This is a genomic window from Streptococcus parapneumoniae (assembly GCF_037076355.1).
GTDB classification, from domain to species: Bacteria; Bacillota; Bacilli; order Lactobacillales; family Streptococcaceae; genus Streptococcus; species Streptococcus parapneumoniae.
Genome location: NZ_AP026968.1, coordinates 779,215 through 894,557 on the forward strand (window position 1 = coordinate 779,215; position 115,343 = coordinate 894,557).

106 protein-coding genes and 3 pseudogenes (1 of these 109 running past the window's edge) are annotated in these 115,343 nt (G+C 40.7%); 93 read left to right on the top strand and 16 right to left on the bottom strand.

The window, feature by feature from the left end:
* From SP4011_RS04060 to tuf, 7 genes and pseudogenes are all read left to right on the top strand, one after another.
* Positions 1 to 92, top strand: partial view of a mucin-binding protein gene (locus SP4011_RS04060; protein ID WP_338620007.1) — the final stretch only. Its footprint begins 3,613 nt before the window's first position; 92 of the gene's 3,705 nt are visible here — the last part of the coding sequence; the start codon falls outside the window, past its left edge; its stop codon occupies positions 90 to 92.
* A gap of 101 nt (positions 93 to 193) precedes the next feature.
* Positions 194 to 679, top strand: coding sequence for a hypothetical protein (locus tag SP4011_RS04065; protein WP_338620008.1), 486 nt, complete (start codon positions 194 to 196; stop codon positions 677 to 679).
* Between the two features lie 36 nt (positions 680 to 715).
* Complete coding sequence (locus SP4011_RS04070; protein WP_338620009.1) at positions 716 to 3,625, top strand: G5 domain-containing protein; 2,910 nt, start codon at positions 716 to 718, stop codon at positions 3,623 to 3,625.
* Between the two features lie 401 nt (positions 3,626 to 4,026).
* Positions 4,027 to 4,938 carry an Rpn family recombination-promoting nuclease/putative transposase gene (locus SP4011_RS04075; RefSeq protein WP_173219335.1) on the top strand — a complete coding sequence of 304 codons (912 nt, stop codon included), beginning with the start codon at positions 4,027 to 4,029 and terminating at the stop codon, positions 4,936 to 4,938.
* A 160-nt stretch (positions 4,939 to 5,098) separates the two neighbouring features.
* Positions 5,099 to 5,339, top strand: a pseudogene (locus SP4011_RS04080) (ATP-binding cassette domain-containing protein); the annotation flags it as partial.
* A gap of 218 nt (positions 5,340 to 5,557) precedes the next feature.
* Positions 5,558 to 6,427 carry an aquaglyceroporin Gla gene (gla, locus tag SP4011_RS04085; RefSeq protein WP_112444212.1) on the top strand — a complete coding sequence of 290 codons (870 nt, stop codon included), beginning with the start codon at positions 5,558 to 5,560 and terminating at the stop codon, positions 6,425 to 6,427.
* A 1,079-nt stretch (positions 6,428 to 7,506) separates the two neighbouring features.
* Positions 7,507 to 8,703: an elongation factor Tu gene (gene tuf / locus SP4011_RS04090; protein ID WP_001040724.1), complete on the top strand. Its 1,197-nt coding sequence runs from the start codon at positions 7,507 to 7,509 to the stop codon at positions 8,701 to 8,703.
* Positions 8,704 to 9,230: 527 nt separating this feature from the next.
* Here tuf and SP4011_RS04095 read toward each other — a convergent pair.
* Positions 9,231 to 10,313 carry a DEAD/DEAH box helicase gene (locus SP4011_RS04095; RefSeq protein ID WP_338620014.1) on the bottom strand — a complete coding sequence of 361 codons (1,083 nt, stop codon included), beginning with the start codon at positions 10,311 to 10,313 and terminating at the stop codon, positions 9,231 to 9,233.
* Positions 10,310 to 11,287 (bottom strand): Gfo/Idh/MocA family oxidoreductase, encoded by a 978-nt coding sequence (locus SP4011_RS04100; RefSeq protein WP_338620015.1) that lies wholly within the window; start codon positions 11,285 to 11,287, stop codon positions 10,310 to 10,312. Before SP4011_RS04100 ends, SP4011_RS04095 begins: the two co-directional genes overlap by 4 nt.
* Positions 11,288 to 11,577: 290 nt before the next feature.
* On the opposite strand from SP4011_RS04100, the pseudogene SP4011_RS11440 reads away from it, so the two are divergent.
* From SP4011_RS11440 to SP4011_RS04150, 10 genes and pseudogenes are all read left to right on the top strand, one after another.
* Positions 11,578 to 11,685: pseudogene (locus SP4011_RS11440) on the top strand (DUF1542 domain-containing protein); the annotation flags it as partial.
* A gap of 162 nt (positions 11,686 to 11,847) precedes the next feature.
* Positions 11,848 to 12,582: a hypothetical protein gene (locus SP4011_RS04110; RefSeq protein ID WP_338620018.1), complete on the top strand. Its 735-nt coding sequence runs from the start codon at positions 11,848 to 11,850 to the stop codon at positions 12,580 to 12,582.
* Positions 12,583 to 12,948: 366 nt separating this feature from the next.
* The gene (locus SP4011_RS04115; RefSeq protein ID WP_338620020.1) at positions 12,949 to 13,842 is read left to right on the top strand and encodes a hypothetical protein; all 894 of its coding nucleotides are present in this window, start codon (positions 12,949 to 12,951) and stop codon (positions 13,840 to 13,842) included.
* A gap of 98 nt (positions 13,843 to 13,940) precedes the next feature.
* The gene (locus tag SP4011_RS04120) at positions 13,941 to 14,540 is read left to right on the top strand and encodes a DUF6088 family protein (protein ID WP_173235054.1); all 600 of its coding nucleotides are present in this window, start codon (positions 13,941 to 13,943) and stop codon (positions 14,538 to 14,540) included.
* A gap of 234 nt (positions 14,541 to 14,774) precedes the next feature.
* Complete coding sequence (gene pgdA / locus SP4011_RS04125) at positions 14,775 to 16,166, top strand: peptidoglycan-N-acetylglucosamine deacetylase PgdA (protein WP_173235052.1); 1,392 nt, start codon at positions 14,775 to 14,777, stop codon at positions 16,164 to 16,166.
* 113 nt (positions 16,167 to 16,279) lie between these two features.
* Positions 16,280 to 17,122: an aldo/keto reductase gene (locus tag SP4011_RS04130; RefSeq protein WP_173269613.1), complete on the top strand. Its 843-nt coding sequence runs from the start codon at positions 16,280 to 16,282 to the stop codon at positions 17,120 to 17,122.
* Positions 17,123 to 17,394: 272 nt separating this feature from the next.
* Complete coding sequence (locus tag SP4011_RS04135) at positions 17,395 to 18,156, top strand: elongation factor Tu (protein WP_338620023.1); 762 nt, start codon at positions 17,395 to 17,397, stop codon at positions 18,154 to 18,156.
* A gap of 192 nt (positions 18,157 to 18,348) precedes the next feature.
* On the top strand, positions 18,349 to 19,266 hold the full coding sequence (gene glyQ, locus SP4011_RS04140; protein WP_000038733.1) for a glycine--tRNA ligase subunit alpha: 918 nt from the start codon (positions 18,349 to 18,351) through the stop codon (positions 19,264 to 19,266).
* Between the two features lie 211 nt (positions 19,267 to 19,477).
* Positions 19,478 to 21,514 carry a glycine--tRNA ligase subunit beta gene (gene glyS, locus SP4011_RS04145; RefSeq protein WP_338620025.1) on the top strand — a complete coding sequence of 679 codons (2,037 nt, stop codon included), beginning with the start codon at positions 19,478 to 19,480 and terminating at the stop codon, positions 21,512 to 21,514.
* Positions 21,515 to 21,556: 42 nt separating this feature from the next.
* Positions 21,557 to 21,814 (top strand): DUF896 family protein, encoded by a 258-nt coding sequence (locus SP4011_RS04150; RefSeq protein WP_050261374.1) that lies wholly within the window; start codon positions 21,557 to 21,559, stop codon positions 21,812 to 21,814.
* A gap of 116 nt (positions 21,815 to 21,930) precedes the next feature.
* On the opposite strand, the gene SP4011_RS04155 is transcribed toward SP4011_RS04150, so the two are convergent.
* Genes SP4011_RS04155 through SP4011_RS04165 form a run of 3 tightly spaced genes read right to left on the bottom strand, consistent with a single transcriptional unit; the run spans position 21,931 to position 24,776 of the window.
* Positions 21,931 to 23,169 carry an NAD(P)H-dependent oxidoreductase gene (locus tag SP4011_RS04155; RefSeq protein ID WP_338620028.1) on the bottom strand — a complete coding sequence of 413 codons (1,239 nt, stop codon included), beginning with the start codon at positions 23,167 to 23,169 and terminating at the stop codon, positions 21,931 to 21,933.
* Between the two features lie 18 nt (positions 23,170 to 23,187).
* Positions 23,188 to 23,793 (bottom strand): NADPH-dependent FMN reductase, encoded by a 606-nt coding sequence (locus SP4011_RS04160; RefSeq protein WP_049511449.1) that lies wholly within the window; start codon positions 23,791 to 23,793, stop codon positions 23,188 to 23,190.
* 59 nt (positions 23,794 to 23,852) lie between these two features.
* Positions 23,853 to 24,776 (bottom strand): FAD:protein FMN transferase, encoded by a 924-nt coding sequence (locus SP4011_RS04165; RefSeq protein WP_338620029.1) that lies wholly within the window; start codon positions 24,774 to 24,776, stop codon positions 23,853 to 23,855.
* 295 nt (positions 24,777 to 25,071) lie between these two features.
* Here SP4011_RS04165 and nox point away from each other — a divergent pair, with 295 nt between their 5' ends.
* The 3 genes from nox to pdxT all read left to right on the top strand — a co-directional run bounded on the left by nox (position 25,072) and on the right by pdxT (position 28,061).
* Complete coding sequence (nox, locus tag SP4011_RS04170; protein ID WP_173253490.1) at positions 25,072 to 26,451, top strand: H2O-forming NADH oxidase; 1,380 nt, start codon at positions 25,072 to 25,074, stop codon at positions 26,449 to 26,451.
* Positions 26,452 to 26,603: 152 nt separating this feature from the next.
* The gene (gene pdxS, locus SP4011_RS04175; protein ID WP_173253489.1) at positions 26,604 to 27,479 is read left to right on the top strand and encodes a pyridoxal 5'-phosphate synthase lyase subunit PdxS; all 876 of its coding nucleotides are present in this window, start codon (positions 26,604 to 26,606) and stop codon (positions 27,477 to 27,479) included.
* A complete protein-coding gene (gene pdxT / locus SP4011_RS04180) occupies positions 27,480 to 28,061 on the top strand; it encodes a pyridoxal 5'-phosphate synthase glutaminase subunit PdxT (protein WP_173253488.1) in 582 nt (193 codons plus the stop codon). It abuts the gene before it with no gap.
* A gap of 20 nt (positions 28,062 to 28,081) precedes the next feature.
* On the opposite strand, the gene trhA is transcribed toward pdxT, so the two are convergent.
* Positions 28,082 to 28,729: a PAQR family membrane homeostasis protein TrhA gene (gene trhA / locus SP4011_RS04185; protein ID WP_001097996.1), complete on the bottom strand. Its 648-nt coding sequence runs from the start codon at positions 28,727 to 28,729 to the stop codon at positions 28,082 to 28,084.
* A complete protein-coding gene (locus SP4011_RS04190; protein ID WP_138707495.1) occupies positions 28,726 to 29,172 on the bottom strand; it encodes a DUF1836 domain-containing protein in 447 nt (148 codons plus the stop codon). The genes trhA and SP4011_RS04190 overlap by 4 nt, the downstream gene beginning before the upstream one ends.
* A gap of 134 nt (positions 29,173 to 29,306) precedes the next feature.
* Here SP4011_RS04190 and SP4011_RS04195 point away from each other — a divergent pair, with 134 nt between their 5' ends.
* The 7 genes from SP4011_RS04195 (at position 29,307) to trxB (ending at position 33,659) form a co-directional block, all read left to right on the top strand.
* On the top strand, positions 29,307 to 29,801 hold the full coding sequence (locus SP4011_RS04195; RefSeq protein WP_173253487.1) for a GNAT family N-acetyltransferase: 495 nt from the start codon (positions 29,307 to 29,309) through the stop codon (positions 29,799 to 29,801).
* Positions 29,801 to 30,310 (top strand): methylated-DNA--[protein]-cysteine S-methyltransferase, encoded by a 510-nt coding sequence (locus tag SP4011_RS04200; protein ID WP_173253486.1) that lies wholly within the window; start codon positions 29,801 to 29,803, stop codon positions 30,308 to 30,310. Before SP4011_RS04195 ends, SP4011_RS04200 begins: the two co-directional genes overlap by 1 nt.
* Before the next feature lie 12 nt (positions 30,311 to 30,322).
* On the top strand, positions 30,323 to 30,679 hold the full coding sequence (locus SP4011_RS04205) for an arsenate reductase family protein (RefSeq protein WP_000889092.1): 357 nt from the start codon (positions 30,323 to 30,325) through the stop codon (positions 30,677 to 30,679).
* 157 nt (positions 30,680 to 30,836) lie between these two features.
* Complete coding sequence (locus tag SP4011_RS04210; RefSeq protein ID WP_001103446.1) at positions 30,837 to 31,637, top strand: amino acid ABC transporter permease; 801 nt, start codon at positions 30,837 to 30,839, stop codon at positions 31,635 to 31,637.
* Positions 31,637 to 32,380 (top strand): amino acid ABC transporter ATP-binding protein, encoded by a 744-nt coding sequence (locus SP4011_RS04215; RefSeq protein ID WP_000590965.1) that lies wholly within the window; start codon positions 31,637 to 31,639, stop codon positions 32,378 to 32,380. Before SP4011_RS04210 ends, SP4011_RS04215 begins: the two co-directional genes overlap by 1 nt.
* Before the next feature lie 77 nt (positions 32,381 to 32,457).
* Positions 32,458 to 32,682, top strand: a complete 225-nt coding sequence (locus SP4011_RS04220) for a DUF4059 family protein (protein ID WP_218773778.1) — start codon at positions 32,458 to 32,460, stop codon at positions 32,680 to 32,682.
* Positions 32,683 to 32,747: 65 nt separating this feature from the next.
* The gene (gene trxB, locus SP4011_RS04225) at positions 32,748 to 33,659 is read left to right on the top strand and encodes a thioredoxin-disulfide reductase (protein ID WP_338620033.1); all 912 of its coding nucleotides are present in this window, start codon (positions 32,748 to 32,750) and stop codon (positions 33,657 to 33,659) included.
* A 38-nt stretch (positions 33,660 to 33,697) separates the two neighbouring features.
* On the opposite strand, the gene rlmB is transcribed toward trxB, so the two are convergent.
* Together rlmB and def are read right to left on the bottom strand one after the other, a co-directional pair.
* Positions 33,698 to 34,426, bottom strand: coding sequence for a 23S rRNA (guanosine(2251)-2'-O)-methyltransferase RlmB (gene rlmB / locus SP4011_RS04230; RefSeq protein WP_338620034.1), 729 nt, complete (start codon positions 34,424 to 34,426; stop codon positions 33,698 to 33,700).
* 44 nt (positions 34,427 to 34,470) lie between these two features.
* Positions 34,471 to 35,082: a peptide deformylase gene (gene def, locus SP4011_RS04235; RefSeq protein ID WP_004260025.1), complete on the bottom strand. Its 612-nt coding sequence runs from the start codon at positions 35,080 to 35,082 to the stop codon at positions 34,471 to 34,473.
* A gap of 370 nt (positions 35,083 to 35,452) precedes the next feature.
* On the opposite strand from def, the gene SP4011_RS04240 reads away from it, so the two are divergent.
* From SP4011_RS04240 to SP4011_RS04265, 6 genes are all read left to right on the top strand, one after another.
* Positions 35,453 to 36,772, top strand: a complete 1,320-nt coding sequence (locus SP4011_RS04240) for a CapA family protein (RefSeq protein ID WP_173270633.1) — start codon at positions 35,453 to 35,455, stop codon at positions 36,770 to 36,772.
* A gap of 21 nt (positions 36,773 to 36,793) precedes the next feature.
* Complete coding sequence (locus SP4011_RS04245; RefSeq protein WP_338620036.1) at positions 36,794 to 37,621, top strand: HAD family hydrolase; 828 nt, start codon at positions 36,794 to 36,796, stop codon at positions 37,619 to 37,621.
* A 1-nt stretch (position 37,622) separates the two neighbouring features.
* Entirely contained in the window at positions 37,623 to 38,258 is a 636-nt protein-coding gene (locus tag SP4011_RS04250) for an SGNH/GDSL hydrolase family protein (RefSeq protein WP_054362574.1), read from the top strand.
* An 83-nt stretch (positions 38,259 to 38,341) separates the two neighbouring features.
* Positions 38,342 to 39,067, top strand: coding sequence for a CppA N-terminal domain-containing protein (locus SP4011_RS04255; protein ID WP_054362573.1), 726 nt, complete (start codon positions 38,342 to 38,344; stop codon positions 39,065 to 39,067).
* Positions 39,064 to 39,999 carry a serine hydrolase domain-containing protein gene (locus tag SP4011_RS04260; RefSeq protein ID WP_338620039.1) on the top strand — a complete coding sequence of 312 codons (936 nt, stop codon included), beginning with the start codon at positions 39,064 to 39,066 and terminating at the stop codon, positions 39,997 to 39,999. The genes SP4011_RS04255 and SP4011_RS04260 overlap by 4 nt, the downstream gene beginning before the upstream one ends.
* 8 nt (positions 40,000 to 40,007) lie before the next feature.
* Positions 40,008 to 40,904 (top strand): DMT family transporter, encoded by an 897-nt coding sequence (locus SP4011_RS04265; protein ID WP_338620041.1) that lies wholly within the window; start codon positions 40,008 to 40,010, stop codon positions 40,902 to 40,904.
* A 147-nt stretch (positions 40,905 to 41,051) separates the two neighbouring features.
* On the opposite strand, the gene SP4011_RS04270 is transcribed toward SP4011_RS04265, so the two are convergent.
* Positions 41,052 to 41,750, bottom strand: coding sequence for a GntR family transcriptional regulator (locus SP4011_RS04270; protein ID WP_000936193.1), 699 nt, complete (start codon positions 41,748 to 41,750; stop codon positions 41,052 to 41,054).
* 141 nt (positions 41,751 to 41,891) lie between these two features.
* On the opposite strand from SP4011_RS04270, the gene guaA reads away from it, so the two are divergent.
* The 8 genes and pseudogenes from guaA to SP4011_RS04310 all read left to right on the top strand — a co-directional run.
* The gene (guaA, locus tag SP4011_RS04275) at positions 41,892 to 43,454 is read left to right on the top strand and encodes a glutamine-hydrolyzing GMP synthase (protein WP_176139535.1); all 1,563 of its coding nucleotides are present in this window, start codon (positions 41,892 to 41,894) and stop codon (positions 43,452 to 43,454) included.
* Positions 43,455 to 43,658: 204 nt separating this feature from the next.
* Positions 43,659 to 44,945 (top strand): peptidase U32 family protein, encoded by a 1,287-nt coding sequence (locus tag SP4011_RS04280; protein WP_055387721.1) that lies wholly within the window; start codon positions 43,659 to 43,661, stop codon positions 44,943 to 44,945.
* A gap of 349 nt (positions 44,946 to 45,294) precedes the next feature.
* The gene (locus tag SP4011_RS04285; RefSeq protein ID WP_031223021.1) at positions 45,295 to 45,504 is read left to right on the top strand and encodes a helix-turn-helix transcriptional regulator; all 210 of its coding nucleotides are present in this window, start codon (positions 45,295 to 45,297) and stop codon (positions 45,502 to 45,504) included.
* Positions 45,494 to 45,982: a DUF6773 family protein gene (locus tag SP4011_RS04290; RefSeq protein WP_000247408.1), complete on the top strand. Its 489-nt coding sequence runs from the start codon at positions 45,494 to 45,496 to the stop codon at positions 45,980 to 45,982. The genes SP4011_RS04285 and SP4011_RS04290 overlap by 11 nt, the downstream gene beginning before the upstream one ends.
* 115 nt (positions 45,983 to 46,097) lie before the next feature.
* Complete coding sequence (locus SP4011_RS04295) at positions 46,098 to 47,558, top strand: nicotinate phosphoribosyltransferase (protein ID WP_338620045.1); 1,461 nt, start codon at positions 46,098 to 46,100, stop codon at positions 47,556 to 47,558.
* Positions 47,555 to 48,379: an ammonia-dependent NAD(+) synthetase gene (gene nadE, locus SP4011_RS04300; protein ID WP_338620047.1), complete on the top strand. Its 825-nt coding sequence runs from the start codon at positions 47,555 to 47,557 to the stop codon at positions 48,377 to 48,379. The genes SP4011_RS04295 and nadE overlap by 4 nt, the downstream gene beginning before the upstream one ends.
* 309 nt (positions 48,380 to 48,688) lie before the next feature.
* Positions 48,689 to 49,240 (top strand): GNAT family N-acetyltransferase, encoded by a 552-nt coding sequence (locus tag SP4011_RS04305; protein WP_055387720.1) that lies wholly within the window; start codon positions 48,689 to 48,691, stop codon positions 49,238 to 49,240.
* 395 nt (positions 49,241 to 49,635) lie between these two features.
* Positions 49,636 to 50,232, top strand: a pseudogene (locus SP4011_RS04310) (G5 domain-containing protein); the annotation flags it as partial.
* 508 nt (positions 50,233 to 50,740) lie between these two features.
* On the opposite strand, the gene queA reads toward SP4011_RS04310, so the two are convergent.
* The gene (queA, locus tag SP4011_RS04315) at positions 50,741 to 51,769 is read right to left on the bottom strand and encodes a tRNA preQ1(34) S-adenosylmethionine ribosyltransferase-isomerase QueA (RefSeq protein ID WP_173274821.1); all 1,029 of its coding nucleotides are present in this window, start codon (positions 51,767 to 51,769) and stop codon (positions 50,741 to 50,743) included.
* Positions 51,770 to 51,919: 150 nt separating this feature from the next.
* Between queA and SP4011_RS04320 the strand changes: the two genes are divergently transcribed.
* Both SP4011_RS04320 and rpsU read left to right on the top strand, forming a co-directional pair.
* Entirely contained in the window at positions 51,920 to 52,627 is a 708-nt protein-coding gene (locus SP4011_RS04320) for a 6-phosphogluconolactonase (RefSeq protein ID WP_173274820.1), read from the top strand.
* Between the two features lie 139 nt (positions 52,628 to 52,766).
* Positions 52,767 to 52,943: a 30S ribosomal protein S21 gene (gene rpsU / locus SP4011_RS04325; protein ID WP_000048054.1), complete on the top strand. Its 177-nt coding sequence runs from the start codon at positions 52,767 to 52,769 to the stop codon at positions 52,941 to 52,943.
* A gap of 39 nt (positions 52,944 to 52,982) precedes the next feature.
* On the opposite strand, the gene SP4011_RS04330 is transcribed toward rpsU, so the two are convergent.
* Positions 52,983 to 53,174 (bottom strand): hypothetical protein, encoded by a 192-nt coding sequence (locus tag SP4011_RS04330; protein WP_240156338.1) that lies wholly within the window; start codon positions 53,172 to 53,174, stop codon positions 52,983 to 52,985.
* A gap of 96 nt (positions 53,175 to 53,270) precedes the next feature.
* On the opposite strand from SP4011_RS04330, the gene hprK reads away from it, so the two are divergent.
* The 4 genes from hprK to SP4011_RS04350 are packed head-to-tail and all read left to right on the top strand — an operon-like array spanning position 53,271 to position 55,776.
* Complete coding sequence (gene hprK / locus SP4011_RS04335; protein ID WP_173276081.1) at positions 53,271 to 54,206, top strand: HPr(Ser) kinase/phosphatase; 936 nt, start codon at positions 53,271 to 53,273, stop codon at positions 54,204 to 54,206.
* The gene (gene lgt, locus SP4011_RS04340) at positions 54,199 to 54,987 is read left to right on the top strand and encodes a prolipoprotein diacylglyceryl transferase (protein ID WP_173276078.1); all 789 of its coding nucleotides are present in this window, start codon (positions 54,199 to 54,201) and stop codon (positions 54,985 to 54,987) included. The genes hprK and lgt overlap by 8 nt, the downstream gene beginning before the upstream one ends.
* A complete protein-coding gene (locus tag SP4011_RS04345; protein ID WP_173276076.1) occupies positions 54,988 to 55,371 on the top strand; it encodes a DUF948 domain-containing protein in 384 nt (127 codons plus the stop codon).
* A gap of 15 nt (positions 55,372 to 55,386) precedes the next feature.
* The gene (locus tag SP4011_RS04350) at positions 55,387 to 55,776 is read left to right on the top strand and encodes a YtxH domain-containing protein (protein WP_173276074.1); all 390 of its coding nucleotides are present in this window, start codon (positions 55,387 to 55,389) and stop codon (positions 55,774 to 55,776) included.
* 245 nt (positions 55,777 to 56,021) lie between these two features.
* On the opposite strand, the gene SP4011_RS04355 is transcribed toward SP4011_RS04350, so the two are convergent.
* Positions 56,022 to 56,201 (bottom strand): hypothetical protein, encoded by a 180-nt coding sequence (locus SP4011_RS04355; RefSeq protein ID WP_338620049.1) that lies wholly within the window; start codon positions 56,199 to 56,201, stop codon positions 56,022 to 56,024.
* Positions 56,202 to 56,290: 89 nt separating this feature from the next.
* On the opposite strand from SP4011_RS04355, the gene SP4011_RS04360 reads away from it, so the two are divergent.
* From SP4011_RS04360 to SP4011_RS04440, 17 genes are all read left to right on the top strand, one after another.
* Positions 56,291 to 58,156, top strand: coding sequence for a YSIRK-type signal peptide-containing protein (locus SP4011_RS04360; RefSeq protein ID WP_338620050.1), 1,866 nt, complete (start codon positions 56,291 to 56,293; stop codon positions 58,154 to 58,156).
* 43 nt (positions 58,157 to 58,199) lie between these two features.
* Complete coding sequence (locus tag SP4011_RS04365) at positions 58,200 to 66,401, top strand: LPXTG cell wall anchor domain-containing protein (protein ID WP_338620052.1); 8,202 nt, start codon at positions 58,200 to 58,202, stop codon at positions 66,399 to 66,401.
* A gap of 180 nt (positions 66,402 to 66,581) precedes the next feature.
* Positions 66,582 to 67,712: a radical SAM family heme chaperone HemW gene (gene hemW, locus SP4011_RS04370; protein ID WP_338620054.1), complete on the top strand. Its 1,131-nt coding sequence runs from the start codon at positions 66,582 to 66,584 to the stop codon at positions 67,710 to 67,712.
* A 4-nt stretch (positions 67,713 to 67,716) separates the two neighbouring features.
* Positions 67,717 to 68,454, top strand: coding sequence for an acyl-ACP thioesterase domain-containing protein (locus tag SP4011_RS04375; RefSeq protein ID WP_173307458.1), 738 nt, complete (start codon positions 67,717 to 67,719; stop codon positions 68,452 to 68,454).
* Positions 68,455 to 68,464: 10 nt separating this feature from the next.
* Positions 68,465 to 69,238, top strand: a complete 774-nt coding sequence (locus tag SP4011_RS04380) for a TIGR01457 family HAD-type hydrolase (protein WP_338620056.1) — start codon at positions 68,465 to 68,467, stop codon at positions 69,236 to 69,238.
* Positions 69,228 to 69,845 (top strand): TIGR01906 family membrane protein, encoded by a 618-nt coding sequence (locus SP4011_RS04385; protein WP_338620058.1) that lies wholly within the window; start codon positions 69,228 to 69,230, stop codon positions 69,843 to 69,845. Before SP4011_RS04380 ends, SP4011_RS04385 begins: the two co-directional genes overlap by 11 nt.
* A 314-nt stretch (positions 69,846 to 70,159) precedes the next feature.
* On the top strand, positions 70,160 to 70,561 hold the full coding sequence (locus tag SP4011_RS04390; RefSeq protein WP_000631259.1) for a Spx/MgsR family RNA polymerase-binding regulatory protein: 402 nt from the start codon (positions 70,160 to 70,162) through the stop codon (positions 70,559 to 70,561).
* Entirely contained in the window at positions 70,561 to 70,839 is a 279-nt protein-coding gene (locus SP4011_RS04395; protein WP_023936063.1) for a UPF0223 family protein, read from the top strand. Before SP4011_RS04390 ends, SP4011_RS04395 begins: the two co-directional genes overlap by 1 nt.
* Positions 70,829 to 71,602, top strand: a complete 774-nt coding sequence (locus SP4011_RS04400) for an inositol monophosphatase family protein (RefSeq protein WP_338620062.1) — start codon at positions 70,829 to 70,831, stop codon at positions 71,600 to 71,602. The genes SP4011_RS04395 and SP4011_RS04400 overlap by 11 nt, the downstream gene beginning before the upstream one ends.
* Positions 71,603 to 72,907, top strand: a complete 1,305-nt coding sequence (locus SP4011_RS04405; RefSeq protein WP_338620064.1) for an RsmF rRNA methyltransferase first C-terminal domain-containing protein — start codon at positions 71,603 to 71,605, stop codon at positions 72,905 to 72,907.
* A gap of 220 nt (positions 72,908 to 73,127) precedes the next feature.
* Positions 73,128 to 74,006 (top strand): phosphate ABC transporter substrate-binding protein PstS family protein, encoded by an 879-nt coding sequence (locus SP4011_RS04410; RefSeq protein WP_338620065.1) that lies wholly within the window; start codon positions 73,128 to 73,130, stop codon positions 74,004 to 74,006.
* Positions 74,006 to 74,923: a phosphate ABC transporter permease subunit PstC gene (pstC, locus tag SP4011_RS04415; RefSeq protein ID WP_101782155.1), complete on the top strand. Its 918-nt coding sequence runs from the start codon at positions 74,006 to 74,008 to the stop codon at positions 74,921 to 74,923. The genes SP4011_RS04410 and pstC overlap by 1 nt, the downstream gene beginning before the upstream one ends.
* On the top strand, positions 74,913 to 75,797 hold the full coding sequence (pstA, locus tag SP4011_RS04420) for a phosphate ABC transporter permease PstA (protein WP_000543046.1): 885 nt from the start codon (positions 74,913 to 74,915) through the stop codon (positions 75,795 to 75,797). The genes pstC and pstA overlap by 11 nt, the downstream gene beginning before the upstream one ends.
* Positions 75,798 to 75,807: 10 nt before the next feature.
* Complete coding sequence (gene pstB / locus SP4011_RS04425; protein WP_020900241.1) at positions 75,808 to 76,611, top strand: phosphate ABC transporter ATP-binding protein PstB; 804 nt, start codon at positions 75,808 to 75,810, stop codon at positions 76,609 to 76,611.
* Between the two features lie 12 nt (positions 76,612 to 76,623).
* Positions 76,624 to 77,382, top strand: coding sequence for a phosphate ABC transporter ATP-binding protein PstB (pstB, locus tag SP4011_RS04430; protein WP_000133484.1), 759 nt, complete (start codon positions 76,624 to 76,626; stop codon positions 77,380 to 77,382).
* Between the two features lie 11 nt (positions 77,383 to 77,393).
* A complete protein-coding gene (gene phoU / locus SP4011_RS04435) occupies positions 77,394 to 78,047 on the top strand; it encodes a phosphate signaling complex protein PhoU (protein ID WP_000946458.1) in 654 nt (217 codons plus the stop codon).
* Positions 78,048 to 78,204: 157 nt separating this feature from the next.
* Positions 78,205 to 79,020, top strand: coding sequence for an ABC transporter substrate-binding protein (locus SP4011_RS04440; protein ID WP_338620066.1), 816 nt, complete (start codon positions 78,205 to 78,207; stop codon positions 79,018 to 79,020).
* A 173-nt stretch (positions 79,021 to 79,193) separates the two neighbouring features.
* Here SP4011_RS04440 and SP4011_RS04445 read toward each other — a convergent pair whose 3' ends face one another.
* Positions 79,194 to 80,465, bottom strand: coding sequence for a PLP-dependent aminotransferase family protein (locus tag SP4011_RS04445; protein WP_338620067.1), 1,272 nt, complete (start codon positions 80,463 to 80,465; stop codon positions 79,194 to 79,196).
* A 342-nt stretch (positions 80,466 to 80,807) separates the two neighbouring features.
* On the opposite strand from SP4011_RS04445, the gene budA reads away from it, so the two are divergent.
* The 11 genes from budA to SP4011_RS04500 all read left to right on the top strand — a co-directional run bounded on the left by budA (position 80,808) and on the right by SP4011_RS04500 (position 92,389).
* Positions 80,808 to 81,539 (top strand): acetolactate decarboxylase, encoded by a 732-nt coding sequence (gene budA, locus SP4011_RS04450; protein ID WP_338620068.1) that lies wholly within the window; start codon positions 80,808 to 80,810, stop codon positions 81,537 to 81,539.
* A gap of 9 nt (positions 81,540 to 81,548) precedes the next feature.
* Positions 81,549 to 82,301 carry a YhfC family intramembrane metalloprotease gene (locus SP4011_RS04455; RefSeq protein ID WP_338620070.1) on the top strand — a complete coding sequence of 251 codons (753 nt, stop codon included), beginning with the start codon at positions 81,549 to 81,551 and terminating at the stop codon, positions 82,299 to 82,301.
* Between the two features lie 113 nt (positions 82,302 to 82,414).
* Complete coding sequence (murB, locus tag SP4011_RS04460) at positions 82,415 to 83,320, top strand: UDP-N-acetylmuramate dehydrogenase (RefSeq protein ID WP_000116176.1); 906 nt, start codon at positions 82,415 to 82,417, stop codon at positions 83,318 to 83,320.
* Positions 83,321 to 83,479: 159 nt separating this feature from the next.
* Positions 83,480 to 84,637 (top strand): ABC transporter ATP-binding protein, encoded by a 1,158-nt coding sequence (locus SP4011_RS04465; protein WP_000742895.1) that lies wholly within the window; start codon positions 83,480 to 83,482, stop codon positions 84,635 to 84,637.
* Positions 84,618 to 85,424 (top strand): ABC transporter permease, encoded by an 807-nt coding sequence (locus tag SP4011_RS04470; protein ID WP_000753801.1) that lies wholly within the window; start codon positions 84,618 to 84,620, stop codon positions 85,422 to 85,424. Before SP4011_RS04465 ends, SP4011_RS04470 begins: the two co-directional genes overlap by 20 nt.
* Positions 85,421 to 86,194, top strand: coding sequence for an ABC transporter permease subunit (locus tag SP4011_RS04475; RefSeq protein ID WP_173253875.1), 774 nt, complete (start codon positions 85,421 to 85,423; stop codon positions 86,192 to 86,194). Before SP4011_RS04470 ends, SP4011_RS04475 begins: the two co-directional genes overlap by 4 nt.
* Positions 86,191 to 87,261, top strand: a complete 1,071-nt coding sequence (locus tag SP4011_RS04480) for an ABC transporter substrate-binding protein (protein ID WP_338620074.1) — start codon at positions 86,191 to 86,193, stop codon at positions 87,259 to 87,261. Before SP4011_RS04475 ends, SP4011_RS04480 begins: the two co-directional genes overlap by 4 nt.
* A 110-nt stretch (positions 87,262 to 87,371) precedes the next feature.
* Positions 87,372 to 87,614, top strand: coding sequence for a hypothetical protein (locus SP4011_RS04485; protein ID WP_338620403.1), 243 nt, complete (start codon positions 87,372 to 87,374; stop codon positions 87,612 to 87,614).
* A 307-nt stretch (positions 87,615 to 87,921) separates the two neighbouring features.
* Entirely contained in the window at positions 87,922 to 88,407 is a 486-nt protein-coding gene (locus SP4011_RS04490; RefSeq protein ID WP_000847068.1) for an LURP-one-related/scramblase family protein, read from the top strand.
* A 21-nt stretch (positions 88,408 to 88,428) separates the two neighbouring features.
* Positions 88,429 to 91,047 (top strand): alanine--tRNA ligase, encoded by a 2,619-nt coding sequence (alaS, locus tag SP4011_RS04495; protein ID WP_338620075.1) that lies wholly within the window; start codon positions 88,429 to 88,431, stop codon positions 91,045 to 91,047.
* Between the two features lie 70 nt (positions 91,048 to 91,117).
* Complete coding sequence (locus SP4011_RS04500) at positions 91,118 to 92,389, top strand: HNH endonuclease (RefSeq protein WP_112444105.1); 1,272 nt, start codon at positions 91,118 to 91,120, stop codon at positions 92,387 to 92,389.
* 160 nt (positions 92,390 to 92,549) lie between these two features.
* Here the strand turns inward: SP4011_RS04500 and SP4011_RS04505 are convergent, their stop codons facing one another.
* The gene (locus SP4011_RS04505; protein WP_338620076.1) at positions 92,550 to 94,004 is read right to left on the bottom strand and encodes an alpha-amylase; all 1,455 of its coding nucleotides are present in this window, start codon (positions 94,002 to 94,004) and stop codon (positions 92,550 to 92,552) included.
* A gap of 179 nt (positions 94,005 to 94,183) precedes the next feature.
* Here SP4011_RS04505 and SP4011_RS04510 point away from each other — a divergent pair, with 179 nt between their 5' ends.
* Positions 94,184 to 94,933 (top strand): ABC transporter ATP-binding protein, encoded by a 750-nt coding sequence (locus tag SP4011_RS04510; protein WP_338620077.1) that lies wholly within the window; start codon positions 94,184 to 94,186, stop codon positions 94,931 to 94,933.
* A complete protein-coding gene (locus SP4011_RS04515; protein WP_338620078.1) occupies positions 94,914 to 96,551 on the top strand; it encodes a hypothetical protein in 1,638 nt (545 codons plus the stop codon). The genes SP4011_RS04510 and SP4011_RS04515 overlap by 20 nt, the downstream gene beginning before the upstream one ends.
* 552 nt (positions 96,552 to 97,103) lie before the next feature.
* Here SP4011_RS04515 and SP4011_RS04520 read toward each other — a convergent pair.
* Complete coding sequence (locus tag SP4011_RS04520) at positions 97,104 to 99,221, bottom strand: LTA synthase family protein (protein WP_338620405.1); 2,118 nt, start codon at positions 99,219 to 99,221, stop codon at positions 97,104 to 97,106.
* 149 nt (positions 99,222 to 99,370) lie between these two features.
* On the opposite strand from SP4011_RS04520, the gene SP4011_RS04525 reads away from it, so the two are divergent.
* The 16 genes from SP4011_RS04525 (at position 99,371) to SP4011_RS04600 (ending at position 115,300) form a co-directional block, all read left to right on the top strand.
* Complete coding sequence (locus SP4011_RS04525; RefSeq protein WP_338620080.1) at positions 99,371 to 100,534, top strand: class I SAM-dependent rRNA methyltransferase; 1,164 nt, start codon at positions 99,371 to 99,373, stop codon at positions 100,532 to 100,534.
* Positions 100,531 to 101,208, top strand: coding sequence for a type I 3-dehydroquinate dehydratase (gene aroD, locus SP4011_RS04530; RefSeq protein ID WP_338620081.1), 678 nt, complete (start codon positions 100,531 to 100,533; stop codon positions 101,206 to 101,208). Before SP4011_RS04525 ends, aroD begins: the two co-directional genes overlap by 4 nt.
* Positions 101,198 to 102,052, top strand: a complete 855-nt coding sequence (locus tag SP4011_RS04535; protein ID WP_338620082.1) for a shikimate dehydrogenase — start codon at positions 101,198 to 101,200, stop codon at positions 102,050 to 102,052. Before aroD ends, SP4011_RS04535 begins: the two co-directional genes overlap by 11 nt.
* Before the next feature lie 18 nt (positions 102,053 to 102,070).
* Complete coding sequence (gene aroB / locus SP4011_RS04540; RefSeq protein WP_338620084.1) at positions 102,071 to 103,138, top strand: 3-dehydroquinate synthase; 1,068 nt, start codon at positions 102,071 to 102,073, stop codon at positions 103,136 to 103,138.
* Between the two features lie 9 nt (positions 103,139 to 103,147).
* Positions 103,148 to 104,314, top strand: a complete 1,167-nt coding sequence (gene aroC, locus SP4011_RS04545; RefSeq protein ID WP_338620085.1) for a chorismate synthase — start codon at positions 103,148 to 103,150, stop codon at positions 104,312 to 104,314.
* A 9-nt stretch (positions 104,315 to 104,323) separates the two neighbouring features.
* On the top strand, positions 104,324 to 105,427 hold the full coding sequence (locus SP4011_RS04550; protein ID WP_338620086.1) for a prephenate dehydrogenase: 1,104 nt from the start codon (positions 104,324 to 104,326) through the stop codon (positions 105,425 to 105,427).
* Positions 105,428 to 105,437: 10 nt separating this feature from the next.
* Positions 105,438 to 105,776 carry a YlbF/YmcA family competence regulator gene (locus SP4011_RS04555; RefSeq protein ID WP_070478366.1) on the top strand — a complete coding sequence of 113 codons (339 nt, stop codon included), beginning with the start codon at positions 105,438 to 105,440 and terminating at the stop codon, positions 105,774 to 105,776.
* A gap of 91 nt (positions 105,777 to 105,867) precedes the next feature.
* Entirely contained in the window at positions 105,868 to 107,151 is a 1,284-nt protein-coding gene (gene aroA / locus SP4011_RS04560) for a 3-phosphoshikimate 1-carboxyvinyltransferase (protein ID WP_338620087.1), read from the top strand.
* Entirely contained in the window at positions 107,144 to 107,620 is a 477-nt protein-coding gene (locus tag SP4011_RS04565) for a shikimate kinase (RefSeq protein WP_173275815.1), read from the top strand. The genes aroA and SP4011_RS04565 overlap by 8 nt, the downstream gene beginning before the upstream one ends.
* Positions 107,617 to 108,465 carry a prephenate dehydratase gene (gene pheA / locus SP4011_RS04570; protein ID WP_338620089.1) on the top strand — a complete coding sequence of 283 codons (849 nt, stop codon included), beginning with the start codon at positions 107,617 to 107,619 and terminating at the stop codon, positions 108,463 to 108,465. The genes SP4011_RS04565 and pheA overlap by 4 nt, the downstream gene beginning before the upstream one ends.
* On the top strand, positions 108,462 to 109,736 hold the full coding sequence (gene psr / locus SP4011_RS04575) for a polyisoprenyl-teichoic acid--peptidoglycan teichoic acid transferase Psr (protein WP_301351086.1): 1,275 nt from the start codon (positions 108,462 to 108,464) through the stop codon (positions 109,734 to 109,736). The genes pheA and psr overlap by 4 nt, the downstream gene beginning before the upstream one ends.
* Positions 109,737 to 109,861: 125 nt before the next feature.
* Positions 109,862 to 110,707 (top strand): phosphorylcholine transferase LicD, encoded by an 846-nt coding sequence (locus SP4011_RS04580; protein WP_338620091.1) that lies wholly within the window; start codon positions 109,862 to 109,864, stop codon positions 110,705 to 110,707.
* Positions 110,697 to 111,800, top strand: a complete 1,104-nt coding sequence (locus SP4011_RS04585) for a glycosyltransferase (protein ID WP_338620092.1) — start codon at positions 110,697 to 110,699, stop codon at positions 111,798 to 111,800. The genes SP4011_RS04580 and SP4011_RS04585 overlap by 11 nt, the downstream gene beginning before the upstream one ends.
* Position 111,801: 1 nt before the next feature.
* A complete protein-coding gene (locus SP4011_RS04590; RefSeq protein WP_173270238.1) occupies positions 111,802 to 112,788 on the top strand; it encodes a glycosyltransferase in 987 nt (328 codons plus the stop codon).
* A 15-nt stretch (positions 112,789 to 112,803) separates the two neighbouring features.
* The gene (locus SP4011_RS04595) at positions 112,804 to 114,273 is read left to right on the top strand and encodes an O-antigen polysaccharide polymerase Wzy family protein (protein WP_050389933.1); all 1,470 of its coding nucleotides are present in this window, start codon (positions 112,804 to 112,806) and stop codon (positions 114,271 to 114,273) included.
* Entirely contained in the window at positions 114,266 to 115,300 is a 1,035-nt protein-coding gene (locus tag SP4011_RS04600) for a prephenate dehydratase (protein ID WP_112444069.1), read from the top strand. Before SP4011_RS04595 ends, SP4011_RS04600 begins: the two co-directional genes overlap by 8 nt.
* Positions 115,301 to 115,343 lie beyond the last annotated feature (43 nt).

Here is a 115,343-nt window from a genome sequence, read left to right on the forward strand (position 1 = left end):
CTAATGCTGGCTTAGCTGGGGCAGGATTGTTGACCTTGTTAGCAGGTCTAGGACTAGGATTCTTCAAGAAAAAAGAAGATGAATCCGAATAATATAAAAACGTTGCTTCTTGCCAAAAGTTGGATGAGTTATCTGGCTTTTGGCTCGGAGTCAACAATCTATAAACTAAAATAAATATTAAATTGAGGAAAATATGTCAAGACAATCAACTAAGAATAAGAAATATGCTTTACGTAAAATCGGAAAAGTTTTCGGTTCCTGTGTAGTGGCTACTGTCATTACCCTAGGTGGTGTTGCAATAATGGCACCAAATGTTACAGTTTATGCTTCAGATACTAGTTCAGACGAGGAACCAAATATTGGTGAATTGTCTAGTGCCACTGAGGGTTACCAAGTTTTTGTTCCTAAAGGTAAAAAATATGTAAGAAATGATGATGTGGATTATGATCCTAATGCTCAACCTAAATTGATCACAGAGGGTCATAATGGTAATAGTTTCATTTTAAAAGCAAAGCCAAATAAGAATTTGACAGAGGAAGAGATAACAGATCATTTTGAGGAAGAGGGTAATGAACTAGAAAATTTATTCAAAAAATTATATGATGACGATGGCGATGGTGAAGTTGATCCTAAGTATAAAAGAGCTGATGCTGATGCTATAAATGCAAATGCAGGTTAACCACTTGAGAATGATCCTAATTTTGTTGAACCTAAAGTGAGTGAAATTGACCCTAAGTATCCTCATCGTCTTGACTCAGGTATATATACTCCAGATAAAGATGACAGTAACCACGATGGTAAACCAGATGGGGCTAGTGGTGAAATTGATAGTGATGATAGTGTCGTAGAATCGAATAAACCCTTAACAGTAAATCCAGATGCAGAAGAAAATGTGGTAACAGAAGATGGTAATGTTGTACTATCTAAGTATTATCGTATCCATGTGAATGAAGGAGAAGATGCTGATAAAGTAGACGACGTTTACGAAATCGGAACAAAACCAAAGAAAGAAGTGGAAACAACTCCTAAAACAACTCGTTATGTAGGAGATCCTGATACTCCTTATAATACGAAAGTAACAGTTGTTGATGGTCATGATGGTTCAGTTACCAAAAAGACAACCTATGATTTGAATGAGAATACAGGTGAGGTCACTCCAAAAGAAACAGTTACTACTGTAGAGAAAGAAGACAAAGTTGTTAAAGTTGGTAATAAAGAAGTCACAACTGAAAAAATTGATATTACGACCCACTATACCGCTGATCCAAGATTAGAAAAAGATAGACAAGAAACAGATAACAATGGAACGGAAGGAACTCGTGAAATAACGAAAGTCTATGAAGTTTCACCAACAACTGGTGATTTGTCTAATCCAACAAGAACAGAGAATGTTACTGTGGCTATGGTTCCAAAAGAAGTTCGAGTCGGGAATGTTGAGAAAGAAGTGGTTGAGACTGAAATCACAACTCGTTATATTCCTGATGAAACTAAAACTCGTGATGAGCAAGAAGTGGTAACTCCAGGTTCAAAAGGGGTTCATACAAAAACTACGACTTATAGTGTTGATCCAAAAACTGGTGAGACACATACTCCTGTTGTGACAGAAGACGATACTCCAATGAAGCAAAAAGTAGTGAAAGTTGGTATCAAGCCTGTAGAAAAAACAGAGATTATTGACATTACGACTAAGTATATCCAAGACCCAGACCTAGACTATGGACAAACGGTTATTGTCAATCCAGGTTCAGAAGGAAAAATTGTAACAAGGACAACTTATACTCTAAATGAACAAGATGGAACAACTACTGAAAATCAACCAACTGTTCAAAAAACAGAAATGGTTCAAAAAGTTGTTCGTGTTGGAGTGAAACCAAAAGTTGAAGAAACTCCAATTCCATTTGAAACTACTTATGAACGTGATGACTCTATTCCAAATGGAGAAGAAAGAGAAACTGTAAAAGGTGTTGATGGAAAAACAGTCAAAAAGACAACGTATACGATGAATCCTGACACAGGTGTCGTAACACAAAATGAACCAACAACAGAAATAACTGACCCAGTGACACGTGTTGTTAAACGTGGAACTCAACCAAAAGTAGATGTAACTCCTGTCCTATCTCCTAAGAGATATGAGAAGGATCCAGATAAAGAAAAAGGACAACCAAACCAAGAAGTCCCAGGGAAACCAGGTACATCTACAACGACTACAACCTATGAAGTAGATCCAAAAACAGGTAAGGTTACAGAAAAAGTAGGCGACCCAGTTGTGGTAGAACCAACAGAAACTGTCGTCAAAGTCCCAGCGAAGGATAAAGTAGTAATAGAAAAAATTCCAGTTGTAACAGAGTATGAAGATGATCCAACTCTTGAACCAGGAAAAGAAAAAGAAGTAACACCAGGTCAACCAGGTGAAAAAACAACAACGACTACTTATACTGTAGATGGAAAAACAGGTGATATTACTGAAAAGACTACAACTCAAATTACCAAAGAAATGGTAAAAAGAATGGTTAAGAGAGGACCAAAAGAAGGAACTCCAAGTCAACCAGAACAACCAACCGCTCCTGAGGAAGCACCAGCTCAACCAGGACAGCCATCTGAGCCTGAAGACCAACCAAATCTTAAGGTAGCTCCGCCGACTATCGCTATTGTGGAAGAACCAAATAAAGCAAGCATCGAAGTAAAAGCTCCTAAAAAAGATGCAGATACAGTCAAAATTATCTATCCTAAGAGTAATGGCTCTGGTAATGAAGTTCTAACTCTTACCAAGCAACCTACTGGTGAATGGACTTTAGACAAACAACCTGAAAATGTTACATTAGACAAGAAAACAGGTACTGTAACCATTCCACGAGAATCAGTTGTCAATAAACAAAAAGTCCAAGCTCAAGCCAAGCATAAAACGAGTGGTTATACTCCGTTTGTATACGCTGCTTTATCAATCGAAGCAGCAAATCCAGAGCATCCAGTAACGCTGTGGGTAGATACAGCAGGTAAGGAGCTTAGGGAACCAGTAGATGGCAAACAACCTGCTGGCGAGATTGCAGGCTACAAGTGGCTATCAAGTCGCTTAGAAGAAGGTATTTTAACGCATACATTTGAGAAAGTAGCGAATGGAACTTCAAGTTCACCAGAAAGCTCAACTAGTCATCCAAGGACTCCATCAAGTTCGCCATCAACTTCAACGCCAGAAAAACCAAACAAAGCTGAAACTCCAGCGGTTCGTACAGTATGGCGCGATGAAAACGGAAAAGACTTGAAGGTTCCATCAGTTGATAAGCAAGAAGCAGGTGAAGTTCCAGGCTATGAATTTGTTGAGAGTCACCGTGAGGGAGATAACTTGATAGTTCATGTGTTTAGAACCAAGCAAGCTCAAACTCCTGCTCCAAAAGACCAAACTCCAAGCCCAGCACCATCTAAAGTTTCAGAACAAAAAGGTGAAGCAGTGGCTACAGCTACATCAGAAAAGACAGTAGATAGTGCAACATCTACCAAAACATCTGATAAAGCAGAATTGCCAAACACAGGTACAGAGGCTAATGCTACCTTGGCTAGCGCTGGTATCATGACCTTGTTAGCTGGTCTAGGACTAGGATTCTTCAAGAAAAAAGAAGATGAAAAATAAAGCTCTTTATCAACTGTAGCAGGTTGAGAAAAGCTAAGATTAAGAAGAGGCTGAGAAAAAAGCCTCTCAAATCAGAAAAACGCATAGTATCAGGTATTGAAAAACTTGAGACTATGCGTTTTATTGTGGGAAGATTTACTTCATTTTCTCCAGAAGTTGAGTTTTGACCCAGTCTCTTTAAATTATATGTTATCTTAAATTCAGAATAGAACATTATAACTTATAAAATATTGCTAGAAATTGATTCGACTTTACTCTCCTATTTGTTCAGAGTTTATTTCATTTTGCTATAAAGTTTGAGATTTCTTTTATTTTTTCTACTCTTTTCCGAATAAATAGATAGAAGCATCAAATCTAGTAAATTAGATTAAAAAATGTGCTATAATGAAAGGAGAACAAATATGACTGTACGTCATCCGGGCATCAGCCCAACTAACGATTTGGTTGCTAAAAAAATCTTTAGCAATCCAGAAATCACTTGTCAATTTATTCGCGATATGCTGGACTTGCCAGCCAAAAATGTAACTATTTTAGAGGGGAGCAATATTCATGTCTTGCCTTCCCTGCCGTACTCGGCTCAGGATTTCTATACCAGTATAGACGTCTTGGCGGAGTTAGATAATGGAACGCAAGTTATCATCGAAATTCAAGTTCATCATCAGAATTTTTTCATTAATCGTTTGTGGGCTTATCTATGCAGTCAAGTCAATCAAAACCTAGAAAAAATTCGCCAGCGAGAAGGTGATACCCACCAGAGCTACAAACACATCGCACCTGTTTACGCAATAGCTATTGTGGATAGTAATTATTTCCAAGATGATCTAGCTTTCCACAGTTTCAGTATGCGCGAAGACACGACAGGTGAGGTTTTAACCATCACCAATAATGGACAGGAACATCATCTAGTCAAGATGGCGTTCTTGGAATTAAGAAAATACAGAGAAACCAGCAAAGACAAGGTTCGCAAGCCGTGGTTGGAGTTTTTCGGGAATAAACCCTTTACTCAGCACCCCGAGCGAGCCATCAGCCAAGCAGACCAACTGCTGGACTACAAGAGCTGGTCCGAGGAGGACAGGAAAATGTTTAGTCAACTACGTATGCGCGAAGAACAAGCCTTGTTAGCGCAGGACTATGCTTTGGAAACCGCTAGGGCTGAGGGGGTTGAACAAGGTTTAGAACAAGGTTTAGAACAAGGTTTAGAACGTGGAAAACTTTTTGCCTTCTTAGACATGGTTCGTCAACATGTTTTAACTTCTGAATTTGCCAGCCAGCAGTTAGGAATGACTGTCGCTGAGTTTGAGTCACTCTTGTAAACGAGCGAAAATGTTTAGCTAGCTATCTTGCAAAAAAATAAGTAGAGTTTATAATCCAAATACTTTTTAATACCAAGAATAAGCAGAGCCGGTTTTTCTAGGATATTTGGGTTAAGACGATTGTCTTGAATGCCTTAGGGAAACATGCTATACTACTTGTATGATTATTTTACAAGCTAATAAAATTGAACGTTCTTTTGCAGGAGAGGTTCTTTTTGATAATATCAACCTACAGGTTGATGAACGAGATCGGATTGCCCTTGTTGGGAAAAATGGTGCAGGTAAGTCTACTCTTTTGAAGATTTTAGTTGGAGAAGAGGAGACAACTAGCGGAGAAATCAATAAGAAAAAAGATATTTCTCTGTCTTACCTAGCCCAAGATAGCCGTTTTGAGGTTGCAGATAAGACTGACGAAGTCAGCTCAAAACACCGTTTTGAGGTTGTAGATAAGACTGACGAAGTCAGTTACATATATCTGCGGCAAGGCGACGTTGACGTGGTTTGAAGAGATTTTCGAAGAGTATTATTTTTAAAAAATCTCTCCAGAAACTAGTTGCTAAATAGGGTAAAAATTGATAAAATAAGGAATGTCTAAAAAATTTTAAGGAGAATCTAGCAAATGGATTTCACATGGGCACTAAAGTATGCCACTGAATTTTTGGGAACTGCCATTTTGATCATTCTTGGGAATGGTGCAGTTGCCAACGTTGAACTTAAAGGTACGAAAGGTCACCAAAGTGGCTGGATCGTCATCGCTGTTGGTTATGGTATGGGGGTTATGATCCCAGCCTTGATGTTTGGTAACGTATCTGGGAACCACATCAACCCTGCTTTCACTCTAGGACTTGCAGTTAGCGGTCTTTTCCCTTGGGCACAAGTGGTACCTTACATTATCGCGCAAGTCTTGGGGGCTATCTTTGGTCAAGCCTTGGTTGTGGCAACACACCGCCCATTCTACTTGAAAACTGAAAACTCAAATAACATCTTGGGAACTTTCTCAACTATTTCAAGTATTGACCATGGTACAAAAGAAAGTCGCTATGCAGCAACTGTTAATGGTTTTGTAAACGAGTTTGTTGGTTCATTTGTTTTGTTCTTTGCAGCTCTTGGTTTGACTAAAAACTTCTTTGGTGCTGAAGTGCTTCAATACATGAAACAAATGGCAACACAAGCAGGACAAACAGTTGATTTTTCTGACTTGGCTATTAAAGCACAGGTGGCTCCACACACTGCTTCAGGACTTTCTGTGGCTCACTTGGCACTTGGATTCCTCGTTATGGCTTTGGTAACATCACTTGGTGGACCTACAGGACCTGCCTTGAACCCAGCTCGTGACTTGGGACCACGTCTCCTTCATGCTTTCCTTCCAAAATCAGTTCTTGGTGAGCATAAAGGCGATTCAAAATGGTGGTATTCTTGGGTACCAGTAGTAGCACCTATCGCAGCAGCAATTGCGGCAGTAGCTGTATTCAAATTCCTTTATCTCTAAGAAATAGCTCCTTTAACATTTGAGTGAGCACCATCTATAAGTAAGAGAGGATCAGATTGGTTCTCTCTTTTTGATTTTTTAGGGAAATGAAAGAAAATCGAAACACACTCCTCTCCAGCAGTGGTTTAGAAGTCTCAGTGGGCTATTCAGCTTTAATGGGCTATAGTAGCTTGCAGTTGAAATAATAGATCCTTGTTTCTAAAACATTGTGAGAAATTGGTTTGAATTCCCCAATCAAATTGTGCAGTTTTCATTCTACTATATATTATGTTATCGGAGATGGGTTCCCTATCTTGTAAATCTGCTTTATAGTGGGTTGAAGTTGGAATAGTTCGCCCTTCTTTATCAAACATTGTGAGGAATTGATTTGCCTTCCTCAACAAAATGTTCAGTTTTTATTTCATTTTACTATAAAATAAGCGATTAGGGGGCTATTTTCGACCGACGTCCTTATCGTTTTATCTGCAATCTTATACTCAATGAAAATCAAAGAGTAAACTAGGAAGCTAGCCGCAGGTTGCTCAAAGCACTGCTTTGAGGTTGTAGATAGAACTGACGAAGTCAGCTCAAAATAGTGTTTTGAGGTTGTAGAAGAAGAGGTTGGGCAAAAAACTCGACTTTAGGAGAAAATGAAGTAAATCTTCCCACAATAAAACGTATAGTAGCAAGATTTCTCAAGACCTGATACTATATGTTTTTCTGATTGCAAAGACTTTTTGACCAGTCTCAGCTATACCTACGGTAAGGCGATGCTGACGTGGTTTGAAGAGATTTTCGAAGAGTATTAAACCGATGTTGTGAGTAACTTTTACCTAGCTTCCTAGTTTACTTTTGTAGTATAAACCAGAGACTGTTTGTATTTTCAGCAAGTGAGTGGATGAATAATGCTGAAAACTCCTTGAAGGATAAATCTATTTAGTACTTTCTATTAGTTAGTTAAATTTTTACCAAGAATAATTCACAAAAACGTTGTAAAACACTTGCAATTTAGCTGAAATTTGATAAAATAGTAAGGAAAGTTAGACTGTATTGCCTACTGTCTATCTATAAAATATATTTTATTGGAGGCTTTTACTCAAATGGCAAAAGAAAAATACGATCGTAGTAAACCACACGTTAACATTGGTACTATCGGACACGTTGACCACGGTAAAACTACCCTAACTGCAGCTATCACAACTGTTTTGGCACGTCGCTTGCCTTCATCAGTTAACCAACCTAAAGACTATGCGTCTATCGATGCTGCTCCAGAAGAACGCGAACGCGGTATCACAATCAACACTGCGCACGTTGAGTACGAAACTGAAAAACGTCACTACGCTCACATCGACGCTCCAGGACACGCGGACTACGTTAAAAACATGATCACTGGTGCCGCTCAAATGGACGGAGCTATCCTTGTAGTAGCTTCAACTGACGGACCAATGCCACAAACTCGTGAGCACATCCTTCTTTCACGTCAGGTTGGTGTTAAACACCTTATCGTCTTCATGAACAAAGTTGACTTGGTTGACGACGAAGAATTGCTTGAATTGGTTGAAATGGAAATCCGTGACCTCTTGTCAGAATATGACTTCCCAGGTGATGATCTTCCAGTTATCCAAGGTTCAGCTCTTAAAGCTCTTGAAGGTGATTCTAAATACGAAGACATCGTTATGGAATTGATGAACACAGTTGATGAGTACATCCCAGAACCAGAACGTGACACTGACAAACCATTGCTTCTTCCAGTCGAAGATGTATTCTCAATCACTGGACGTGGTACAGTTGCTTCAGGACGTATCGACCGTGGTATCGTTAAAGTCAACGACGAAATCGAAATCGTTGGTATCAAAGAAGAAACTCAAAAAGCAGTTGTTACTGGTGTTGAAATGTTCCGTAAACAACTTGACGAAGGTCTTGCCGGAGATAACGTAGGTGTCCTTCTTCGTGGTGTTCAACGTGATGAAATCGAACGTGGACAAGTTATCGCTAAACCAGGTTCAATCAACCCACACACTAAATTCAAAGGTGAAGTTTACATCCTTACTAAAGAAGAAGGTGGACGTCACACTCCATTCTTCAACAACTACCGTCCACAATTCTACTTCCGTACTACTGACGTTACAGGTTCAATCGAACTTCCAGCAGGTACTGAAATGGTAATGCCTGGTGATAACGTGACAATCGACGTTGAGTTGATCCACCCAATCGCCGTAGAACAAGGTACTACATTCTCTATCCGTGAGGGTGGACGTACTGTTGGTTCAGGTATGGTTACAGAAATCGAAGCTTAATTCGATTTAGTTCCCAGAAGAACAATTATTTAAGTCAGACACTAAAAGAATCTTGCTTTGCAAGGTTCTTTTTTTCAGATATTGAACTAATACTCAATGAAAATCAAAGAGCAAACTAGGAAGTTTTAGCTGCAGGCTGCTCAAAACATGGTATTGAGGTTGTAGATAAGACTGACGAAGTCATCTCAAAACATGGTATTGAGGTTGCAGATAGAACTGACGAAGTCATCTCAAAACATGTTTTTGAGGTTGTAGATAGAACTGACGAAGTCATCTCAAAACATGTTTTTGAGGTTGTAGATAGAACTGACGAAGTCAGCTCAAAACATCGTTTTGAGGTTGCAGATAGAACTGACGAAGTCAGCTCAAAACACCGTTTTGAGGTTGTAGATAGAACTGACGAAGTCAGTAACCATACATACGACAAGGCGAAGCTGACGCGGTTTGAAGAGATTTTCGAAGAGTATAAAATTGAATTGCTTATAAAAAAGCTCCATACACTTGATGTGTATAGAGCAATGGGGGCTTTATTTAATATAGAGTTCTTGATTTTTCAAGACAATTTCACGTACGCTCGCAAATTTCTTGAGTTTTTTAAGTTCTTCTGGATGAGTGACGAGAGTGATAACATAACCTTCCTTACCCATGCGACCTGTACGGCCAGCGCGGTGAGTGTAGGTTTCAATATCTCTAGGAACATCAAAGTTTACGACGCATTCTAGGCTATCGATATCAATTCCACGAGCTAAAAGGTCTGTTGCAAGGAGTAGGGTCAGTTGCTTGTCTTTAAACTTTTCTAAGATGACTTTTCTAAATTTAACATTGACATCACTAGCGAGGGAAACAGCTAGGATCTCCCGATACTGTAATTTTTCTTCTGAACTTCCAAGGTCTGATAGGCTGTTAAAGAAGACAAGACCGCGGAAATCCTCCACATGAGCTAGTTTTCGTAGCATATCCACTCGGTGACGTTGGTCTACCTGCATGTAGAAATGTTGGATGTTGTCTAGTTTTTGGTCAGAGAGATCAATGGTACGTGTGTTTGGCGCAATCTTTTCTTGGTCAAACTTGGTTGTGGCACTCATGTAGACCAGTTGGTGATCACGAGGTGCGTAGTGAGTGATTTTCTCAACAAAGTGAATCTGAGAATCATCTAGTAATTGGTCAAATTCATCCAGGATGATGGTTTCCACATTCATCATCTTGATTTTTTTCAATTTAATTAGTTCAAAGATACGGCCAGGGGTTCCAATCAGAATTTCTGGTCCTTTTTTAAGGCGTTCAATTTGTCGTTTCTGACTTGAACCTGATAGGAAGAGTTGAGCAGTCAATCCGATAGCCTCTGCCCACGTTTTACATACATCAAAAATCTGTCCAGCAAGCTCCGTATTTGGTGCTAGGATCAAGAGTTGTTGGGCTTTTTTCTTTTGTAGTCTGAGAAGACTTGGTAGGAGGTAAGCTAGGGTCTTGCCTGTTCCTGTTGGGCTTACTCCTAGAAGATTTTCTCTAGCAAGAAGGGGCTCAAATAGTTGAGTTTGAATGGGGGTGAATTCTTGAAAACCGAGTTGGTCACTCAGTTCTTGCCATTCAGTTGGTAGTTTGTTTTTCATTTTTCTGCCTCAAATCTAATGCCAGCAGTCTGGCGCATGGTATATAGTAGCTCATGAACTGAACTTGCATCTTCCAGCCAAGTTTGGTAGAGATTCAGATCTGGTTTCTGAATCATGTGTGCAAATGCAGCGACTTCCTCAGTCATCGTATGAGGAGCCTGTTGGATAGGGAGTTGGATTTGATTGCCTTGATGGTCGGTAAAAATAGCCGAGCGAACATGCTCAATCGTGTTGAGAGTCAAGGTTCCATCTGTTGTGTAAATTTCGCAAGGAAGATTGGAAGTGATGTTTTTCCCAGCCTTGATATGAACTTGAAAGTCTGGGTAGAAGAGGATTCCGTCACCATTTAGGTCAATGCTATTGTCAAGCTGTTGAGTCTGATAGGTTGCATCCTGAGCCTTTCCAAAGAGACGAACGGCAGCGTAGAGGGGATAAATCCCTAAATCCATAAGAGCTCCACCAGCAAAACGGTCTGAGAAGACATTTGGTGTCTCCCCAGTCAACAAGTTAGGCATTTTGGAAGAATACTTGGCATAGTTGAAATCTGCTCCCAAAATTTGTTTGTCTGCTAAAAAGTTTTTGATGATAGTGAAAGCTTTTTCATGGTAATTGCGAGCTGCTTCAAAGATAAAACAATTATTTTTCTCAGCTGTGTGTCTCAAATCAAGCCATTCTTGTGGCTGAGTGACAGCTGGCTTTTCAAGAATGACATGCTTACCTGCAGTCAATGCAGCTTTTGCCTGAGCAAAATGCAAGGAGTTTGGGCTAGCAATATAGACCACATCAAAGGAGCTCTTGAAGAAGTCCTCTACTTGATCAAAGAGTTGGATATTCTGATAGCGAGAAGCAAAGGTTGCCGCAGTTTCTAGTTTTCTAGAATAGACTGCGACCAGCTTGTATTCTCCACTGATATGGGCTGCTTCTATGAAGTGGTGGCTGATAGCCCCTGTTCCGATGACACCTAATTTAAGCATAGTTACTCCTTTTCCGATTTCAAATCCTTCTTTCATTATAACATAGATAGACGGGACTATCCAACAGAGGGTAAAAAATTTCAAATAAGCGATTCGCTTTCTTCTGAAGAAAAGCTTTCTTTTACGAATAAATAGATAGAAGCATCAAATCTAGTAAATTAGATTAAAAAATGTGCTATAATAGAAAGAGGAAAAGGATGATTCTAAGACATCCGGGCATCAGCCCAACTAATGACTTGGTTGCTAAGAAGAATTTTAGCTGATCAAGCAGCACAGAGAAGAAAAACGCTATCGACGGCAACAACCAGTTAACGGATGAAGAGAAGAAAGCGGCGAAAGCAGCAGTTGATACAGAAGTTACAAAAGCGAAGAAAGCTGTAACGGATGAGACAACGAATGATACAGTATCTACAGCGAAAACGGATGGAATCCGTGCCATCAACGATGTAGACACAACGCCGCATTCAAAAACAAACTCAACACCAACTCCACGTCCTGACGACAGTGCTAACACCAACAACGGCGGTACTACCACCCCTGCTGACAGCAATAGCGATAGTGTGACACCAGATAACAGTGCCAATACTCCAGCTCCTGGTGTGACGACCGACGATAGTAGCAACACCACCCCTGCTACTCCATCATCTACTGTTGGGCAGGCTCAAGCAAGTACTCCAGCTCAAGAAACACCAGTTTTTACAAACACTCCAAACAATTCAGGCGATACAGCAACTCCTAGCGAGACTCGTCCTGTTGACAAGTCTGAACTTGCGCGATTGGTTGAAGAACTAGAAACTCGTTTGAAAGACTTGGATGGTATTGATCAATCTGTCATCGACGCTGCTAAGATCATTCTCGGAGAGGGTCAAGCAGCCCTTAGAAATACTGACTTGACAGAAGCAGGATTGAGAGAGATGACTGCTAAGGTCAAAGAAGCACTCGAATCCTTGAGAGGCAAGCAAGCGACTAAGGATGAAGAGGAAATGCAAGAAACAAGCAAAGAGCAAGATCATCTTCCATATGGTACGATGATTGGTAGCCTGCTCGCCCTTCTTGGTCTCCTTCTATTCCTCATCGCGCGTCGTAAGAAAGAGTCAGAACTCAAGAAGTTGACCAAGGAATTGACTAAGGTTCTGCAAGAAAGCGACCTTACAAGTGTAGATGCGAAAGTTCTCGACCAAGCACGAGAAGCTCTCGCTCAAGCGGTTGCCTTCCTAGCCAATGAGAAAGAGTCTGACCACACAGAAGATGAGTTGATTGAGAAACTCAAATCTATTCTTGCTCAGTTAAGATAAGCGACATGTGAAATATCGCAGGCGACCATAGAAGTTACTATATTGCTGGATAATAACTATAGGAAAAGTTAGTCGCAAACCTGTAGTGGGAAGTTGCCAGCTTCTAGCGGGGAAGTGGTTCTGGGAACAGGACACCATCTTTTGGATGGGAATGCTTCCTCCTTTAGTACAAGTAGAAGTCTTCGATGGCAGAGTAAGATAAAGAAGAAACACGAGACAAGTAAGATAGTTCATGAAATGGAACTGAAAATTGCTGGTGTGGACTCTTGAAGGAAGTAATGGATAGAAAGAAGTTGAGAAGCGTCTTTCTATCCATCTTTCTTTAGGAGTGTATGTAAGCGCTTTAAAAATAGAAAGGGTAATGGAATGGGGAAACATGAAACTAGAAAAAACAAACCTATTTTATTAGTAGGGAATGGAATCAATAGATTATTTGCAAACGAGTCAGAAGATGATGATTCCTTTAATGTAGAAAAGTTTAGAGGCGAAAAAGAAGCGGAGATAAGCGAGTCTTTGCGTTTTCCAATGAGGATTTCAGTATTCTATAAGGGGAAAGAAGAAACTGTCGCACAGGAACTAACTGATTTTTTGAAGGATAAGATGACGATTTCAAAAAGGAAGAAAGAGTTTCTTGAGGATTTATTAAACTTAGAAGTAGAGAATATTTTGACGACGAATTACAGCTTTGAGTTTGAAAAAACAATTTGTACTAATCCATCTATTGGAAAAATCTTAAATCTATATGGATATGGGAAGGAGGGTGAAATCAGTAAAAAGGAAAAGGAGCTAGGAATTTACCAGTATATAAAATTAGGTGATCGAAAAAAACTATGGCATATACATGGAATAGCAACCAGAAAAAAGTCTATTATACTAGGACAATACTATTATGGCTATTTGCTTTCGCAGGTGATAGGATATACGTCTGAATTATTAAGGAGATGGAATTCTAAAAATGATTTTTATCATCATTCATGGATTGATTGTTTTGTAAGCAATGATGTTCATATCCTTGGTTTTGCTTTAGATTTAGCTGAAATCGATTTGTGGTGGCTACTCGCATACAAGAAGAAACATTTTGAATTTACAAAGGTATATTTTTACTCTAAAGTTGGAGACTTAGATGTTACTGTGAGAATACTCTTGTGTACATATGGCGGTATTATAAAAGAAATAAATACGGCTGACTATCATGATTTTTATAATCAAGCTATTACTGAAATAAGAAATAGGATAAAAATGGATAGAGATGTTACATAAGAAATTGTAAGAGGTCTGTTCCCTCTTGATAAAATGACTCTCATTTGACTTTTTGCACCAAAAATAGCATCATATTCGGTGCAAAGGAGGCGTGATAGATGAACTATAAGCAGGAAATAGTAAACAGGATAGAAAATTTTGAATCGAATCAAGTTTTTATAGCAAATGATTTCTTTGATATTGCAGGATATGAAACTGTTCGTAGTACATTAAATCGTCTTGTAAAAGACAAAAAGGTTACTCGCATTTTGAAAGGTATTTATTATAAACCAAAATATATAGAACTGATTGGAGAGTATGCAATGGCGTCTGTGGATGAAGTTGCTGATGCTATTGCTAGAAAATATAATTGGACCATTGCTCCATCGGGAAACACAGCCCTTAATTTACTTGGTTTATCTACGCAGGTACCAGCAAAATGGACCTATATATCAGATGGAAGGTATGCCAGTTTTAATGTTGGTAAGGCAAGGATAGAATTTAAGCATAGAAATAATGGAGATATTTCAAATATGTCAACCTTAACTGCAATGGTGATACAATCTGTCAAGGCAATGGGGAAAGAGAACATTACTTCTCAGCAGATTGACTACTTACGGAAAAAATTATCTGAAGAAGAAAAGTCAACATTACTAGCTGAAGGTAAAACTACAAGTGTCTGGGTATATAGTATTATCAAGAAAATATCAGAGGTGTAGGGATGTTTGAGGATAAATAGATTGAGAAAAATAAATCAATTTCTCAGAATGTTTTTAGAAGTCACGGTGTCTATTCTAGCTTCAATCCACTAGAAATTCCATAGATAGAAAACTACATAATCTCTACAGATAGGGCTGATCGAGTTGATGTGAGATGATTTGGCTTTCTAGGGGAATTGTGGATTGCCAAACTGTATCATTGAAATTATTGCTCAAATTTGTTATGATATAAATATGAATAAAAGTAGACTGGGACGTGGCAGACACGGGAAAAAGAGACATGTATTATTGGCTTTGATTGGTATTTTAGCAATTTCTATTTGCTTATTAGGCGGATTTATTGCTTTTAAAATGTACCAGCAAAAAAGTTTTGAGCAAAAAATTGAATCGCTCAAAAAAGAGAAAGACGATCAATTGAGTGAGGGAAATCAGAAGGAGCATTTTCGTAAGGGTCAAGCCGAAGTGATTGCCTATTATCCTCTCCAAGGGGAACAAGTGATTTCGTCTGCTAAGGAGCTGATAAATAAAGACATTAAGGACAAGCTAGAAAGTAAGGACACTCTTGTTTTCTACTATACAGAGCAAGAAGAGTCAGGTTTAAAGGGAGTCGTCAATCGTAATGTAACCAAACAAATCTATGATTTAGTTGATTTTAAGGTTGAAGAGACTGAAAAGACCAGTCTAGGAAAGGTTCACTTAACAGAAGATGGGCAACCTTTTACACTTGACCAACTGTTTTCAGATGCTAGTAAAGCTAAGGAACAGCTGATAAAAGAAATCACCTCCTTTATAGAGGATAAAAAAATAGAGCAAAACCAGAGTGACCAGATTGTAAAAAGCTTCTCTGACCAAGACTTATCTGCATGGAATTTTGATTACAAGGATAGTCAGATTATCCTTTATCCAAGTCCTGCGGTTGAAAATTTAGAAGAGATAGCCTTGCCAGTATCTGCTTTCTTTGATGTTATCCAATCTTCGTACTTACTCGAAAAAGACGCAGCCTTGTACCAGTCTTACTTTGATAAGAAACATCAAAAAGTTGTCGCTCTAACCTTTGATGATGGTCCAAATCCAGCAACGACTCCGCAGGCATTAGAGACTCTAGCTAAATATGGTGTTAAAGCCACTTTCTTTGTGCTTGGGAAAAATGTTTCTGGGAATGAGGACTTGGTGAAGAGGATAAAATCTGAAGGTCATGTTGTTGGAAACCATAGTTGGAGCCATCCGATTCTCTCGCAACTCTCTCTTGATGAAGCTAAAAAACAGATTACTGATACTGAGGATGTGCTAACTAAAGTGCTGGGTTCTAGTTCAAAACTCATGCGCCCGCCTTATGGAGCCATTACAGACGACATTCGCAATAGCCTCGATTTGAGCTTTATCATGTGGGATGTGGATAGTCTGGACTGGAAGAGTAAAAATGAAGCAGCTATTTTGACAGAAATTCAGCATCAAGTAGCTAACGGCTCTATCGTTTTGATGCATGATATTCACAGTCCGACAGTCAATGCCTTGCCAAGGGTCATTGAGTATTTGAAAAATCAAGGTTATACCTTTGTGACCATACCAGAGATGCTCAATACTCGCCTAAAACCTCATGAACTGTATTATAGTCGTGATGAATAAGCAAGAAAAAATAGGTCTGTCAGATATGTGATAGACTTATTTTTTACAAAAGATAGTACTAATTAGCAAAAAAATTATGCTATAAATGATAAAGAAAATAGAAGGAGAAGCATATGAATACCTATCAATTAAATAATGGAGTAGAAATTCCAGTTCTGGGATTTGGAACTTTTAAGGCTAAGGATGGAGAAGAAGCCTATCGTGCAGTGTTAGAAGCCTTGAAGGCTGGTTATCGTCATATTGATACGGCGGCGATTTATCAGAATGAAGAAAGTGTTGGTCAAGCAATCAAAGATAGCGGAGTTCCACGAGAGGAATTGTTCGTAACTACCAAGCTGTGGAATAGCCAACAAACCTATGAGCAAGCTTGTCAGGCTTTTGAAGAGTCTTTAGAGAAGCTAGGACTGGACTATTTAGATTTGTATTTGATTCATTGGCCGAACCCAAAACCGCTTAGAGAAAATGACCAATGGAAAATCCGAAATGCTGAGGTCTGGAGAGCGATGGAAGACCTCCATCAAGAAGGGAAAATCCGTGCTATCGGCGTTAGCAATTTTCTTCCCCATCATTTGGATGCCTTGCTTGAAACAGCAAAAATTCTTCCGGCGGTCAATCAGGTTCGCTTGGCACCAGGTGTGTATCAAGAGGAAGTCGTAGCTTACTGTCGAGAAAAAGGAATTTTGTTGGAAGCTTGGGGACCTTTTGGTCAGGGAGAACTGTTTGATAGCAAGCAAGTCCAAGAAATCGCAGCAAATCATGGAAAGTCTGTTGCTCAGATAGCCTTGGCCTGGAGCTTGGCAGAAGGATTTTTACCACTTCCGAAATCTGTTACAGCATCTCGTATTCAGGCTAATCTTGATTATTTCGGAATTGAATTGAGTCAAGAGGAACGAGAAACTTTAAAAACGATAGCGGTTCAGTCGGGTGCTCCACGAGTTGATGATATGGATTTCTAGAAAATCATAAAAAGAATTGTACATTATTCTAATTTTTGATATAATAGTCAGCAGGAAAGAAAGTCTTATGGCGTTCTTCAAGCGAGCTTGGGATAGTGGGAGCCAAGTAGGGCAAAATAAAGAACTGGCGCTTTCTGTAGTATTTTCAAAAACAATGAAGTAATAAATTAGGGTGGAACCGCGTTTCTGACGCCCCTAGGTTAAGTCAACCTAGGATTGTCGGACGCGGTTCTTTTGCTTATTCAGTCTATTGTGTGAAAGAAAGGAGAGACGTGGAAAACCTTTATCTTGTAAAGGACGATAGTCAACTAGCTGCATTTCGTGATTTTGTAGTAAGAAATACTGAAAAGTTGAAAGATTATCAATCTTTTTTAAAGAATGAACTTGCAGTCTGTGATTTACCGCAAGCTGTTATTTGGTCAAGTTTTAATGCTGCTACACAGATTATTAGGGAAAGCGCTGTTCCAGCCTATACAAATAATAGACGAATGGTTATGACGCCTGATTTAGCTGTTTGGAAAGAGTTGTATTTGTATCAGTTGCTGAACTACGAGTGTTCTCAGCAAACTCAAGCAATAGAAAGTCACTATCATTCTTTATCTGAAAATTTCCTCTTACAGATTGTAGGACATGAGTTAGCTCATTGGTCGGAGCATTTTTTAGATGATTTTGATGGTTATGACTCTTATATCTGGTTCGAAGAGGGGATGGTTGAATATATAAGTCGCAAGTATTTCTTGACAGAAGAGGAATTTCAAGCGGAAAAAATTTGTAATCAATCTCTCGTAGAACTTTTTCAGAAGAAGTATGGTTGGCATTCATTGAATGATTTTGGTTCTTCGACTTATGATAAGAACTATGCAAGTATTTTTTACGAATACTGGCGTAGTTTTCTGACAATAGATCAGTTGGTAGAAAATCTAGGTAGTGTACAAGCGGTCTTCGATTCTTATCATTTATGGGCAAATACAGATAAAACTCTTCCCTTGTTAAATTGGTTTGTTCAGCAGAAATTAATTGAAAAAGAAATATAAAAACTAAAGGAGAAAACAATGTCTAAAAAATTGACTTTCCACTGCGTCAGTGGCAGAAACCTCCTTACAGTCGGACTGCCCCACGCTCAGCACTAGAGTGTCTGAGCTAGACGCAGTACTAACTCGTCTTGCCTCGTATGATCGACGAGGCAGACTCGTGTCGCAAGTAATTTATATAAAAAGGAGTAAATAATGTCTAAAAAATTGACTTTCCAGGAAATCATCCTTACTTTGCAACAATTTTGGAATGACCAAGGTTGTATGCTTATGCAGGCTTATGATAATGAAAAAGGTGCGGGAACAATGAGTCCTTACACTTTCCTTCGTGCTATCGGACCTGAGCCATGGAATGCAGCTTATGTAGAACCATCACGTCGTCCTGCTGACGGTCGTTATGGGGAAAACCCTAACCGTCTTTACCAACACCACCAATTCCAAGTGGTCATGAAGCCTTCTCCATCAAATATCCAAGAGCTTTACCTTGAGTCTTTGGAAAAATTGGGAATCAATCCTTTGGAACACGATATTCGTTTCGTTGAGGATAACTGGGAAAATCCATCTACTGGTTCAGCTGGTCTTGGTTGGGAAGTTTGGCTTGATGGGATGGAAATTACTCAGTTCACTTATTTCCAACAAGTCGGTGGATTGGCAACTGGCCCTGTGACTGCGGAAGTTACCTATGGTTTGGAGCGTTTGGCTTCTTACATTCAAGAAGTAGACTCTGTCTATGATATCGAGTGGGCGGATGGTGTAAAATACGGAGAGATCTTCATCCAGCCTGAGTACGAGCATTCAAAATATTCATTTGAAATTTCAGATCAAGAAATGTTGCTTGAAAACTTTGATAAGTTTGAAAAAGAGGCCGGTCGCGCCTTGGAAGAAGGATTGGTGCACCCTGCCTATGACTATGTTCTCAAATGTTCACACACCTTTAACCTGCTTGATGCGCGTGGTGCCGTATCCGTAACCGAGCGTGCAGGCTATATCGCTCGTATCCGTAACTTGGCCCGTGTCGTAGCCAAAACCTTTGTCGCAGAGCGCAAACGCCTAGGCTACCCACTTTTAGATGAAGCAACACGAGCTAAACTCCTAGCAGAAGACGCAGAATAAAGAGAGTGACAAATTACGAAAATGGGCGAACAGAGTGAGCCCTGAGCCAGTTGCCGCAGTGATGAAGGTATCCTTAGTGAAACTAAGGATACTAGGCAAAATTGGAGACTTTTGGCTCCAATTTTAGCAATGAAACAACGAAGTTGGTTGCTTGCGTGCCAATCACATAAGGCAAACTGGAAAATAAAAAGATACTTTTCGGAGAAAAAATATGACAAAAAACTTATTAGTAGAACTCGGTCTTGAAGAATTACCAGCCTATGTTGTTACGCCAAGTGAAAAACAACTAGGCGAAAAAATGGCAGCCTTCCTCAAGGAAAATCGTCTGTCTTTTGAAGCCATTCAAACCTTCTCAACACCACGTCGTTTGGCTGTTCGTGTGACTGGTCTTGCAGACAAACAGGCTGATTTGACAGAAGATTTCAAAGGTCCAGCAAAGAAAATTGCCTTGGATAGTGATGGAAACTTCACAAAAGCAGCTCAAGGATTTGTCCGCGGGAAAGGCTTGACGGTTGAAGATATTGAATTCCGTGAAATCAAGGGTGAAGAATATGTCTATGTCACCAAGGAAGAAGTTGGTCAAGCAGTGGAAGACATTGTTCCAGGTGTAGTAGACGTCTTGAAGTCACTGACATTCCCTGTCAGCATGCACTGGGCTAACAACACCTTTGAATACATTCGTCCTGTTCACACTTTAACAGTTCTTTTAGATGAAGAAGAGTTTGATTTGGATTTCCTTGATATTAAGGGAGGTCGTGTGAGTCGTGGTCATCGTTTCTTGGGACAAGAAACTAAGATTCAGTCAGCATTGAGCTATGAAGAAGACCTTCGTAAGCAGTTTGTAATCGCGGATCCTCGTGAACGTGAGCAAATGATTGTTGACCAAATCAAGGCAATCGAAACTGAGCATGGTGTACGTATCGAGATTGATGCTGACTTGCTGAATGAAGTCTTGAACTTGGTTGAATACCCAACTGCCTTCATGGGAAGTTTTGATGCCAAATACCTTGAAGTTCCGGAAGAAGTCTTGGTGACTTCGATGAAAGAACACCAACGGTACTTTGTTGTCCGTGATCAAGATGGCAAGCTCTTGCCAAACTTCATTTCTGTTCGTAATGGAAACGCAGAGTATTTGGAAAATGTCATCAAAGGAAATGAAAAAGTTTTGGTAGCCCGCTTGGAAGACGGAGAATTCTTCTGGCGAGAAGATCAAAAATTGGTTATTTCTGACCTTGTTGAAAAATTAAACAATGTGACCTTCCATGAGAAAATCGGTTCCCTTCGTGAACACATGATTCGTACGGGTCAAATCGCTGTACTTTTGGCAGAAAAAGCAGGCTTGTCAGCGGATGAAACGATTGACCTAGTCCGTGCAGCAGCCATTTACAAGTTTGACTTGTTGACAGGTATGGTTGGCGAATTTGACGAGCTCCAAGGAATTATGGGTGAGAAATATGCCCTTCTTGCTGGGGAAACTCCAGCGGTGGCAGCTGCTATTCGTGAACACTATATGCCCACATCAGCCGAAGGAGAACTTCCGGAGAGCAAGGTCGGTGCAATTCTAGCAATTGCAGACAAATTGGATACGATTTTGAGTTTCTTCTCAGTAGGTTTGATTCCATCAGGTTCTAATGACCCTTATGCCCTTCGTCGCGCGACCCAAGGTGTGGTTCGTATCTTAGACGCCTTTGGTTGGCACATTGCTATGGATGAGCTGATTGATAGTCTTTATGCTTTGAAATTCGACAGCTTGGCTTATGAAAATAAGGCAGAAGTGATGGACTTTATCAAGGCTCGTGTTGATAAGATGATGGGGTCTACTCCAAAAGACATCAAGGAAGCCGTTCTTGCAGGTTCAAACTTTGTTGTGGCGGATATGTTGGAAGCGGCAAGTGCTCTCGTAGAAGCAAGCAAGGAAGAAGACTTCAAACCATCTGTTGAATCGCTTTCTCGTGCCTTTAACTTGGCTGAGAAGGCAGAAGGAGTTACTACAGTTGATTCAGCTCTCTTTGAGAATGAAGAAGAGAAAGCCTTGGCAGAAGCAGTAGAATCACTCGTTTTGTCAGGGACTGCAAGTCAACAATTGAAACAACTCTTTGCGCTTAGCCCAGTCATTGATGCATTCTTTGAAAATACTATGGTTATGGCCGAAGATCAGGCTGTCCGTCAAAATCGTTTGGCTATCTTGTCTCATTTAACTCAAAAAGCAGCTAAACTTGCACGTTTTAACCAAATCAATACCAAATAAAATCTGTTAAACGGATTAAATCTTATCATAAAGGAGAGAAACATGGATCCTAAAAAAATTGATCGTATTAACGAGCTTGCCAAAAAGAAAAAAACAGAAGGCTTGACCCCAGAAGAAAAAGTAGAACAAGCCAAACTACGTGAGGAGTACATCGAAGGGTACCGTCGCACTGTTCGTCACCACATTGAGGGAATCAAAATTGTGGACGAAGAAGGGAACGATGTTACACCAGAAAAACTACGCCAAGCCCAACGTGAAAAAGGGTTACATGGCCGTAGTCTTGATGACCCAAATTCATAATCAGTATTCTTTCTTTTAACAAGGATAGATGAAATAATAACCAAAAGACTAGCAGACACAAACTGCTAGTCTTTTGTCACTAAAAAAGGAACCATAAAGGTTCCTAAAAACTATCATTAGTAACTTGCACCGGCTGTAGCGTCTGCGCCACCACCGTGGCCTCCAGCATCACCTGCATCAGAAGCTCCAGATGTGGCATCTGCACTGCCATGTCCTCCAGCAGGAGCTGCAGCATTTCCACCAACTAGACGTTGACCAGTCGTATTGAGGTACCAGTCAAGCCATGGTTGGAAATTAAAGATAATCTCATTGATTCCAGCATATGAACCATCTGGATAGTACATTGCTTGGTAATTATGGGTATTAATAACGCCTTCTGGTGTTCCTGGCACAATTGTACGGACATATTCTTGATCTCCATTACGCAATACGCCGACAACCCATTCAACATTCTTCATTCTAGAATCTGGCAATGAACCGTGTACAGTTCCTAAACGGTTTCCTGATTGAGCACGTACACGTTTACCAAACATTGTATTTGGATCTTGGTGGGCGTTATTAAAGTACAAGAATTGGTTATTATCATCCGCATATGTCAACTCAAATGGCATTGCTTTCAAGAACATGTCAATTTGGTTAACTGTCAAGATACCATGGTCTAATTTAACGTAAGTATCTCCAGAAACAGCTCCAACAAGCTCAGCTGCTTTTTCTACCCATTCAGGATCATCAGGGTCAACTCCTTGAATGGTAGTTGCGATTGGATTTGTACAATATAAATCTTCTGGTGCGATTGGTTTTGGTTTTTTCAATTTTGAAACGACTCCCACATATTTTACAAAGTTGTCTAAACATGTTTCAAGGAAATTAATAGTTCCTTCATTTGTGATATTGCCCTCTGCGTCAAATGCTTCTTTGGCTTTACCAAGAAGGAATTCGTTACCTGGAAGCGTATAGGCATTGACACCTGGAGCGTCAAGAATCTTACGAAGGTGAACTTGGGCACGAGAAGTACCTTGGTCGTAGTAAGAAGCACCCACAATCATGACTGGTTTGTTTTCAAATGGATGAACTTCATATGAAAGCCATTCAAGAACAGATTTAAGAGAAGCTGAGATTGTGTGGTTGTGCTCAGGAGTAGCAATAATGACACCATCAGCACGCGTAATTCTGTTATACAAGAGACGCAATTGGAAGCTTTCATCCCATTTTTCGTCTTGGTTAAACATTGGAACTTCGTCAATTTCAAGAACTTCTAATTCAAATTTGAGTTTGAAGTGACGACGGATGAATTCCAAGAGTTTACGGTTATATGATTGATCGTAGTTTGATCCTACAAGTCCAACAAATTTCATTCTTTTTGGTCTCCTATCTTACAAATTTTCCCAGTCAAAGTCTTCAGCATCTTTGCGAAGTAAGGCTTGTGCGTTGCGCAATTTTTCTGTGATTTTTACAAAGATACGGAAGTCGTCAAAAGTGGCATCCAATTTTTTAATAACATCAAGATCCACTAGGTCTCCACTTGGGTTAAAAGCTTGAAGAGAATGTGAAAGCAAGAATTCATCTGGAAGGACACTTGCTTTGATTTCTGGAGCATTCAAGATTTGGCGAAGTTGCATTTGAGCACGTGATGAACCGAGTGTACCGTAAGAAGCACCTGTAATCATGATTGGTTTGTTCAAGAGTGGGTAAATACCATAAGACAACCAAGCAAGAGCGCTCATCAAAACAGCTGGGATAGAGTGGTCGTACTCAGGAGTACCGATAATAACGCCATCTGCCTCTTCGATTTTAGCAGCAATTTCCAGAATTTCAGCAGGTACTTGCTTGTCAGCTGGTTTATTGAAGACAGGAATGTCTTTGATTTCAACAAGTTCAATTTCAGCTTTTTCAGCAAAGTGTTTTTGCATGTATTGAAGCAATTGACGGTTTGTAGAACGTTTTGAATTTGTTCCAACAATAGCAATAAGTTTTAACATGAGATTTCCTTTCTCTTTTTACATAATACGATTTTAAAACTCCATTGAAACAGTTGTCTCTATAGAGTAGGAATTCCTGAAGAACAACTTAGGTGACCTTCTTTATCAATGAGGATGGCTTCGATGCCCTCCAAACTTTCGACTTGCCAGAGGATAGAAGCAGGTCTTTCTCCAAATAGACGAGTTGTCCAGATTTCACCATCGATTGATTTATTAGAGATGATTGTCAGACTCGCTAGTTCCGTTTCAACAGGATATCCTGTTTGACTGTCAAAAATATGATGGTAATCTTTTCCATCGACGGTCAGGTGACGTTCATAAATGCCTGAAGTCACGACAGATTGATTGACAACAGGGATGGTCATTAAGTGATTTCCCCTCGGATTGGCTGGGTCTTGAATCCCTATTTGCCAAGGCTGATTTCCTCTTGCCTGATTTTTTCCAATGGTCAGGATATTCCCTCCCAGATTGATCAAGGCAGAAGTCACCCCCTCTTTTCTCAGAAATTGTGCAACCTTATCCGCACTATAACCCTTGGCTAAACAACCAAGATCGATCTTCATTCCTTTCTGTTTTAAAAACACAGTGGAAGTAGAAGAATCTAACTCGATAAAATGAGGATTGATTAGAGGCAGAACCGATTCAATTTCTTGAGGTTGGGCGACTTTGGCATCTGAAAAACCGATGCGCCAGGTTTGAATTAGGGGACCAATGCTGATATTGAGATAGCTAGAGGGTGCTAGGCTATGCTCTAACCCAAGTGAAATCAGCTCAAACAGGTCTGGATGAACCGTGACGGGGGCTATTCCAGCTTGATGATTGATTTCCATCAACTCAGATTCCTGACTATTGGCATTGAAGCGGTATTCTAGCTCTCTGAGTAAATCAAAGGATTTTTGGAGCAAGCTATCGGCTCGCTCATCTACTAATGAAATAGTGATAGTAGTCCCCATTAGCTGTTCGGAATGTGAACTTAGAGGCAAGCTACCAACTCCTTTCTCTTATAGAAAATAAGTTGTAATATCAAGTAATTATCTAAATTGAAGCCCTTACATTTTATTTTCATGTTATTAGAATACCATAAAGTTAGACTTTTCACAAATAAAATTTGGAAAAAGTCAAGAAATATGCTCATAAAATTCATGAGGCTTGAAAACAGGATAAATGGGGAATTATTTTTGATAAAAAATGCTGAAATAATAGGAAACTACTTGTAAACGCTAACAGTAAATGGTATACTAGTAGAGTAAATTTAAAATTGAAGGCAGGAAATTTTTTATGAGTAAAATCGTTGTAGTTGGTGCTAACCACGCTGGTACAGCATGTATCAATACCATGTTGGATAATTTTGGAAATGAGAACGAAATCGTTGTATTTGACCAAAACTCTAACATCTCTTTCCTAGGATGTGGAATGGCCCTTTGGATTGGGGAACAAATTGACGGTGCTGAAGGCTTGTTCTATTCTGATAAAGAAAAATTGGAAGCAAAAGGTGCTAAAGTTTACATGAACTCACCTGTTCTTTCAATTGACTACGACAATAAAGTTGTGACTGCAGAAGTTGAAGGAAAAGAGCACAAAGAATCATACGAGAAATTGATTTTCGCTACAGGTTCTACACCAATCTTGCCACCAATCGAAGGGGCTGAAATTGTTAAGGGAAACCGTGAATTTAAAGCGACTCTTGAAAATGTTCAATTTGTTAAGTTGTACCAAAACGCAGAAGAAGTCATCGAAAAACTTGCTGACAAGAGCAAACACCTAGATCGCATCGCTGTTGTTGGTGGTGGTTATATCGGTGTTGAACTTGCTGAAGCCTTCGAGCGTCTAGGAAAAGAAGTTGTCCTTGTTGATATTGTAGACACTGTTTTGAACGGTTACTATGACAAAGACTTCACTCAAATGATGGCGAAGAACTTGGAAGACCACAACATCCGCTTGGCGCTTGGTCAAACAGTAAAAGCTATCCAAGGTGATGGAAAAGTAGAGCGCTTAGTAACAGACAAAGAAACATTTGATGTGGATATGGTTGTTCTTGCAGTTGGTTTCCGTCCAAACACAGCACTTGCTGATGGTAAGATTGAACTCTTCCGCAACGGTGCCTTCCTTGTAGACAAGAAACAAGAAACATCTATCCCAGGCGTTTACGCTGTTGGTGATTGTGCGACTGTCTATGACAACGCTCGTAAAGACACTAGCTACATTGCCCTTGCTTCAAATGCTGTTCGTACTGGTATCGTTGGTGCCTACAACGCTTGTGGACATGAATTGGAAGGAATCGGTGTTCAAGGATCAAACGGTATCTCAATCTATGGTCTTCACATGGTTTCAACTGGTTTGACTCTTGAAAAAGCGAAAGCTGCAGGTTACAATGCGACTGAAACAGGCTTTAACGATCTACAAAAACCAGAATTCATGAAACATGACAACCATGAAGTAGCAATTAAGATTGTCTTTGACAAAGATAGCCGTGAAATTCTTGGTGCCCAAATGGTCTCACACGATTCTGCAATCAGCATGGGAATCCACATGTTCTCACTTGCTATCCAAGAGCATGTGACAATTGATAAATTGGCATTGACAGATCTATTCTTCTTGCCACACTTCAACAAACCATACAACTACATCACAATGGCTGCCCTTACAGCTGAAAAATAATATTTGATGAACTATCTGGCCTTAAGCTAAGGTCAGATAGTTTTTTAGCTAGTCTGTACCCATACAATTATGATTTTTTTATCTTGTGATTCATTCTGTTCTGACTTAAAATGAAAAGGTAGCTACCAATACAAATGATGAGGATAAAACAAATGACTGAAAATAGATATGAATTAAATAAAAACTTGGCACAGATGCTCAAGGGCGGTGTTATCATGGATGTGCAAAATCCTGAACAGGCCCGTATTGCAGAGGCCGCTGGTGCGGCTGCTGTTATGGCCTTGGAGCGGATTCCAGCTGATATTCGTGCAGCTGGTGGTGTTTCTCGTATGAGTGATCCAAAGATGATTAAGGAAATCCAAGAAGCAGTTAGTATTCCAGTGATGGCCAAGGTCAGAATCGGGCATTTTGTTGAAGCTCAGATTTTAGAGGCTATTGAAATTGACTATATCGATGAGAGTGAAGTTTTATCTCCAGCTGACGACCGTTTCCATGTGGATAAGAAAGAATTCCAAGTTCCTTTTGTCTGTGGTGCTAAGGATTTGGGCGAAGCCTTGCGTCGTATTGCTGAAGGAGCTTCTATGATTCGTACCAAAGGAGAACCGGGTACAGGGGATATCGTCCAAGCTGTTCGTCATATGCGTATGATGAATCAGGAAATTCGCCGCATTCAAAACCTACGTGAGGACGAACTTTATGTTGCTGCTAAGGACTTGCAAGTCCCTGTAGAATTGGTTTTATATGTCCATGAACATGGAAAATTGCCAGTTGTAAACTTCGCAGCTGGAGGCGTTGCAACGCCAGCAGATGCCGCGCTGATGATGCAATTAGGGGCAGAGGGTGTCTTTGTCGGTTCAGGTATTTTTAAGTCAGGAGATCCTGTTAAACGAGCGAGTGCTATTGTCAAAGCGGTGACTAACTTCCGTAATCCTCAAATTTTAGCTCAAATCTCTGAAGATTTAGGAGAAGCCATGGTTGGTATCAATGAAAATGAGATCCAAATCCTCATGGCTGAGCGAGGAAAATAGATGAAAATCGGAATATTGGCCTTGCAAGGGGCCTTTGCAGAACATGCAAAAGTGCTAGATCAATTAGGTGTCGAGAGTGTTGAAATCAGAAATCTAGATGATTTTCAGAAACATCAGAGTGATTTGTCGGGTTTGATTTTGCCTGGAGGAGAATCTACAACCATGGGCAAGCTCTTACGTGAGCAGGACATGCTGATTCCCATTCGAGAAGCCATTCTATCTGGTTTACCAGCCTTTGGGACCTGTGCGGGTTTAATTTTGCTGGCTAAGGAAATTACTTCTCAGGAAGAGAGTCATCTAGGAACTATGGATATGGTGGTCGAGCGAAATGCCTATGGGCGCCAATTAGGAAGTTTCTATACGGAAGCAGAATGTAAGGGAGTCGGTCAGATTCCAATGACCTTTATCCGTGGTCCAATTATCAGCAGTGTTGGAGAGGGTGTAGAAATTCTAGCAACAGTTGACAATCAAATCGTTGCTGCTCAAGAAAAAAATATGTTAGTGACCTCTTTTCATCCAGAATTGACTGATGATGTGCGCTTGCACAAGTACTTTATAAATATGTGTAAAGAAAAAAGTTGAGACTGAGTTTCTCAACTTTTTTACATGTAATAAACAATGGCGATGTATTGGAGGGCAGATGCAGCTAGGATAAAGAGATGCCAAATCATGTGGAAATAAGGTTTTTTCTTGGCGTAAAATCCAGCCCCAACTGTATAACAGAGTCCGCCAGTTACCATGAGACTCCAGAAAATTGGCGTTGTTTGACTGATAATGGCAGGAATGATAGCCAGAACCAACCAGCCCATAATCAAGTAAAGAGCAAGGCTAAATTTCTCATTGACTTTTTTAGCAAAGATTTTATAGAGAATACCAAAGATGGTCGTTCCCCACTGGATGGCAATAATTAGATAGCCAAACCAGTTATTCATTAAGGTCAAGACGACGGGCGTGTATGAGCCAGCAATGGCAACGTAAATCATAGAATGGTCAATGATTCTCAAGACATATTTGTGGGTTGAACCATAGGCCATAGAGTGATAAATGGTGGATGATAGAAACATGAGAAAGAGACTAATAACGAAAATGGAAACGCCGATAGAGGATAAAAATCCGTGTGCCTCATAACTATAGGTGGATGAAATAGGGAGTAAGATGAGCATGATGACTGCACCCACAGCATGGGTCACGCTATTAGCAATCTCCTCTCCAAAACTGAGTTGTTTGCTGAGTTTAAGACTAGTGTTCATTGGATTACCTCCTCTTGAGTATGATGGATTAAGGCTAGAGTTTGATGATAGAGTTTAACAGTTTGGCAGCTGGTTTGGATGATAGGGTTAGCTGGGTCAACTCCTTGGTTCATGTAGTCCACAAAAGCATCGTAGAGTTGCTCTGAACTTGCTTGACTTTGTAGAGTATTAAGTGTCTGGGCTATTTCTTGAATAGAAAATACAGACTTGAGGGTTGTGATAGCAATCAGACGGGCAATCTGTTGGCGTTGGTATTTTTTCTTGTCAGGCTTTGTCAGGTAACCATGTTTCACATAATTGTTGACCATAGATGCTGTTAGGCCCTTGTCTTTATCAGGAGAGATAGGGGCGCAGACCTGATTGACATAGAGTAAAACCTGGTCCAGATAGAGGTCAATATTTGGGATTTCTGCCCATTTGGGGTAGGAAAAGGTAGTTTTCATTTTCAACTCCTTTTTATCTAGTTTTAATAACTAGATTATAAAATAACAAAAACAAAAAGTCAAGTTTTAACTGCTTGTAGAAAGACCTAAATTATGCTATGATGGGAGAAACTAGTCAGAAATGAGGAGAAAAGATGGAGATTCGTTTAGCTTTTCCAAATGAAGTAGATGCCATCATGCAAGTGATGGAGGATGCTAAAAAATGTTTAGCGGATGCTGGTAGTGACCAGTGGCAAAATGGTTATCCAAATGCTGATATTATTATTGAGGATATTATCTCAGGTCAAGCCTATGTAGCCTTGGAAGAGGGAGAACTACTAGCCTATGCTGCTGTGACCAAGAGTCCAGAGGAAGCCTATGAAGCCATTTATGAAGGAAACTGGCAAGCTGAGGAGCCAGAGTACCTAGTCTTTCATCGTATTGCTGTGGCTGCAGCTATGCAGGGACAAGGAGTTGCTCAAACCTTTTTAGAGGGCTTGATCGAAGGTTTTGACTATCTTGATTTTCGTTCAGATACGCATGCTGAAAACAAGGTTATGCAACATATTTTTGAAAAGCTTGGATTTAAACAGGTTGGTAAGGTTCCAGTTGATGGCGAACGCTTGGCCTATCAAAAATTGAAGAAATAATGCAAAAGAAGTACGTAAAAATGCGCTACTTTTCGCCAATAGGAACCTTGTCTTTGGTTGCCGACGAGCAATATCTGTATGGCATTTGGGTGCAGGAGCAGAAGCATTTTGAGAGGGGACTAGGAGATGAGACGATAGAAGCAGTTGTTAGTCATCCCATTTTAGACCCAGTTATTGCTGGCTTAGATGTTTACTTTAAAGGCAAGTCTCATGATTTATCCAACTTGCCCTTGGCTCCAATCGGAACGGATTTTGAAAAGCGAGTTTGGTCCTATTTACAGGAAATTCCTTATGGTCAGACAGTGACCTATGGACAAATAGCCCAAGAGCTACAAGTGGCTTCTGCTCAAGCAATTGGTGGAGCAGTGGGGCGCAATCCTTGGTCTATCCTAGTACCTTGTCATCGTGTGCTGGGAGCAGGCAAGCGTCTGACAGGTTATGCTGCAGGAGTGGAAAAGAAAGCTTGGCTCTTGGAGCATGAAGGCGCAGATTTTAAAGATATAAAATAGAAAGTAAAACACATGTTAGAATTTATCGAATACCCAAAATGTTCAACTTGTAAAAAAGCAAAACAAGAATTAAACCAACTCGGTGTGGATTATAAAGCCGTTCATATCGTCGAAGAAACACCCAGCCAAGAAGTCATTTTAAACTGGCTAGAAACCTCAGGGTTCGAGCTAAAGCAATTTTTCAACACCAGTGGGATCAAATACCGTGAATTGGGGTTGAAAGATAAGGTGGGAAGTCTGTCAAATCAAGAAGCGGCTGAGTTACTAGCAAGTGACGGTATGTTGTTAAAACGGCCTATTTTAGTAGAAAATGGAACTGTTAAGCAAATTGGTTATCGAAAACCTTATGAAGAATTGGGATTGAAATAGTTTTTATCTATCTCTTTGATAGATAAAATATATAGCCTCCCTGTTTCAAAGTATGATAAACTAGTAGGTAGACAAAGTCTGTATCTGACCGTAGCAAATAATTTCATTGACGGCAGAAGTATGGTAGAATGAATCATTATCAGGAGAGGATGTTTTTATGAATGTTACAACGATTTTAGCATCAGATTGGTATCAAAACTTGATGCAATTGATTCCGGATGGCAAGCTTTTTAGTCTGCGTTCGGTCTTTGATGGAATCCCGAGAATTGTCCAACAACTTCCAACAACGATTATGTTGACAATTGGTGGTGCCTTTTTTGGCTTGGTTTTGGCGCTTCTTTTTGCCATTGTGAAGATCAATCGTGTTAAGATTTTATATCCCTTGCAGGCCTTCTTTGTTAGTTTCTTAAAAGGGACACCGATTTTAGTGCAGCTCATGTTGACCTACTACGGAATTCCTTTGGCTTTGAAAGCTCTCAATCAGCAATGGGGAACTGGTCTCAATATCAATGCGATTCCAGCCGCTGCTTTTGCGATTGTCGCCTTTGCCTTTAATGAGGCAGCTTATGCTAGTGAAACCATTCGTGCAGCCATTCTCTCAGTTAATCCTGGTGAAATTGAGGCGGCACGCAGTCTGGGGATGACCCGAGCACAAGTTTATCGTCGCGTGATTATTCCAAATGCAGCCGTTGTGGCGACTCCAACTTTAATCAATTCCCTAATCGGCTTGACCAAGGGAACTTCTCTAGCCTTTAGTGCGGGTGTTGTGGAAGTCTTTGCCCAAGCTCAGATTTTGGGTGGTGCCGATTATCGTTACTTTGAACGCTTTATCTCCGTTGCCCTTGTTTATTGGGTAGTCAATATCGGAATTGAAAGTCTCGGTCGTTTCATCGAGAGAAAAATGGCTATTTCTGCACCTGATACAGTGCAGACAGATGTGAAAGGGGACCTTCGTTAATGATTAAGATTTCGAATTTAAGCAAATCCTTTTCAGGACAGACTGTCTTGGATCATCTGGACTTGGATATCCAAAAAGGGGAAGTTGTAGCCTTGATTGGTTCTTCAGGAGCTGGAAAATCAACCTTTCTTCGCAGTCTCAATTATCTTGAAACACCTGACAGTGGCTCTATTCAGATTGATGATTTTTCAGTTGATTTTTCTAAAATCACTCAAGAAGAAATCCTTGCCCTACGCCGTAAGCTGTCTATGGTTTTCCAACAGTTTAATTTGTTTGAACGCCGCACAGCACTTGATAATGTGAAAGAAGGCTTGGTTGTTGTCAAGAAATTATCTGACCAAGAAGCAACCAAGATTGCCAAGGAAGAGTTGGCTAAGGTTGGACTTTCTGACCGTGAAAACCATTATCCTCGTCATTTATCAGGTGGACAGAAGCAACGGGTTGCCTTGGCGCGTGCTCTCGCTATGAAACCAGATGTCTTGCTCTTAGACGAACCAACTTCAGCCCTTGACCCAGAATTGGTCGGCGAAGTAGAAAAGTCTATTGCAGATGCTGCTAAGTCAGGTCAGACCATGATTTTGGTCAGTCATGACATGTCCTTTGTAGCCCAAGTGGCTGATAAGATTCTCTTCTTAGATAAGGGGAAAATTATCGAGTCTGGAACACCGGATGAGATTATCCACCATCCTAAAGAAGAGCGGACAAAAGAATTCTTCGCTAGTTACAAACGGACTTATATTTGATATAATAGATAAAGAAAAACTCAGTTAGCTGGACTAGCTGAGTTTGCTCTTTAAAAAAGATAGAAATGAGAGAAATCATGCTACTGCAACTATTTTCTTTATATTTCGAGAGTTTGATCTTGACCACCATCCTCGTCCTGATTTTTTTAGGGATTTGGATTGGACTGAGAGCCATGTCGGGAATTGATAAGACAGCCAAGGCTCGCCAAGCTCATCTCTATGATATGATTATGATTGGGGTCTTGGTTGTTCCAGTATTATCCTTTGCGGTTATGAGTTTAATTCTTGTTTTCAAAGCATAATCCTTGCTTGATTGACAAGAAAGAGTTAGAATAAAGATAGTTACAACAAGAAAGAAGGAATCTATATGTACGATACTATTATTATCGGTGCTGGACCTGCAGGTATGACTGCAGCCTTGTATGCTGCTCGAAGCAATTTGAAAGTAGCCTTGATTGAAGGTGGTCTGCCAGGTGGTCAGATGAATAATACCTCTGATATCGAAAATTACCCAGGATACGCTAATATTAGTGGGCCAGAATTGGCAGAAAAGATGTTTGAACCGCTTGAAAATCTTGGTGTTGAGCACATTTATGGCTATGTTAAAAATGTAGAAGACCATGGTGATTTTAAGAAAGTGATGACTGATGACCAAACATATGAAACACGTACAGTTATCGTAGCAACTGGTTCTAAACACCGTCCTTTGGGAGTACCTGGAGAAGAAGAACTGAACAGTCGTGGTGTTTCTTACTGTGCTGTTTGTGATGGTGCCTTCTTCCGTAACCAAGATTTGTTGGTAGTTGGTGGTGGGGATTCAGCTGTTGAAGAAGCTATCTTCTTGACTCGTTTTGCTAAGACTGTTACCATTGTTCACCGTCGTGACCAACTTCGTGCCCAAAAGGTTTTACAAGACCGCGCCTTTGCGAATGAGAAAATCAGCTTTATATGGGATTCTGTAGTCAAGGAAATCAAGGGTGAAAACCGAGTAGAATCTGTCGTATTTGAAAATGTGAAAACAGGTCAAGTGACAGAGCAAGCCTTCGGTGGTGTCTTTATCTATGTTGGATTGGACCCTGTTAGCGATTTTGTTAAAGAATTGAATATCCAAGATCAGGCAGGTTGGATTGTGACAGATAACCACATGAAAACTGCAGTTGACGGTATCTTTGCGGTTGGAGATGTTCGCTTGAAAGACCTTCGCCAAGTAACAACAGCAGTTGGAGATGGAGCTATCGCTGGTCAAGAAGCCTATAAATTTATCACAGAACATAGTTAATCATAAAAAAGTTTCCAATCAGATGACTGGAAACTTTTTTATAGTCTATTTCGAAAAACTTCGTACATAAGAATGGCTGCAGCAACACTGGCATTGAGACTTTGAACATGTCCATTCATAGGAATGGTAATCATTTCATCGACCTGTTTTTTGATGTTGCTAGAAATGCCTTTTCCTTCATTTCCAATGATGAGGGCGATTTTTCCTTTTGTATTCCACTTGTGGCAAGGAGTACCGTTCATATCCGTTCCAAAGGTCCAGAAGCCTTCATCCTTGAGTTTGTCTAAGGTTTGACTGAGGTTGGTTACTCGGGCAATCGGAACGTGTTCAATAGCACCTGTGGCTGTTTTAGCAACGACAGGAGTAACACCGACAGCACGGTGTTTGGGAATGATGACACCTGAAACGTTGGTCGCATCAGCGGTTCTTAAGATGGAGCCTAAGTTGTGAGGGTCAGTTAGGCCATCCAGAATCAATAGAAGTGGATTTTCTTCTTGGCGTGTTTTTGTAAGGATGTTATCCAGCTCGCTATAGGCAAATTCAGACACTCGTAGAACAAAACCTTGGTGAACAGCACCTTCTGTCATATCAGAGAGGGATTTTTTTGAAGTCCAAGAAATGGACACCTTCTTTTCTGTAGCCAGTTCTTTGACTTTCTCAACATTCTTACCTCGGAGATCTTCTTGGAGGTAAAGTTTGTTTCCTGTGTTTGCAAGGAGGGCTTCGGTAACGGCGTGGACGCCATAGACAATATCATTTGTTTTCATGCCTCTATTATAACACAAAACCCCGTCTTGCAACGGGATTTTCTTTATTCTAGAATTAGTAAACCATCTTTAACTGCAAATGGGTCTTTTTCATTGATACGATCGTAAAACATGATTCCGTTAATGTGGTCAATTTCATGCTGAACAACAATGGAGTTGTAGCCTTTGAGCTTGATGCGGTGTTTTTCTCCATCTTTGTCAAAGTAATCAACAGTAACGCGGGCATGGCGAACAACATAGCCAGGCACGTTGCGGTCAACAGACAGGCAACCTTCTCCTTCTCCAAGAGCAGCGTCTTGAACAGAGTGAGAGACGATTTTTGGATTGTACATAATGGCTTGCAAATCGTAGGCTTCCTCTGGAGTTTCTCCTTCTTCAACAATATTTGGCACCAAAACAGCGATAATGCGTTTTGAGATATCCAATTGAGGAGCAGCAAGTCCAACCCCACCGCGTAACCCCATTTTTTCAGCCATGACGGGATCTTGGGAATGTTTAAGGAATTGCATCATCTTTTCGCCTAAGATGATTTCCTGGTCAGACAAGGGAAAAGTGACTTCCTCAGCAACCGCGCGTAGAGTAGGATTCCCCTCGCGGATAATATCGTTCATATCAATTAAGTGAGCAGCTTTTGTAATACGTTCTATAGCAGACATTTTCTCTCCTTTCATTACCTCTACATGATAACACAAAATGACAAGGATTGAAAGTATTACAGCCTTTAGGATTTATAGAAAATAGATAGGATGTTCAATTCATACTCAATGAAAATCAAAGAGCAAACTAGGAAGCTAGCCGCAGGTTGCTCAAAAAACTGTTTTGAGGTTGCAGATAGAACTGACGAAGTCAGCTCAAAACACCGTTTTGAGGTTGTGGATAGAACTGACGAAGTCAGTTACATATATACGGTAAGGCGACGCTGACGTGGTTTGAAGAGATTTTCGAAGAGTATCAATTGTGAAAGAATTACTTATCTATGATATAATAAAAAGAAAAGGCTTGCATAAGAAAGTAGGGAGAATGAAGATGCAAAGAAGACAAGATAGAAATCAGGGTGGTTTAGCTTTTCGTTTTATGAAGGGCTTGGTAAACTTTTTTAGGAGTTATCGCAAGTGGAGCAATAAAGGATTTGTGGCGGTACTCTTGCTAGCAGTTGCTTTATCAATGGGCTTGGTCTTGTTGTTTGAAAGTTTCCAAGGCATGCCTCTGACCAGTCAAAAACGAGATACTATTTCTCAAGAGGGGACTAAACAAAAGTCTCAGGAGCAGGAAGAGGAAAAATCTGCCAGAATTATGGCCAACGGAGATTTGCTCTACCACGATGGACTTTTCTTTTCAGCTAAAAAAGAAGACGGTACCTATGACTTTCATGAAAATTTTGAGTATGTGACTCCTTGGCTCAAGCAAGCAGATTTAGCTATTGGTGATTTTGAAGGAACCATCAATAAGGATCATTATTTAGCGGGTTATCCTCTCTTTAATGCTCCTGCTGAAGTTATGGATGCCATTAAGGATGCGGGTTATCATGTGCTGGATTTAGCTCATAATCATATTTTGGATTCGCAAATTGAGGGAGTTATTTCAACGGCCGATATTATTGAGAAAGCTGGAATCACTCCAATCGGAGTTTATACGCATGAACCACGTGATCAGGCTCCGCTGGTCATTAAGGAAGTGAATGGTATCAAGGTTGCACTGTTAGCCTATTCCTATGGTTTCAATGGAATTGAGCAGTATATTTCTCAGGAAGACTATAATCGTTATCTTTCAGATTTAAACGAAGATAAGATGAAGGCTGAAATTGAACGGGCTGAGAAGGAAGCGGATATTACCATTATCATGCCTCAAATGGGTGTGGAGTATCGCTTGGAACCAACTGAAGAACAAAAGGCTCTTTATCACAAGATGATTGATTGGGGAGCTGATATTATCTTTGGAGGGCATCCTCACGTTGTTGAACCATCTGAAACGGTTGAAAAAGATGGAGAAAAGAAACTCATTATCTATTCAATGGGGAACTTCATTTCCAATCAACGGATTGAATCTATGGGAGATGAAGAAAATGCTAAGTGGACTGAACGTGGCGTTCTCATGGATGTGACCATTAAGAAGAAGGATGGAAAAACAACTATCGGAACAGCTAAAGCTCATCCTACTTGGGTCAATCGAACACCAAAGGGAACTTTTTCACCAGAAGGATATCCCCTATATCATTATCAAACCTATATCTTAGAAGATTTTATCGAGGGTGGTAGTCATCGTGACCAGTTAGACGAAGCGACTAAGGAACGAATTGATACAGCCTACAAAGAAATGAACGAACATGTGGGATTGAAGTGGGATTAGCTTGAATCCAGAGGAAAGTAAATGATGATTAAAGTAATTGCGACAGATATGGATGGGACCTTGCTGGATGCTAGAGGCCAGCTGGATCTCCCACGATTGGAAAAGATTTTAGATCAGTTGGATCAAAAGGGTATTCGTTTTGTCATCGCGACGGGCAATGAAATTCACCGCATGAGGCAACTACTGGAGCACTTGGTGGATCGAGTGGTTCTGGTTGTTGCCAACGGTGCTCGTATTTTTGAAAACAATGAACTGATTCAGGCTCAGACTTGGGATGATGCCATTGTTGATAAGGCTTTGGCTCATTTCAAGGGTCGAGAGTGTCAGAACCAGTTTGTTGTAACGGGGATGAAGGGTGGTTTCGTCAAGGAAGGTACCATTTTTACAGACCTTGAAAGTTTTATGACTCCAGAAATGATTGAAAAATTCTATCAACGGATGCAGTTTGTGGACGAATTAACCTCTGACCTCTTTGGTGGTGTGCTCAAGATGAGTATGGTTGTTGGTGAGGAACGTTTGAGTTCGGTCTTGGAAGAAATCAATGACCTCTTTGATGGCCGTGTTCGGGCTGTATCGAGTGGCTATGGTTGCATTGATATCCTCCAAGCTGGAATTCATAAAGCATGGGGCTTGGAAGAATTACTCAAGCGTTGGGACTTGAAAGCCCAACAAATCATGGCTTTTGGTGATAGTGAAAATGATGTTGAAATGCTTGAAATGGCTGGAATTGCCTATGCGATGGAAAATGCTGATGACAAAGCCAAAGCTGTGGCGACTGCTCTAGCGCCAGCCAACAGCCAAGGAGGAGTTTATCAAGTCTTGGAAAACTGGTTAGAAAAAGGAGAATGAAGTGGCAGTACAGTTATTAGAAAATTGGTTACTAAAGGAACAAGAAAAAATCCAAACCAAGTATCGTCACCTAAATCAGGTTTCTGTTGTAGAGCCAGACATTCTTTTTATTGGGGATTCCATTGTCGAGTATTATCCTCTGCAGGAACTATTTGGGACTGCAAAGACGATTGTCAATCGAGGTATTCGAGGTTATCAGACAGAGCTGTTACTTGAGAACCTCGATGCGCATCTGTACGGTGGAGCAGTAGATAAAATTGTCCTTCTGATTGGGACGAACGATATTGGAAAAGATATGCCTTTGAATGAGGCTCTCAATAATCTCGAAGTGTTCATTCAATCCATTGCTCGCGATTATCCACTGGCAGAGATAAAATTGCTTTCCATTTTGCCAGTCAATGAGGGAGAGGAGTACAAGCAGACAGTCTATATCCGCACGAATGAAAAAATTCAGAAATGGAATCAAGCCTATCAAGAGCTTGCTTCTACCTATATGCAGGTAGAATTTGTGCCAGTTTTTGATAGTTTGACAGATCAGGTAGGCCAACTCAAAAAAGACTATACTACTGATGGGCTGCACCTCAGTGTTGCCGGTTATCAGGTTTTGACCAAAGCCTTGAAAGACTATCTTTACTAAATAGCTAAATAATGTTAAATTTGAGCATAATATCTTGTAAAAAATTCTAAAATCCTTTAAAATAAAAAGTGACGGAGGAATTTATGAATGTAAATCAGATTGTACGGATTATTCCTACTTTAAAAGTTAATAATAGAAAATTAAATGAAACATTTTATATTGAAACCCTTGGTATGAAGGTCTTGTTAGAGGAGTCAGCCTTTCTGTCACTAGGTGATCAAACAGGTCTTGAGAAGCTGGTTTTGGAAGAAGCTCCCAGTATGCGTACTCGTAAGGTAGAGGGAAGAAAAAAACTGGCCAGATTGATTATCAAGGTGGAAAATCCCTTGGAAATTGAAGGACTCTTATCTAAAACGAATTCGATTCATCGATTATATAAAGGTCAACATGGCTACGCTTTTGAAATTTACTCGCCAGAAGATGATTTGATTTTGATTCATGCGGAAGATGATAGAGCAAGTCTAGTAGAAGTAGGAGAAAAGCCAGAATTTCAAACAGATCTGGAGTCAATTTCTTTAAGTAAATTTGAAATTTCTATGGAATTACACCTCCCAACGGATGTAGATAGTTTCTTGGAACTATCTGAAATTGGGACATCCCTTGATTTTATCCCAGCACAGGGGCAGGATTTGACTGTGGACAGTACGGTTACCTGGGACTTGTCTATGCTCAAGTTCTTGGTAAATGAATTAGATTTAGCCAGTCTGTGCCAGAGGTTTGAGTCTACAGAATATTTTATTCCTAAGTCTGAAAAATTCTTCCTTGGTAAAGATAGAAATAATGTTGAATTGTGGTTTGAAGAAGTATGAAGTGGACCAAGATTATTAAAAAAATAGAAGAACAAATCGAGGCAGGGATTTATCCCGGAGCCTCTTTTGCGTATTTTAAGGACAATCAATGGACTGAGTTCTATTTAGGCCAGAGTGACCCAGAGCATGGCTTGCAGACAGAGGCAGGACTGGTTTATGACCTAGCCAGTGTTAGCAAGGTTGTTGGCGTTGGCACCGTTTTTACCTTCTTGTGGGAAATAGGTCAATTAGATATTGATAGACTGGTAATAGATTTTTTACCTGAGAGTGATTATCCAGACATCACTATTCGCCAGCTCTTGACTCACGCAACAGATCTTGATCCGTTTATTCCCAATCGAGACCTTTTAACAGCTTCTGAATTAAAGGAAGCGATGTTTCATCTCAATAGACGAAGTCAGCCAGCCTTTCTTTATTCGGATGTCCATTTTTTGCTGTTAGGTTTTATCTTGGAAAAAATCTTTAATCAAAACTTGGATGTGATTTTACAAGAACAAGTTTTGAAACCTTGGGGAATGAAGGAAACCCAGTTTGGGCCGGTTGAGCTCGCTGTTCCAACAGTTAGAGGTGTAGAGGCAGGAATGGTACATGATCCAAAAGCTTGTCTCCTGGGCAGACATGCTGGTAGTGCTGGTTTATTTTCGACTGTAAAGGATTTACAAATCTTTTTAGAACACTATTTAGGAGATGATTTTGCAAGAGACTTGAGTCAAAATTTTTCACCTTTGGATGACAAGGAACGTTCTTTAGCATGGAATTTGGAAGGAGATTGGCTAGACCATACGGGCTATACAGGTACCTTTATCATGTGGAATCGTCAGAAGCGAGAAGCGGCCATTTTCCTATCGAATCGTACCTATGAAAAGGATGAGAGGGCTCAGTGGATTTTAGACCGTAATCAAGTGATGGACTTGATTCGCAAAGAAGAGTAAGGAGAGACATGTCAAACAGTTTAAAAGGGACTTTATTAACAGTTGTGGCTGGGATTGCTTGGGGCTTGTCAGGAACGAGTGGCCAATACCTGATGGCACACGGAATTTCGGCTCTGGTTTTGACCAACTTGCGTCTTTTAATCGCTGGTGGAATTCTCATGCTCTTGGCTTATGCCACTGCAAAAGATAAAATGCTGGCCTTTTTAACGGATAGAAAGAGTTTGCTGTCTCTTCTTATTTTTGCTCTAATTGGTCTCTTCCTCAATCAATTTGCCTATCTAACTGCTATTCAGGAAACCAATGCAGGTACTGCAACAGTGCTTCAGTATGTTTGTCCTGTCGGAATTTTGATTTATAGCTGTATCAAGGATAAGGTGGCTCCGACGCTAGGAGAAATTATTTCCATCATATTAGCCATTGGAGGGACCTTCCTGATCGCCACTCATGGGCAGTTGGAGCAGTTATCTATTACACCTTCTGGCTTATTCTGGGGGCTCTTTTCTGCTCTGACTTACGCTCTTTATATCATTTTGCCCATAGCCTTGATTAAGAAGTGGGGGAGTAGTTTGGTCATTGGTGTGGGAATGGTCATAGCAGGTTTGGTCGCCCTTCCTTTTACAGGGATTCTACAGGCAACTATCCCAACAAGTCTTGATTTTCTCCTTGCTTTTGCGGGCATTATCCTTATTGGAACTGTCTTTACCTATACAGCCTTTCTAAAAGGAGCCAGTCTGATAGGACCGGTTAAGTCAAGCTTGTTGGCTTCGATTGAGCCAATATCGGCGGTTTTCTTTGCCTTTCTAATTATGAATGAACAATTTTATCCTATTGATTTTCTTGGTATGGCAATGATATTGTTTGCTGTAACTCTGATTTCTTTGAAAGATTTACTCTTAGAAAAATAAAAAGACTCTTTGTCCGTGACAGAGAGTTTTTGCGTAGTATTTTATACTCAATGAAAATCAAAGAGCAAACTAGGAAACTAGCCGCAGGCTGTACTTGAGTACGGCAAGGCGACGTTGACGCGGTTTGAATTTGATTTTCGAAGAGTATTAATTATTTTCAAGATAAAATTCAAAACGTTCGCCTACATACTGACTTTTTACGTATTCAAAAGCAGTTCCATCTTCTAGGTAGGAAACCTGAGTCAGACCAAGAATAGCATGTCCTTTTTCAACTTCTAAATAGTGGGCGATTTTTTCCTTAGCAAGGCGAGCATAAATGGTCTGTTGAGATTTGCCAATACGGTAGCCATGTTTTTGCAAGGTTTGGAAGAAATGACTGGTGATTTCTTCTTTTTTAAAGTCCTTAATGAATTTTTCAGGAATAGAAGCCACTTCATAAACCAGAGGAACTTGGTCGGCATAGCGGACCCGCTCCATTCGGATAATATTTTCCGTTGGAGAAATGCCTAACTTAGCAACTTCTTGCTCATTGGGGATGGTTTTTCTGTAAGAAATGAGCTGGCTAGAGGGAACTTTACCTTGGGACTTAACAATTTCAGTAAAACTGGTTGTCCCTCGCATCTTTTCTTGTACACGTGTACTGGATACAAAGGTGCCACTTCCAACTCTGCGCTCCAGAACACCTTCTTCAACTAATAGAGATACGGCTTGGCGGAGGGTCATACGACTGACCTCAAACTGCTCTGCTAAATCTCTTTCACTAGGAAGCCTCTCCCCAATAGCCCAACGATGTTCGTCAATATCCTTTTTAATCTGATCGTGGATTTTCATATAAGCGGGTAGCATATTTTTCACTTCATTTCTATCTTTTCTCTATTGTACCCTAATAAACTAGAAAAAGTCAATCTTCGCCTTGTTTAGTTGGTAATTTGCCCTTATTTGTGATAGAATATTGAAAAAAGATATTTCTTTTGAGAAAGGAAAAAGATGAGCAACATTTCAACTGATTTGCAAGATGTCGAAAAAATCATCGTATTGGACTATGGTAGCCAATACAACCAGCTGATTTCACGCCGTATCCGTGAGATTGGCGTTTTTTCAGAACTAAAGAGCCATAAAATTTCAGCTACCGAAGTTCGTGAAATCAATCCTGTAGGAATTATTCTATCAGGTGGTCCAAACTCTGTATATGAAGATGGTTCATTCGATATTGACCCAGAAATCTTCGAACTTGGAATTCCAATTTTGGGAATCTGTTACGGTATGCAGTTATTGACCCATAAACTTGGAGGAAAAGTTGTTCCTGCAGGTGATGCTGGAAATCGTGAATACGGTCAATCAACCCTAACACATACACCATCAGCGCTTTTTGAATCAACACCTGATGAACAGACTGTTTTGATGAGCCATGGTGATGCGGTTACTGAAATTCCTGCTGACTTTGTTCGTACAGGTACATCAGCTGACTGCCCATACGCAGCCATCGAAAACCCAGATAAACACATTTACGGTATCCAATTCCACCCAGAAGTTCGTCATTCTGTATACGGAAATGATATTCTTCGTAACTTTGCCCTTAATATTTGTAAGGCTAAAGGTGACTGGTCAATGGATAACTTCATCGATATGCAGATCCAAAAAATTCGTGAAACCGTCGGTGATAAACGTGTCCTTCTTGGTCTATCAGGTGGGGTTGACTCATCTGTCGTTGGGGTTCTTCTCCAAAAAGCGATTGGCGATCAATTGATTTGTATCTTCGTGGATCATGGTCTTCTTCGTAAAGGAGAAGCGGACCAAGTTATGGACATGCTTGGTGGTAAGTTTGGTTTGAATATCGTCAAAGCAGACGCTGCTAAACGTTTCCTTGACAAACTTGCTGGCGTTTCTGACCCTGAACAAAAACGTAAAATCATCGGTAACGAGTTTGTCTATGTATTCGATGACGAAGCAAGCAAGCTCAAAGATGTGAAATTCCTTGCTCAAGGAACTCTTTATACAGACGTGATTGAGTCTGGTACGGATACAGCTCAGACGATCAAGTCACACCACAACGTGGGTGGTCTTCCAGAAGACATGCAGTTTGAATTGATTGAACCACTCAATACTCTTTATAAAGATGAGGTTCGTGCTCTTGGTACAGAACTTGGCATGCCAGACCATATCGTATGGCGCCAACCATTCCCAGGACCAGGTCTTGCGATCCGTGTCATGGGTGAAATTACTGAAGAGAAACTAGAAACTGTTCGTGAGTCAGACGCTATCCTGCGTGAGGAAATTGCTAAAGCTGGTCTTGACCGCGATATTTGGCAATATTTCACTGTCAACACAGGCGTTCGTTCAGTTGGTGTTATGGGTGACGGTCGTACGTATGACTACACAATTGCAATCCGTGCTATCACTTCTATCGATGGTATGACTGCTGACTTTGCCAAAATTCCTTGGGATGTCCTTCAAAAAATCTCTGTTCGTATCGTAAATGAAGTAGATCACGTTAACCGTATCGTCTACGATATTACAAGTAAACCACCTGCAACAGTAGAGTGGGAGTAGTCATCTAAGGACTAATTTATATATTTTTACGAGCCAGTATCTTTGGGTACTGGTTTTTACTTTATCTGGCTTTTTGACTACTTGTTTCAACTGATAAAAGATTAGAATTGTCAAAACAATCTGTCTAGGCTTGATTTTATCCCTTATTTACTATAAAATGAGAAGGAAAAACGTCAAACTTTTATATTGCAAATAGGAGAAAACATGACAAAAACATTAAAACGTCCTGAGGTTTTATCACCTGCAGGGACTTTAGAGAAGCTAAAGGTAGCTGTTCAATATGGAGCAGATGCTGTCTTTATCGGTGGTCAGGCCTATGGTCTCCGTAGTCGTGCAGGTAACTTTACCTTTGAACAGATGGAAGAAGGCGTCCAGTTTGCTGCCAAGTACGGTGCCAAAGTCTATGTAGCTGCCAACATGGTTATGCACGAAGGAAATGAAGCTGGTGCTGGTGAGTGGTTCCGTAAACTACGTGATATCGGAATCGCTGCAGTTATCGTGTCTGACCCAGCCTTGATTATGATTGCAGCGACTGAAGCGCCTGGTCTTGAAATCCACCTCTCTACCCAAGCAAGTGCGACTAACTATGAAACTCTTGAGTTCTGGAAAGAACTAGGCTTAACTCGTGTCGTTTTGGCGCGTGAGGTTTCAATGGAAGAATTGGCAGAAATTCGCAAACGTACAGATGTTGAGATTGAAGCCTTTGTCCATGGAGCTATGTGTATTTCATACTCTGGTCGTTGTACACTTTCAAACCACATGAGTATGCGTGATGCCAACCGTGGTGGATGTTCTCAGTCTTGCCGTTGGAAATACGACCTTTACGATATGCCATTTGGTCAAGAACGCAAGAGCTTGAAGGGTGAAATTCCAGAAGAATTTTCAATGTCAGCTGTTGACATGTCCATGATTGACCATATTCCAGATATGATTGAAAATGGTGTGGACAGTCTAAAAATCGAAGGACGTATGAAGTCTATTCACTACGTATCAACAGTAACCAACTGCTACAAGGCGGCTGTGGATGCCTATCTTGAAAGTCCTGAAAAGTTTGAATCTATCAAACAAGACTTGATTGATGAGATGTGGAAGGTTGCCCAACGTGAATTAGCAACAGGTTTCTACTATGGTACACCATCTGAAAATGAGCAGTTATTCGGTGCTCGTCGTAAAATTCCTGAGTACAAGTTTGTCGCTGAAGTGGTTTCCTATGATGACGCGACACAAACAGCAACCATTCGCCAACGGAACGTTATTAACGAAGGCGACCAAGTTGAGTTTTATGGTCCAGGTTTCCGTCATTTTGAAACTTATATTGAAGATTTGCACGATGCTAAAGGCAATAAAATCGACCGTGCTCCAAATCCAATGGAACTATTGACTATTAAGGTGCCTCAACCTGTTCAAGCAGGAGACATGGTTCGTGCATTAAAAGAAGGACTCATCAATCTCTACAAAGAAGATGGAACTAGTGTCACAGTTCGAGCTTAATGTAGTTGTTTAGTTTTAAAAAATTATGCAAAGCTCCATATACAACACTTAAACGAGATTAAAGAATGGCGAAATCCCTTGATGTGCAAGGGATTAGCTGTCCTTTTTTATTTTTTAAGTGATAAAGTCGGAGTTTAGGTATCCAAAGCCTATCAAATTAAACAAAGAAGCGATGTCTTAGATATTTTGAAAAAAATTGAATAAGCAGAAAACTCTCTATCTTTTGTGGTAAAGAGTTTTTGTTAATAAAACTTTACAAAATGACATTTATATATTGCATTAAGTTGGATATATGATATAATGATGTTAAAAAGAGGCGCAACTTTTTAAAATTATAAGGAGGACGCAGGTGGCTAAAAATTTAAAATTAAAATTAGCTCGTGTAGAGCTTGATTTAACTCAAGGTCAACTGGCAGAGGCTGTGGGGGTGACGCGCCAGACTATTGGTTTGATAGAGGCGGGAAAATACAATCCCAGTCTCTCGCTCTGCCAGTCCATTTGCAGATGTTTAGGGAAAAGCCTAGACCAACTATTTTGGGAGGAAGAAGATGGTAAATAAATTTATTCATTATCAATTACTTGACGAAAGAGAAGAACAACTAATCAATAAAGCTGGGGCAGAATCCTTTTCCCTCTTTATTGGGCTGGTGCTTCTAAGCTATTTGGTGGCAGTGTTGGCTCCATCTCTTTTTAATCCGAATTTTCTAGTCTATACTCTGATAGTAGGAATTTTCTTCTTTTTCAATCGTGCCCGTTATCTGGGAGTGACCTACTATAGTCGTTTTCATTTTACGATTTTGGGTTGTTTTTTCCTAACCTTGGCTATTACGGCTCTTTTGATGTTGCAGAATTATCAATTCAACATAGAAATTTATCAGCACAATCCTTTGAACGTTAAATACCTATCTGCTTGGGCGATTACTTATGTCATTTACCTTCCATGGGTCTTTATTGGCAATCTTGGTCTGAAGAGCTATGGCGAATGGGCGCAGAAAAAATTTGAACAAGATATGGATGAACTGGAGAGTGGTGAATAGCTTGTTACTCTTTTCTCAATACAGGTAAAATGTGATATAATAGTACTAATTTATTGAAATGCTTGAAAGTTTTTGAAAATTTTCATGTATTTCTAGTTAAGGAAGTAGGAAAAGTATGTATCCAGATGATAGTTTGACATTGCACACGGACTTGTACCAGATTAACATGATGCAGGTTTACTTTGACCAAGGGATTCACAATAAAAAGGCGGTCTTTGAGGTTTATTTCCGCCAACAGCCTTTTAAGAACGGCTATGCGGTTTTTGCTGGTTTGGAAAGAATTGTGAATTATCTTGAAGACTTGCGTTTTTCAGATAGTGATATTGCCTATTTGGAGTTGCTAGGCTATCATGGAGCATTCTTGGACTACCTCCGCAATTTCAAGTTGGAGTTGACCGTTCGTTCTGCCCAAGAAGGGGACTTGGTTTTTGCTAATGAACCGATTGTGCAGGTGGAAGGCCCTCTAGCCCAATGTCAGTTGGTCGAAACGGCTCTTTTGAACATCGTTAACTACCAGACCTTGGTGGCGACAAAGGCAGCTCGTATTCGTTCGGTTATAGAAGATGAACCTTTGATGGAGTTTGGGACACGTCGGGCGCAAGAGATGGATGCGGCTATCTGGGGAACACGCGCAGCGGTGATTGGTGGTGCCAATGGAACGAGCAATGTGCGTGCTGGTAAACTCTTTGACATTCCTGTCTTGGGGACCCATGCCCATTCCTTGGTGCAGGTTTATGGCAATGATTATGAAGCTTTCAAGGCTTATGCTGCGACCCACAAAAATTGCGTCTTTCTTGTGGATACCTATGACACCCTTCGCATCGGTGTACCAGCTGCCATTCAGGTAGCTCGTGAGCTGGGCGACCAGATTAACTTTATGGGTGTTCGGATTGACTCTGGGGATATTGCCTACATTTCTAAGAAAGTCCGTCAGCAACTGGACGAGGCTGGATTTACAGAGGCTAAGATTTATGCTTCTAATGATTTGGATGAAAATACCATCCTCAACCTCAAGATGCAAAAGGCCAAGATTGATGTCTGGGGTGTGGGAACCAAGCTGATTACAGCCTATGACCAGCCAGCTCTTGGGGCAGTTTATAAGATTGTTGCCATCGAAGATGAAAATGGTAACATGCGCAATACCATCAAGCTGTCTAATAATGCGGAAAAAGTGTCTACGCCAGGTAAGAAGCAGGTGTGGCGCATTACCAGTCGTGAAAAAGGCAAGTCAGAGGGTGACTACATCACTTATGATGGTGTGGATGTGAGCGACATGACAGAAATCAAGATGTTCCATCCGACTTATACCTACATCAAGAAGACTGTTCGTAATTTTGATGCCGTTCCTCTCTTGGTGGATATCTTTAAAGACGGAAAATTGATTTACAAGCTGCCTAGCTTGACTGAGATTCAGGACTATGCTCGTAAGGAATTTGACAAGCTTTGGGATGAGTACAAGCGCGTGCTCAATCCGCAACATTATCCAGTAGATTTGGCGCGTGATGTATGGCAAGACAAGATGGACTTGATTGATAAGATGCGCAAGGAAGCCCTCGGTGAAGGAGAAGAAGAATGAGTTTGCAAGAAACGATTATCCAAGAGCTGGGTGTCAAACCAGTGATTGATGCCCAGGAAGAAATCCGTCGTTCTATTGATTTCTTAAAAAGATATTTGAAAAAACATCCCTTCCTAAAAACCTTTGTACTAGGGATTTCTGGAGGGCAGGACTCGACTTTGGCAGGTCGTTTGGCTCAACTAGCTATGGAAGAACTGCGAGCAGAGACGGGCGATGATAGCTACAAATTTATCGCTGTCCGCCTGCCTTATGGAGTGCAAGCTGATGAAGCAGATGCTCAAAAAGCCCTAGCCTTCATTCAGCCAGATATCAGTTTAGTGGTGAATATCAAGGAGTCTGCAGATGCTATGACAGCTGCAGTTGAAGCGACAGGTAGTCCTGTTTCAGATTTCAACAAGGGAAATATCAAGGCACGTTGCCGTATGATTGCTCAGTATGCCCTTGCAGGTGCTCATAGTGGAGCGGTCATTGGAACAGACCATGCTGCGGAAAATATCACAGGTTTCTTTACCAAGTTTGGTGACGGAGGTGCAGATATTTTACCCCTTTTCCGCCTCAATAAACGTCAAGGAAAACAACTTTTGCAGGAACTTGGTGCAGACCCAGCCCTTTATGAAAAGATCCCAACAGCAGACCTAGAAGAAGACAAACCAGGCCTAGCTGATGAAGTTGCACTTGGAGTCACCTATGCAGAGATTGACGACTATCTGGAAGGCAAAACAATCAGCCCAGAAGCTCAAGCGACCATTGAAAACTGGTGGCACAAAGGCCAACACAAACGCCACCTACCCATCACTGTATTTGATGACTTTTGGGAGTAAAAAGGTCCGGGGGACCTTTTTAGCTTCTTGCCCTGAAATTAAAAAGCAAGAAAAACCTCCAGTGGAGGTTTTTACCCTGAGCACAGAAATAAGTAAGCGAAGAAGGTCCGGGGGATCTTTTTAGCCTCTTGCCTAGAAACTGGGGAGCAAGAATAGCCTCCAGTGGAGGTTTTCAGCCTCTCATCTTGAAATGAGAAAGCGAAGAAGGTCTGTGGGACCTTTTTAGCTTATAACCTTGAGATTCGGAATCAAAGCAAGTTTCAATGGAGATTGGACATCGAATCATCTATCAGAAAGCGAGGTAGTATCGTGAAATCTATCGGTACACAAACATTACAGACAGAACGTTTGATTTTAAGAAGATTTGTGGATAGTGATGCGGAAGCCATGTTTCAAAATTGGGCTTCGTCTGCTGAGAATCTGACCTATGTCACCTGGGATCCTCATCCTGATGTCGAGGTGACTCGAAACTCCATTCGTAATTGGGTTGGCTCCTATACAAATCCCAACTATTACAAATGGGCTATTTGTCTCAAAGAAAACCCTAAGCAAGTGATAGGAGATATTAGCATCGTTGAAATGAATGAGAATGATTCTTCTTGTGAAATTGGGTATATTTTAGGAAAAAACTATTGGGGTTGTGGCATGATGACGGAGGCCTTGAAAGCTGTGTTAGACTTTTGTTTTACTCAAGTAGAATTTCAAAAAGTCAAGGCACGTTATGCCAGTCTCAATCCAGCTTCAGGTCGTGTCATGGAAAAGGCTGGAATGTCCTATCTAAAAACTGTTGCAAATGGGGTGGAGAGAAAGTGCTATCTTGCGGACCTTATTTATTATCAGATAAGCAGGGAAGACAAGTGATTTTCTTTTCTGTTTTCATTGAAGTCAACTATTTATTGTAAATATAATAATTGACATCCCAAGTTTATTTGCAACTTTAAAATAGCATATTGATTAGTACAAGACAGATGTTCTAGTTCCTTCTTTAATCTTGTTTAGTATTAGTTAAAAAATCTCTTTGTAGTAACTTTTAGAAGGAGGATGTAATGGCAAAATCTAATACCAATAAGCGCTATGCATTACGTAAACTCGGAAAGATTTTTGGTTCTGTGATAGTCGGGCTAACTTTATTTTTAGGAGGAATCCTGAATACAAGTTTTGTTCATGCTGATGGAACAGGAGTGACATTTATTAAAGACGATACCCGCCGTAAAGGAGAGGAACCGGAGACTGATGTTGATGAAGTAGGAAATATTATTGTTAAGGTTCCGGCTAAGGATAGCGTTGAAACAAAAGTAATTCCAATCGAAACAGAATATCTCGATGACCCAACTCTTGATAAAGGATAGCAAGTGGAGGAAATACCAGGAAAAGCTGGAGAAGTAACGATTATTACAACCTATACTGTAGATGAAGAAGATGGTACAGTCACTGAGCATACCTCTCGTCAAACAAGAAAAGAGATGGAGAAAAGACGTATAAAGAGAGGGACACGAGAACCTGAAAAAGTTGTTGTTCCTGCACAACCATCTACTCCTTCATATTTTGCGTCTGTTACATCTAACCAAGGAACAGATGCAACAGTAGAACCAGCTAAACCAGTTGCTCCAACAACAGGCTGGAAACAAGAAAATGGTATGTGGTATTTTTATAACACTGATGGTTCCCTAGCAACAGGTTAGGTACAAAATAATGGTTCATGGTACTACCTCAACAGCAACGGTTCTATGAAAGCCAATCAATGGTTCCAAGTTGGTGGTAAATGGTATTATGTAAATGCATCGGGTGAGCTAGCGGTCAATACAAGTATAGATGGCTATAGAGTCAATGATAATGGTGAATGGGTGCGTTAACAGATTCCTCCCTGCGACACAATTGATAATAGTATGTCTGAATATATAATTATGTATAAAAAGCTATAGATAAGATCATCTTATAGCGACTATAAAAAAGTGAACAAGCCTAGTCTTCTGTACATTAGAATTCAGGTTTGTTCACTTTTTGTTTAAGTCTTTGATTTTGAGACTGAGAGAATGACAGTCACAGTAGGGGATGAGTCTGAAACAAGCTATAATAGTCTCTTGGGAAGGTAGATATTAGTGATTGATATATTGATTTCTATGTGTCTTGCTTTTTGATTTACAAACAGCGAAGAAAATATAGGAAGCTGAAATAAAATATAGATGAAACAATTTGGAGAGTCAACGCAATATATGGCAATATTTTCGAAGCTAGGGGGAAGCATTTTAATTTCAATGTACTAGGCATCCTCTACAGCTAGCTAGAGTTTCAATTGTAGATGTTCTTTGAAATAATATCTTAGCGATTTATTGGTATTAGAAGATTTAGAGAAATTCTTTCTCAATAAATAAACATGGCATCGCCAAAACTAAAGAAGCGATAGTGTTCTTGGATGGCATGGTGGTAGGCATCTAAGACTAATTCACGGCCAGCAAAGGCAGAAACCAACATGACCAGAGTTGATTTTGGCAGATGGAAGTTGGTTGAAAAGGCATCCACGACCTTCCATTCATAGCCAGGTTTGATAAAGATATTGGTCCAGCCAGAATCTGCTTGGATTTGCCCATCAAACTTGGAACCAATAGTCTCCAAGGTGCGGATAGAAGTGGTTCCGACAGCGATGACGCGACCACCATTTTCCTTAACAGAGCGAAGGGTTGCAGCTGCTTCCTCAGAAAGTTGGTAAAATTCTGAGTGCATTTCGTGTTCGTCCAGATTGTCAACTGAAACGGGTCTAAAGGTTCCGAGTCCGACATGAAGAGTCAGATAGACTAGATGAACACCCTTAGCTTGGATTTCTGCCAGCAGCTCTTTGGTGAAGTGAAGACCAGCAGTTGGTGCTGCAGCAGAGCCACTTTCCTTGGCGTAAACAGTTTGATAGCGTTCGCGGTCATCCAGTTTTTCGTGGATATAAGGTGGCAGAGGCATTTCTCCCAGACTTTCCAAAACTTCTAGGAAAATTCCTTGGTATTCGAAGCGGACAATACGGCCCCCATGGGTCAATTCTTCTGTAACGACAGCGCTGAGGCGACCATCACCAAAGCTGACGCGAGTGCCAACCTTGAGGCGCTTGGCAGGTTTAGCCAGAACCTCCCACTCATCTCCAGTAGTATTTTTGAGTAGGAGAAGTTCCACATGACCTCCTGTCTCCTCTTTTTGACCATAGAGGCGAGCGGGGAGAACTCGGGTGTCGTTCATGACAAGGGCATCACCAGGTTCAAGCATATCAATAATAGAGTGGAAGTGTTTGTCCTGCATTGCTCCCGTCTCACGGTTGACAATGAGGAGTTTAGAGGCATCACGTTTTTCAAGGGGCGTTTGGGCAATCAATTCCTCGGGTAAGTGGAAATCAAAATCAGCTGTATTCATATATCTGTTCATTCTTTCTAAGTTCTAATCCTATCCATTATAACATGTTTCAAGTATAGTCGCTCTTTTTTTAGAAATTAAATCGTTTTCACTTGACAAAAATTGGTCTATACCATATAATAAATATAGACAGAAATGGAGGATGAAAAGATGAAAGTTATTAAAGTTGAAAACCAAGTTGAAGGTGGAAAAGTTGCTTTTGAGATTTTGAAGGAAAAATTGGCCAACGGAGCTCAAACCCTAGGACTTGCTACAGGAAGTAGCCCACTTGAATTTTACAAGGAAATTGTTGAGAGTGACCTCGATTTTTCAAATCTAACCAGTGTCAACCTTGATGAGTATGTAGGCCTTGATGGCGACAATCCTCAGTCTTATCGTCACTTCATGCAAGAAAACTTGTTCAACCAAAAACCATTTAAAGAAAGTTTCTTGCCTCGTGGTGTTAAGGACAATGCTGAAGCTGAAGTTGAACGCTACAACCAAATTTTGGCTGACCATCCAGTTGACCTGCAAATCTTGGGAATCGGTCGCAATGGACATATCGGATTTAATGAGCCTGGTACTCCATTTGACAGTCAAACGCATCTAGTAGAACTTGACCAGTCTACTATCGAAGCCAATGCGCGCTTCTTTGACAAGATTGAAGACGTCCCAACCCAAGCTATTTCAATGGGGATTAAAAACATTTTGGATGCCAAGTCTATTATTCTTTTTGCTTACGGTGAGTCGAAAGCAGAAGCCATTGCCGGAACAGTGTCTGGCCCAGTGACTGAGTCTCTACCAGCAAGTAGCTTGCAAAACCACCCTGATGTGACCATCATTGCAGATGCTGAAGCGCTCAGCTTACTTGAAAAATAAAAAAGCAATGTTCTATTGAACGCTTTCAACTCTTGTATAAATGTAAGAAAAAATCAAAATTAAACCGCATTTTTGCTTGACAATTATTCCTTTTACGTGTAGAATAAAATAGATATTGAACTTGAAGGGAGTGAAAAAAATGTCTAAAACAGTAGTACGTAAGAATGAATCTCTTGACGACGCACTTCGTCGTTTCAAACGTGCGGTTACTAAAGCTGGTACTCTTCAAGAAACACGCAAACGTGAATTCTATGAAAAACCTTCTGTAAAACGTAAACGTAAATCAGAAGCAGCTCGTAAACGTAAAAAATTCTAATTAGAAATGAAAGGCTAGAGAAATCTAGTCCTTTTTCTTTTAATACTCTTCGAAAATCTCTTCAAACCACGTCAACGTCGCCTTGCCGTAGATATGGTTACTGACTTCGTCAGTTCTATCCACAACCTCAAAACAGTGTTTTGAGCTGACTTCGTCAGTCTTATCTACAACCTCAAAGCAGTGCTTTGAGCAACCTGCGGCTAGTTTCCTAGTTTGCTCTTTGATTTTCATTGAGTATAAATAAATACTCCAAAGCCTGCAAAAATCTGAAACTTCCTCCTACAATTTGATATAATAGAGAGAAGAACTCATTTGAAGGAGGAAATGATGTCGGTTTTAGTAAAAGAAGTGATTGAAAAGCTTAGACTAGACATTGTCTATGGCGAACCAGAATTGCTTGAAAAGGAAATCAATACAGCGGATATTACGCGACCTGGTCTTGAAATGACAGGCTATTTTGACTACTACACGCCAGAGCGGATTCAACTTTTGGGGATGAAGGAGTGGTCTTATCTGATCAGTATGCCTTCCAACAGCCGTTATGAAGTTTTGAAAAAAATGTTTCTACCTGAGACACCAGCGGTCATTGTTGCCCGTGGTTTGGTAGTTCCAGAGGAGATGTTAAAGGCAGCCAGAGAATGTAAGATTGCCATTTTAACCAGCCGTACAGCTACTAGTCGTTTGTCTGGAGAGTTATCTAGCTATCTGGATTCTCGTTTGGCAGAACGTACCAGTGTACACGGTGTCTTGATGGATATCTATGGGATGGGTGTCTTGATTCAGGGAGATAGTGGAATTGGTAAGAGCGAGACAGGTCTTGAGCTTGTCAAACGTGGTCACCGCTTGGTAGCCGATGACCGTGTCGATATCTTTGCCAAGGATGAGATTACTCTCTGGGGTGAACCAGCTGAAATTTTGAAACACTTGATTGAAATTCGTGGGGTTGGGATTATCGATGTCATGAGCCTCTACGGTGCCAGTGCTGTCAAGGATTCTTCACAGGTTCAGCTGGCTGTTTACTTGGAAAATTATGATACACATAAGACTTTTGATCGTCTTGGAAACAATGCAGAGGAATTAGAAATTTCTGGCGTAGCCATTCCTCGTATCCGTATTCCAGTTAAAACAGGTCGTAATATTTCTGTCGTGATTGAGGCAGCTGCCATGAATTATCGTGCCAAGGAAATGGGCTTTGATGCGACCCGTTTGTTCGAAGAACGACTGACCAATCTCATCGCTCGAAATGAGGTGCCTAATGCTTGATCCGATTGCTATTCAACTAGGCCCTCTAGCCATTCGTTGGTATGCCTTATGTATTGTGACAGGCTTAATTCTGGCGGTTTATTTGACCATGAAAGAAGCGCCTAGAAAGAAGATCATACCAGACGATATTTTAGATTTTATCTTGATAGCCTTTCCCTTGGCTATTTTAGGAGCTCGTCTCTACTATGTTATTTTCCGTTTGGATTACTATAGTCAGAATGTAGGAGAAATTTTTGCCATTTGGAATGGTGGTTTGGCCATCTACGGTGGTTTGATAACTGGGGCTCTTGTACTCTATATCTTTGCTGATCGCAAACTCATCAACACTTGGGATTTCCTAGATATTGCGGCGCCTAGCGTCATGATAGCCCAAAGTTTGGGTCGCTGGGGCAATTTCTTTAACCAAGAAGCTTATGGTGCAGCAGTGGATAATCTGGATTATCTACCTGGCTTTATTCGTGACCAGATGTATATAGAGGGGAGCTACCGTCAACCGACCTTCCTTTATGAGTCTCTATGGAATCTACTTGGCTTTGTCTTGATTCTGATTGTCAGAAGAAAATGGAAGAGTCTCAGACGAGGCCATATCACGGCCTTCTACTTGATTTGGTATGGTTTCGGTCGTATGGTTATCGAAGGAATGCGAACAGATAGCCTCATGTTCTTTGGACTTCGAGTGTCTCAATGGCTATCAGTTGTCCTTATCGGTCTCGGTATTTTTATCGTTCTATATCAAAATCGAAAGAAGGCCCCTTACTATGTTACAGAGGAGGAAAAGTAAATGTTAGAAGTTGCATATATTCTTGTTGCCCTAGCTTTGATTGTCTTTTTAGTCTATCTAATCATTACTGTACAAAAGCTTGGACGTGTGATCGATGAAACAGAGAAGACGATTAAAACCTTGACTTCAGATGTGGATGTGACCTTGCATCATACCAATGAGTTGCTGGCTAAGGTTAATGTCTTGGCAGATGATATCAATGTCAAGATGGCAACGATTGATCCACTCTTTAGTGCTGTTGCTGATTTATCTCTATCTGTTTCAGACCTCAATGACCATGCGCGTGTCTTGAGCAAGAAAGCTTCATCAGCTGGTTCAAAAACACTCAAGACTGGGGCAAGTTTGTCAGCTCTTCGTCTTGCAAGTAAATTTTTAAAAAAATAAAAAAGGAGAAACCTTATGGGTAAACTATCCTCTATCCTTTTAGGAACCGTTTCAGGTGCAGCTCTTGCCTTGTTTTTAACAAGCGATAAGGGCAAACAAATTTGCAGTCAGGCTCAAGATTTTCTAGATGATTTGAGAGAAGATCCTGAGTATGCCAAGGAGCAGGTCTGTGAAAAACTGACAGAAGTTAAGGAGCAGGCTACAGATTTTGTTCTGAAAACCAAAGAACAGGTTGAGTCAGGTGAAATCACTGTGGACAGTGTACTTGCTCAAGCTAAATCCTATGCTTTTCAAGCGACAGAAGCATCAAAAGATCGATTTAATAATCTCAAGGAGCAATGGCAAGAAAAGGCCGAAGCTCTTGATGACTCAGAAGAGATTGTGATTGATATAACAGAAGAATAAAAGAAATAGTAACTATTCTAGGTCCTATAAACTCTCTAGTGGATTATACCTCTATAGAGCTTATAGGTTTTTTTATGTGGATAAAACCTTAAATAAAAGAAATTTAATGATTTTTGAAAGTAGATAAGTATAATCTACTTTTTTGTGAATAGAGTTGCTTTTAAAAAATATCAACATATTCACAATGTTATACTTAAATATACAATATTTCTCGAATTTTAAAGAATATAAGGCAAAATATTTGATTAAGTATGTAGAAAATAGTATAATTTAGCTGTGATAGCTGTGATAGCTGTGATAGCTGTGATAGCTGTGATAGCTGTGATAGCTGTGATAGCTGTGATAGCTGTGATAGCTGTGATAGCTGTGATAGCTGTGATAGCTGTGATAGCTGTGATAGCTGTGATGTTATTTGCTAATAGCAATCATCATAGTGATTTTTGTAACTTAACTCTTTTTAAGGAGTTGAAGTTATAAAGATTGCTTTTTTATTATATTTTCCTTAGGAGGAGAAATGGAACACAAATCGAATTCATATAAAGTAAATCGACAGCAACGTGAAAAGGTACTGCGCTTTTCGATTCGTAAATATAGCTTTGGTGCTGCTTCAGTAGCTGTTGCGGCATTGATGTTTTTGTCTGGGCATCAGGCTGTTCGAGTTGAGGCTGCTCAAGTTTCAGATACTACTGAAGCACCGGTTATCCCAGATAAAGAAGAGGCTCATACTGCTACAATAGTAGATTTGCCTAAAACAGAAGATTCTCTAACTACAGATAAAGAAGAAAAATCACCAAGCACAGCTGAGAATCCGGCTGAGGCTTTATCTGAGAAACTGCCTGAAACTTCAACTGAGAATGCATCTGAAAACGAGACTACTGCCCTTGATAAAGAAGTAGTTGAAAAACAAACATTAGATAAGACTAAATTACAAGCTAATATTACAAAAGTTCAAGAACTCTTGGATAAAGTCAACAAGGAAAAAGCTCCAGCTTCAACTCTTGCTGCAATCCAGGCAGATTTAGAAACAGCTAATAGTGTGCTTAATAACAATAGTCTTGAATTGACACAAGCTGAAGTAGATGCGGCAGCTAAAACGCTTAGCGATAAATTGTTTATATTATCTTCAATGCCTAAGATTGGCACTCCTGAAAAAGTAGTAAAAGAAGGCAAAAATACGATTGCTAATACTGGGTCTCGTGATTCACGTAATGGCGAAACCATGGAAGAAGGATCTGATCTTCGCTCAGCACCTATTGATAAAAATACCAAACGTGGTGAATTAGGAATCGTTGTAGCCAACTCTGGATTTATTACAGGATATGCAACACCATCTTCAAAAATTGAGATTAAGAGAAATGGTACAACTGTGCTGACTTCTAAATTAGATGACACAGGAGCCTTCAAATTAAATGCTCCAGGTATTGAAGTTGGAGATGTTGTTGAATTAGTGGTTAATGGACAGACTGTTACTACTACTACAGTAAAACAAACAGATACAGTAGCTTTTAATGATAGTTTAGCAGGAATTGCACAAGTTGATGGATATACAGCGGCAGAAGCTGATGTAGAAGTATCAATCGGCGGAAGAAAATACACAACTAGATCACAATCAAATGGATACTTCACAGTCAATGTTGATACGAACTTAATGGTAAACGATGCCGTTGTTACAACTGTTATCAAAAAGAATGGTCAAGAAGTTGGTCGTGGAACAAGTACAGTACGTAACACGAAAGTAACAGACTTCGGGGTTGGTTGGATTAAAAACCCGATGATTGATTATTCGCACCGTGATGTATTTTCTCCAGATACGAAACAATATGCATTCGTAAGTAAAGGAACTGCTGATCAAGCGTATGACAATATTCGTGCTTATCGTGAAATGCGTATTGAAAATAATGGGGATAAATATTATTATTGGATATTAGATTCAGGTCCAAGACCAAATGGACTGGCTGGTGTTTCTAAAAAAATTTCACTTGCGATTCCACGTACAGTAGGAGATCCTTATGACTTTACTTATACAAAATACCAAGATGGAAAACAGACTTTCCATAAGGATTATGCTAGTGCAACAGCATGGGAGTATGAAAACTCAACTTTTCGTGCTTATGTAAAAGATGGCGTCCGACGTTCAGGGGCGGCTTATACTGAAAATGTAGACGGATGGCTTAAATATATAAACCCAGAGGCTGGTACTAGACTGACTAATTGGAGATTTAATATTTATCGTAAAAATAGCGGAGATGGTACAGAGCCTGACAACGATGCCTTTTCTCGTGTTAGTGATATATTGGGAATTCGTAAAGATGGTCTTGAATACAATCTTGTTCGAGGTGTTATAGAAGATAGATGGAGGATATACAGAGGGTGGATATAGACGCTATAGAACTGGTGAAAATGCAATTATCGGTGTATTACCGTTGAAACCAGACGAAGCAGCGAAATATGATCTTAAACCAGTATCTAAAGAGCAAACAACTAATAAAGGTGTCGTTCCACCTGCTATTAATAGTATTGCTAATACAAAAGACTTACCTGCTGGTACAACATACCGTTGGTTTAAAGATCCAGATGTATCAAGACCTACAGTACCAAATGCACCTGTGTATGGTAAAGTGGAAGTCATTATTCCAGAACGTGGAACATTTATTGTAGATGCACCTATTCATGTTACAGAGGATAAGGCAAAAACACCAGAAGCTCCATCAGCAACAGCAAAAGAAGATGGATCTGTAACAGCAAAACCACAAGATTCAACAAAAGTAGATAAAATTAAAGTTAGCTATACAGATGAAAATGGTTCTAATAAGACAGCTGAAGGAAATAAAGGTGGAAATGGAACATGGACTGTTGTGAACAATCCAGATGTTCAAATTGATGCAAACACAGGTGAAATCACAATCCCAGCTGATAAAGTCAAAGACAATACAGAAGTAACAGCAGTTACAAAAAATGGAAACAGTGATGACTCAACTCCAGCAAAAGCAACTGCAAAGACTCCAAAACCTGAAAAACCAATCTTAACTGCACCAAATAACGGTAATGTAACAGCAAAACCACAAGATTCAGCCAAAGCAGATAAAATTACAGTTACTTATAAAGACGAAGATGGAACAAATGTAACGGTAGTAGGTAATAAAGGAAATGATGGTACATGGACTGTTGTGAACAATCCAGGTGTAACTATTGATTCTAATACAGGTGAAATTACAATTCCAGCTGATAAGGTAAGAGATAATACCGTAGTAACAGCTATCACAAAAAATGGAAATAGTGTTGATTCAGACCCAGCAACAGAAACAGCAAGAGCACCAAAACCTGAAACACCAACAGTAACGGCAAAAGAAGATGGATCTGTAACAGCGAAACCACAAGATCCTGAAAAAGCAGATAAAATTACAGTCACTTACACAGGAGAAGATGATTTACCAAAAGAAGTAGTAGGAACGAAAGACAAATTTGGTCAATGGACTTCAGATGATACAGAAATCAAAATCAATGCAGACACAGGTGAAATTACAATCCCTGCTGAAAAAGTAAAAAATGAAACAGTTGTAAAAGCTATCACGAAAAACGGAACGAGTGATGATTCAGATCCTGCAACAGACAAGGCGAAAACACCAGATAATGAACCACCTATTTTAACACTATCTGCTAACAACCTAAAAGTAGTAGAAGGCGAAACTATAACATTTAGAGTAAAAGCAAAAGATGATAAAAATGTTACTTTTGAAGCGACTGAATTTTTAGCTAAATATTTTAAGAGGTACAATGTTGGAACAACAGGAGTAGTGTCGTCTAGATATGTGAAAAATACAGAAAAAGAAAAAGAAATAGAGATTACAATTAATACTATAGCTGAAGATGTTGGTAAACAAAATACAATTATATTTAACGCAACAGATGATGCAGGAAATAAAGCTACACCAGTGATTTTCTCGTTTGATGTAACACCACGAGATAAGACAGCACCAACTATTTCAGCGGGTGGAGCAACAGTTACAAGTCATGAGGAAATTACGCCAATTCCAGTAACAGCTACAGATAACGATGGCGGAGTTGGAATGCGTGAAGATACTCCAATCGAAGTAACAGGATTACCAGAGGGATTGAAATTTGAAAATAATCAAATCGTAGGAACTCCAACTGGAGCCCCAGGAGTAACAAAAGTAACGATTACAGCTTATGATAAGAATGATAATAAGGCTGAAAAAACTATTGAAATTGTAGTTAAAGGGCAAAATGAGAAGTATAACCCAGTAGGAAAAGACCAAACTGTTCCTAAAAATTCAGTACCTAAGGCAGAAGATAGTATTGCGAATAAAACTGACCTTCCACAAGGAACAAAATATCGTTGGTTAACGCCACCAGATACAAGACAAGGGGGACAAACAGTTTCTGCAATTGTTGTAGTAGAATATCCAGACCAAACAACAGATAACGTTAGTGTGAATATTACTGTGCCTACGAATTTAACAGCAGAAGTTACGAAACCAAATGAAGTTTTGGAGAAACGTGCAGTCGAATCCAAAAAAATTGTAACACCAAATAAAGAGGGTTCAACGATTGCAACACCAGATGAGGTGAATGGATTAACCGTTAATGGAGAAGGTAAATTAACTGGAATACCAAAAGTAGATGATTGGGGCAAAGACGAAGAAAAACGCGCTATCACAATTCCGGTGAAAGTTACAAATGGAACTGAAGAAATCACCGTAAATGTACCAGTTACAATTTTACGTGATACGGATGGAGATGGAGATCCAGACACTACAGATCCAGATGATGACGGTGACAAAATTATGGATGAGGAAGAAAAGAAAAAAGGAACAGATCCGAAAACTCCTGACACACCAGGAAATCCAACGTCATACGGTCTAACAGGAGTAGTGAAACCATCTACCGTTACTGAGAATACAGATGTTGATATACCAGAAGTAGTAAAACCAAATAAAGAAAACTCAACGATAGAAACACCAGCTGAAGTAAATGGCTTGAGAGTTGATAACAATGGTAAATTAACAGGAAGACCAACAGTAAACAAATGGAGTGAAGGTGAAGAAGAACGTGATATTACTATCCCAGTAAAAGTTAAGAACGGTAATGAAGAAGCTAACGTAATTGTACCAGTCACAATTCAACGTGATACAGATGGAGATGGAACACCAGATGTGACAGATACAGATGATGATAACGATGGCATTTCAGATGAAGATGAAAAGAGAAATGGAACAGATCCAAAAGTAGCAAATGGTCTGACAGGAATCGTTACAGCTCCAGATAAAGTGAAAGAAAAAACTCCAGTACCGACGACTTTACCAAAAGTTGTAACGCCAAATAAAGAAGGTTCAACAATTACAACAGAAAATCCAGTAAATGAATTGAAAGTGAATGGAGAAGGTAAATTAGAAGGAACACCAACCGTAAATGATTGGGTTGGCGGAGAAGAAGAACGTAATATCACAATTCCTGTTAAAATTACGAGAGAAAAAGATGGAAATCCAAAAGAGGAAGTTACTGTACATGTGCCAGTCACAATTCAGCGAGACACAGATGGAGACGGAATAGCAGATGTAGACGATTTGGATGATGATAACGATGGAATTTCAGATGAAGATGAAAAGAAAAATGGAACAGATTCAAAAACTGCAGACGGTCTAGCTGTGAAAGTTACAAAACCGAATGTAGTGATGGAGAAAAAAGAAGTCACTCCAAAAGAAGTTGTCACACCAAATAAAAAAGGCGCAACAATTACAACTACTACGCCAGACAATTCAGGAAAAGTGAACGGTCTGACAGTTAATGGAGAAGGTAAATTAACAGGTACACCAACAGTTGACAATTGGGGCGATGATGAAGAAAAAACTATCAACATTCCGGTTAAAGTAACGAGAGAAAAAGATGGTAAAAAAGAAGAAGTTGAGGAAAACGTTCCAGTCACAATCCAACGTGATACAGATGGAGATGGAATTCCAGATGTTTTAGATACAGATGATGACAATGATGGCATTCCAGATGATGTGGAGAAAAGTAATAAAACAAATCCAAAAGTTCCTGATAATCTAACAGCAATAGTTGCTGCACCAACTAAAGTTAAAGAGAAAAGCCCAGTTACTCCAACAAAAGTTGTCACACCGAATATGCCAAATTCAGCAATTACGACAGAAAATCCAATGAATGGCTTGAAAGTCAATAATGAAGGTAACTTAGAAGGAACACCGTCAGTAGATAATTGGAAAAAAGACGAAGAAGAACGTCATATCTTAATTCCGGTTAAAGTAAAAAATGGTGATAAAGAAATCATAGTAAAAGTTCCAGTCACAATCCAACGTGATACAGATGGAGATGGCATCCCTGATTCAGAAGACACAGATGATGATAACGATGGAATCCCAGATACTGTAGAGGATAAAAATGGGACAGATCCAAAAACTGCAAATGACTTAGAAGTAGTAGTTACAAATCCAGAAAAAGTGAAGGAGAAAACTCCAGTTACTCCAACAAAAGTTGTAACACCGAATAAAGAAGGTTCAACGATTGTAACAAATCCAAAAGATGGAACAGGACAAGTGAACGGTCTAAAAGTCAATGATAAAGGTGAACTAGAAGGAAGACCAACAGTAAATGACTGGGGTAAAGATGAAGAAGAACGCCCTATCGACATTCCGGTTAAAGTCACTAAAGTTGTAGAAAAATTCACAGAAAATGGTAAAAAAGAAGTACCGGAAGTAATAGAAAAGACAGTTACAGTTACAATCCAACGTGATACAGATGGAGACGGCGATCCAGATGTTACAGATAAAGATGATGATAACGATGGAATTCCAGATGAGGTTGAAAAAGCGAATGGAACAGATCCGAAAAATGCAAACAACCTAACTGCAAAAGTTTCAGATCCAACTAAAGTTACAGAGAAGACAAAAGTTCCTTCAACATTACCGAGAGTTGTAACACCGAATAAAGACGGTTCAACAATTACAACAGAAAACCCAGTAAATGGATTAAGTGTTGATAAAGATGGTAAATTAACAGGAACACCAAGTGTAACTAATTGGGGTAGTGATGAAGAACTTAAAGTAAATATTCCAGTTAAAGTTAAGAATGGTGATGAAGAAATTCGAGTTGAAGTTCCAGTTATTATTCAACGTGATACAGATGGAGATGGAGATCCAGATGTGACAGATAAAGATGATGATAATGATGGAATTTCAGATGAGGAAGAAAAGAAAAACGGAACAAATCCAAAAGTTGCTACAACACAAACTCCTAAGATAGGAATTACTCAGAAGGATAATGGTGATGTAGTAGTAACACCAACTAAACCAGACGGAACACTTTACTCTAAAGATACGAAGGTAGAAATTCCAGGTGAAAATGGAACAACAATAGTAGTAACGATAGGAGAAGAAGGTTTTGGAACAGTGCCAAATGATCAACTTCCAAAAACAGAAGTACCAGGACAAGGTGTCGTAACAGAGCCAAATAAAGAACCATCAAAACCAGTAGACGTAACAACACCAGCTCGTAAGACACCAACGGTAGAATTGACTCAAAATCCAAGCACAGGAGATGTCACAGTAACACCGAAGAAACCAGACGGTTCCCCATATCCTACAGGAACTACTGTAACAATTCCAGGAAAAGATGGAAAAACGATTGATGTAACAATCGGAAATGATGGAACAGGAACAGTTGCAAATGGTGATTTACCAGAAAGAGATGTACCAGGAACAGCTATCATTAAAGAACCAAATCAAAAACCATCACAACCAGTGGATATTACAACACCGGCTAAAAAGGTTCCAACACTACAATTAGATCAAGATCCAAAAACTGGAGATGTCACAGTAACACCGAAAAAACCAGATGGAACAACATATCCACCAGGAACAAAGGTAGAAATTCCAGGCAAAAACGGAAACCCAATCACTGTAACAATCGGAAAAGATGGTACAGGAAAAGTTCCTAATAATGATTTACCAGAAACAGATACTCCAGGAACAGGTAAGATTAAAGAAGATGGTAAACCAGAGGTAGAGATTAAGGTAGAAACACCGAAAAAAATTGACCCTACTGCGCCAGAAACGGCAGAATTAGGTACAATTGAAATCACAAGAAAACCAAATGGAGATGCTGTAGTTACACCTAAGACCACAGATGGAACAAATTACCCTAAAGATACTAAAGTGAAAATTCCAGGAGAAAATGGAACAAGCATCGTAGTAACAATAGGAGAAAATGGTTCAGGAGAAGTACCGAATGACCAACTTCCAAAATATGAAGTAGAAGGAAAAGGAACAGTAACAGAACCGAATAAGAAACCATCACAACCAGTTGCTGTAACAACACCAGCTCGTAAGACACCAACAGTGGAAATGGAACAAAATCCAAATACAGGAGATGTAACGGTAACGCCTAAGAAACCAGATGGAACACCATATCCAGAAAATACTAAAGTAGAAATTCCAGGAAAAGATGGAAAAACTATTGAAGTAACACTTGACAAAGAAGGAAAAGGTACAGTTCCTAATAATGATTTACCTGATGAGGATACTCCAGGAACAGGTAAGATTAAAGAAGATGGTAAACCAGAGGTAGCTGTCAATGTTGAAACACCGAAAAAAATCAACCCAAATAATCCAGCGACAGAACAACCAACTGAAATTGACATCACAAGAAAACCAAATGGAGATGCCGTAGTTACACCTAAGAAACCAGATGGAACACCATATCAAGCAGGAACGACTGTGAAAATTCCAGGAGAAAATGGAACACCTATTGTTGTAACAATCGGAAAAGATGGTTTTGGATTAGTTCCGAATGACAAACTTCCAAAAGATGAAGTGCCAGGAAAAGGAACAGTAACAGAGCCAGGAGCTAGACCATCACAACCAGTGGATGTGATAACGCCTGCTCGTAAGCCGTCAACTATACGTTTGGATCAAGATCCAAAAACTGGAGATGTAACAGTGATTCCTATGAAGCCAGGTGGAGGAACATATCCATCAGGAACGAAGGTAGAAATACCAGGTAAGAATGAAAATCCAATTGTCGTAACAATTGGGGAAGATGGAAAAGGTACTATTCCTAATAACGACTTACCAGACGGAAATGTACCTGGAACAGGTAAGATTACAGAACCAGGAAAACCAACTACGGAAGCTCAGGTACTAACACCAGGTAAAATCAATCCAATCGCTCCTCAAACAGACCAACCAGGTAAGATTGAAATTACAAGAAATCCAAATGGAGATGCAGTAGTTACACCTAAGAAACCAGATGGAACAACATATCCACCAGGAACAAAAGTAGTTATTCCAGGAGAAAATGGGACACCAATTCTTGTAACGATTGGAGATAACGGCTCAGGAACAGTTCCAAATGATAAACTTCCAAAAGAAGATATTACAGGAAAAGGAATTGTAACAGAACCGAATAAGAAACCGTCACAACCAGTAGCTGTAACGACACCTGCTCGTAAGACTCCAACAGTAGAGCTGACACAAGATCCAGCTACAGGAAATGTCACTGTCACACCGAAAAAACCAGATGGTTCAACATATCCACCAGGAACTACGGTAGAAATTCCAGGGAAAGATGGCAAACCAATCGTTGTACCAATCGGAAATAATGGAACAGGAACAGTTCCAAATAATGATTTACCTGATGAAGATACTCCGGGAACAGGTAGGATTAAGGAACCAGGTAATCCAACAGTTGAAGTGAAGGTAGAAACGCCTGGGAAAATTGATCCTACTGCGCCAGAAACGGCAGAATTAGGTACAATTGAAATCACAATAAAACCAAATGGAGATGCGATTGTTACACCTAAGAAACCAGGTCCAGATGAAACACCGTATCCACCAGGAACTAAGGTGAAAATTCCAGGAGAAAATGGAACATCTATAGTAGTGACAATTGGAAAAGACGGAAAAGGAACTATACCTAATAAAGATTTACCAGATGGAATAGAACCAGGAAAAGGCACGATTACGGAACCAGGAAAAGATCCTGTAGAAGTAATTGTAACAACCCCAGCCCGTAAGACACCAACACTAGATGTTTATCAAGATCCAAATACAGGTGACGTTACAGTAACGCCTAAGAAACCAGATGGTTCAACATATCCACCAGGAACGAAGGTAGAAATTCCAGGTAAGAATGGCACACCAATTGTCGTAATAATTGGACAAGACGGAAAAGCTACAATACCAAACAGTGAATTACCAGACGGTAAAGTTCCAGGTACAGGTAAGATTACTGAACCAGGTCAACCAGCTGTAGAAGTTCCAGTAGAAACTCCAGCTAAGGTAACACCAGCAACACCAACAGATACAATTCCAGTTGCACCAGTGACACCTGATACGCCAGTCCCACCTTCTACTGATGGAGATTCTGGTCAAGATACACCTACACCAACTAGTCCAACTCCAGATGCAGTTACACCGAATGCAGATCATGAAGATACTACAGATGCTAGTGATAACGGAGCTAAATCAAATGATTCTCAAAATGTATTGCCAAATACAGGAACAGAATCAAATGCGACTCTTGCATCTCTAGGACTTCTTGGTATGCTAGGCGGTCTCGGACTTGCTTTTGGAAAGAAAAAAGAAGACTAAAATAAAAATTTAGTCAAATGAACATTCATTCTTTGGTATTGTAAAGACAAACTAGATTGGTTCTGGGAATCGTGTTCGTCATAAAATACAAAGAATGTTTAGATAAAGAAAGCGAACAATGTTAGGATTTTGTTAAAGGGAATTCTAAGTATTGTTCGCTTTTGTGGTATAATAATTACTATGCAGAAAAAACCAACGTCAGCCTATGTGCACATTCCATTTTGTACCCAGATTTGTTATTATTGTGACTTTTCAAAAGTTTTTATCAAGAATCAGCCAGTAGATAGTTATTTGGAACATCTGTTAGAAGACTTTCAATCTTATGATATTCAAAAGTTGAGAACCCTTTATATCGGTGGTGGGACACCAACAGCTTTGTCGGCTCCACAACTGGAAGTATTACTGGATGGATTGACTAAAAACTTAGACTTGTCTGCCTTGGAAGAGTTGACCATTGAGGCAAATCCAGGGGACTTGGATGCGGATAAGATAGCTGTTTTGAAGAACTCGGCTGTCAATCGTGTTTCGCTTGGCGTGCAGACTTTTGATAACAAGATGCTGAAAAAGATTGGGCGCAGTCATTTGGAGAAGGATATTTATGAAAATATCGACCGTCTGAAACTGGCTGGTTTTGACAATATCTCTATTGATTTGATTTATGCACTGCCTGGTCAGACCATGGAGCAGGTCCAGGAAAATGTGGCTAAGGCCATTGGACTTGATATTCCCCATATGAGTTTGTATAGCTTGATTTTAGAAAATCATACGGTCTTTATGAACCGTATGCGACGAGGGAAATTGCCTCTGCCTAAGGAGGAACTGGAAGCGGAGATGTTTGAGTACATCATCGCAGAGCTGGAGCGAGCTGGTTTTGAGCATTATGAGATTTCCAATTTCTCCAAACCCGGTTTTGAAAGTCGTCACAATCTCATGTACTGGGACAATGCTGAATACTATGGCATCGGTGCTGGAGCATCTGGTTATGTCAATGGAGTGCGCTATAAAAATCATGGTCCCATTCGTCATTATCTCAGTGCAGTTGAGGAAGGTAATGCTCGCATCACAGAAGAGCACCTGAGTCAAAAGGAGCAAATGGAAGAAGAAATGTTCTTGGGGCTCCGCAAGAAATCAGGGGTCTCTATGGCGCGATTTGAAGAAAAATTTGGACGGTCTTTCGATGGACTTTATGGAGAAATTGTCAGAGACTTGGTGCAACAAGGTCTCATGCAAATAGACGGTGATCGCGTGCGCATGACAAAAAGAGGTCTCTTTTTAGGAGACATCGTAGCAGAACGATTTATTTTGGAGTAGGATGATGGGCTTAACTTATCAAATGAAAATGAAAATTCCTTTTGATATGGCTGATATGAACGGTCATATCAAGCTTCCAGATGTGATTTTGCTGTCCCTGCAAGTTTCAGGGATGCAGTCGATTGAACTGGGAGTTAGTGATAAGGCCATTTTGGAAAACTATAATCTGGTCTGGATTATCACAGATTATGATATTGAGGTGGTTCGTTTGCCTCGTTTTGCGGAAGAAATCACTATCGAGACGGAAGCCCTGAGCTATAATCGACTCTTTTGCTACCGTCGCTTTACCATTTATGATGAAGCGGGACAGGACCTTATCCACATGATGGCGACCTTTGTTCTCATGGATCGAGACAGTCGAAAAGTCCATGCTGTTGAACCTGAGATTGTGGCTCCGTATCAGTCTGATTTTGATAAAAAACTTATCCGCGGACCAAAGTATGAGACTTTGGAAGAGCCAATCAGCAAGGATTACCATGTCCGTTTTTACGATTTGGATATGAATGGTCATGTCAATAACAGTAAATACTTGGACTGGATTTTTGAGGTTATGGGAGCTGATTTTTTGACCCAATATATTCCCAAGAAAATCAATCTCAAGTATGTCAAGGAAGTTCGACCAGGTGGGGTTATTACATCAGCTGTTGAACGGACTGGACTGAAAAGCAAGCATGAGATTACAAGCGACGGTGCTACCAATGCCCAAGCTATCATCACTTGGCAAGAAATAAAAAAGGATTAGGGAGAAATAGATGAAATATAAAGGCTATTTAATTGATTTAGACGGAACCATTTATAAGGGGAAGGACAGAATCCCGGCAGGAGAGGCTTTTGTCCATGAATTGCAAAAGCGGAACATTCCCTATCTCTTTGTGACTAACAATACAACCCGAACTCCAGAGAGTGTTCAGGAGATGTTGGCTCAGAATTTTAATATCGATACGCCCCTATCGACTGTCTACACAGCGACTTTGGCAACCATCGACTATATGAATGACTTGGGACTGGAAAAGACTGTCTATGTTATCGGAGAATCAGGGCTCAAGGAAGCCATCAAGGCGGCTGGCTATGTGGAAGACAAGGAAAATCCTGCCTATGTGGTAGTAGGTCTGGACTGGCAAGTTGATTATGAAAAATTTGCGACAGCAACTCTGGCTATCCAAAAGGGAGCTCATTTTATCGGAACCAATCCTGACCTCAATATCCCGACAGAGCGTGGTCTTTTGCCTGGTGCTGGTTCACTGATTACCCTGCTTGAAGTAGCAACACGAGTGAAGCCGGTTTATATCGGAAAACCAAATGCCATCATTATGGACAAGGCGGTTGAGCACTTAGGTTTGGAACGTGAAGAGTTAATCATGGTTGGGGACAATTATTTGACTGATATCCGGGCTGGGATTGACAATGGCATTCCAACACTCTTGGTGACGACAGGTTTTACCAAGGCAGAAGAAGTAGCTGGCCTGCCAATCGCACCGACACATGTGGTTTCTAGCCTTGCGGAGTGGGATTTTGATGAAAACTAAATTGACCTTTTGGAGCTCTATGCTCTTTCTACTCTCCCTCTCAATCCTTTTGACTATTTATTTGGCTTGGATTTTTTATCCTTTGGAGATTGAGTGGCTGAACTTGACGGATCGAGTTTATCTAAAACCAGAAACTATTCAGTACAACTTTCATATCTTGATGAATTATCTGACCAATCCTTTTAGTCAACTCTTAGAGATGCCAGATTTTCGTTCGTCAGCAGCTGGTCTGCACCACTTTGCAGTGGTCAAGAATCTCTTTCATCTAGTTCAGCTAGTTGCCCTAGTGACACTGCCAAGTTTTTACGTCTTTGTCAAAGGGATTGTGAAAAAGGGCTTCTTGTCTCTATTTAGTAAAGGGCTTTTGGCTCTAGTGGTTTTGCCTTTACTGATTGGTCTTGGGGGAGTTTTGATTGGTTTTGACCAATTCTTTACTCTTTTCCATCAAATTCTCTTTGTGGGAGATGATACATGGCTTTTTGACCCAGCCAAGGATCCAGTGATTCTGATTTTACCAGAGACCTTCTTCCTTCATGCCTTCCTCCTCTTTTTCGCCCTCTATGAAAGCTTCTTTGGCTATCTGTGTCTAAAAAGTCGTAAGAAGTGAAAAGAAAGATGTTTTTATTTCACATGTATAAATTAGGCGTGTGATTCGAAACTATCGTTAATACTCAATGAAAATCAAAGAGCAAACTAGGAAACTAGCTGCAGGCTGTACTTGATACGGCAAGGCGACGTTGATGCGGTTTGAAGAGATTTTCGAAGAGTATAAGAGTGAATTAGCCAAATCCGATTGTGTCAATCGTTCGCAAACAGTCTATTTTTCTTGAAAAAATAGGCTTTTTTTCTAAAAATCTCTAGTCAAGCGCTTTATTTTTTTGTATAATAGAAGTAGCAAAGTATAGATAAGAAGAGAAAAGCATGATTACACTATTTCTATCACCGAGCTGTACATCATGTCGTAAGGCTAAGGCCTGGTTAGAAAAACATAAGGTTCCCTTTGTGGAACACAATATTATGACCAGTCCTTTAACAAGAAAAGAATTGCAACACATCCTTTCCTTGACCGAAAATGGTACTGATGACATCATTTCAACTCGTTCAAAAATTTTTCAAAAATTGAATATTGATGTAGAGAGTATTTCGGTATCGGAATTGCTTCATTTGATTGAGCAGTACCCTAGTCTTTTGCGTCGTCCAATTATTATCGATGCCAAACGTATGCAGATCGGTTTTAATGAAGATGAGATTCGTGCTTTTCTCCCTCGTAGTTACCGTAAGCAAGAACTAAAAGAAGCAAGAATGAGAGCTGGTATTAGTTAATGAACAAACAGTATAGTTACCCACTAGATTTGTCGTGGAGCACTGAAGAACTTGCTTCAGTGCTTTCTTTTTTTAATGATGTTGAAGCTGCCTATGAAGGCAAGGTAGAGGCTAAAAAGTTACTGGACTCCTATAAGCGATTCAAGGCGGTTGTGCCAAGCAAGAGTGAAGAAAAACGTTTGGGACGAGAATTTGAAACAGTCAGTGGCTATTCGCTTTACCGAGCAGTTCAGGCGGCTAAGGAAAAAGGGGAAGGAAAGATTTCTCTTGGAAAGTAAATTTGAATTTGCTAAAGAGCTAATTAAGAAAGCGGGTCAGTACATCCTTGACCACATGCAGGAAGACTTGCGTGTTGAGACCAAGTCCTCTCCGACAGACTTGGTGACCAGACTGGACAAGGAAGTTCAGGAACTCTTGGTTGGTGAGATTTTATCCCGTTATCCTGAGGATAAGATTTGTGCTGAAGAAGGGTGTCTGCGAGCTTCGGTTCAAGAGGGCAAGGTTTGGATCATTGATCCCATTGATGGTACCAATAATTTTGTCGCCCAGCAGGAAGATTTTGCTGTTATGATGGCTTATTTTGAAAATGGTCAGGGACAGTTTGGTCTGATTTATGATGTGGTCAAAGGGGATTGTTATCACGGTGGTGGTAAGTTTCCGGTTTGCCGAAATGATAAGCCCCTAGCTCCCTTTAAAGCAAAACCACTTGGAGATTTTCTCATTGCGGGAAATAGTGGCATGCTGGAAACCAACGAATGGGGGCTGGCTGATTTGAGTCGTGAGGCCCTCGGTGTACGTGTCTATGGGAGTGCGGCCATCAGTTTTGCCAAAATTTTGTCAGGGCGTTTGTTGACCTATGTCACTTATCTGCAACCATGGGATTATGCTGCGGCTAGTATTTTAGGGGAAAGTCTGGGCTATCGGGTTGTAACCCTTTTTGGTGAAGCTCCTGATTTTCAAACCAGACAACCGGTCATGATGCTACCTCTTGAGATGCAGGAGGAAATCCAGTCCTATATTTACGAAAGGAAAAGAACTTAAATGCAATTTCCAGAAGGATTTGTTGAAAAATATGAAGAGATACTAGGAGATGAGGCAAGAGATTTTCTTGCCTCTTTTGAGGAGGAAGCGGTTTCGGCCTTTCGGGTTAATCCTTTAAAAGAAGCGCCAGTTTCCTTTCCTGATGCCATTCCTCAAACTCCTTGGGGACATTATGGGAAGGTTTCAGGGAAATCGCCTGAGCATGCTACTGGTTTAGTATATTCGCAAGAACCTGCTGCTCAGATGGTTGCTCAGGTAGCCCAGCCCAGTCCTGGTATGAAAGTCTTGGATTTGGCTGCTGCACCTGGTGGAAAATCAACTCAGCTGGCAGCCTATCTAGCAGGAGAGGGTCTTCTCGTCTCCAATGAAATTTCAAGCAAACGGGCTAAGATTTTAGTAGAAAACATGGAGCGCTTTGGAGCGACAAATGTTGTGGTGACCAATGAATCTGCTGACCGTTTGGCCAAGGTCTTTAAGGGCTATTTTGACCTCATTGTCCTAGATGCCCCTTGCTCGGGTGAAGGAATGTTCCGTAAGCAGCCAGATGCTATGGACTATTGGAGCTTAGATTATCCAAGTCAATGTGCTAGCTTACAAAGAGAAATTCTGGAAGATGCAGTAACCATGCTAGCTGAAGGTGGTCGTTTGGTTTATTCAACCTGTACCTGGGCACCTGAGGAAAACGAAGAGATTGTCAAGTGGTTGCTGGAAGAGTATGATTTTGACTTGTTACCAGTTGATCATATCAATGGAATGGTAGCTGGTATTGACCTGCCAGAAACGGCTCGGATGTACCCTCATCAGTTTAAGGGAGAGGGTCAGTTTGTAGCTCATCTACAATTTAAAGGTGAAAATCCAGTACCAAAATGTAAGGCAAGTAAGAGCAATCTCAGCCGTGAACAGCTTGCTTTGTGGCAGGAATTTGCTCAAAACCACTTGAAGGTCAATCTACCGGGTACCTTGCAGACTTTTGGGGACCAACTCTATCTCCTGCCAGAACTTTTGCCAGATTTAGGGAAACTCAAGATTGCACGCAATGGACTGCATCTGGGAACTTTTAAGAAGAAACGCTTTGAGCCCAGTTTCGCTCTTGGACTAGCCTTGAAACCGAGTCAGGTCAAGCAGTCAGTTGAAATTGACCAAGAAGCGTTTGTAAAGTATGTGGCTGGAGAAACTGTTCAGCTGGCAGAAAGTCTGCCAAATGGTTGGTACCAAGTTTTAGTTCAAGGAAATGGGTTGGGCTTTGCTAAGGTGACTGGAAATGTTTTGAAAAATTATTTTCCAAAAGGCCTCAGATTTAAGTGAAAATGCTAGTCAAAGTAGCTTGTCTATGTTATAGTGGAAGTATGGATTTTTTTCAAATTATCTTTCATTTTCAGTCAAAATTGGCGGAGAAGGCAACTGAGCAAATTACTAGTAAAATCAAGCTAGCAACTTTAGTTGGCTCCCAATTATCAAAAGAAAAACATAAATAAATAGTTGAAAAAATTCACAGCATTCACCATTATTTTCAAGGAGAAAAACAGTGAAAAAAAGGAAAAAACTCGCTCTATCCCTTGCGGCTCTTTTGCTAGCAGGTTCTTTGGCGGGATGTGCTAGCTGGATTGATCGTGGAGAATCCATGACAGCTGTTGGCTCAACGGCTCTTCAGCCCTTGGTCGAAGCAGCAGCAGATGAATTTGGCTCTATGCACGTTGGAAAAACAGTCAACGTCCAAGGTGGAGGATCTGGTACAGGTCTGTCTCAGGTTCAGTCTGGAGCCGTTGATGTAGGAAATTCAGACGTATTTGCCGAGGAAAAAGACGGTATCAACGCATCCGCTCTAGTGGACCATAAGGTAGCCGTAGCTGGCTTGGCAGTCATTGTAAACAAGGAGGTTGATGTTGAAAATCTGACAACTGAACAACTCCGTAACATCTTCACAGGTCAAGTGACCAACTGGAAAGAGGTCGGTGGGAAAGACCTAGCCATTTCCATTATCAACCGCGCGGCAAGTTCTGGTTCGCGTGCAACCTTTGATAGTGTGATCATGGATGGTCAATCTGCCGTGCAGAGTCAAGAACAAGATTCAAATGGGATGGTCAAAAACATTGTTTCCCAGACACCAGGAGCCATTTCTTACCTAGCCTTTGCCTATGTGGATGACTCAGTTAAACGTATGAAGTTGAATGGCTATGAGCCGATTGCAGAAAATGTTACAAGCAATAACTGGCCCTTGTGGTCTTACGAACACATGTATACCCTAGGTCAACCAAATGAATTGGTGGCAGAATTCCTTAACTTTGTCCTCTCAGATGAAGCGCAAAGCGGAATCGTTAAGGGAATGGGCTATATTTCTGTCAAGGAAATGAAGGTTGAAAAAGATGCTGTAGGAACGGTGACAGCACTAGAAGGGAGTCAATAATGAATCAAGAAGAATTAGCTAAAAAATTACTTTCTCCCTCAAAGAACTCTCGTTTAGAGAAACTTGGAAAAGGCTTGACCTTTGCCTGTCTGTCTTTGATTGTTATCATTGTGGCCATGATTTTGATTTTCGTAGCCCAAAAAGGTTTGTCGACCTTCTTTGTAAATGGGGTCAATATCTTTGATTTCCTATTTGGCCAAACTTGGAATCCTTCAGGTAAACAATTTGGTGCCCTTCCCATGATTTTGGGTTCCTTTATTGTCACAATCCTATCAGCCCTTATCGCAACTCCTTTTGCCATTGGTGCGGCAGTCTTTATGACCGAGGTTTCACCAAAAGGTGCCAGAATCTTGCAACCAGCTATTGAATTGCTTGTCGGGATTCCTTCAGTCGTGTATGGATTTATCGGTTTGCAGATCGTAGTTCCCTTTGTCCGCAGTGTCTTTGGTGGAACTGGTTTTGGGATCTTGTCAGGGATTTTCGTTCTCTTTGTCATGATTTTACCAACGGTAACCTTTATGACAACCGATAGTTTGCGTGCGGTGCCTCGTCACTACCGCGAAGCTAGTTTGGCTATGGGGGCCACTCGTTGGCAAACCATTTGGCGTGTGACCTTGAAGGCGGCGCGTTCAGGGATTTTCACTGCAGTGGTCTTTGGGATGGCGCGTGCCTTTGGTGAGGCCTTGGCCATTCAGATGGTGGTCGGAAACTCAGCTGTTGTACCAACTTCACTAACAACACCTGCTGCGACCTTGACCTCTGTGTTGACCATGGGTATCGGAAATACCGTCATGGGTACAGTTGATAATAACGTACTTTGGTCACTGGCCTTAGTCTTACTTTTGATGAGTTTGGCCTTCAACAGTGTGATTAAATTGATTACGAAAGAAAGAGGAAAGAAAAACTATGCACGCTAAGAAATTAGATAAAATTGCAACAGCTGTCCTCTACTCGATTGCAGGAATTATCGTTGCCATCTTGGCATCCTTGATTCTTTATATCTTGGTTCGTGGTTTGCCCCACATCTCTTGGTCTTTCTTGACTGGTAAATCCTCTTCTTACCAAGCAGGCGGAGGGATTGGAATTCAGCTCTATAATTCCTTCTTCCTTCTGGTCATTACCTTGATTATCTCTGTGCCTTTGTCTATGGGAGCTGGGATTTTCCTAGCTGAATACGCCAAAAAAGGTCCTGTGACCAACTTTGTCAGAACCTGTATTGAAATCTTATCTTCACTCCCATCAGTGGTTGTGGGTCTCTTTGGTTACTTGATCTTTGTAGTTCAGTTTGAGTATGGATTTTCAATCATTTCAGGTGCCTTGGCCTTGACAGTCTTTAACTTGCCTCAGATGACTCGTAATGTTGAGGACAGCTTAAAACACGTTCACCATACGCAACGTGAGGCTGGTTTAGCCCTTGGGATTTCCCGTTGGGAGACAGTGGTTCATGTGGTCATTCCAGAAGCCCTACCAGGTATTGTGACGGGGGTTGTCTTAGCCTCTGGTCGTATCTTTGGTGAGGCTGCGGCTCTTATCTATACAGCAGGACAATCCGCTCCAGCCCTTGACTGGTCTAACTGGAATATTCTCAGTGTGACTAGCCCAATCTCTATCTTCCGTCAAGCAGAAACCTTGGCTGTCCATATTTGGAAAGTCAATAGTGAAGGTACTATTCCTGATGGAACTATCGTATCAGCAGGTTCTGCCGCCGTACTCCTCATCTTTATCCTCATCTTTAACTTTGGAGCTCGCAAACTCGGAAGCTACCTACATAAGAAATTAACCGCTGCCTAAAGGAGAAGCCATGTCAAAATATAATTGGGATGAAAAGCATATCATCACCTTTCCTGAAGAGAAAGTGGCCCTCTCTACTAAGGATTTACATGTTTACTACGGTAAAAAAGAATCTATCAAGGGCATCGATATGCAATTTGAAAAAAATAAAATTACAGCTTTAATTGGCCCTTCTGGTTCAGGGAAATCAACCTACCTTCGCAGTCTCAACCGTATGAATGATACCATTGATATTGCCAAGGTCACAGGTCAAATCCTCTACCAAGGAATTGATGTTAACCGTCCAGAAATTAACGTTTATGAGATGCGTAAGCACATCGGAATGGTCTTTCAACGACCAAATCCCTTTGCCAAATCTATCTACCGCAATATCACTTTTGCCCATGAACGTGCAGGGGTTAAGGACAAGCAAGTCTTGGATGAAATTGTAGAAACTTCTCTCCGTCAAGCTGCCCTTTGGGACCAGGTCAAAGATGATTTGCACAAGTCAGCCTTGACCCTATCAGGTGGTCAGCAGCAACGTCTCTGTATCGCTCGTGCTATTTCGGTCAAACCAGATATCCTCTTGATGGATGAGCCAGCGTCAGCCTTGGATCCAATTGCGACTGCTCAACTTGAAGAAACCATGTTGGAATTGAAGAAGGACTTTACCATCATCATCGTGACCCACAGTATGCAGCAGGCTGCGCGTGCTAGTGATTACACAGGATTTTTCTACTTGGGTGACTTGATCGAGTACGATAAGACCTCTAATATTTTCCAAAATGCGAAACTACAGTCAACCAATGACTATGTAACAGGACACTTTGGATAGAAAGGAAACAGTATGACAGAAGCGATTTTACAGGTATCAGACCTGTCCGTTTACTACAATCAAAAAAAGGCCTTGAATAGTGTTTCCCTATCTTTCCAACCTAAGGAAATTACAGCCTTGATCGGTCCATCTGGATCAGGGAAGTCAACCCTCCTCAAGGCTATCAACCGTATGGGGGATCTCAATCCAGAGGTAACCACAACTGGTTCGGTGGTTTACAACGGCCACAACATTTACAGCCCACGTACAGATACAGTTGAATTACGTAAGGAGATTGGTATGGTTTTCCAACAACCAAATCCTTTCCCCATGTCTATCTACGAAAATGTTGTTTACGGGCTTCGTATCAATGGGGTGAAGGATAAGCAGGTTCTGGATGAAGCGGTAGAAAAAGCCCTACAACGAGCTTCTATCTGGGATGAGGTCAAGGATCGCCTACATGATTCAGCTATTGGCCTTTCAGGTGGACAACAACAACGTGTCTGTGTTGCCCGTGTCTTGGCAACCAGTCCTAAAATCATTCTCTTGGATGAACCGACTTCAGCCTTGGACCCTATCTCTGCTGGTAAGATTGAGGAAACCTTGTATGGCCTAAAAGATAAATACACCATGCTCTTGGTTACGCGTTCCATGCAACAAGCCTCTCGTATCTCTGACAAGACAGGATTTTTCCTAGATGGAGATTTGATCGAGTTTAACGATACCAAGAAGATGTTCCTCAACCCACAACACAAGGAAACAGAAGATTATATTTCAGGAAAATTTGGATAAGGAGATAAATGATGTTACGTTCTCAATTTGAAGAAGATTTGGAGAAATTGCACAACCAGTTCTACGCTATGGGACAAGAAGTGCTATCCCAAATCAATCGTACAGTGCGTGCCTTTGTTACGCATGACCGTGATTTGGCCAAGGAAGTTATCGAAGACGATGCAGAAGTAAACGAATACGAAGTGAAATTGGAGAAAAAATCATTTGAAATGATTGCCCTGCAACAACCAGTTTCTCAAGATTTGCGTACTGTTCTAACAGTCTTAAAAGCCGTATCTGACTTGGAACGTATGGGTGACCATGCCGTTTCCATTGCCAAGGCGGCAATTCGTATGAAGGGTGAGCAACGCATCCCAGCTGTTGAAGAAGAAATCAAGAGAATGGGTCGCGATGTCAAGAATTTCGTTGAAGCAGCTCTTGAACTCTACCTGAATGGTTCAGTTGATCAGGCCTATGAAGTAGCAGCCATGGACGAAAAAATCAACCATTACTTTGATAGCATTCGTGACTTGGCTACAGAAGAAATCAAGAAAAATCCTGATGCCATTGTTACAGGTCGTGATTATTTCCAAGTGATTGCCTTCTTGGAACGTATTGGAGACTATGCCAAGAATATCTGTGAATGGGTTGTTTACTTTGAAACAGGTAAGATTGTCGAACTATAAAATAGATTCATTCTGTATAAAAAGGAGCTTGAAATCAACTGATAGCTCCTTTTCTTGAATGAAAAAAATATTTTTAAGATAAAAATTCAAAAAACACTTGACAAGTAACTTGGATAGCGTTATAATTATACAAAATTAACAGAGAGGTTGTTTATTTATGAAATCAAAAAAATGGATATTTGTTTTATGTAGTTTTCTTGCAAGTTTCTTCTTAGTAGCTTGCCAGTCAGGTTCGAATGGTTCTCAGTCAGCTGTTGAAGCCATTAAGCAAAAGGGGAAATTAGTTGTGGCGACTAGTCCTGACTATGCACCTTTTGAATTCCAATCCTTAGTTGACGGAAAAAACCAGGTAGTTGGTGCGGATATTGATATGGCCCAAGCTATCGCTGATGAACTTGGGGTTAAGTTGGAAATCTCAAGCATGAGTTTTGACAATGTTTTGACCAGTCTTCAAACTGGCAAGGCTGACCTAGCAGTTGCAGGAATTAGCGCTACTGATGAGAGAAAAGAAGTCTTTGATTTTTCAATCCCTTACTATGAAAACAAGATTAGTTTCTTGGTTCGTAAGACTGATGTAGAAAAATACAAGGATTTAACTAGCCTTGAAAGTGCTAATATTGCGGCCCAAAAAGGGACTGTTCCTGAATCAATGGTCAAGGAACAATTGCCAAAAGCTCAATTAACTTCCCTAACCAATATGGGTGAAGCAGTCAATGAATTGCAGGCTGGAAAAGTAGATGCTGTTCACATGGATGAGCCAGTTGCCCTTAGCTACGCTGCTAAAAATGCTGACCTAGCTGTCGCAACTGTTAGCTTGAAGATGAAGGACGGCGAAGCCAATGCAGTTGCCCTTAGAAAAAATAGTACTGATTTGAAAGAAGTGGTGGACAAGGTCATCCAAAAACTCAAGGATGACGGTACCTACCAAAAATATCTTGAAAAAGCAGCAACCTTAACAGAAGTTGAAGAATAATACTCAATGAAAATCAAAGAGCAAACTAGGAAGCTAGCCGCAGGTTGCTCAAAGCACTGCTTTGAGGTTGTAGATAAGACTGACGAAGTCAGTTACATATATCTACGGTAAGGCGACGCTGACGTGGTTTGAAGAGATTTTCGAAGAGAATAAGAAAAAAGCAGAGTTGGAAGTCAGTCCAATTCTGCTTTTAAATAGTTTAAAACCTTTTCCAGATTGTCTAAGGACACCTTGGCAAATTGATAAGGGCAGGCATCCAAGTAAGCCTTCTCAAAGAAGTCCAAGCCCAGTTGGCTGTGTTTGAGACTGGCAATTTTAGGATACTGTCGCAGATCTAGTAATAAACCATCGTGAAGAGAAAAGTGAGGAAGAGGACAAGGGCTGTAAGCTAGTCTTTCCTCGATTTGTTTCTGGTAAGCTTCCTGATTGGACAAGCGAGTCAAACGATTTTTCTCAAACAATTGACTGTCAATATAGAGTGACAGGGCCTTTTGCATGATGAGGTTGCTGTCGTAATCTAGGATATTTTTATAGGCCACAAAGGCTTCTTTGATAGCATTTGGCAGAATGAGTGCTGTTATCCGCAGGGCTGGAAAGAGGCTGGTTGAGAAGGACTTGATATAAATGACCCGCTCCTCTGTATCCAGATAGTGGAAGGTCTGGCCCTTCTTGGAATCCAAATCCCCCAGATAATCGTCCTCTACGATATAGACACCATACTTGGCAGCTAAGTCAAGAATAGTTCGTTTGTCCTGCTCAGAATAGGAATGGCCTAGAGGATAGTGAAATCGAGGAATGGTGTAGAAAAACTTAATTTTTCCTGTCTTGAAGTGTCGCTCCAGCCCCTTCAAGTCAATCCCATCAATGCCTCGTTCAATCGTTTGATAGTCCAAGCCCTGAGCAATCAAGAGGCGATTCATTCGATGGTAGGTCGGCTGTTCCACCAAGATTTCCTTGGCTTGGCTAGGAAAGGAAATTTGAGAGAGGATAAAAAGGGCTTGTTGGGTCCCAGAAGTCAGTACCAGTTGGTCAGCCTTGCAGTAGAGGGCTTGGTCAAAGAGGAGTTTGTGAATGGACTGTCTTAGGTCTTCTAAACCTTCTTGGTTGTCATAGTAGTTGAAGAGGTAGTTTTCTCGGCCAATCAAGGTTTCATTAACACAGAGTCGGAAATCGTCATAGGCGCTGGCATGTTCGTCTGTAACCTCAATTTCTAGGTCCTGGTGTTGCCCTTGTTCTAAGACATAGTAGCCACTCTGGGGCTTGGCATAGAGGTATTGTTCGTGCCGTAATTCCAGTAGGGCGCGTTGAATAGTGTCCTTGCTACAGTGAAAGTCAAGGCTCAGTTGACGGATAGAAGGCAGGCGGCTTCCCGTCGGAAAGCGTCCAGACTCGATACTATTTTTCAGATAGGAAACGATCTCTTGGTACTTGCTTTGTTTCTTCATTCCAGACCTCCCTTGATTTTGTTACATTGTACCCTTTTTTTTCCTTCTTGGCAATGTCTAGAGTGTTTCTCTCGTTCACATCTAAGGCCAAATGTGGTATACTTAGGAGTAACATTTATAGAATAATACTCTTCGAAAATCTCTTCAAACCACGTCAGCTTCGCCTTGCCGTAGATATGGTTACTGACTTCGTCAGTTCTATCCACAACCTCAAAACAGTGTTTTGAGCTGACTTCGTCAGTCTTATCTATCTACAACCTCAAAGCAGTGCTTTGAGCAACCTGCGGCTCGCTTCCTAGTTTGCTTTTTGATTTTCATTGAGTATAACAGATAAGAAAGAGAATGGTTAAGAACGTGCAGGAACCAGTAAAATTATTTCAATACAATACCCTTGGAGCCTTGATGGCTGGCCTTTATGGTGGTACCATGACAGTGGGAGAATTGCTAGAGCATGGTGACCTTGGTTTGGGAACCTTGGACTCTATTGATGGGGAATTGATTGTCTTGGATGGCAAGGCTTATCAGGCCAAAGGATCAGGAGATCAGCCAGAAATTGTGGAAGTATCACCAGATGCCCTTATTCCTTATGCAGCAGTAGTACCACATCAGGCAGAAGTTATTTTCCGCCAGCGCTTTGAGATGACAGACAAGGAATTGGAAGAACGAATCGAGTCTTATTATGACGGGGAAAATCTTTTCCGCTCTATCAAGATTCGGGGGGAATTTTCACATATGCATGTGCGCATGATTCCTAAGTCAACACCAGATACCAAGTTTGCTGAGGTCGCAACCCATCAACCGGAATATAGTCGTGACAATGTGGCGGGGACCATCGTTGGTTTCTGGACGCCAGAGATTTTCCATGGAGTCAGTGTGGCAGGCTATCATCTGCACTTCATCACAGATGATTTGACTTTTGGTGGGCATGTCATGGACTTTGTCATCAAGGAAGGCATTATCGAGGTGGGAGCGGTTGACCAGTTGGACCAACGTTTCCCAGTCCAAGACCGTCAATACTTGTTTGCTAAGTTCAATGTTGACGAGATGAAAAAAGATATTGAAAAGGCGGAATAGGAGAAGAAAATGACCATTCATATTATCATTACCATGGTGCTGTTGCTGGCTTTCTTGATAGGGAGCATTTGGTATGCCAAAAAGAAATACCAGATTAATCTAGCTGTTTTGGGCTTGGGTGCTGTTGCCTTCTTTGTCTCTTCACAGATTTTGGAAAAACTGGTGCATATCTTAGTTTTGCATCCTCAAAGAGACGGTAGTATTGCCCTCTTGCAAGAACAACCGCTTGTCTATATCATCTATGGCCTAGCCATGGCAGCATTTTTTGAGGAAACTGCTCGTCTTGTTTTCTTCAAATGGTTGGAGAAAAAGAGAAGTTTGGAAAAGGCAGATGCCTTGGCTTATGGACTGGGGCATGGTGGCTTGGAATTGATTTTCCTCGGCATCACCAGTTTGCTCAATCTCTATTTCGTGCTTTCGGCGGTTCAAACGCAGAATCCACAGGTCATGCAATTGCTGTCTGAAAATATGTTGAAAACTATTCAGTCGCTATCAGTCTGGCAGATTTATTTGCTTGGTTTTGAGCGAATCTTGGCGCTAGGTTTCCAATTACTCTTGACTGTTTGGGTTTACCAAGCTGTTCGCCAGAAGAAATGGATTTATCTCCTAGCAGCCTATGGCCTACATGCCTTCTTTGACTTAGCACCATCTCTAGTCCAAGTTGGCTGGCTGACCAATCCAGTCTTGGTGGAAGTTGTCCTAGCACTTGAACTTGTTCTGGTTGCCTATGGAACAAAGGCAATCTTTTGCAAAAAATCATAAGAAAAGGGGGAAACCTCTTTTTCTTATGCAAAAACCAAACGAGATTTTTTTATGGTCGTCAAATGTCTCTAAAAATGGTATAATGGAATGAATTTTGTAAAAGGAAGAGTGACATGTCTGTAAGAGAAAAAATGCTTGAAATCTTAGAAGGGATTGATATCCGTTTCAAGGAACCCTTGCATAGCTATAGTTATACCAAAGTAGGTGGAGAGGCCGATTATTTGGTCTTTCCACGAAATCGTTTTGAGTTGGCTCGCGTTGTTAAATTTGCCAATCAAGAAAATATCCCTTGGATGGTTCTTGGGAATGCCAGCAACATCATCGTTCGTGATGGTGGGATTCGTGGATTTGTCATCTTGTGTGACAAGCTCAATAATGTTTCCGTTGATGGCTATACCATTGAAGCAGAAGCTGGGGCTAACTTGATTGAAACAACTCGCATTGCCCTTCGTCATAGCTTGACTGGTTTTGAGTTTGCTTGTGGCATTCCTGGAAGTGTCGGTGGTGCTGTCTTTATGAATGCGGGTGCCTATGGTGGCGAGATTGCCCACATCTTGCAGTCTTGTAAGGTCTTGACCAAGGATGGAGAAATCGAAACCCTGTCTGCCAAAGATTTGGCTTTTGGTTACCGCCACTCAGCCATTCAAGAGTCTGGTGCAGTTGTCTTGTCAGCTAAATTTGCCCTTGCTCCAGGAACCCATCAGGTTATCAAGCAGGAAATGGACCGTTTGACGCACCTACGCGAACTCAAGCAACCTTTAGAATATCCATCTTGTGGTTCGGTCTTTAAGCGTCCAGTCGGGCATTTTGCAGGTCAGTTAATTTCTGAGGCTGGCTTGAAAGGCTATCGTATCGGTGGCGTAGAAGTGTCAGAAAAGCACGCAGGATTTATGATCAATGTTGCAGATGGAACGGCTAAAGACTACGAGGACTTGATTGAGTCTGTGATTGAAAAAGTCAAGGAACACTCTGGCGTTACTCTTGAGAGAGAAGTTCGTATCTTGGGTGAAAGCAAGTAGGAAGTTGTAGCTGAAAAGCTGCTGCTATGTCATGGAAAGGGGGTGAAAGCCTATCGTCAGTGCAGAAGAATGTAGGCAGTTCAATCTCCTACACGAGGTAGTAGTGGCCTGACAGAGCCCTGATCTGTTAATCTATGAAAAAGAAGGAATAAATGACAATTGAAAAAACCAATTATCGAATTCAAAAACGTCTCTAAAGTTTTTGAAGACAGCAACACCAAGGTTCTCAAAGACATTAACTTTGAGTTGGAAGAAGGGAAATTCTACACCCTTCTAGGCGCGTCTGGTTCAGGGAAATCAACTATCCTTAACATCATTGCAGGTTTACTGGATGCGACGACAGGAGATATTTTGCTGGATGGTGTCCGCATCAATGACATCCCAACCAACAAGCGAGACGTCCATACGGTCTTCCAATCCTATGCCTTGTTTCCACATATGAATGTGTTTGAAAATGTTGCCTTTCCGCTCCGCTTGCGCAAGATTGACAAGAAAGAAATCGAGAAACGCGTAGCGGAAGTTCTTAAGATGGTTCAGTTGGAAGGTTACGAAAAACGTTCTATCCGTAAACTTTCTGGAGGACAACGTCAGCGTGTGGCTATTGCCCGTGCCATCATCAACCAACCTCGTGTGGTTTTGTTGGACGAGCCTTTGTCAGCGCTGGACTTGAAATTAAGAACAGATATGCAGTACGAACTGCGTGAACTACAACAACGATTGGGCATTACCTTTGTCTTTGTCACTCACGATCAGGAAGAAGCGCTGGCCATGAGTGACTGGATTTTTGTTATGAATGATGGCGAGATTGTCCAGTCTGGAACACCTGTGGATATCTACGATGAGCCGATTAACCATTTTGTTGCCACCTTTATCGGTGAGTCAAATATCTTGCCAGGAACCATGATTGAGGACTACTTGGTTGAGTTTAACGGCAAACGCTTTGAAGCGGTTGATGGGGGGATGAAGCCAAATGAACCTGTTGAGGTTGTCATTCGTCCAGAGGACTTGCGGATTACCCTTCCTGAAGAAGGCAAGCTCCAAGTTAAGGTGGATACCCAGCTCTTCCGTGGGGTGCACTATGAAATTATCGCCTATGACGAACTTGGAAATGAATGGATGATCCACTCAACTCGTAAGGCCATCGTGGGTGAGGAAATCGGTCTGGACTTTGAACCAGAAGATATTCACATCATGCGTCTCAACGAAACTGAAGAAGAGTTCGATGCTCGTATCGAGGAGTACGTGGAAATCGAAGAGCAAGAAGCAGGTCTGATTAACGCGATCGAGGAGGAAAGAGATGAAGAAAACAAGCTCTAAACTCTTTGTAGTGCCCTACATGCTTTGGATTGCCCTCTTTGTGTTGGCACCCTTGGTCTTGATTTTCGGTCAATCCTTTTTCAACATTGAAGGCCAGTTCAGTTTAGAAAATTATAAGTCATACTTTGCGTCACAAAACTTGACTTATCTCAAAATGAGTTTCAACTCTGTACTCTATGCAGGAATTGTGACCTTTGTGACCCTCCTTATCAGCTATCCAACAGCCCTCTTTTTGACCCGTCTCAAGCACCGTCAACTCTGGCTCATGCTGATTATTCTGCCAACCTGGATCAATTTGCTCCTTAAAGCCTATGCCTTTATCGGAATTTTTGGTCAGAATGGCTCTATTAACCAATTCTTGGAATTTATCGGAATCGGCTCACAACAGTTGCTCTTTACCGATTTCTCCTTTATCTTTGTCGCAAGCTACATCGAGCTTCCCTTTATGATTTTGCCGATTTTCAATGTCTTGGACGATATGGACAACAATCTCATCAATGCCAGCTATGACCTAGGTGCGACCAAGTGGGAGACCTTCCGCCATGTCATCTTCCCTCTATCGATGAACGGTGTGCGAAGTGGAGTTCAGTCGGTCTTTATTCCCAGCTTGAGTCTCTTCATGCTAACACGTTTGATTGGTGGGAATCGCGTTATTACGCTGGGAACGGCTATTGAACAGAATTTCCTAACCAATGACAACTACGGTATGGGTTCAACCATCGGTGTAATTCTCATCTTGACCATGTTCATCACCATGTGGGTGACCAAGGAAAGGAGAGAACGATGAAAAAATTTGCCAATCTATATCTAGGACTGGTCTTTCTTGTCCTCTACCTGCCTATCTTTTACCTGATTGGCTATGCCTTTAATGCAGGAAATGACATGAACAGCTTTACAGGCTTTAGCTTGAGCCATTTTAAAACCATGTTTGGTGATGGTCGCCTTATGCTGATTGTGACTCAGACATTTTTCTTGGCCTTCCTATCAGCCTTGATTGCGACTGTTATTGGGACTTTTGGTGCCATTTACATCTACCAGTCTCGTAAGAAATACCAAGAAGCCTTTCTGTCACTCAATAATATCCTCATGGTTGCTCCTGATGTTATGATTGGTGCCAGCTTCTTGATTCTTTTTACTCAACTCAAGTTTTCACTTGGCTTTTTGACTGTTCTATCTAGTCACGTGGCCTTTTCCATCCCTATCGTGGTCTTGATGGTCTTGCCTCGTCTCAAGGAAATGAACGGTGACATGATTCATGCGGCCTATGACCTTGGTGCCAGTCAATTTCAGATGTTCAAGGAAATCATGCTTCCTTACCTGACTCCGTCTATCATTGCAGGTTATTTCATGGCTTTCACCTATTCGCTAGATGACTTTGCTGTGACCTTCTTTGTGACGGGAAATGGCTTTTCAACCCTATCAGTCGAGATTTACTCTCGTGCCCGTAAGGGGATTTCGCTAGAAATCAATGCCCTGTCTGCCCTTGTCTTTCTCTTTAGTATTATCCTAGTGGTTGGATATTACTTTATCTCACGTGAGAAGGAGGAGCAAGCATGAAAAAACTCTATTCATTTTTAGCAGGAATTTTAGCGATTATCCTTGTCTTATGGGGAATTGCGACGCATTTAGACAGTAAAATCAATAGCCGAGATAGTCAAAAATTGGTTATCTACAACTGGGGTGACTATATCGATCCTGAACTCTTGACTCAGTTTACAGAAGAAACAGGAATCCAAGTCCAGTATGAGACCTTTGACTCCAACGAAGCCATGTATACTAAGATCAAGCAGGGTGGAACGACCTACGATATTGCCATCCCAAGTGAATACATGATTAACAAGATGAAGGACGAAGATCTCTTGGTGCCGCTTGATTATTCAAAACTTGAAGGTCTTGAAAATATCGGACCAGAGTTCCTCAACCAGTCCTTTGACCTAGGCAATAAATTCTCCATTCCTTATTTCTGGGGAACACTGGGAATTGTCTACAATGAAACCATGGTAGAGGAAGCGCCTGAGCATTGGGATGATCTCTGGAAGCCAGAGTATAAGAACTCCATCATGCTCTTTGATGGGGCGCGTGAGGTGCTGGGACTTGGGCTCAATTCCCTTGGCTACAGCCTCAACTCCAAGGATAGCCAGCAGTTGGAAGAAACAGTGGACAAGCTCTACAAGCTGACTCCCAATATCAAGGCTATTGTGGCGGACGAGATGAAGGGCTACATGATTCAGAATAACGCTGCTATCGGCGTGACCTTCTCTGGTGAAGCTAGCCAAATGCTGGAGAAAAATGAAAATCTACGCTATGTGGTTCCGACCGAGGCCAGCAACCTTTGGTTTGACAATATGGTTATACCAAAAACAGTCAAAAACCAAGATGCAGCCTATGCCTTTATTAACTTTATGTTGAAACCTGAAAATGCTCTCAAAAATGCGGAGTATGTTGGCTATTCAACACCAAACCTACCAGCTAAGGAATTGCTCCCAGAGGAGAAAAAAGAAGATAAAGCCTTCTATCCAGATACTGAAACCATGAAACACCTAGAAGTTTATGAAAAATTTGATCATAAATGGACAGGCAAATATAGCGACCTCTTCCTACAGTTTAAAATGTATCGGAAGTAGAGTTAGCAGTCACGAAACGAATCAGTCAAGCTGGTTCGTTTTTTTATAGAAGAAAAATTTTACAGCCCTATCTTTTTCAACTCTAGTTGCTTATTTGCTTGCCTAGTAGTATACTAAGCTTAACCTTACAGAAAGCGGTAACAAATAATGGAAGTGTCTACTTTTTTCAAAAAAGTTTCTGGCCAACCTTTTTGACTGTTCAGCAAACTGTTATACTATTACATTTAAAAGATGGTTTGGATCGACAATACCTAACAACTGAGTCCATATATTGGGTGATAGGCACCTTTATATTTGTAAATATTTTAGTGGCTGTGTTTAGTAATATGAAAATTGGTGATAAAGAAAAGTAATAGCAGTAAGAATAATATATCATGAAAAAGTAATCAGAGATGTAGGGAATTGCTCTGATTCAACGGAGATCATTTCCAGTTGACGTAAGCTTAAAAAAACGTTATAATAAGAAAGTTGAGAATTGATTTTCTCTTGTCTTAGTCCAGAGAAATGGCGGTGCTGCGAGCCATCTAAGCTAGAAAGTCATGCTACTCAATTTAACAATTGCATAAGAACAAGAGAATGACAAGTTCATTGAATGAAGGTGGTACCGCGGTTTTTCGCCCTTCGTGATATGAACTTGTCTTTTGATTTTTGGAGGTGTTGATGAAAACATTTCTTGTCAAACAAAAGTTTCGTCTTGGAGGCGAACGCTTCGCTATCAAGGATGACAGGGGAGAAATTGCCTATCAGGTAGAGGGATCATTTTTTAAGATTCCCAAAACTTTTACCATCTATGATGATAATGGTGAACAGGTCAGTCAGATTAGTAAAGAAATCTTGACCTTGCTACCTCGTTTTGAGATTCATCTTCGGGATGGCTCGAGTTTTGTCATTCGCAAGAAGTTGACCTTCTGGCGAGATAAGTATGAGTTTGATAATCTAGGTCTTCGTATCGAAGGCAATATCTGGGATTTGAATTTCAAATTGCTGGATGATCGCGATCAGCTGATTGCAGAAATTAAGAAGGAACTCTTCCATCTGACCTCTACCTATACCGTAACGGTTCTGGAGGACGCTTATGCAGATCTAGTTATTTCCCTCTGTGTAGCGATTGACTATGTGGAAATGCTGGAAAGCCAATCACATTAAACAAGTAAATAAGGAGACAATATGAAACAACTATCTAGTGCACAAGTACGCCAAATGTGGCTTGACTTCTGGGCGACCAAAGGTCACTCTGTAGAACCATCAGTGAGTTTGGTTCCTGTAAATGACCCAACACTTTTGTGGATCAACTCTGGGGTAGCAACGCTTAAGAAATACTTTGATGGGACTATTATCCCAGAAAATCCACGTATTACCAATGCGCAAAAAGCTATCCGTACCAACGACATTGAAAACGTAGGGAAGACTGCACGTCACCATACTATGTTTGAAATGTTGGGGAACTTCTCTATCGGTGATTACTTCCGTGACGAAGCAATCACTTGGGCTTATGAGCTTTTGACCAGCCCTGAGTGGTTTGACTTCCCAGCTGAAAAACTTTACATGACCTACTATCCAGATGATAAAGATTCTTACAACCGCTGGATTGAAGTGGGAGTGGATCCAAGTCACTTGATTCCAATCGAGGACAACTTCTGGGAAATCGGTGCGGGACCTTCTGGACCAGATACAGAGATTTTCTTTGACCGTGGAGAAGCCTTTGACCCAGAAAATATAGGTCTTCGTCTTCTTGCAGAAGATATCGAAAACGACCGTTACATCGAAATCTGGAACATTGTTTTGTCACAATTTAACGCTGATCCTGCTGTTCCTCGTAGCGAATACAAGGAATTGCCACACAAGAACATTGATACGGGCGCTGGTTTAGAGCGTTTGGTGGCAGTTATCCAAGGGGCTAAGACTAACTTTGAAACAGACCTCTTCATGCCGATCATTCGTGAAGTGGAGAAATTGTCTGGTAAGGTCTATGACCAAGATGGCGATAACATGAGCTTCAAGGTCATCGCAGACCACATCCGTTCACTTTCATTTGCCATCGGTGATGGTGCCCTTCCAGGAAATGAAGGTCGTGGTTACGTCCTTCGTCGTCTTCTCCGTCGTGCTTCTATGCATGGTCAAAAATTGGGAATCAACGAGCCTTTCCTTTACAAACTCGTTCCAACCGTTGGAAAAATCATGGAAAGCTACTACCCAGAAGTACTTGAAAAACGTGACTTTATTGAAAAAATCGTTAAGAGCGAAGAAGAATCATTTGCACGTACCCTTCACTCAGGTCAACACTTTGCCCAAGGCATTGTAGCTGACTTGAAAGAAAAAGGTCAATCTGTCATTGCTGGTTCAGATGTATTTAAACTTTATGATACTTATGGATTCCCAGTTGAATTGACTGAAGAAATCGCTGAAGAATCTGGTATGACTGTGGACCGTGAAGGATTTGAAGCAGCCATGAAAGAACAGCAAGAACGTGCGCGTGCATCAGCTGTCAAGGGTGGCTCAATGGGTATGCAAAATGAAACCCTTCAAAACATCACTGTAGAAAGTGTCTTCAACTACAATGCTAGCCAATTGTCTTCTAAATTGGTGGCTATCGTGGCTGACAATGCAGAAGTAGAAGCTGTGTCAAAAGGAACTGCCTCACTTATCTTTGCGGAAACGCCATTCTACGCTGAAATGGGTGGACAGGTAGCTGACCACGGACAAATCTTGGATGAGTCAGGTAAGGTCGTAGCTACTGTGACAAATGTTCAAAAAGCACCAAACGGACAAGCTCTTCACACTGTTGAAGTCCTTGCACCGCTTGCCTTAAACCAAGAATATACCTTGGCAATCGATACCAATCGTCGTCACCGTGTTATGAAAAACCACACTGCGACTCACTTGCTTCACGCTGCTCTTCACAACATCCTTGGAAATCACGCAACACAAGCAGGATCTCTTAACGAAGTTGAATTCCTTCGCTTTGACTTTACCCACTTCCAAGCAGTAACTGCTGAAGAATTGCGTGCGATTGAGCAGCAAGTTAACGAGAAAATTTGGGAAGCACTTGAAGTTAAGACAGTTGAAACGGATATTGATACTGCCAAGGAAATGGGAGCTATGGCCCTCTTTGGTGAGAAATACGGCAAGGAAGTCCGTGTTGTTACTATCGGTGACTACTCTATCGAGCTTTGTGGTGGTACCCACGTTGGTAACACTTCTGAAATTGGCCTCTTCAAGATTGTCAAAGAAGAAGGGATTGGATCAGGAACTCGCCGTATCTTGGCAGTGACTGGTAAGGAAGCCTTTGAAGCCTACCGTGAACAAGAAGACGCTCTTAAAGCTGTCGCAGCAACCTTGAAAGCACCACAAGTCAAGGAAGTACCTCACAAGGTAGAAGGACTTCAAGAACAACTTCGTCAACTTCAAAAAGAAAATGCTGAATTGAAAGAAAAAGCCGCAGCGGCTGCTGCAGGCGATATCTTCAAGGATGTGAAGGAAGTCAATGGTCACCGTTACATTGCTAGTCAAGTTTCTGTATCAGATGCTGGTGCCCTTCGTACATTTGCAGATAATTGGAAACAAAAAGACTACTCTGATCTTCTTGTCCTAGTTGCCGCTATCGGTGACAAAGTCAATGTCCTTGTAGCAAGCAAGACAAAAGACCTTCATGCAGGAAACCTTGTCAAAGAATTAGCACCAATCGTCGATGGACGTGGTGGTGGTAAACCAGACATGGCCATGGCAGGAGGAAGCAACCAAGCTAAAATCCAAGAATTGTTGGATGCCGTAGCAGGTAAATTGTAAACTCGATTATTAATTCTTTGATAATTTTAAAAATTAAGAGTTGAAAAGATATTGTTAAGAGAGTATTCTTATGAAAAGAAAAATTTATGTTGCTTTAAGTATATTTTTTGGTATGGGAACAATTGGATTTATATTTGATTCCAAAAAAATTATTGACCAACTAGGCTTCCAACAATTTATATCTCAAATTATTTTTAGTTCCGTATTTACTTTCCTTTTCTATTGGTTGTATATTAAAGATAGTAAAAAAGCTATAGCTGTTAATAGTAACAGAGATACAATAAATAAACCGATAGATGAAATATACTCATCGACCTCATCGATTGAAATACCAATAAGTGTAATAGAAGAAGAGCGCAATAAAATAAAATTAAATAAATTCAAAAGAAAAAATAATGAAATTATCAAGTTTATTGTTGCATTCTTTATTCCTTGGATTGGTTGGATTTATTTAATTTATAGGCTTGTTCGTTATAATATGAAAAAACATTACTTTTTAAGTGATGAATTTATTCGGAATAAAATACAAATCGATTCTTTTGTTACAGAATATAATGAAATAGCTAAATATGTTGAGAAGTTTGATGAGGTAAGCTTACAATCTATAAGTTTTGATAAATATAAGTATGCTCATGTAGCTAAAGGACAAAATACAAGTTTGTATAATATTCAACGTGATAGGAACGTTATTGATTATCAATCTAAATATGTTTATAATGCTTCACTACAAGTTGTTAGAAATGCAGAGTTAGAACCTTTTAAGTATTTATGTAAGTATTTTGATTTTAAGCCTAACGAAGAAAATCTACAGCGTATTCAAGAAATTGGTGAACAAGTATCACGATTTCTTAATGCTAAAGAGAATCTTGATAATAGATTGGCAAGAATTTTAAATAGTTTAAATCCTCCACAGTTTATTTTAAAGTATTATAAAGAAGAATTTTTATATTATATAAACATTGAAGTTCCCCAAATTAATTTTAATTTTCCTACCTATACTTTTCAATATGTTAGTGCAGGTGGTAATTCTAGTCAAGTTACTTCAATTACACTAAATGAGGAAATAATTGAATTATTAATTACTTATATGGATGAGCAAGTTAAGTATAAGAAAAGTGCTAAAGCTCAACGTGCATTAATGACTAAAAAATTACGTGAGTATGTCAAAGAAAGGGACTGTTATACTTGCCAATATTGCGGAGCATCTACTGCTCAACAAGATTTATTATTGCTAGAAGTGGACCATATTATTCCAGTTTCAAAGGGTGGAATGTCTACGGAAAGTAATTTACAAACATTATGTTGGAAATGTAATAGAACAAAATCAGATAAAGTTCTATAGATTTAGATGAAAATTGTAATGTTTGAGAACAGGATGTGTCAATTAGTGATATAATTTTTACAAAAATATAGGTGTTCAAAGATCTATCCATTTGGGTAGGTCTTTTTGTGAATACAAAAAAGCCAAATCTGATTGGATCTGGCTTGAATATTATGAACTATTAAATAGTATTGGCTGCCCAGACACTTACCGAAGCAGCTGAGACAGGGAATTGTCCATAACCTTCCTCATCAATTGTAACTTGACCTTGGTGGTTTCCAAGTAAGTCTATGAAAGTTTGGTTAGCCCATTCTTGGCCGACAAACATAGACTTGCTGTTTTCTTGGTCATTTGAGATAAGGACTGCGATTGGGGATTGATTTTCATCACCTGAACGTACCCAACCGATACAGTTAGGATCATCAAAGTAGTCTGTTTGCTCTCCGTAGGCCAAATCTTTTCGGATGGTTAGGAGGCGGTCAAGGACTTCTTTGAAATCTTCTTGAGCATATTGCCCTGAAATCCCATAGTAGTCTCCGTAAAAGACACATGGAAGGCCATTTTGGCGTAATAGAATGAGGGCATAGGCTGCTGGTTTGAACCATTCTTCAACAGTAGACTCAAGAGCCTGTCCTCGTTGGGTATCATGGTTGTCGACAAAGGTTACAGCCTTGTCGGGCTTGAGTTCAACCAAGCTATCTGTAAAAATACCACGAAGGTCGTAGTTGGAACCAGCTCGGCTAGCATCAAAGAGATTCTGGTGGAGACGAACATCGACAAGGTCAAAGCGTTCTTCTGTTTTTTCAAGATAATCTAGATTGGCTTCCTTATCGGGATTCCAAAATTCACCAAAAACATAGAAATCCTCACCGTATTTTTCCTTCATATCGCGGATGAAATTGCGCATGAAGAAAGAGTCGATGTGCTTGACGGCATCCAAGCGGAAACCAGCTACACCAGTCGTTTCCATGAACCAATCAGCCCAGTCATAGATATTTTGGATGACTTTAGGATGCTTAAAGTCTAGGTCGGCATACATGAGGTAGTCGTAGTTTCCGTTTTCATTATCAACCAATTCCTCGTTGGCCCAACCCTTGTTGTCTCCTTGGATCAGATAAATGCCAGACTTACGGCGTTTTGCATCGTAGTCTGTACCTGTGAAGTGGTACCAGTGCCAGTGGAAGTCATTGTAAGTATCTTGGCGACCATCGAAGGTAAAGCTAGTCCAGCCATTGATGGTGAAGGGTTCTCCGAGTTCAACTGTACGGTCTACAGGGTCCACTTCGATGACCTGAAAGGCTTCCCTGTGATCGGCTGCAGCCTTGTGGTTGAGTACCACATCGGCCATAGGCTGGATTCCCTGTGCTTTTAGAGTTTGAATGGCTTGAAGATAGTCTTCTTTAAAACCATACTTGGTGCGGACAGTACCTTTTTGGTTAAACTCGCCTAGGTCGAATAAGTCATAGACCCCATAACCTACATCTTTTTCATTGGTGGCTTTGAAAGCTGGTGGCATCCAGACATGACTGATACCGAGATCAGCTAGGTGTGGAGCATCTTCAGCCAGACGCGTCCAGTGCTGACCGTCGTGGGGCAGATACCATTCAAAGTATTGCATGAGTGTTTGATTTTGCATGATGTTTCCTCTTACTTGTCAATCTTGTTCTTTATTCTATCATAAAGTATCTCTCGGCGCAAACGTTTGCGTAAGAATAGAAGGAAACTATTGTATCTACTTAAAATAAAGTGTTGATTTTTTTGTATCAAAGTGCTAGTATAATAGTATGTAATATAGATAAAGATAGGAGTCATCCCATGATTGAATTTCAAAATGTTAGTAAGTTGTATGGTGATAAAGAGGCCTTGAACAATCTCAATTTGCAGATTAAAAATGGGGAGATTATGGGCTTGATTGGCCATAATGGTGCTGGGAAATCGACCACTATAAAATCCCTAGTCAGTATCATTTCGCCCAGCAGTGGTCATATTTTAGTAGACGGTCAGGAGTTATCGGAAAATCGCTTGGCTATTAAACGAAAGATTGGCTACGTAGCAGACTCGCCTGACTTATTTTTACGCTTAACGGCCAATGAATTTTGGGAATTACTTGCTTCATCCTATGATCTGACTAGCTCTGACTTGGAGGCTAATCTAGCTAGGCTATTGAACGTTTTTGATTTTGCTGAAAATCGCTATCAGGTTATTGAAACCCTTTCTCACGGAATGCGTCAAAAAGTCTTTGTCATTGGGGCACTCTTGTCTGATCCTGATATTTGGGTCTTGGACGAACCCTTGACAGGTTTGGATCCCCAGGCTGCCTTTGATTTGAAGCAAATGATGAAGGAACATGCACAAAAAGGCAAGACGGTCTTGTTTTCAACTCATGTCCTAGAGGTAGCTGAGCAAGTCTGTGATCGGATTGCCATTTTGAAAAAGGGGCATTTGATTTATTGTGGTAAGGTAGAGGACTTGAGAAAAGACCACCCAGACCAGTCTTTGGAAAGTATCTATCTTAGCCTTGCCGGTAGAAAAGAGGAGGTTTCAGATGCGTCTCAAGGTCATTAAAAAATTAGTTGATATCAATATCCTCTATTCATCTCAAGAAGCTAATCTGGCTAACCTACGAAAGAAGCAAGCTAAGAATCCTGAGAAAAAAGTAAATGTTTCCGCTAGAGTCCTAAGTTCTTACATTTTTTCTAGTATCTTGATGCTTTTCATGTTTATAAATATAGCCTTTCGTTTTCCTTTTGAGGAAATACCAAGTTTTTTTAGTAGCATGGTTGCTATTTTACTGGTGCTTGCCTTTTCAACTTCTTTCACTGCATTTTACAATGTCTTTTATGAGAGTAAGGACTTGGCATCGTATAGGCCCTATGCCTTTAAAGAATCAGAGATTATAATTGCTAAAGGACTGTCTGTTCTCTTGCCAGCTCTAGCTGGAATTGTACCAATCCTAGCTTATTTTCTAGTCCTCTATATTAGGCTAGCTCCTTCTCTTTGGCTGGGCTTGCCTTTGATGCTGCTGTCCTTGGCCTTATTATTTGTCTCTGTTACTTTAGTGATGGTAGTGGCAGTACATTTCTTGGCTCAGACTACGGTCTTCAGAAAGTATCAGTCTATTTTTTCGAATGTGATGATTGGGATAGGGGTTCTCATACCTTTAATATTTGTCCTCTTTCTACAGTCGACTTTTGGAAGTATTGTTGACAAAGTTAGAGACATTCCATTTCTCCTTTATCCTCTTCATATCTTTTACAAAATAGCAGTGGAGCCTTTTTCGACAGAAGCCATACTGGGTCTGTTAGCTTGGATAGCTTTAACTGTTTTCTTGCTTTACCTGACCAAAAAGAAGGTTCTTCCTCATTTTTATGACGTGATTCTGCTTAACAGTGAGGAGAAGGTCAAGAAAGAACGTCGCAATAAGGAGAGAATTTCAACTACTAATAAAAAAGGCTTTTTCCGTATGGTTTTACGCTACCACCTCACCCTCTTGGGACAGGGAACTGGCGTGATTACAGTGCTTTTTACAAGTGCTTTTCTTCCTTATCTCATGATGATCGGTCTGATTTCCAAAATTCGAGATTCTCAGATAGTTCCAGATATTCATCCTCCATACTGGTTACCCTTGTTTTTTGTAGGAGTGTTTATAGCAGTTGTCAATAACAATATCACCAGCCTGCATTCAATTGCCTTGTCCTTGGAGAGGGAAAATGTTGATTTTCTTAAGAGTTTACCCTTTGACTTTGCTCGTTATGTGAAAGTGAAATTTTGGATTATATTTGCTGTCCAGTCCTTTTTACCAGTTCTGACTTTACTTGGCCTTTCTCTATATCTAGGCTTGCCCATCCTTTCGATGATTTACCTTCTTGTGGCATGGATCCTTGCCAGTGTCATCCTTTCTTGCCACAATTACTTTAAGGACGTGAAAAATCTGTCAACCAATTGGAGTAGCATTACGGACTTGGTGAACCGTTCAAATCGTATAGTAGCAATAGTTTTGATTTTTATTTATAGTGCAATCTTAATGGCCCTTGTAATAGGGAGCTTATTCTTGGTTCGGTCTCTCGCCCCTGTCCTTGCCATCAGCTTGGGAGTAGGAGTTCTTATCCTCTTGCTTGCTCTTGCTATTTTTGGCTATCATTACTACCTGTCACGCATATTGACAGAAATAGAAAAAAGATGAGCTAGTTGGTCGCCTGCTTGATAAATTCAATTCGACAAACGCTTTTATAGTTTGTTAGAACGTAGTTGTAAATGATTAAGATTGGTAATCAAAAATATGGGGAGGAATGTCATGAATAAGAAATATAATATAGTTCTATTATTGTTGTTTATAGTTTATTTATTGGGATATTTTTCAATTTCAAAAACTTTCATTCCTATAATGTGTGTGATCCAAGTATTTTTGATAGAACATATATTTAAAGTTCGAAATAGAATGATGCAGATAGGTGAAATTATAATTATTGTTGCTTCTATAATATTATTTATTGATAGTATATTGAGTTTGTAGCAGAAGGTTTTTCTATAAAATCAAATTTTCCAGATATCTACTGAAGCTGATTTATATCCTAATATTTCTTCTACTATCTTCGTCACTAAATTTGACAGACACATATTGCTGATACAGCCTCTCTAGCTACAATCTCAAAGTAAATCTGAGGCTAGTTTCCAAGTTTGCTCTTTGATTTTTGTTGATAAAAAGAAATGCTCCTCCAAGACGGAAGAGCATCTTTTATTGTGATTTTGATTCGGTTTCTGCTGACTCTGGGTGGAGTTCTTGGTAACTTGGTGCCTTGAAAAGGTCAGCACTGGTCTTACCTTGTCGTTGGCTAAAGAGGCTGGTTGATTGACTACCTTTTTCCTGCTCAATCTTTTGCAGAATTGGTAAGGAATTGAGGTAAGAAATACTTTCTGTATTAACTTTTCCAAGATGACCTGCTTGGTAGAAACGGATCAAATCTCCAGTTTGAATCTGGTCGCTGATTTTCAGCTGTTGACTGGCTGCCTGCCGAACGCTTTCCAGTTCAGTCTGAGCTTGTTCATCAAGATTACTGATTTCAAGACCGCTCTCAGTATAGTAGGTTCGTCCGTCGTAGCTGGTATATTTTGGTGTGACGAAGGAATTGGCAGTTCGAAAGGCAACGATTTCTTGATGATCTGGTGATAGGAGGTCTTGTCCAACTTGAAGGAAGGAACTGGATTCGATACCAAGGAGGTGTTCGAGAGTCGGTAAGATATCGATTTGTCCACCGTAGGTATTGATGATTTGTCCTTTTTCATAGCCAGGCATGACCACCATAAAAGGCACTCGTTGCAACATGGCATTGTCGTAATTCGACCAGTTCTCAGAAGTCTTGCCAATCAAGGGTGCCAGCTCAGGATTGCGGGAGTTGGAAATACCATAATGGTCTCCGTAGATGACGATGATGGATTTTTCATAGAGGCCACTTTCTTTGAGATAGTCAAAGAAGGCCTTGATAGCACTATCCAGATAGTTAGCTGTTTGGAAGTAGCCGTTGATTGTTTCATCTTTGGTTTTAGCCAGTGGGAAACCAAGCTCATCGCCTGTCAGATTGCTAACATAGGGATAGTGATTGGACACCGTGATATACTTAGCATAAAAAGGCTGCTGCAAGTGCTCCAGATATTGGATAGAATCTTTCATCATGATTTTATCATTTAAACCATATTGGAAAGAATTGCTACTGTCTTGCTTGGTAAAATAGGAAGCATCAAAGAAGTATTGGTAGCCCCATTGTTTGTAGGTCGTATTTCGATTCCAGAAGGTCCCGATATTGCCGTGAAAGACAGCGCTTGATTGGTAGCCGTTTTTTGATAGGATAAAAGGAGCTGCCTGCTGGGTATTGGTACCACCGTAATTGACCATAAAGGAACCTTGGTCAAGTCCAAACAAACCAGTCTCCAGCATGGTTTCCGCATCTGAGGTCTTCCCAGCCTTGACTTGGTTAAAGATATTCGAAAAGGCTAGTGTAGATTGCGAATGGTAGAGGGAATTAAGGAAGGGAGTGACTTCATGCTCAGTTCCATCTATGTTGAGTTTATAGTCAAGTAGGAACTGTTGGAAACTCTCCAAGTGGAGATAAATCACATTTTTTCCTTTGGCCAAGCCAAAATAGTCTGGATTGGGCTTAGCAGAATGTTCTTGAATATAATCTGTAATAGGTTGAAGATCAGTCTCAGAAGCCTTAGCACGTTCTTTATTGGCGCTGTAGGATTGGTTGGCACTATAACCTAGAAAAGCTGGCAAACTAAGGGCACGAACAATATAATAATTCGAAAATCCTCGCGACAGGAGATCGGGACGCTCGATTTCAGCCAAGAAAAGGTTAGCTGAAAAGAGCAGGGCCGAGAGAGCAGTGATGGCAATACTGGAGCGGAATTTGAAAGGTCTCCTGTCCAGCTGGATGAATTTTTTATAGAAAAGGAAAGCCAGCAGTGGGAAATCCATAAAATAGATAAAATCCCAAGGACGCAGTAACTCTAGTTCTGCAGTGCCGACAGACACCTTGCTGACCACCTTCATGGTATTGGCCGTGATAAAGTCACTAAATTCTCGATAGTAAAAGACGTTGGAATAGAGCCAAATGAATAAAAGGCTATAAATAGCTATACTCAGACCATAAAAGATCTTGGTTGACCGAGCATAGAGGGCTAGAGCCAGCAGAAGTAGTCCCAAAGGAAGGGGGTTGAAAAAGGCGATAAAGGCAAGGTAATTTCCCTGCAACTTGCCTACTTGAATATCTAAATTAAAGTCAACGGCATAGGCTAATAAGGTTTTGAGCCAATAGAGGATTAAAAGGGTTAGGACAAAACCCAGTCTGGTACCCATGGCTTTTTGGATTTTGTTAAAATTGCTTTTCACACATTTACTTCCTAATTTTTTATTAGTATTAGTATACCATTTTTTAAAAGAAGAGTAAAAAAGCAAGGGTAGTTTCTTTTTTGAGAATTGGCTAAAAGTTTGATATAATGGTAGTTATGAATAGAATAAGAGTCAGCAAAAGGGTTGAAAAGAAGCTCGCCAAAGGTTTGGTTTTACTAGAAGCCAGTGATCTTGAGAATGTCAATCTCAAGGATCAGGAAGTAGAAGTGCAGAGTCAGGAAGGAACCTTTCTTGGAACTGCCTACCTTTCGCAGCAAAACAAGGGTTTGGGTTGGTTTATCAGTAAAGACAAGATCACCTTCAATCAAGCTTTCTTTGAAATGCTGTTTAGACAAGCTAAAGAAAAGAGAAGCGCCTACTATCAAGATGATTTGACAACTGCCTTTCGTCTCTTCAACCAAGAGGGAGATGGTTTTGGCGGTCTGACAGTGGACCTTTATGGCGACTATGCTGTCTTTTCTTGGTATAACTCTTATGTTTATCAGATTCGTCAGACCATCTCAGAAGCCTTTAGACAGGTTTTTCCTGAGGTGTTAGGGACCTATGAGAAGATCCGCTTTAAGGGTTTGGACTATGAATCAGCCCATGTTTATGGTCAAGAAGCACCTGACTTTTTCACTGTTTTAGAAAATGGTGTCTTGTATCAGATCTTTATGAATGATGGTTTGATGACAGGAATTTTCCTAGACCAGCATGAAGTTCGAGGTAGCTTAGTTGACGGTTTGGCTATGGGCAAATCCTTGCTCAATATGTTTTCCTACACAGCAGCCTTTTCAGTGGCTGCGGCCATGGGTGGAGCAAGCCAGACTACTTCGGTTGACCTAGCTAAACGTTCACGAGAATTGTCTCAAGCGCATTTTCAGGCAAATGGAATCAGTACAGACGACCACCGTTTTGTGGTCATGGATGTCTTTGAATATTTCAAGTATGCCAAACGAAAAGGCTTGACCTACGATGTGATTGTCCTAGATCCGCCTAGCTTTGCTCGGAACAAAAAGCAGACCTTCTCTGTGGCCAAGGATTATCACAAGTTGATTTCCCAGAGTCTTGAGATTTTAAATCCGGGAGGAATCATCATTGCCAGTACCAATGCTGCCAATGTTTCCCGCCAGAAATTTACAGAGCAAATTGATAAAGGTTTTGCAGGAAGAAGTTACCAGATTTTAAACAAATACGGTCTTCCAGCAGATTTCGCCTATAATAAAAAAGATGAAAGTAGTAATTACCTCAAGGTGATTAGTATGAAGGTTAGTAAATGAAATTGATCGTTTCAGTAATGCCAAGAAGTTTAGAGGAGGCCCAGGCTCTGGATGCCACAAGGTACCTGGATGCCGACATCATTGAATGGCGTGCCGACTATCTGCCTAAAGAAGCGATTTTGCAGGTGGCTCCAGCTATTTTTGAAAAATTCGCAGGCCGTGAGTTGGTTTTCACATTGCGAACTTGCTCTGAAGGGGGAGAAATCGACCTTTCTCCAGAAGAATATATCCATCTAATCAAGGAAGTGGCGCAACTCTATCAACCAGACTATATTGATTTTGAGTACTATAGCTACAAGGATGTTTTTGAAGAAATGCTGGACTTCCCAAATCTTGTTTTGAGTTACCATAATTTCCAAGAAACACCTGAAAATATGATGGAAATCTTGTCAGAGTTGACGAGCCTAAATCCAAAACTTGTCAAGGTTGCGGTGATGGCTCACACGGAGCAGGATGTATTAGACTTGATGAACTATACACGAGGCTTTAAAACCCTCAATCCTGAACAGGAATATGTGACCATTTCTATGGGCAAGGTGGGCAAGGTCTCTCGTATCACTGCGGATGTGACTGGTTCGAGTTGGTCTTTTGCCAGTCTGGATGAGGCCAGTGCACCTGGTCAGATTTCCCTAGCTAACATGAAAAAAATCAGGGAGATTTTGGATGAAGCTTGATGGCTATACACGTTTAGCTGCCGTTGTTGCCAATCCTATTAAGCACTCTATTTCTCCCTTCATCCACAATAGGGCCTTTGAGGCGACAGCTACCAATGGTGTTTATGTGGCTTGGGAGATTGAAGCGAGTGATTTGCCAGAAACAATGGCTAATATTCGTCGCTACCAGATGTTTGGTATCAACCTATCCATGCCCTATAAGGAGCAAGTGATTCCTTATTTAGATGAATTGAGTGATGAAGCGCGCTTGATCGGTGCGGTCAATACGGTTGTCAATGAGAATGGCAATTTAATTGGATATAATACAGATGGCAAGGGATTTTTTAAGAGCTTGCCTTCTTTTACCATTACAGGTAAGAAGATGACTCTGCTGGGTGCAGGTGGTGCGGCCAAGTCCATTTTGGCACAGGCTATTTTGGATGGCGTCAGTCAGATTTCGCTCTTTGTTCGTTCCGTTTCTATGGAAAAAACAAGACCTTACCTAGACAAGTTACAGGAGCAGACAGGCTTTAAAGTGGACTTGTATGCTTTAGAATATGTTTCTGAACTGCAAGCAAGGATTGCTGAGTCGGATTTACTGGTCAATGCCACCAGTGTGGGCATGGATGGTCAATCATCTCCAGTTCCTGAAAGCATCAATTTGCCAGAAACTCTCTTAGTGGCAGATATCATTTACCAACCCTTTGAAACACCATTTTTAAAATGGGCCAGAAGTCAGGGCAATCCAGCCGTCAATGGTCTGGGAATGTTGCTCTATCAAGCTGCAGAAGCTTTTCAACTGTGGACAGGCAAGGAAATGCCAACAGAAGAGATTTGGCAGTCCTTAACAGAAAAATACCAATAAAGAAAGGGAGATTCTCCTATGAAAATCAGAATCGATATTCCTCATCATCCTTATGATATTCAGATTGAAAAAGGTTGTCTGCCTCAAGCTGGTCAGTGGTTGCGAGAACTTTGGCAACCACAAAAAGTGGTCATTGTAACAGACAACCATGTAGCTTCTCTTTATGCAGAGAAGGTCAAGCTCAGCCTAGAAGATGCTGGTTTTCAGGTAGCTGTTTTTGACTTTTTAGAAGGTGAAGAAAGAAAGAATTTGACCACTGTTCAGAAAGTCTATGAATTTTTGGTCAAGCAAGGTCTGACCCGCAGTGATGGGATTGTAGCCCTAGGTGGCGGTGTCGTTGGGGACCTGGCTGGTTTTGTAGCCTCTACCTATATGCGGGGTATTCATTTTGTTCAGATACCGACTAGCTTGACAGCCCAGGTGGATTCTTCTATCGGTGGAAAGACAGGCGTCAATACTCCATTTGCTAAGAATATGGTGGGTACCTTTGCCCAACCAGATGGGGTTCTGATTGACCCACTTGTTCTTGAAACGCTTGGAAAAAGAGAGTTGATTGAAGGGATGGGTGAGGTTATCAAGTATGGCTTGATTGAGGATCCAGAACTGTGGGCTCTCTTGACGGAGCTGGATGGTACTGTAGAGAGCATTCTGGAACATGCGGAGACTTTGATTGAACATTCTTGTCAGGTCAAGCGCAAGATGGTGGTTGAGGATGAGTTGGACAATGGTGTTCGCCTTTACCTCAATTTTGGCCACACTATTGGCCATGCCATCGAAGCGACTGCCGGTTATGGCAAGGTCATGCATGGAGAGGCTGTAGCTATGGGAATGGTACAGATTTCCAAGGTAGCTGAGGGAAAAGGCCTTATGCCAGAAGGGATAACCCAGTCTATTACAGCTATGTGTCAGAAATTTGGACTACCTGTTGACTATGAAAACTGGGATGTTGACAAGCTTTATCAGGCTTTGACTCATGATAAGAAAGCGCGTGGCAATACCTTGAAATTGGTCTTGGTACCAGAGCTTGGTTCAGCGACTATTCACCCAGTTTCTCTGGAAGAGATGAAAGACTACTTGGTAAAATAAGGAGAGTGTATGAGATATTTAACTGCAGGAGAATCACACGGTCCCCGTCTGACAGCTATTATTGAGGGAATTCCAGCTGGACTACCTTTGACAGCAGAGGATATCAATGAGGACCTTAAACGCCGTCAGGGTGGTTACGGTCGTGGTGGCCGTATGAAGATTGAGAGCGACCAAGTTGTCTTTACTTCAGGCGTTCGTCATGGGAAGACGACAGGGGCTCCCATTACCATGGATGTCATCAATAAGGACCACCAAAAATGGCTGGACATTATGTCTGCGGAGGACATTGAAGACCGCCTTAAAAGCAAGCGTAAAATCACCCATCCACGTCCAGGTCATGCCGACTTGGTTGGGGGCATCAAGTACCGTTTTGATGATTTACGAAATTCTTTGGAACGTTCATCAGCTCGTGAAACCACCATGCGAGTGGCAGTCGGGGCTGTAGCCAAACGCCTCTTGGCTGAACTGGATATGGAGATTGCCAACCATGTCGTGGTCTTTGGTGGCAAGGAAATCGATGTTCCTGAGAATCTGACAGTGGCTGAGATTAAGGAAAGAGCTGCCCAGTCTGAAGTTTCTATTGTTAACCAAGAACGGGAACAGGAGATCAAGGATTACATTGATCAAATCAAACGTGACGGTGATACCATCGGGGGGGTTGTGGAGACAGTCGTTGGAGGTGTTCCAGTTGGTCTTGGTTCCTATGTCCAATGGGACAGAAAATTAGATGCGCGATTGGCCCAAGCCGTTGTTTCTATCAATGCTTTTAAAGGGGTGGAATTTGGTCTTGGATTTGAGGCTGGTTATCGTAAAGGCAGCCAAGTTATGGATGAAATTCTCTGGTCTAAAGAAGACGGCTATACTCGTCGTACTAACAATCTGGGCGGCTTTGAAGGTGGTATGACCAATGGGCAACCTATCGTTGTTCGTGGAGTTATGAAGCCCATTCCTACTCTCTACAAACCACTTATGAGTGTGGATATCGAAACCCATGAACCCTACAAGGCAACTGTGGAGAGAAGTGATCCGACCGCTCTTCCAGCTGCAGGTGTAGTTATGGAAGCTGTTGTGGCAACGGTTCTGGTGCAAGAAATCCTTGAAAAATTCTCATCAGATAATCTTGAGGAACTAAAAGAAGCGGTAGCCAAACACCGAGACTATACAAAGAACTATTAAGGAGTTCCTATGGCAAAAACAGTCTATATCGCAGGTCTTGGGTTGATTGGAGCCTCTATGGCCCTAGGTATCAAACGCGATCATCCTGATTATGAGATTTTGGGTTATAATCGCAGTCAAGCTTCGAGAGATATCGCCTTGAAAGAAGGGATGATTGACCGTGCAACGGATGATTTTGCCAGTTTTGCTCCTTTGGCAGATATCATCATTCTCAGTTTGCCAATCAAACAAACCATTGCTTTCATTAAGGAGTTGGCCGACTTGGACTTGAAAGAAGGCGTCATTATTTCAGATGCTGGTTCGACCAAGTCAGCCATTGTGGATGCGGCGGAGCAGTATTTAGCTGGTAAGCCTGTTCGCTTTGTCGGGGCCCATCCCATGGCCGGTAGTCACAAGACAGGGGCTGCCTCTGCGGATGTCAATCTCTTTGAAAATGCCTATTATATCTTCACACCTTCAAGCCTGACAAGTCAGGACACACTTGAGGAAATGAAGGACTTGCTTTCAGGTCTTCATGCTCGCTTTATCGAGATTGATGCCAAGGAGCATGATCGCGTGACTTCTCAGATTAGCCATTTTCCTCATATTCTGGCTTCTAGTCTCATGGAACAGACCGCGGTCTATGCTCAAGAACATGAGATGGCAAGGCGCTTTGCGGCAGGTGGTTTTCGAGATATGACTCGGATTGCGGAAAGCGAGCCAGGGATGTGGACCTCCATTCTCTTGTCTAATCGCGAGACTATTCTAGACCGAATTGCGGATTTCAAGGAGCGTTTGGAAGCGATTGGTCAGGCCATCAGCAAGGGAGATGAAGAGCAAATCTGGAATTTTTTCAACCAAGCGCGTGAGCAACGTCAGGCCATGGAAATTCATAAGCGTGGCGGTGTGGATAGCTCTTATGACCTCTATGTTGACGTTCCCGATGAAGAAGACGTCGTCCTGCGGATTTTGGAATTGCTGCGAGGAACTTCCTTGGTTAATATTCACATCAATGAGGAAAACCGTGAAGATATTCACGGGATTCTACAAATTTCATTTAAAAATGCTCAAGATTTAGAACGAGCCGAGCATCTAATAACAGAAAATACAGACTATACAGTCGTCATCAAATAAGGAGAAAATCATGTCAAATATTTACGATAGTGCAAACGAACTCAGTCGCGGTCTACGCGAATTGCCAGAATACAAGGCTGTTAAAGCAGCTAAAGATGCTATTGCAGCAGATGCTGAGGCAAGCAAAATTTTTACAGAATATGTTGCCTTTCAAGAGGAAATTCAAAAACTAGCACAGACAGGGCAAATGCCAGATGCTTCCTTCCAAGCTAAAATGGAAGGCTTTGGTAAGCAGATTCAGGGGAACAGCCTCTTGTCAGAATTCTTTACTAAGCAACAACAATTGGCAATTTACCTTTCTGACATTGAAAAAATTGTTTTCGAACCAGTTTCAGAATTGCTAAAATAAGAAAATAACAATCCTAAAGTCAGGAATTTTTAAGGAATTTCTGGCTTTTTATGATAAAATAGGTAAAAGTATTGCAAGTATGAGGTCTAGTATGAAACTAAAAACAAACATTCGCCACTTACATGGGAGTATCCGAGTTCCAGGTGACAAGTCTATTAGCCATCGTTCCATAATCTTTGGAAGTTTGGCTGAGGGTGAGACCAAGGTTTATGATATTCTGCGAGGTGAAGACGTTCTTTCGACCATGCAGGTTTTTCGTGACCTTGGTGTAGAGATTGAGGATAAAGATGGGGTTATTACCATTCAAGGTGTCGGTATGGACGGCTTAAAAGCGCCACAAAATGCCCTTGATATGGGAAATTCTGGAACCTCGATTCGCCTGATTTCAGGTGTTCTTGCTGGTGCAGACTTTGAAGTAGAGATGTTCGGAGACGACAGTCTATCCAAACGTCCTATGGATCGTGTGACTATTCCACTGAAAAAAATGGGCGTCAGCATTTCAGGGCAAACTGAGCGAGACCTGCCTCCCCTTCATTTAAAAGGGACGAAAAACCTAAGACCTATTCAGTATGAATTGCCAATTGCCTCTGCTCAAGTCAAGTCAGCCTTGATTTTTGCAGCCTTGCAGGCCCAAGGGGAGTCTGTAATTATCGAAAAAGAGTGCACCCGTAATCATACTGAAGATATGCTGCAACAATTTGGTGGTCATTTAAGTGTGGATGGCAAGAAAATCACAGTCCAAGGACCGCAAAAATTGACAGGACAAAAGGTGGTTGTTCCAGGAGATATTTCCAGTGCAGCCTTTTGGTTAGTCGCAGGTTTGATTGTTCCAAATTCTCGTGTGGTGCTTAAGAATGTGGGCATCAACGAAACGCGTACAGGTATCATTGATGTCATTCGCGCCATGGGTGGAAAATTAGAAGTTACTGAAATTGACCCAGTCGCTAAATCTGCAACCTTGACTGTTGAGCCTTCTGACTTGAAAGGAATAGAAATTGGTGGCGCTTTGATTCCACGCTTGATTGATGAATTGCCCATTATTGCCCTACTTGCGACCCAAGCTCAAGGTGTAACAGTTATTAAGGATGCTGAGGAACTTAAGGTCAAGGAAACAGACCGCATTCAGGTTGTGGCAGACGCTTTAAATAGCATGGGTGCGGATATCACACCTACAGCAGATGGAATGATTATCAAAGGAAAATCAGCCCTTCACGGTGCTAGAGTCAATACGTTTGGAGACCATCGTATCGGCATGATGACGGCTATCGCGGCTCTCTTGGTTGCTGATGGAGTAGTGGAGCTTGATCGTGCAGAAGCCATCAATACCAGCTATCCTAGCTTCTTTGATGATTTGGAGAACTTGATTCATGGCTAAGGTATTACTAGGATTTATGGGATCTGGCAAATCGACTATTGCAAGAGGCTTGGACCCTAATTACCTTGATATGGATGCTCTGATTGAGAAGTGCCTAGGTATGTCCATTGCGAATTTTTTCGCTGAAAAGGGAGAAGCGGTCTTTCGTCAGGTAGAATCAGAAGTCCTAGCTGATTTACTACAAAGAGACCAAGTTGTGTCAACTGGTGGAGGAGTGGTCGTTTCTCAGCGAAATCGTGACTTACTAAAGACAAATTCTGATAATATCTACCTGAAAGCAGATTTTGAAACCCTCTACCAACGCATAGCAGCTGATAAGGACAATCAGCGCCCGCTTTTTCTAAATAATAGCAAGGAAGAACTTGCAGCTATTTTCCAAGAAAGACAGGTTTGGTATGAGGAAGTTGCCAGTCGGGTTTTGGATGTGACCAAGCTAAGCCCAGAGGAAATTATAGAGGAACTGAGATGAAAATTGCTTATCTAGGTCCCAAGGGATCATTTTCACACCACGTTGTGCAGACAGCTTTTCCTCATGAGGAATTGCAGGCCTTTGCCAACATTACAGATGTCATCAAGGCCTATGAGCAAGGCTTGGTGGACTATTCTGTGGTGCCAGTTGAAAATTCTATCGAAGGTAGTGTTCATGAAACCTTGGACTACCTTTTTCATCAGGCTCGCATCCAAGCAGTGGCAGAAATTGTTCAGCCTATTCATCAGCAGTTGATGGTGGTTCCAGGTCATAATAAGATTGAAAAGATTTTTTCACATCCACAGGCCTTGGCTCAAGGAAAGAAATTCATCGATGAACAATATCCAGAGGCCCAAATCGAGGTAACAGCTAGTACAGCTTATGCTGCCCGTTTTATTTCCGAACATCCAGACCAGCCTTATGCAGCCATTGCACCAAGAAGTTCTACTGAGGAATATGGCTTGGAACTGATTGCTGAGGATATTCAGGAAATGGAAGCCAATTTCACACGTTTCTGGGTTCTGGGATCTAAAGGTGTGGCTATTCCCTTGCAAGCACAAACTGAGAAAATGACTTTGGCCTTGACCTTACCTGACAACCTTCCAGGTGCACTTTATAAGGCACTGTCGACCTTTGCTTGGCGAGGAATTGACTTAACAAAAATTGAAAGTCGTCCACTCAAGACAGCACTGGGAGAATACTTTTTCATTATCGATGTGGACTATGCTGATAAGGGCCTGGTCCACTTTGCCCAAAAAGAATTAGAAGCCATCGGAATCCAGTATAAGGTTCTGGGTGCCTATCCTATTTATCCAATATCAGACCATGGAAAGGAGAGAAGATGAGTAAAGAAAATCCTCTCAGTCATCATGAAAAATTACGTTATGATTATTTGCTAAAAAATATTCACTATCTCAATGAGAGAGAAAAAAATGAGTTTGCCTATTTGCAAGAAAAGCTAACTCTTGCTAGGGTAAATAGTAGTTCCAGCTTGGAACAAGAAAGAGAAGAGCAGGTTGACTTACCAAGCTATGCGAACCGGAGTCGCTCACAATCCAAATCACAAGCACACTCTGCTCCTCCCAAAAAGAAAAGACGGAAGCTCCGTCTTAAACGCATTTTTATGGTGATTTTCTCTCTTCTAGTCTGTGTGGCTTTAGCCATGGTATTCATGTTTTTACGTGGTTATCAAGATGCTAGTGCAAAGAAAACTGCTGATGCCAAGGCAGCACAGGTTCAAGTCTTTAATGGTCAGGACACTAGAGACGGGGTTAATATTTTGATCATGGGGACGGATGGTCGAATCGGCCAAAACAGTGCTGAGACGCGGACGGACTCTATTATGGTATTAAATGTTGGCGGCTCAGATAAGAAAATGAAGCTGGTCAGTTTCATGCGTGACAATTTGGTTTATATAGACGGTTACAGCCAAGTCATTAACGGTAGAAAACAGACGGATAATAAGTTAAACGTAGCCTACGAGTTAGGAGAACAAGAGGGACAAAAAGGGGCAGAAATGGTTCGCCAAGTCTTGAAAGATAATTTTGACTTGGACATTAAGTACTATGCCTTGGTCGATTTTCAGGCCTTTGCAACAGCGATTGACACACTTTTCCCTGATGGGGTGACAATTGATGCTCAATTTTCAACATTGAATGGGCGTCCACTAACAGAAGCTACAGTCGGAGATGATTTACACGCTACTGAGACTGAGTCTCCAACCCAGACTATTAAAGTCGGAAAACAGCAGATGAACGGTTCAACCTTGCTCAATTATGCTCGTTTCCGTGATGACGATGAGGCGGATTACGGCCGTACCAAAAGACAGCAGCAAGTTTTAACAGCAATTTTAGAGCAAATTAAAGATCCCACTAAACTTTTCACTGGTTCTGAAGCTCTTGGAAAGGTTTTTGCTATGACCTCAACCAACGCACCCTATACTTTCCTCCTAACAAACGGTTTATCTGTTTTGGATGGAGCAAAAAATGGTATTGAAAAATTGACGATTCCAGAACTAGGTGACTGGGTAGATGCCTATGATGTTTATGGAGGCTTGGGCTTGCTGGTTGATCAAAACAAATATCAGAATAAATTGTCTCAGATGGGTTTGAGATAAGATAAGACAGAAAAATCAAAGCTTGAAGGCTATTTATCTAGCAGTCAGGCTTTGATTTTTTACAGTCTGCAATAGATTTTCACCCCCTATTTGTGGTATAATGAAACGATACGATAGAAAGAATAATGAATAATATGACTGATTTAAAAGCAATTCAGGCTCGAAGTCTGGAGATGGCTGAATACTTTGTGGCCTTTTGCAAGGAGCATGATTTACTTTGTTATCTCTGTGGAGGGGGTGCTATTGGTGCCCTTCGAAACAAGGGTTTTATTCCTTGGGATGACGACCTAGACTTTTTTATGCCTCGTAAAGATTATGAGAAATTAGCAGAATTATGGCCTCGTTATGCAGATGAACGTTATTTCTTGTCAAAGAGTCACAAGGATTTTGTCGACCGCAATCTTTTTATTACAATTCGTGACAAGGAAACGACCTGTATCAAACCTTATCAACAGGATTTGGATTTGCCACATGGTCTGGCCTTGGATGTTTTGCCTTTGGATTATTATCCTAAAAATCCAGCTGAGCGGAAAAAACAGGTTCGTTGGGCACTGATTTATTCACTCTTTTGTGCGCAAACTGTTCCGGAAAAGCATGGCGCACTTATGAAATGGGGAAGCCGCATTTTACTGGGTGTGACTCCAAAATCTCTCCGTTATCGCATTTGGAAAAAAGCTGAGAAAGAAATGACCAAGTATAGTCTGGATGAGAGCGATGGCATCACAGAATTATGCTCAGGTCCTGGCTACATGAGAAACAAGTACCTAATCGCATCTTTTGAAGACAATCTTTTCTTACCATTTGAAGGGACAGAGATGCCTATTCCAGTTGGCTATGATGCCTATCTCAGCACTGCTTTTGGGGATTATATGACACCACCACCAGCAGACAAGCAAGTACCACATCATGATGCTGTCATCGCTGATATGGATAAGTCTTATACAGAATACAAGGGAGAATATGGTGGCTAAGAAAAAAATCTTATTTTTTATGTGGTCTTTTTCTCTCGGGGGTGGAGCAGAGAAGATTCTGTCGACAATTGTTTCAAATCTGGATCCAGAAAAGTATGATATTGATATTCTTGAAATGGAGCACTTTGACAAGGGATACGAATCTGTTCCCAAGCATGTAGGCATTTTAAAATCCCTTCAAGATTATCGCCAAGCTAGATGGTTACGAGCTTTTTTGTGGAGAATGAGAATTTATTTTCCAAGGCTGACTCGTCGCTTGCTTGTAAAAGATGACTATGATGTTGAAGTTTCTTTTACCATTATGAATCCACCACTGTTGTTTTCTAAAAGAAAAGAAGTCAAGAAAATCTCTTGGATTCATGGAAGTATCGAAGAATTTCTTAAGGATAGCTCAAAAAGGAAATCACATAGACGCCAGTTGGATGCCGCGGATACTATTGTAGGGATTTCAAAAAAGACTAGTCATTCTATCAAGGAAGTCTATCCAGATTATGATTCGAAATTACGGACGGTCTACAATGGATATGATTTTAAGACTATTTTAGAAAAATCTCAAGAGAAGATCGATATCGAGATTGCACCTCAAAGTATCTGTACTATCGGACGGATTGAGGAAAATAAGGGTTCTGACCGTGTAGTGGAAGTGATACGATTATTACACCAAGAGGGAAAAAACTATCACCTTTACTTTATAGGTGCTGGTGGTATGGAAGAAGAACTGAAAAAACGAGTCAAAGAGTATGGGATTGAGGACTATGTACATTTCCTTGGTTATCAAAAAAATCCTTACCAGTATTTGTCTCAGATGAAGGTCCTCTTGTCTATGTCTAAACAAGAAGGTTTTCCTGGAGTGTATGTGGAAGCCTTGAGTCTGGGTCTTCCTTTTGTCTCTACGGATGTCGGAGGGGCTGAGGAATTATCCCAAGAAGGACGATTTGGACAAATCATTGAGAGCAATCAAGAGGCAGCTCAGGCAATTACGAACTATATGACTTCTGCCTCAAACTTTGATGTCGATGAGGCTAGTCAATTCATTCAACAATTTACAATTGCCAAACAAATCGAACAAGTAGAAAAACTATTAGAGGAGTAGCATGGAAACTGCATTAATTAGTGTGATTGTGCCAGTCTATAATGTGGCGCAGTACCTAGAAAAATCGATAGCTTCCATTCAGAAGCAGACCTATCAAAATCTGGAAATTATTCTTGTTGATGATGGTGCAACAGATGAAAGTGGTCGCTTGTGTGATTCAATCGCTGAACTAGATGACAGGGTGTCAGTACTTCATAAAAAGAATGAAGGATTGTCACAAGCACGAAATGATGGAATGAAGCAGGCTCAGGGGGATTATCTGATTTTTATTGACTCAGATGATTATATCCATCCAGAAATGATTCAGAGCTTATATGAGCAATTAGTTCAAGAAGATGCGGATGTTTCGAGCTGTGGTGTCATGAATGTCTATGCTAATGATGAAAGCCCACAGTCAGCCAATCAGGATGAGTATTTTGTCTGTGATTCTCAAACATTTCTAAAGGAATACCTCATAGGTGAAAAAATACCTGGAACGATTTGTAATAAGCTAATCAAAAGAGAGATTGCAACTGCTCTATCCTTTCCTAAGGGATTGATTTACGAAGATGCCTATTATCATTTTGATTTGATCAAGTTGGCTAAGAAGTACGTGGTTAATACCAAACCCTATTATTACTATTTCCATAGAGGGGATAGTATTACGACCAAACCCTATGCAGAGAAGGATTTAGCCTATATTGATATCTACCAAAAGTTTTACAATGAAGTTATGAAAAACTATCCTGATTTGAAAGAGGTCGCTTTTTTCAGATTGGCCTATGCCCACTTCTTTATTCTGGATAAGATGTTGCTAGATGATCAGTATAAACAGTTTGAAGCCTATTCTCAGATTCATCGTTTTTTAAAAGGCCATGCTCTTGCTATTGCTAGGAATCCAATTTTCCGTAAGGGGAGAAGAATTAGTGCTTTGGCCCTATTCATAAATATTTCCTTATACCGATTCTTATTACTGAAAAATATTGAAAAATCTAAAAAATTACATTAGAACGGGGGTGAGCAAGTGATTGATGGAAAACGATTATTATTTAGTTTGACCATAGTCAGTTATGCCTTGACGCTAGTAAGTGGAATTGTGTATCTGTTTAATAATAACAATGTTAGCTTGCTTTCTACTTTATTGTTCTTACTGGTTAGTAGCTTAATTGCCTGCTGGAATGATATCAAGTATTACTTAATCCATTTTATTTTCTATTTAACTATTTTTGTCTTTCTGGTATCAAGACCGACCATTGATTATTTTAGGGATGGCGCTCTGGATACCTATCATCCGATAGCCTATCGTTTTGCCTTTATAGTCGTCATGGTTTCGATTCTGGGCTTGACCACAGGAGGCGTCCTGGCTCGTTACTTCATAGCTAGGAAGAAAATAAAAGTAGCAAATATAGGAAATTCTCTAAAAGAGGTTTATACCAAGCGGTTACGCTTTGTTTCGCTAGGAGTTTTTCTTCTCACCTATCCTTTCTATTTCATTCGGTTATTCGAACGGCTCCTGTATCGCTTGCAGACTTCCTACTATGCCTACTATGCAAATTTTGAAAGTAAACTGCCTTATTTTACCTACATTTTGTCTACCTTTACGGTCTATGCAATGTGTATGTATCTGGCAACCAAGCCAAAGAAATTGCAGGCCACAGCAGTGCTTGTCTCCTTTATTGCAGCTAATACCATTCATTTGGCAATCGGGACACGAAATCCCTTTATTTTAAGTATTCTATTTGCTTTTGTTTATTACTTTATGCGGGAGCAAACAGAAAAGGGAAAATGGATTGGGTTTAAAGAAAAGTTAGCGATTTTTGTAGGTTCTCCTATTCTCATGTTAGCGATGGGAGTGCTCAATTATGTGCGGGATAATGTCCAGGTTTCCCATACAGGTTTCTGGGATATCCTGCTTGACTTTATCTATAAACAAGGGACTAGTTTTGGAGTTCTGGCTCGAGGTTTTCTATTTAACAGTAGCCTACCTTACAGAGATTTCCGTAATTTTACTTTTGGTCCTGTCCTTGATTATTTTGCAAGGGGAAGTTTGGGGGCCATTTTCGGAGGAAAAGCCTTTGAACATACAACCAATAGTGTGGAGCTAGCTATTGATAGTAATAGTTATGCCCACAATTTGTCCTATCTTGTTTTGAACAAGGAATATTTAAAAGGACATGGTATCGGAAGTAGCTATATTATGGAGTTGTATACCGACTATGGTATGATAGGAGTCTTTCTACTTAGTCTCTTGCTCGGTATGCTATTCATAGCCATGCTGCAAGTAGCCTATCGCTCAAGGACAATCTTATTTGCCTTGTCCCTACTCATCTTGAATAATTTATTCTTTATGCCAAGAAGTAGCTTTTCAGAAAGTTTCTTCAATCTATTTACAATGCAATTCTGGGGAATTGTTCTTGTGATTATATTTGTAGCAAAAATGCTTACAAAAGAGAACCAGTATCTACTCAACAAAGGAGAAAAAAATCATGTTTGAACATTATTCAGTAGCTGATTTATTTGCAAATCTTTACAAAAAACGAAAAGTAAATATTTTAGCTCTCATCGTTTTATTTGCTCTCATTGCTGTACCATTTACAATTAAAGCAGTTAGGAATAAAAACACTGTCAAAGATACAACAAGTTATTCAACTTATCTTAGCTATAAAATCACTCCTCCAGAAGATTCAGCTAAAACGATTTTGAATCATCAAATTGGTGGTTATAGTGATTTTTATGGGAAATTGATTGATGGGAATTTGAATGGAGCTTATCTTTTCAATGATGTAGAACCCAGTGAGTTGAAAAAAATTGCCAGTGAATTAGACACGACAGAAACAACCTTGAAAAATTCAACGAATGACTATTGGTGGAAAAAATTGACCGTCTACTATATGATTGACGATGCAGGGGTTGGTGTGAAAATTTTGACATCAAGTAAAGATGCCAATGACTTGTTAGAGCGAAAAATTGATGGATTGATTGAGAAATTTAAACACACTTATGCAAATGTGAAAATTGAAAAATTGGAAACCATCAACTCTAAAGAATTGAATGCAAATGGTGAAACAGCGCTTGGCTTAAATGTGAAGAATCTGATTCTTCGTTTAGTTGTTATTGGAGTGGTTTGTGTGATTTTGGTTGTGATGGGAAATGTGTTAGTTTATCTCTTTAATCCAACAATCAATAGAGCAGGTGATTTTTATCAGTATCAAATTGATTTTGTAACAGAGATTACAACAATTGCTAACCTAGCAGATGTTTTGTCATACAAAAATGCTGGACAGGAATTGACCATCGTTAGCTCAAATAAAGCTATCCTAGATAAATTGAAACAGAGTCAAGAGGCTTTAAAAGGAATGCATTTTGTCGATTTACAGGATGTATCATCTCTTTTGGAAAGAGATACAGTCCTTCTTGTTGAAGAATATGGAGTAACTCGTTATAAGAAATTTGAGCAAAGTCTTCAAATTCTCAGAAACTTAAATCGTTCTATCCTCGGTGTAGCAACCTTTAAACTATAAGCTTTCTGATGTATTAGGTCTTCAAAGTTGGCTAAGAGCCGAT

What these genes read in the sequence shown, in the direction of transcription:
- tuf (WP_001040724.1), top strand. Translation starts at nt 7,507, where the DNA reads ATGGCAAAAGAAAAATACGATCGTAGTAAACCACACGTTAACATTGGT.
- SP4011_RS04290 (WP_000247408.1), top strand. Translation starts at nt 45,494, where the DNA reads ATGGTAAATAAATTTATTCATTATCAATTACTTGACGAAAGAGAAGAA.
- SP4011_RS04550 (WP_338620086.1), top strand. Translation starts at nt 104,324, where the DNA reads ATGGCAAAAACAGTCTATATCGCAGGTCTTGGGTTGATTGGAGCCTCT.
- SP4011_RS04600 (WP_112444069.1), top strand. Translation starts at nt 114,266, where the DNA reads ATGTTTGAACATTATTCAGTAGCTGATTTATTTGCAAATCTTTACAAA.
- SP4011_RS04510 (WP_338620077.1), top strand. Translation starts at nt 94,184, where the DNA reads ATGATTGAATTTCAAAATGTTAGTAAGTTGTATGGTGATAAAGAGGCC.
- nox (WP_173253490.1), top strand. Translation starts at nt 25,072, where the DNA reads ATGAGTAAAATCGTTGTAGTTGGTGCTAACCACGCTGGTACAGCATGT.
- SP4011_RS04200 (WP_173253486.1), top strand. Translation starts at nt 29,801, where the DNA reads ATGCAAAAGAAGTACGTAAAAATGCGCTACTTTTCGCCAATAGGAACC.
- glyS (WP_338620025.1), top strand. Translation starts at nt 19,478, where the DNA reads ATGACAAAAAACTTATTAGTAGAACTCGGTCTTGAAGAATTACCAGCC.
- SP4011_RS04585 (WP_338620092.1), top strand. Translation starts at nt 110,697, where the DNA reads ATGGTGGCTAAGAAAAAAATCTTATTTTTTATGTGGTCTTTTTCTCTC.
- SP4011_RS04155 (WP_338620028.1), bottom strand. Translation starts at nt 23,169, where the DNA reads ATGAAATTTGTTGGACTTGTAGGATCAAACTACGATCAATCATATAAC.
- SP4011_RS04150 (WP_050261374.1), top strand. Translation starts at nt 21,557, where the DNA reads ATGGATCCTAAAAAAATTGATCGTATTAACGAGCTTGCCAAAAAGAAA.
- pstA (WP_000543046.1), top strand. Translation starts at nt 74,913, where the DNA reads ATGCACGCTAAGAAATTAGATAAAATTGCAACAGCTGTCCTCTACTCG.
- SP4011_RS04440 (WP_338620066.1), top strand. Translation starts at nt 78,205, where the DNA reads ATGAAATCAAAAAAATGGATATTTGTTTTATGTAGTTTTCTTGCAAGT.
- SP4011_RS04100 (WP_338620015.1), bottom strand. Translation starts at nt 11,287, where the DNA reads ATGCTTAAATTAGGTGTCATCGGAACAGGGGCTATCAGCCACCACTTC.
- queA (WP_173274821.1), bottom strand. Translation starts at nt 51,769, where the DNA reads ATGAATACAGCTGATTTTGATTTCCACTTACCCGAGGAATTGATTGCC.
- SP4011_RS04205 (WP_000889092.1), top strand. Translation starts at nt 30,323, where the DNA reads ATGTTAGAATTTATCGAATACCCAAAATGTTCAACTTGTAAAAAAGCA.
- guaA (WP_176139535.1), top strand. Translation starts at nt 41,892, where the DNA reads ATGAGCAACATTTCAACTGATTTGCAAGATGTCGAAAAAATCATCGTA.
- SP4011_RS04380 (WP_338620056.1), top strand. Translation starts at nt 68,465, where the DNA reads ATGAAATATAAAGGCTATTTAATTGATTTAGACGGAACCATTTATAAG.
- pheA (WP_338620089.1), top strand. Translation starts at nt 107,617, where the DNA reads ATGAAAATTGCTTATCTAGGTCCCAAGGGATCATTTTCACACCACGTT.
- SP4011_RS04270 (WP_000936193.1), bottom strand. Translation starts at nt 41,750, where the DNA reads ATGCTACCCGCTTATATGAAAATCCACGATCAGATTAAAAAGGATATT.
- SP4011_RS04280 (WP_055387721.1), top strand. Translation starts at nt 43,659, where the DNA reads ATGACAAAAACATTAAAACGTCCTGAGGTTTTATCACCTGCAGGGACT.
- SP4011_RS04320 (WP_173274820.1), top strand. Translation starts at nt 51,920, where the DNA reads ATGAAAGTTATTAAAGTTGAAAACCAAGTTGAAGGTGGAAAAGTTGCT.
- rlmB (WP_338620034.1), bottom strand. Translation starts at nt 34,426, where the DNA reads ATGAAAACAAATGATATTGTCTATGGCGTCCACGCCGTTACCGAAGCC.
- trhA (WP_001097996.1), bottom strand. Translation starts at nt 28,729, where the DNA reads ATGAACACTAGTCTTAAACTCAGCAAACAACTCAGTTTTGGAGAGGAG.
- SP4011_RS04535 (WP_338620082.1), top strand. Translation starts at nt 101,198, where the DNA reads ATGAAGCTTGATGGCTATACACGTTTAGCTGCCGTTGTTGCCAATCCT.
- pdxT (WP_173253488.1), top strand. Translation starts at nt 27,480, where the DNA reads ATGAAAATCGGAATATTGGCCTTGCAAGGGGCCTTTGCAGAACATGCA.
- SP4011_RS04240 (WP_173270633.1), top strand. Translation starts at nt 35,453, where the DNA reads ATGCAAAGAAGACAAGATAGAAATCAGGGTGGTTTAGCTTTTCGTTTT.
- SP4011_RS04260 (WP_338620039.1), top strand. Translation starts at nt 39,064, where the DNA reads ATGAAGTGGACCAAGATTATTAAAAAAATAGAAGAACAAATCGAGGCA.
- SP4011_RS04130 (WP_173269613.1), top strand. Translation starts at nt 16,280, where the DNA reads ATGAATACCTATCAATTAAATAATGGAGTAGAAATTCCAGTTCTGGGA.
- SP4011_RS04350 (WP_173276074.1), top strand. Translation starts at nt 55,387, where the DNA reads ATGGGTAAACTATCCTCTATCCTTTTAGGAACCGTTTCAGGTGCAGCT.
- SP4011_RS04385 (WP_338620058.1), top strand. Translation starts at nt 69,228, where the DNA reads ATGAAAACTAAATTGACCTTTTGGAGCTCTATGCTCTTTCTACTCTCC.
- SP4011_RS04520 (WP_338620405.1), bottom strand. Translation starts at nt 99,221, where the DNA reads ATGGGTACCAGACTGGGTTTTGTCCTAACCCTTTTAATCCTCTATTGG.
- SP4011_RS04220 (WP_218773778.1), top strand. Translation starts at nt 32,458, where the DNA reads ATGCTACTGCAACTATTTTCTTTATATTTCGAGAGTTTGATCTTGACC.
- SP4011_RS04075 (WP_173219335.1), top strand. Translation starts at nt 4,027, where the DNA reads ATGACTGTACGTCATCCGGGCATCAGCCCAACTAACGATTTGGTTGCT.
- aroB (WP_338620084.1), top strand. Translation starts at nt 102,071, where the DNA reads ATGAAAATCAGAATCGATATTCCTCATCATCCTTATGATATTCAGATT.
- SP4011_RS04395 (WP_023936063.1), top strand. Translation starts at nt 70,561, where the DNA reads ATGAACAAACAGTATAGTTACCCACTAGATTTGTCGTGGAGCACTGAA.
- SP4011_RS04480 (WP_338620074.1), top strand. Translation starts at nt 86,191, where the DNA reads ATGAAAAAACTCTATTCATTTTTAGCAGGAATTTTAGCGATTATCCTT.
- nadE (WP_338620047.1), top strand. Translation starts at nt 47,555, where the DNA reads ATGAGTTTGCAAGAAACGATTATCCAAGAGCTGGGTGTCAAACCAGTG.
- pstC (WP_101782155.1), top strand. Translation starts at nt 74,006, where the DNA reads ATGAATCAAGAAGAATTAGCTAAAAAATTACTTTCTCCCTCAAAGAAC.
- aroD (WP_338620081.1), top strand. Translation starts at nt 100,531, where the DNA reads ATGAAATTGATCGTTTCAGTAATGCCAAGAAGTTTAGAGGAGGCCCAG.
- SP4011_RS04390 (WP_000631259.1), top strand. Translation starts at nt 70,160, where the DNA reads ATGATTACACTATTTCTATCACCGAGCTGTACATCATGTCGTAAGGCT.
- SP4011_RS04360 (WP_338620050.1), top strand. Translation starts at nt 56,291, where the DNA reads ATGGAACACAAATCGAATTCATATAAAGTAAATCGACAGCAACGTGAA.
- SP4011_RS04265 (WP_338620041.1), top strand. Translation starts at nt 40,008, where the DNA reads ATGTCAAACAGTTTAAAAGGGACTTTATTAACAGTTGTGGCTGGGATT.
- SP4011_RS04500 (WP_112444105.1), top strand. Translation starts at nt 91,118, where the DNA reads ATGAAAAGAAAAATTTATGTTGCTTTAAGTATATTTTTTGGTATGGGA.
- SP4011_RS04120 (WP_173235054.1), top strand. Translation starts at nt 13,941, where the DNA reads ATGAACTATAAGCAGGAAATAGTAAACAGGATAGAAAATTTTGAATCG.
- SP4011_RS04330 (WP_240156338.1), bottom strand. Translation starts at nt 53,174, where the DNA reads ATGAAAATCAAAGAGCAAACTAGGAAACTAGCCGCAGGTTGCTCAAAG.
- SP4011_RS04295 (WP_338620045.1), top strand. Translation starts at nt 46,098, where the DNA reads ATGTATCCAGATGATAGTTTGACATTGCACACGGACTTGTACCAGATT.
- SP4011_RS04555 (WP_070478366.1), top strand. Translation starts at nt 105,438, where the DNA reads ATGTCAAATATTTACGATAGTGCAAACGAACTCAGTCGCGGTCTACGC.
- SP4011_RS04095 (WP_338620014.1), bottom strand. Translation starts at nt 10,313, where the DNA reads ATGAAAAACAAACTACCAACTGAATGGCAAGAACTGAGTGACCAACTC.
- SP4011_RS04065 (WP_338620008.1), top strand. Translation starts at nt 194, where the DNA reads ATGTCAAGACAATCAACTAAGAATAAGAAATATGCTTTACGTAAAATC.
- SP4011_RS04565 (WP_173275815.1), top strand. Translation starts at nt 107,144, where the DNA reads ATGGCTAAGGTATTACTAGGATTTATGGGATCTGGCAAATCGACTATT.
- alaS (WP_338620075.1), top strand. Translation starts at nt 88,429, where the DNA reads ATGAAACAACTATCTAGTGCACAAGTACGCCAAATGTGGCTTGACTTC.
- glyQ (WP_000038733.1), top strand. Translation starts at nt 18,349, where the DNA reads ATGTCTAAAAAATTGACTTTCCAGGAAATCATCCTTACTTTGCAACAA.
- SP4011_RS04580 (WP_338620091.1), top strand. Translation starts at nt 109,862, where the DNA reads ATGAATAATATGACTGATTTAAAAGCAATTCAGGCTCGAAGTCTGGAG.
- hprK (WP_173276081.1), top strand. Translation starts at nt 53,271, where the DNA reads ATGTCGGTTTTAGTAAAAGAAGTGATTGAAAAGCTTAGACTAGACATT.
- gla (WP_112444212.1), top strand. Translation starts at nt 5,558, where the DNA reads ATGGATTTCACATGGGCACTAAAGTATGCCACTGAATTTTTGGGAACT.
- trxB (WP_338620033.1), top strand. Translation starts at nt 32,748, where the DNA reads ATGTACGATACTATTATTATCGGTGCTGGACCTGCAGGTATGACTGCA.
- SP4011_RS04445 (WP_338620067.1), bottom strand. Translation starts at nt 80,465, where the DNA reads ATGAAGAAACAAAGCAAGTACCAAGAGATCGTTTCCTATCTGAAAAAT.
- lgt (WP_173276078.1), top strand. Translation starts at nt 54,199, where the DNA reads ATGCTTGATCCGATTGCTATTCAACTAGGCCCTCTAGCCATTCGTTGG.
- pstB (WP_000133484.1), top strand. Translation starts at nt 76,624, where the DNA reads ATGACAGAAGCGATTTTACAGGTATCAGACCTGTCCGTTTACTACAAT.
- psr (WP_301351086.1), top strand. Translation starts at nt 108,462, where the DNA reads ATGAGTAAAGAAAATCCTCTCAGTCATCATGAAAAATTACGTTATGAT.
- hemW (WP_338620054.1), top strand. Translation starts at nt 66,582, where the DNA reads ATGCAGAAAAAACCAACGTCAGCCTATGTGCACATTCCATTTTGTACC.
- SP4011_RS04490 (WP_000847068.1), top strand. Translation starts at nt 87,922, where the DNA reads ATGAAAACATTTCTTGTCAAACAAAAGTTTCGTCTTGGAGGCGAACGC.
- SP4011_RS04455 (WP_338620070.1), top strand. Translation starts at nt 81,549, where the DNA reads ATGACCATTCATATTATCATTACCATGGTGCTGTTGCTGGCTTTCTTG.
- SP4011_RS04245 (WP_338620036.1), top strand. Translation starts at nt 36,794, where the DNA reads ATGATGATTAAAGTAATTGCGACAGATATGGATGGGACCTTGCTGGAT.
- SP4011_RS04195 (WP_173253487.1), top strand. Translation starts at nt 29,307, where the DNA reads ATGGAGATTCGTTTAGCTTTTCCAAATGAAGTAGATGCCATCATGCAA.
- SP4011_RS04505 (WP_338620076.1), bottom strand. Translation starts at nt 94,004, where the DNA reads ATGCAAAATCAAACACTCATGCAATACTTTGAATGGTATCTGCCCCAC.
- SP4011_RS04375 (WP_173307458.1), top strand. Translation starts at nt 67,717, where the DNA reads ATGGGCTTAACTTATCAAATGAAAATGAAAATTCCTTTTGATATGGCT.
- SP4011_RS04215 (WP_000590965.1), top strand. Translation starts at nt 31,637, where the DNA reads ATGATTAAGATTTCGAATTTAAGCAAATCCTTTTCAGGACAGACTGTC.
- aroC (WP_338620085.1), top strand. Translation starts at nt 103,148, where the DNA reads ATGAGATATTTAACTGCAGGAGAATCACACGGTCCCCGTCTGACAGCT.
- SP4011_RS04115 (WP_338620020.1), top strand. Translation starts at nt 12,949, where the DNA reads ATGGGGAAACATGAAACTAGAAAAAACAAACCTATTTTATTAGTAGGG.
- SP4011_RS04405 (WP_338620064.1), top strand. Translation starts at nt 71,603, where the DNA reads ATGCAATTTCCAGAAGGATTTGTTGAAAAATATGAAGAGATACTAGGA.
- SP4011_RS04515 (WP_338620078.1), top strand. Translation starts at nt 94,914, where the DNA reads ATGCGTCTCAAGGTCATTAAAAAATTAGTTGATATCAATATCCTCTAT.
- SP4011_RS04345 (WP_173276076.1), top strand. Translation starts at nt 54,988, where the DNA reads ATGTTAGAAGTTGCATATATTCTTGTTGCCCTAGCTTTGATTGTCTTT.
- rpsU (WP_000048054.1), top strand. Translation starts at nt 52,767, where the DNA reads ATGTCTAAAACAGTAGTACGTAAGAATGAATCTCTTGACGACGCACTT.
- budA (WP_338620068.1), top strand. Translation starts at nt 80,808, where the DNA reads ATGGTTAAGAACGTGCAGGAACCAGTAAAATTATTTCAATACAATACC.
- pgdA (WP_173235052.1), top strand. Translation starts at nt 14,775, where the DNA reads ATGAATAAAAGTAGACTGGGACGTGGCAGACACGGGAAAAAGAGACAT.
- SP4011_RS04590 (WP_173270238.1), top strand. Translation starts at nt 111,802, where the DNA reads ATGGAAACTGCATTAATTAGTGTGATTGTGCCAGTCTATAATGTGGCG.
- pstB (WP_020900241.1), top strand. Translation starts at nt 75,808, where the DNA reads ATGTCAAAATATAATTGGGATGAAAAGCATATCATCACCTTTCCTGAA.
- SP4011_RS04470 (WP_000753801.1), top strand. Translation starts at nt 84,618, where the DNA reads ATGAAGAAAACAAGCTCTAAACTCTTTGTAGTGCCCTACATGCTTTGG.
- aroA (WP_338620087.1), top strand. Translation starts at nt 105,868, where the DNA reads ATGAAACTAAAAACAAACATTCGCCACTTACATGGGAGTATCCGAGTT.
- SP4011_RS04210 (WP_001103446.1), top strand. Translation starts at nt 30,837, where the DNA reads ATGAATGTTACAACGATTTTAGCATCAGATTGGTATCAAAACTTGATG.
- SP4011_RS04160 (WP_049511449.1), bottom strand. Translation starts at nt 23,793, where the DNA reads ATGTTAAAACTTATTGCTATTGTTGGAACAAATTCAAAACGTTCTACA.
- SP4011_RS04255 (WP_054362573.1), top strand. Translation starts at nt 38,342, where the DNA reads ATGAATGTAAATCAGATTGTACGGATTATTCCTACTTTAAAAGTTAAT.
- phoU (WP_000946458.1), top strand. Translation starts at nt 77,394, where the DNA reads ATGTTACGTTCTCAATTTGAAGAAGATTTGGAGAAATTGCACAACCAG.
- pdxS (WP_173253489.1), top strand. Translation starts at nt 26,604, where the DNA reads ATGACTGAAAATAGATATGAATTAAATAAAAACTTGGCACAGATGCTC.
- SP4011_RS04475 (WP_173253875.1), top strand. Translation starts at nt 85,421, where the DNA reads ATGAAAAAATTTGCCAATCTATATCTAGGACTGGTCTTTCTTGTCCTC.
- def (WP_004260025.1), bottom strand. Translation starts at nt 35,082, where the DNA reads ATGTCTGCTATAGAACGTATTACAAAAGCTGCTCACTTAATTGATATG.
- SP4011_RS04190 (WP_138707495.1), bottom strand. Translation starts at nt 29,172, where the DNA reads ATGAAAACTACCTTTTCCTACCCCAAATGGGCAGAAATCCCAAATATT.
- SP4011_RS04525 (WP_338620080.1), top strand. Translation starts at nt 99,371, where the DNA reads ATGAATAGAATAAGAGTCAGCAAAAGGGTTGAAAAGAAGCTCGCCAAA.
- murB (WP_000116176.1), top strand. Translation starts at nt 82,415, where the DNA reads ATGTCTGTAAGAGAAAAAATGCTTGAAATCTTAGAAGGGATTGATATC.